Raw genomic sequence first — 115,343 nt, 5'->3', positions numbered from 1 at the left:
TCTTAACCGTCCGAACCACCAAAGTAGAAGAATAAGTCCGAATCGGAATATCCCGATAAGTCTCCAAAAACCGATAGATATACTCGGTATACTCCGCAGCATCCCGAAACTTCGCCACCATCACAAAATCAAACTCCCCCGTCATCAAGTAACAATCCTGAATCTCCGGATGACCAGAAAGTATGTGCTGCATCCTGCGATCAATATCATTGCTATCCCTATCCAACTTGATCAGAAAAAACGCCGTCACCTGGATCCCCAACTTGCGCTCATCCAAGACCGCCACTTTCGCCTTGATAATCCCCGCGCTCTCCATGCGGCGAATCCGCCGGTAACAACTGGTGGACGACAGCCCCACACTGTCGCTCAACAACTCCAGGCTCTGGTCGCAATCCTTTTGCAACTTGCCCAGGATTTTCAAATCCATGGCGTCTGTCATCGGTTCCAAATCGTCCTTGAAAATTGCAATGAATCCGTCGCAATGACGGGCCAATTTGCACAAATCCTGCGCAGTGGCTAGTTAACATCGATTCAGCTTAGCAGCCCGGCCAACACCTGGCCTTACGGCGGCATGAGAGGGATCTTATGATAGTCGCGAAACCGACATGGACCGCTGATATCCAAGGACTTTTCAGCGCTCCCTACTGGATACCCGTCAGCCAGCGCGCCGCCGTTGCGGCCACCTGGATCGGCTGCATGAATGCCTACGACGTGTTCCTGGAAGACCCGGCGTCGGTCAAGACCTGGTCGGAGACCATCTACCAGCACCTCGCGTCGCGTAACATGCCGCTGACCACCGACCAGCAGCAATTCTGGCCGATCGATGCCTTGGAAACCTTCCGCCTGTGGGTCAACCAGGGTTGGCGGCTGGACAGCATCTCGCCCTTCGACCCGGCCGAACGCATCCCACCACCGGCGTTGCCGCACCCGGTCAAGCGCGTACGCCAGGACATCCGCTCGCTGAGCGTCGACGAACTGAACCTGTACCGCGCCAAGCTGGATGACGTGATGCACATCGGCGACCCCGACAGAGGTTCGCCCTGGCAGCGTTACACCTACATCCATACCAACTGGTGCCTGCATTACCAGGAAGCCTTCGCCCTGTGGCATCGCGCCTACCTGCTATACCTGGAAGCGTTGATCGAGTGCGCGATCCCTTACTGGGACTGGATGGCCGTGGACGCCAGTATCGACGGCAGCCCCCAGGCCGGCCTGCCCCAAGCGTTCCTCGATGAAACCTATGTGCACCCGCACACCGGTGAAGTGCGGCGTAACCCATTGCGGTATGCGGCGGCCAAGGACGGCTGTTCCAAGGTGTGCGCCACCGCGCCGGTCGGCGACGTGGATTGCCTGTATGTGCAGCGCAACCCGCTGTTCTATACCCAGGGCGAGGCCTTTCGTTTCGAGCGCACCCAACTGTATGGCATGAGCCGGATCTTTCAGCAGCAGGTGGTCGATGCGCTGGCGTTCACCACGTTCAGCCAGCCGCAAGGCGTGCCGGGCTACCCCTGGGCCAACATCACCAGCTTCGACCCGCCGCAACCGAATGACCTGTACCCCAACCGCGCGCTGAATTTCGACGGGCTTTACGAGCAGCCCCACGATAACTATCACGGCTGGATCGGCGGTGACATGGCCGATAACGCCTACACCGCGTTCGACCCAGTGTTCTGCTCGTATCACGCCAATATCGACCGCATGCTCGAAGTCTGGATCCGCGCCAACCCGGCGGCGCAGTACACCACCCAATGCCTGTTGCAGCCGTTCGCTGGCCATCAGGCCGACGAGGTGAGCTTCACCAGCGCCGACGCCTGGCGCTACACCACCCTCGGCGACATGGCCCAGGACAGCCGGCACATCGGCTACGACTACGGCACCCCGGTGGCCCCGCAGTTTGGCGCGGCGAAAACTGCGTGCTGCCATCAGAAACCGGCTGCCGTCACCGGCCCCTGGGTGGTGTTCGACCATGTGCGCTGCACCCACGACACCTACCTGATCGACGTCTTCCTCAATCAACCCGACGCCACGGCGCAACATGCGAATGCCGACAACCCGCATTACATCGGGCGCTTCAGCCGCATCGGCATGGGCCTGGTGGATGACAAGGGGCGCTGCATCACCCAAGGCGTTTCCCGCGCCCTGAACGCCGCGCGCAACGTCAACGCGCTGAACCTCAAACCGACCGATACAGCGCAGTTATCGCTGATCGTGACCCATCCCGATACTGGCCAGGTGTTGACGCCCGATGCGTACGCGCCCCTGCCTGGCTTTATCGCCCAACTGGTGTGGGACGACCCACGCCAAACCTCTGCCGGGCCCGCTCCGGGCACCGGTTGCTGCTCCACCAACACCAATGCTGGAGAACCAACATGAGCACGCCCTTCACCCAATTCACCTCCCCCGCCGAACAAGCCCCCAAGGACTACAACAAGCTGGGCCTGGAGAACCAACTGCCCACCTTCGAAACCAACTGGAACAACAACGTCACCGGCTGGACCCAGATGTCGGTGATCGGCAACCCCTGGTCCAACCTCAACGACGCACCACGCTCGGGCTACTACAACCCGATCGAAAGCGGCTACGGCACGCAGACGCCAGTGACCATCACCTGGCAGCCCTTCCCCAATCGGCTGTGGACGTTTTTCTACAACAACGGCGCCGCCGTGGTCCCGCAACTGGGCGGCAAGGCCATGACCCTGGACCAAGTGATGCAGTTGACCGACCACGGCCAGATCACCCTCAACAACACCCTCTATTCGCTGTACCCGGACCCCAAGGCGACCCAACTGCAGATCCCCAGCGTGCTGTGCAAGTCCATCAACTGGAACGGCCCCTACGCCGACTTTTCACCCTCCGGCCCACGGGGCTGGCTGGATGAATACTGCGAGTGGTCGATCACCCGCGATCCCGACGGCAACATGCGCAGCATCATGTTCACCAGCGAGAACCCGGCGTATTTCCTGACCATGTGGAACATCGACCCGCAGGCCGTGCTGGGGCTGTACAAAGCCTATGTCGACCCACAGGTGAAGATCGAAGACCTGTACCTGCGCTACACCGCCAACGGCCCGACCGGTAAAGCCGGTGATCCGGTGCTTGACCCCACCACCGGCCAGCCCGCCTACGACACCGTGAACAAATGGAACAGCGGCACCGTGCGCATTCCGGGTGTGTCAGGCGGCGCGATGCACCTGACCTCAGGCCCCAATACCTTGAGTGCCGAGATCTACCTGGCGGCAGCGGCCACCATCCTGCGGCCGATCAAAAGCAGCGGCAACCAACAGAACCTGATCTGCTGCGCCCAGTACGGGCAGAACTACCGTAACTCCGATCCGCATATCGGTTTCTCCGCCAACCAGGAAGCTGTCAAAGCCCTGATTTCCTTGACCAACCCCATCGGTCTGTACCTGCAACAACCGAAGTCCTTCAGCACCTGGAAAGGCCCGCAAGGCCAGGATGTGAGCAGCTACTGGCGCATCACCCGTGGCACTGCCGGCACCGGGCCGAACAACTCCGACCAGATCCTGCAGGCCGTCTTCGAAGTGCCGCAAAGCGCGGGGTTCTCGATCAACGACATCACCATCGGTGGCACGCCGATCGACTACGTGTGGGTGATCGCCAACGAGCTGAATGTGGCCCTGAGCGTAACCCCGGCGCCACTCACCGCCACGCCCCAAGAGTGCGATTGCGTGGCAGCCAACAACACCGATGCGCAACCCTGGTCTGTGCAATTGCTGCCGATTGACCTGTTCTACGGCCAGTCCCCCAGCGACTTGCCGGCCAGTTTTGCGCCCGGCAGCTCGGGCCAGTTCGTGCTGGTGGTGCAAGGCGCTGACCCAAACACCACGGCGGCGGATGCGCGGGTGCAGTTTTCCAACCCTGGGATCACGGCTCAGGTCACGAAATTCCTGCCGGATGCCTCGGCGATTCCAGGGCAGACCGACAGCGGCGGCACCCAGGGCTACATCATGACCGTCACCGTCAGCAGCAACGCAGCGCCGGGGCTGGTCAGCGTGCGTGCGCTGAACCCCAGTGAAGCGGCCAACCCCAGCGCCACGCAGCATCCGTGGGAAAGCGGCCTGGCGCTGGTGCCTGTCGCCTGAGTACCGCTTGGCCGCCCATGCCTGGCGTGGGCGGTCGCCTCTTGAGTCTTGAGCAAGGAATGCGACCATGAACGGATGGCTTCGCCCGCTGCGCCGGGCACGCTTGAGTGTGTTGTGCAGGATCACCTGCGCCCTTCTTCCCCTGTTGGGCACCACGCCGGCCAATGCGGCCTCGGACGCCCAGAGCTGCGTCAGCCAACTGGTGTTCGATCCCACCAGCGGCGGCTTCCTGCCGGTAAACAACTTCGGCACCGAGCAGGACTATCTCAACTGTTTCGGCTGGCAGTTGTTCATCGCCATGAACTGGCCGGTCAACCCCGGCTGGCCAGCCAACCCGAGCCTGGCCGGTGAGCCGGACACGCAAAGCACCGCGGCCCAGTTCGGCGTGCCGCCAACGCCCGGCCAGCCCATGAGCAATGCCCCGGTGTGGGCCAGCTACAAGGACGCCAGCGATATCTTCCTGCCCGGCGCTCCCAAGCCCTCCGGTTGGGGCGTGGAAACCCTGGTGCCGTCCAATTGCACCGCCACCGGCAACCTCAAGGCGTTTTCCACGGGCGCGCGTAAATTCATCACGGCCACGTCGGAAAGCGCGATCAACCGCAAGCACCGCTTCCACTTGTCCAGCGGTACCCAGGTGACGCTGCCGGATTCGATCATGGAAGCTTCCGGCGGCTGGCTCACGGACCAGTCGGGCAACCTGGTGTTTTTCGAGCGCAAGGTCGGCAAGGCCGAGTTTGATTACATCGTCGATAACGGGCTGTACGACGCCGCCAACCAACTGATCGTGGCGCAGAACAGCGACAACCGGCACCCCGCCGGCCTGTCACTGCCCGCAGGCAAACTGGTGCGCGAGCTGCCGGCCCAGGCGCTGCCCCAGGAAGAACTCGGCGCCCTGGAACTCAAGGCAGCCTGGCGCGTGCTCACCAACAAACCCGAGCTGTACGGGCGGTACCTGACCACCGTCGCCTGGCTGCAGCGCCCCGACACGCTGCAATGCACCCAGGAAGTGGTGGGTCTGGTGGGCCTGCATATCATCAACAAGACCCAGACCCAGCCGAACTTCATCTGGACCACCTTCGAGCAGGTCGACAACGTGCCGGACAACGGCACAGCAGCGCCCCAGGGCTACAGTTTCAACAATCCGGCCTGCACGGGTGATGCCTGCACGCCCAACGTCGCACGGGTGCAGTGCGATGCCACCCACACGCCGCCCAACTGCACGCCCCTTGATCAGCCAGTGCAGGCCACTCGGGTCAATGCCACGCCCCAGGACCTGCAGATGCTGAACACGGCGGTGCAGCAGACTTTCGCCCAGAAAACCCAGGGCCAATCAGTGTTCCAGTACTACAAACTGGTGAATGTGCTGTGGTCCAAGACGCCCAACGCGCCCAACGATCCCGGCCCTGGACCCAACGTGCAGGTGCCGCTGTCCTATGGGCCGTTTGTCAGCGACCAGAGTGTCGTCGTCGCCAACACTACGATGGAAACCTACGTGCAGACAGACAACTGCAACGACTGCCACCAGTACGCGGCGATTGCCGGCGGGTCCAAACTGGCGTCGGATTTCTCCTTTCTGTTTGGCAATGCCGACTCGGCGAAGAACACGCGCCTGATCAAACGCATCGAGGCGTTCAAGACCCTCAAGGACAACCCGTAGCCGAGGCAAAAAAAGGGGGCGATCAGTGATCGCCCCGAACAGTACAACGAGAGGTCCTTTCCAAAGTCTTACAGGCTGATCTGCTTGCGCTCCTCATCCGTCAGCCGCGCCCGCGCCTGTTCACTCAGCGGCCCCGCGCCCAGTACCTGCACAGGGCTGTCGGGGTTGTAGCCGGAGGTTTTCTGCGCTGGCGCAGGTTCCTGTGGCAACGGCTCGCTGCCCAGGCTCAACACCTCAACCGTCATGATCGACGGCCGGCCCTGCTTGGACGCCGCCTGCTGGCTGCGCGCCGCGTCTTCCGCGGCCTGGGACGCCGCCGCCCCGGCCGCGCTGGCCGATGTCATGGCGTTGGTGTTGACCGCGGCAGACACCGGCACCCCGGACGACTTGCCCTGGCTCTGGATGTTCGCTGCGTTCACCACGCGCAAGGCGGCGATGTTGACGTTGCCCGACACACGAATGCCCGCCTCGCCCGCATCGATGGTACCCAATGGCGCGATCAGGTCAATGTCCCCTGCCGGCACTTCCGGAATCGGGTTGAGCGTGGCGATCCCCGCACCGGTACTCGGCACCGACGGCGACAGGCCCACATTGCCCCAGTTGTCATAGACACGCTTGGGCGGCGTGTACACCACAGTGGTCTTGGAGCCGCGACCGGCGTTGATGTCACCCTCGCTGGTCCAGCCCATGATCGAACCACCGAAGGTGGTCATGATGCGGCTCTGGCCGAGCAGAATGCTGCCTATGGAATACAGCTGGATATCCCCCGCACCTTGAGTGATCACACCCGCCGTCGACGGTGGCGCCTCGCCCTCGATGCCGAAGGTCTGGCTGCCGCCTGGGGTGAGCATCTGGATCGAGCCACCGAAATTGGTGTGCACGCCCGAGCCGCCGAACAGTGTGATGTCGCCTTTGTAGGTAATCGGGTTGCCGGCCACGTCCTTGTCGGGGAACAGCGCCGCAATGGCGGCGCGGCCACGCAGGTAGCTGCCCTGGCGCACACTGCCGTCGGTGTTGTACTCGCGCCCTGCGGCCTTGAGTTCGGCAAAGTACAGGTTGCGGGCAAACACCCGTTGCTGCTCGGCGGGCAGCGCCGCGTAGTAGGTGCGTGCCTGCTCGGTATCGCCGACAAAACCGAAGCGTTCGGCGAGCCAGGTGACCAGCTCGTTTTCGTACATCTTGGCGACCTTATTGCCCTGAATCGACTCGCCAGGCTGCGCCAGGTTGGCGGGGTTCAGGTACGCCTCGACGAAGCGCAGGTAATCCGGCCCATGGGGGCCGACGCCCGCCTGCATGACGATGCTTGCCCCAGGACGGTTGTCCCCGGCCAACAAGGGCCCGAGGCTGGTCACGCTGGACTCGCCCAACGCCCCGGAACCGGTCAGGAGGATGTTGCGCCCCGCCGACAGCTCCAGCAGGCCGGGGCCGGCGACCTGGAAGTTGCTGTAGAGAATGTCGCGGCCGGCGGACACCACGGAGATGTCGTTGGGGTTGTTGTGGATGATCAAGTTGTCCTGGGTGCGAATGTCCGCAACAGCCGTCGATTCCTGACCGAAGCGCCGACCGCTGCTGACGATATCCCGCCCCGCCATCATCCATACCGGTCCATTGCCCTCATACCAGGTCTGGCCTTCATGCAAGCTGCCCGCCGCTGTACTGAAGACAAACGTGCGGCCACTGCTGACGCCGACCAGATCGCCGTCTATTGCGTAAAAACGCGCAGGCTCAGCATTGCCATCGGGTGACAGCCCAGCCGTACCCGGCCCGAACACAAACAACGGCTGGCTGCCCGAGTTGCCGTTGGCCGACAGGTTGCTTGCCTTCACCGCGTTGCCGATGCGGCCCTGATACGCCGGATGCCAAGGGGTCGCCATGGTGCTCTGGACTGTCCCGGATTGGCTGACGGTCATGCCACCGGCGTAGATCGAATCCTGGGCCAGGAACTGCAACTGGCCATTCTCGCCGGGCGCCAACAGCAGTGGGTAAGTGTAGTTGTCGTCGCCATTGGCCTGCGTCTCTGCCGCCTTACCGTAATACAGACTGCCGCCGGCAGCCGTGGCCCTGACGATCGATGGATAGACCACCGCCAGGTCGGCCGTCGCGTCGGATCGGCTGAAGGGCGTGAGGTTGCCGCCCAAGGAAAACAGGTCGATCGACGTGCCCTTGGTCCACAGTGTGAACCAACTGGTACCGGTGCCCTGCTCCCCCCCCTGAACGAAGGGTGACAGATGGGAGAGCACGACCCGCCCAGGGTCTTCGACGTTTTGCACCACCAGGTCACCCAGGGTCTGCAGATTGAACGTCGCATCCCCCGGCACCAGGGTCATTCCACCGCGAGCCGCCCCACGGGTCGCGACCAGTGGATCGTAGGCACGGGTTTCGCCGGGGCTCTGGAACCTGGCGATACTGCCGTACATCATGTCGACACTGCCCACGGTGGCGCTGCGAAATTGCACATCACCTCGCAAGTTGACCAGTACACCATCACGATGATCGGCGGTGCCGGCAACGCTGGCCGGGTTCAGTGTCCCCCCAATGCGCACCCGCAGATCGCCGCCACCGGTCAACTGCAGGCTGCCATCGCTGGCGACCCGGCCCGTACTGCCCACGGCCAGTACCAGGCCCTGGCTATGCGGGTTCGCCTCGACATGGCTCGTGCTGTAGCCCAGCGTGTTCAATACACCGGCATCGCCGCCGACGTTGACATCCACGTTGCCGCCGCCAAGGGCGCCGAAGCCGGTAAAGCCGAGCATCTTGTCCGCCGCCGTTGTTGCGGTGTAGCTGCCGAAATTGATCCACCAGGCCGTCGGCTGAGATTGCCCGCCCGTCGCCACGTCGCTGCTGCCCTGGCGCCACAGCCAATTGCCGACGGCAGCGGAGTCCACCCCGGCATCCTTGGGGTTGGGTCGCGCAGGGCTCAACGCGGTGAGGCTGGTGATATGACCGGTCAGGTCCCCTCCGACATTCAGCGTCAGGTTGCCCCCTGCCTCCGGGTACCACGCCCGATACAGGCTGGTGGGCGAGCCGTTGACGAACTTTTCAAAGAAGCTGCCTGTATCGCTCAGCACCGTTTTACTGGAGGGATCAGCGCCTGTCGGCGTCGCCTTGGGCAGGTTGTAAGGGTCGCCGGCAAAGGTACCGATCGAGGAGGTGCCGGCCGTGTAGACGCCGTACAACGAATCCATGCTCAGGTTGCCCGCACTCAACAATTCCAGGTCGCCGGTGCCAGTGCGGATGACGCTGAATCGCGTGCTGGAAGGTGTGGCGGCGTACTCCTTGTCCGCCTTCAGCAGGCAGAACTCAGGCGCACTGCCGCACACCTCAGCCACAGTCGGGTATTCAATGCTCTGGAAAAACGCATCGGTCATCTCGGTATTAACGACCACAGTGATGCCTTGACTTGCCAACTGATCAACAGCGTACTGGGTGAATACATACGTCACCTTGGGCTTGCAGTAATCCGGTGTTGCGGCACAGAAGTCCTCGATTGAACCCAACTCGAAGCGGTCGAGTACCGCCTGATCAATCGGGTCGCCTTCCTTGACGACCACACCGGCAAAGCCCATATCAATGACTGCCTGGGCGGTCCAGGTCTGCACACCTTTGGCCGGCATCTCTTTGGCAAACATGCCGTAGTGGTTATCCGCCAAGTGGATGTCACCACTGCGCGGGTGGGCTTGCAGGATACGGCTGTCAGCCGCCTCGGTATCGGCGCCCGCCACCAGGCGCAACGACCACGATTGAGTGCCTTCGGCCAGCATCGGCGAGATCGCCCACACCTGGCCGGCGCCGCCGGAAACCCCGACGCGCAGTTGCACCGACGTCGCCCCGTTGGGCAGCTTCACATCGGTGCCGGCGGGGATCAGCCCGCCCTTCGGCAGGGCTTTGGTGCCGCTTAGCAAGACGATGTTATTGCTCAGCGTTGCGCCGTGCACGGTGGGCAGCGGCACGCCTTTGGGCCAGATCATGGCTTGCAGGCGGGTGCCCTCGGTCAACAGCGTGCCGGCGCCCAGTTGCGTCCCCGCCACCAGGGTTTGCGCCTGGCTGAGCAAGGTGCCGGCGGCGAACAGCAGGTTGCCGCCAGCATCGCGCACGTCAGCCGACAACACGCTGCCGGCGGGCAGCACCAGGTCTTGGGCCAATGTCGCGGCTACCGGCAAGCGCGTGCCGGCCGCCACGGTCAAACCTTTGATCGGCAGGTCGTAGTTAAGCGTGGCGCCCGCCGGGAAGGCAGTGCCGTCCGCCAGGGTCACGCCATTGCCCGGCACCACGATATTCCCGCCACTGAAATCGACACCCGGCAACAGCACCCAGCCTTTGTCATCCTCGGACACCGGCGGCTTGGCGAAACCGTCGTTGATGCTGCCGTAGATGTTCAGGTCGCCGCCGGCGCGCAGGGTCAGGCTGCCGGACTCGCCGCTGCCATACACCGCGTTGTTCTTCTGACTGTTGGGGTTGAGGCTGGCGTAGCGATAGCCGGACAGGTCCAGATCGCCTTGCACCACTAGGTCGCCGTCCGGGGTCTTGCTGACGATTTCCACGCCTGGGCGCAGGTGGAAGGCATCGGCATACGTGGCGTTGTTCAACCCGGCGAGTTTGTTTTGCAACAGGTCGTTATTGAGCCGCGCGGCATTGATAAAAGCCTCGCTCAAGGCGTGCTTGCCATCCAGGTAACCCTGGGTGATCTCCTGATACGGCCTGCCGCTGGCGGTCGGGTCGGTTTTCTCCGGGGCATCGTCGTAAGTGGCCATGCCGTTGAGGGTAATCGAGCGCGCGCCCTGGATAGTCAGGCGTCCGCTGGCGTCGATATTGATGTCATTGCTGCTGCCGTCCGGGTTGAACAACCGTGGCGCGTTCAGCTCCAGGGTGCCGCGATTGCGCCCATCATTGCCGGTCGCGCCGTCGGTGCCGTGGCGCAGGTCGATGCGCACGCCATCGGCCAGGGTCAGTTGGCCGGTGCCGGAACCCAATACCACCATGGCGCGGTTCGGCGCGTCGATGATCTTGCCGTAGCTGTCCACGCGCAGCTTGCTGCCATGGGCGTCGAGTACCGCCGTGCTGTCCAGGGTCAGGCCATTTTTGCCGGCCAGGTTGATGCTGCCGACCCGCTCGCCGCTGGCGTCCACCAGGCCATTGACGCGCAGGCTGCCATTGTCCACCGACACGCTGATGGTGCCGGCCTTGAGCCCGTTGCCGATGGTCAGGTCACCCTGCTTGAGCTGGAAGCTGCGGGCGCCGAACACTTCGCCCTGGTTGAGGCGCTGGTTGAGGTCGGCGAACTGTTGGTCGAGGGCGCCGCTGCTGCCCAGGCGTTGCGCCTGGATTTCCACGGTGCCGGCCTGGTATGGCATTGAAGTGCCGCCGGCCAGGTAGTGGCCGCTGCTGCTGCCGAGGATTTTGCCTTGCAGGTCGACGATGCCCCCGGCCGCATCCGTTGCCACAGCGCGCAGTTTGCCGGCCTGGTTGTTCTTCGCGGACAGGTCGATGGTCGACCCCGCCGCCTGCAGGATATTGCCGCTGCGGCTGTCCAACAGCACATCGCCGCCCCAACCGTATTGGGTCACGTCGTTGAAGGGAATGGCGCGACCGGCCACGTCGATCAACGCGTCATCGGTCAACACCACATCGCCACGCGCGCTGAGGCTGACTTTGCCGCTGGGCAACACCACCGCACTGGCCAGCCGAATGCTGTCGCCGTGCAGGGAAAGCTCGGCACCCTGGCCACTGGCCGCGCCACGCGGGCCGGCGGACGCGCCGATGTCGATCGCACCGCCCGCCTTGATCACGTTCACCGAGCCGGCTTCACCGGTCATCAACGGCGTGCGGATAGTCAGGTTGCCGCCGCTGTACTGAAAGCCGCTGACCGGGTCATAGGCGCCCTGGCTCTGGTACACCGACAGGCTGCCCTTATGGTTGGCCGTGATGCGCTCGCTGGCGTTCAGATTGACGTTGGCAAAGCCCAGGGCCAGGCGGTCGAAGCTTTTCACGTTGCTCGGCTGGCCAAAGGCGCCATAACCAAACTCGATCCGCTCGGCGTTGACATCCAGGCGGCCGCTGCCGGTGCCCGCGCCCCCCGCCACCACCGCGCCCGGCGCCGTGATCGCGCCCAGCCAGATCAGGTTGGCGGTGTGGATCGTCGCCACGTCGTTGGCACCACCGGCACCGTACAGGGCCGGGGTGGACAGCATCAGGTTGCTCAGCAGCGATTTGCCGGTGAGCGGGTCATAGGTGTCGAGTACCGCATTACCGTAGAAGTTGAAGCCGTCGCGGGCCGAGAGCTGCAGGGTTTCCAGGGCCGGGGCGCCGAACTGCGTATCGCCACGCAGCAATCGATCAAGCAGCGCCTGGCTGAGCGTCAGCCCGGCCGGCAAGCGATTCGCCGCCGCCGCTGCGGCCAGGGCGTCGGCGCTGCCCAGGTTGATGGTGCTCACGCCCAGGTTCAGGTGACGGGTGCCGTAACGCACCTGGTCGCCAAGTTGAAAGGTGCTGTCGGTCAGGGCCACGATGCTGCCGTTGGAGTACAGCCCGGTCTGGCCACTGCACGCACCACTGCCGCAGGCACCGATGTTGATCCCCTGGCTAATCACACTGCCCACCTTGGGCGCACTGATCACGTTGAGCAGGCCATTGGACACCGCCAGCATGTTGGCCACCTGGTAGATATAGCCGTCGCGGGCATCGTAGCTGGCATTACCGCGCCCCAGTGTATTGATCGAAGCACCCTGCTCCACGACGATCGAGCCGGTATCACTCACCAGGAACACTTCCGGCGCGGCAAGGGTTGCGCCATTGCGCAAGGTCACGTTGCTTTGGGCGCGATTGACCCCGCCCGCCAGGTAAATGAAGTTCCCGGACTGGCCGTACTCCACAGCCGTCATCCCACCCACCATCAGCCGCGAAGCCCCCAATGCATTCAGGCTATCGGCGTTGAAGGTGATGCCGGCGAACCCGGCTGTCGCCGCTTGTCCTGCGCCAACCACTTCGATCCCTTGCTGACTGCGGTCGATGACTGCCACCGTGCCGCCATACCCACCCGATGCCGCGCCAAAGCGCCCGATACCCTGGAACGAGAAGGCCTCGGCGCCGTCTCCCGGACGCAGGGCCAGTTTCAAGGTTTTCGCGTCGGCCTCCAGCATCGGCCGTGGCACGCCCAACCTGGCCGCATCGGCCCTGGCGAATTGGGCGTAACTGGTTTCGTTGTATTGGGAATAGCGCCGCAGGGTATCGGCCGAGGTCAGGATCAATTGGCTGGCTACGCTGTTGCTGATCCCGGTATGGGCAATCGACAGGTGCCCGGCAGTGGCCCACGAACCGTTGCCCATCAAGGTGGTCGCGGTGCCGCTGCCCAGCCCGGCCAGGCCGTTGATTTCGACGCGGAAGGCGCCTGGCATCAACGCGTAGGTCGACGGCATCAGCGTGTACGTGCCCGCCGGCAACCCCGGCACACCGGCGCCGATAGTGATCTGCTGACCAACCAATGGCGTCACGGCCCCGCCCTCCGCCGCGACCGGCGCGGCACCCGGCTGTATCCCCGGCACAATGGCATAGATCGGGTTGGTGGAGAGTCCCGGCAGCACGAACCCGCCATTGGCGCCAAACTGCACCAACGGGCTGTAGCGCGCATCCGTGGAACCACCGCGCCCGGAAACAAAGCCGGCGCCCAACAGATCGCCTCCGCCGGACAAGTCCAGGGTGGCGTCCGGCAACACGCTGATCGACTTGCCACCCAGCACGACGCCGACATTCAGGTCAACTTCACGGGAGGCCAGCCCTCCCTGACCGATAAATTTTACCGTTTTACCGTTGTACTTGTAGACCTGGCCATCCAGCGTTCCGCCATAAGGCAGCATCAACCCCTTGCCACTCACCGAGGTCAGGCTGCCGGGCAGCAATTGCACCACGCTGCTGCCCATGCTGCCGATATCGATCAACCCCAAGGGGGCGCGCACCACGCCCCCTTGGCGCACGGTGGCCGCGCCCAGTTGCAGGCGGCCGAACGCCGAATACGGGATAGGCGCATCGGCACTGCCCACGCGGCCGATGGTCAGCGTACGCAAGGGGTCAAAGTCCAAGTCAAGGGAGGTGGTGGTCGACTGCCCAAGATAGCCGGCGATGACGCGCGCACTGACTTCAGTGGCCGGGTACAGCTGCGCGGCGCGCAAGGTCATATCGCCCTGCGTCAGCAACTGCGTGCTGACACCGGTAATGATGTCGTTCTCGGCCGCACCCGCGAGAAAACACAGGTCGCCCTGGCTGGTCAGGTTGACCTGATCGAACCCGCGACGCTCAAGGCTGGCCTGGCTGTTATCTGCCCGGAACAGACTGCTACGGTTACCGAAGATGACATTGCCACGCACGTCGATCAGGCTGCCGGATGCATTGAATTGCGCCTCGGTTGCCCGCTGGGACGGGGCCGGCAGCACCGGTATCGGTCGCACATAGAGGTCCTTGCCGGTCTCTTCAGGCGCGAGGAACCCCGCCAGCAGCAAATACGGTGCCGACAGATTGATGCGCGAGTTGCCCGCTGCGGTTTCGCTGAGGCCGTAACCACGGCTGTACAGGCGCAGGCTCTGGCCCATGTTCAAGGTCACGTCGCCATCAACGCTCAACAGGCCGTTGCTCATCAGCGCCAGGTTATCGAAACCGCCCGCGCTGATTTGATCCACACCCAACCGAGCATGCCCGTACTCCAGACTGGCGGCGGCATCTTCTGCGGTGCCGGCCAGCGCCGTCGGCTGATACACCTGACCCAACACCAGTTCACGCACCTTGAGGACGCGGTCAGTGACGGACGCCTTCTGGTAATACGGGGTGTCCAACGCCACATTGAGACTGCCGCCCGCCGCACCAGCGCCACCGGCCCTGGCGACAAAACTGCCGTCCAGGTACAGGCCATTATTCGACGCCAGCGTAATGCTGCCGCCATTGCTGGCCGCTTGCACGGCGCCCTGCCCCGGCACATTTATCAGGGCTTGGGTGCCGGACGCTTCCAGGCGTGCGCCGTTACGCACCACCACGAACAAGTCACTGGCCTTGGCCAGGCCGGTGTTGAGGTCGAACGTGCCGCCAATGTTGATGCTGCCGCCGTCACGCACCAGGCCATAGGTGCGCCCACGGTTGTCCACCGCCGTCGCCGCCCGAGCCGAGACGTCGATCACCGCCTGCTCGCCGACCCAGATCGAGCGGCCATGGCCGATGGCATTCACGGCTTCTGAAGCGCCCGCCGTCAAGCCGCCCAGGCTGACACTGCCGCCCCAGGCGTTGAGCGTGCCGTCCATCGTCAATTGGCCGACGCTGCGCAGGTTGATCGCCTGGCCGGGGTCCACATTGATGACCGCGCCTTGGCCGACTGTGAGCGCCGTGGTCGCCAGTTGCGCGGCGGTGGAATTGACATGGCCGGCGGTAAGGCTCAAGCCGGCGCCACGGCGTTGGGTCAACACACCTTTGGTGGCGTCTTCCTGATACAGCGGCGGCGTCCAGCGTTCCAGTGCGGTGGCTGGATCGCTACCGGTTGGCATACCTGAAGCTTGAGCACCTAATCGGTAAACCGGCAGGCTGACATCGACCTGAGTACCGTCCGTGACGATCAGCCCTTCATTACCGGTGATGTCGTAGGCCGAGAAGCCTTTGTTGAAGAAATTACCGGCCAGCTTCAGGGTGTCGCTGCCCAGCGCATTGGCGCTTTCGCCGATCTGTACCTTATGCGCCTGCAACGCTAGGGTGCCGCCGCCGTTGACGCCGTAGCCGCGAATATCACCCTGCAGGGCCAGTGCACCGAGGGCGCCCAGGGTCACATTGCCGCCCTTGCCGCCAGTGAGTTTGCCATCCACGCCGAGGGTGGCACCGGAAGACGCATCCACCACACTGCCGGCGGCCAGGTTCACGTTGCTGGAACTGCGCAACGACACCTTGCCACCGTTCACGTACGCCACACCCGCGCTGGCGGCCGGGTCCAGCGCCAGGTTGTTCCAGCGGCCACTGGTGTCCAGCTTGACGCCAGCAGCGACGTTCACACTCGAACCACCGGCCAGGATCGTATCCGCCACCGCACCGGCCTTGAGCGGATCGACCTGGCTGAGAATGTTGCCGGCGTTGATACTGCCGCCGTGGGCCGTGAGGTTGGCATTGATCTGCACACCCGGCCCGAACAAGGTGATATCGCCACCGTCCGCCACACTGAGCGCGCCATTGACGGTCACCTGCTGCTTGGCAGCGACCTTGACCGCGCCCAGCTGATAGCCATTGAGCTGATCGCTGTAGAGCAGGATCTTGCCCTGGCGATCGAGCGGCAGCACAGTGTTGAGGTCCAGGCCGTCGGCGATTTTCTGGGTATTGCTGTCGATCAGCACCTGGTCGGAGGTACCACTGAGGGCATAACGCAGCGTGCCGGTGGTTTTGTTGTAGATCGGAATGTATTGGCCAATGATCAGTTGCGCACGCTGGGCCCTGGCTTTCTGGGATTGCTGGTAGCCGTCGAGATTGATGTTGGGTGCCTGGGTCTGGCGGTCACCCTGGAACACATCACTGATCACCTGGCCTTCCAACACTGCGCTGGCGGTGCCGACGACCAGCTTGCCGGCATCGCGGCCCACGGTGTAACCGGCTTCGTAACGACGCTGGGGAGCGATCAGCGGGTTGTAGTAATACTCGGTCTGGCCCCAGCGCGCGCTGTTGTCTTCATAACCCTTGTAGAAACCGGAGTAGAGAATGTCCCCCGGCGCTTTCGACAGCTCATACAAACGGCCATTCGGGCCCTTGAGCCAGGTCTGCTGGATGTAACCGGCCTGCACATCCACGGTGCCGCCCGACAGGTTGATCTGCGCGCCCTGTTGGGTCACCACCTCCTTGCCGGTAAAGGTCACGGTGCCGCCCTGGGCCATCCACTCGCCCACCGAGTGGCCCTGGGTGCCGAGGTAACCGCCCACTTCCAGCAAGCCCCCGGCGGTGTACCAACGATCGGTGGCGTAGCCGTTGGTGCCGGCCGGTACAAACACCAGCTCGCGCAGGTCGACCCACACGTCATTGTTGATCAGTTGCCCGCCGTCGCGGTTGACCGGCGCATCGCGCTGCTCGTTGCCCTGCACGTTGATCTTGATGTTGTTGGCTTCCATCGCCACCTTGACGCCGATGGCACCCGACACATCGATCATCGCGCCATCCCGCACCAGGCTGCGCTGGCCGGCGCTGACCGCTACCTGGCCGCCGGTAGCCAACGTGATCGAGCCCTTTTGGAAGTCCACGGTGCCGCCGCTGACAATCTCGATGCGCGACTGGTCGGTGCGGTCAACCACGGTACTGAGGTTGTTGAACTGCCCAGTGATCAGGTTGGCAGGCGTGCCGTCGAGCTTGATCAGGCCGTTGTCTTTCTGGCTGTTAAGAGCCGTGCTGCCGCTTGCGTCGAGCAGGATCGCGGTGGTGCTGCCCTCGCCCAGGGTCACGCTGCCGCTGGTGTCGCTGGCGGCGTTGAGCAAGTGAATCGTGCCGCGTGTATCCACCGAGGTGCTGGCCAGGGCCACGCCGTTTTGTTGCACCTGGTGGCCGGTCAGGGTGATGTCGCCAGTGGAGGCCATGATCAGGCCGCTGTTGGTGACTTTGCCGGCAGTGCTGCCGGCCTTGAGGCTGGTCGCCACTTCGTTGCCACGGGTGGTGGAGCGTTCGTTGCCCGCCGTGCCGACCCCTTTGCGAATGTAAAAGCTGTCGCCGGCCGCCAGGGTGGTCTGGCCCTTGGCAGTGATGATGGTCCCGGCGTTTTCCACCTCGCTGCCCAGCAACAAGGCATAGCCGCCTGAGTCCGTGGAAGTGGCGGCAGTGTGTGTCTGGATCAGCGCGCCTCGCTGTACTTCAACCTTGCCCGCCGCGTCGGTGAACGTGGGTTGGGTGCCATTGGTGTCGACATACAGGCCGCGCTGGGTGAACTGGTCATCCGTTATAGTCGCGGCCGCCGCCACCAGGTTACGCACATTGACCTGGCTGGTGCCGCTGAAGACCACACCGTTACGGTTCATGATCATCACCGTGCCGGCGCCGTTGATCTGGCCCTGGATTTCGCTGGGGCGCGCATTGGGGTCATTGACGCGGTTGAGCACGGCCCAGTTGGACTGCTGCTGGAAGTCGACGGTGGTATTGCGCCCGACGTTGAAGGTTTCCCAGTTGAGGATCGCCTTGTCGGCGGTCTGCTCGATGGTCACCGTGGTCTTGCCGCCGGATTGGCTCTGGGTGGGCCCCTTGGCGTTGGTCCAGCCCTGGGTCAGGCTGTTATCGACCTGCAGGCCGCCCTTGCCCAAGCCATCGGGGATGTTCGAGACCTGGCCGAACGCCGCCTGACGCCCCGCCGCTTGCGCCGCCTGCTGGGCCGCAATCGCCGCAACACTGGTGTTCAACGTGCTGATGGAACGCGCCAACTGCTGCTTGACCTGCGCCTGCTGGTTCAGCGAAGGAATCCCCAGGACCTGGCCGGCACCCGTGCGCGCTGCCGTGCTCGCCTGGGACGCGCCCTTGTCGGCAAACCAGCCGGAACTGAACGCCGTGGCCGCCTGGGCATTACCGGCCACCATCAACAAGGCAATGGCCTGGGCCAGTGGCTTGAGGCGCAGGACTGTCACTGGGGCTTTGAGGTTAACCGGTGATTTGCAGCGAACCATCTGGAATCTTCCTTCTTTGTTATCGCGCTGGGGCCAAGACAGGCTCACGTATGAGGGTTAGGCGGTTGGCGAGGCGCGGGACTGAACTTCTGTCACGCAAAGTTCATGCAGGGCTGTTAACGCAAAAAAATCAGCAACGGCACAGGCCGTTGCTGATCGGTGTTGCGGGTCGTTGAAGCGTGGGTTACAGCGGACGACCGATGGCGTTGCAGACGCTGGTGTTGCCGATGCCTTGAGCGTTGGAAGCGGTGGCGAAGGTGTCACGCACGGCTTTTTTCCAGTTGGCTGGCAGCGGTACGAAGCGGTTGTTGCTGATGGCGGTGTCGTTGTTACCGAAAGCACCGTAGTGACGGGCGAAGAAGCCGCGCACTTGGGTGGTCTGGGTAGCGTCGGCGTAGCACTGGCTGAAGATCAGGTTAGTGAAGCCCAGGATCGGGTAGCCGCTGGATGGGTAAGCGAAGGTGGCTGGACCGCTTGCAGTGGCGGCAAATACCGGCACCCAGTTGTCCGGGTTGGTCGCGTCGATGAACGAGCCATCCGCACGGGCTTCGGTTGGCGCTGGAACCAGGCCGATCGCAGCCGATACGTTGGCAGGTGCTGGGGAAACACCGCCAACCTTGGCCACTTTGGTGGCGTCATCCAGACCGGCCAGGGTGGTCGCAGCGTAATCCGGGCTCATGTAGGTGATACGGCCTTCAACGGCGTTCAGTGCATCCATCACGCCCTGGCTGCCAGTGGCGGCCACAGCCGTCGATGGCAGACCACCGCCGTAGCTCGAGGAGAAGGTGGTAGTCACTGCGAAAGGCTTGGCTTCGGTGCATTTGGCATTCAGGAAGCGCGTGAACAGCTCAGTGGTGCCGCTGGACTCGCTGCGGTACACCAGGGCGATCGGGCCAGTGCGGCCGGAGTTGGTGATCTGGTTCCAGGTGGTCAAACGACCGGAGAACACGCCGCACAGTTGGTCAACGCTCAGGTCAACCGCGTTGGTACCGGCCTTGTTAAACGGAATGGCAACCGAAGTAGCTACCGAAGGCACTTGGATCAGTTTGCCCCAGGCCGGTTGCTTGGCAGAAGCATAGGTCGACAGCTCAGTAGCGGACAGCTTCGAGTCGCTGCCAGCCCAGTGCACGTTCTTGTTAGTCACGCCAGCCACGAACTTGGTGTAATCGTTGGTCAGGAATGCAGCCTTGCCGTTGCCGCTGCCCACGCCGATGTACGGAGCGAAGCCAGTGGTGAGTACGCCAGCGGTTTGATACAGCGGCTGTGGCAGGGTTGCGCCGCCGCCGTTGATGTCAGCCATTGCAGCCTGGGCCGAGCACAGTGCGGCGAGGGTCACGGATACCGCGAGAACGTTGCGCTTAAACATGAAGAATCTCCTTTCGTCGTGTTTGTACGTTTGGGGTAGAGGGCTCTTGCATGACGCCATGGCTTCTGTCCCAAGCCCTTTTTCGGGGGTGGCCAGGGGTTAAAACCATGGGAGAGAAAGTCGCAGTTTCCGATGACGGTTATGGGAAAAAACCTCGGGAGGAACACCTTGATTTCTAAAAAGATTCTCGGGTGTTTTGGTCACGGTTTTGAGCGATTTCGGCGCAGGTGACAGCGAGGTTTCAGCAGCCATGGCTGGAGGCCGCGCAGGGTGTGAAAATATGACGCAACAAGGAACCCGAGGTCGGTCGGGTGAGCTAGGTGACCAGTTGATTTATTTCAATGATCGGCAACAGCACCGCCATGACAATCACCAGCACCACCGCGCCCATCACCACGATCATCAGCGGCTCCAGCAACGCGGTCATGCCCATTGCGCGGCGTTCGATATCGCGCGACAGGGTCTGCGCCGCACGCTCTAGCATCGGTGGCAGCGAGCCGGTTTTTTCGCCACTGGCGATCAGGTGGATCAACACCGGCGGGAACACCTTCTCCACCGCCAACGCCGGGGCCAGGTTGACGCCCTCGCGCACCTTGGCGGTGGCGTCGTTGACGCACTGGCTCAGGCGATCATTGGACAGGGTCTGCCGCGCCGCCTCCAGGGCGCGCAACAGCGGCACCCCGGCACCGCCGAGAATCGCCAAGGTCGAGGCAAACCGCGCGGTGTTCAGGCCCAGCACAAAACGCCCGATCAGCGGCAGGCGCAACACCCGGCTATGCCAACTCAAACGCGCCACCGGGTTGCGCAAATACAGGCGCCAGCTCCAGAAACCGCCGACAATCCCGGCAAAACACAGCCAGCCCCAGGCGCGGATAAAGTCACTGGCGTTGAGCATCGCCAACGTCAGCCCCGGCAGATCCTGGCGCGCCTGGGAAAACGCACTGACCACCTGCGGCACCACGTAGCTCAGCAGGAAAATCACAATACCAATGGACACCAGCCCCACCACGCCGGGGTAGATAAACGCAGTGAGGATCTTGCCACGCAGGTTGTTGCGTTCCTCGATGTAGTCGGCCAGGCGCTCCATCACCTGGGCCAGGTCGCCGGACTCCTCCCCCGCCGCGATCAACGCGCGATAAATCGACGGAAAATCCCGTGGCCGCGCCGCCAACGCATCCGCCAGGCGCATGCCGCCGCGTACGTCGGCGCGCACAGCGGCCAAGGTCTGGGCAATGTGTTTTTTCTCGGCCTGCTCCACCGTGGCACTCAAGGCGGCTTCCAACGGCAGACTGGCGCCCAACAGGCTCGCCAGTTGCCGCGTGGCCCAGGCCAGGTCGTTGTCCGACAGCTTGGCGGTGAACAGGCTGCTGCCCGCCGCTGTTTGCTGATTACCTTCGATCTGCACCAGCAGTGCGGTCAAGCCCCGGCTGCGCAGGCTGGCAAATGCCGCGCTCTGGCTATCGGCCTCCACATGCCCGGCCTGGACTTTGCCGCTGGCATCGGCTGCTTCATAGCGATAGCGATTCATCAGGCGTCCCGTGTTACGCGCAGGATTTCTTCAGGCGCGGTGGCGCCGCTGCGCACCCAGCGCTCGCCGTCTTCACGCATGCTGAACATCCCGGCACGTCGCGCGGCCAGGCGCAGGTCCTGCTCGTTGGCGCCCTGATGGATCAAACTGCGCACATCGTCATCGACGCAAAACAACTCATGGATACCCGTACGACCGCTGTAGCCGATCTGATTACACTGCGCACACCCGACCGGGCGCCACGTGCCAGGCGCAGCCGGGTCCTCCTGCTTGCAGTGCGGGCACAGGCGGCGCACCAGACGCTGGGCCAACACGCCGAGTAATGACGAGGCCAGCAGGAAGGGTTCGACGCCCATATCGATCAGGCGGTTGACCGCCGACACTGCATCGTTGGTGTGCAAGGTTGCCAGCACCAAGTGACCGGTGAGCGAGGCCTGCACGGCGATTTGTGCGGTCTCCAGGTCACGGATTTCACCGATCATGATGATGTCCGGGTCCTGGCGCAGGATCGCCCGCAGGGCCAGGCCGAAGGTCATGTCGATCTTGGCGTTGACCTGGATCTGGCTGATGCCCGGCAGGTCGTATTCCACCGGGTCTTCCACGGTGAGGATATTGCTGGTACTCGCATCCAACCGCGCCAGCGCGGCATACAGGCTGGTGGTCTTGCCGCTGCCGGTGGGGCCGGTGACCAGTACGATGCCGTGGGGTTGGCGGATCAGCGTATCCAGGCGTGCCAGCAACTGCGGCTCCATGCCCAGGGTCTCCAACTGCAAGCGCCCGGCTTGTTTGTCCAGCAGGCGCATGACGACTCTTTCGCCATGCCCGGTGGGCACCGTGGACACGCGAATGTCGATGGGTCGCCCGGCTACGCGCAGGGCGATACGGCCGTCCTGGGGCAGGCGTTTTTCGGCGATATCGAGTTGGGCCATGATTTTGATCCGCGAGACCAGCGCGCCGTGCAATGCCTTGCGGGGTGAGACCACGTCACGCAGGGTGCCGTCGACGCGGTAGCGCACGACGGAGTGGGTTTCGTAGGGTTCGATGTGGATGTCGCTGGCTTCGTCGCGGGCGGCTTGGGTCAGCAAGGCGTTGATCATGCGGATTACCGGGGCGCCGTCCTGGGTGTCGAGCAGGTCGGTGACTTCGGGCATGTCTTGCATGAGGCGGTCGAGGTCGACCTCGTTTTCGGCGGCGCCCACTACAGCGGCGGCGCTGCCGGTGTCGGCGTAGGCGCTGGTGAGCAGGCCGTCGAGTTCGTCGTCGCGGACCTGTTCGAGATGGGTTTGGCCGAATTGGCGGTGGACTTCGCTGATGGACCAGCCGGGGGTTGAGGGGCACACGGTTAGTAGCATGCCCTCGGCGCTGGGGCGCAGGAGGATGCGTTGGGATTTGGCCCAGGCGTACGGGAGTAGGCTCATTGGGTTGGACCTGTTTTTAGGTGTACATATCCGTTTTTTGGGTAACGGCGACTATTGGTTCCGCCCTTACGGCGGCTCACTTTTGAAAAGCGCAAAAGTAAGCAAAACGCTCTTGCCCCAACACTCGGCACCTCGCCTAGGCTCGGTGTGCCCGTAATCCGACAGTGATTTGGGGGGCCGCCGCCACGCGCCATCCATGGCGCGGGGCGGCTAAACCGGCATCCCTGCCGGTTTACCCCCCAAATCCCTGTCGAATTCCGGCCAGCGTGTTTGACGGGGCGCCTAAGATCAAAATCAAAAGCAAGAGCACAGCGGCCTGACAGCCGGCTTGAGTGGTGTAGAGCAAAGACATTTTTTTGTGCACCGCAGATGGCTTTTCTGTGGGAGCTGGCTTGCCTGCGATGCGGGCGCCTTGGTGAATCAGATAGACCCAGGCGATACATTCGCAGGCAAGCCAGCTCCCACATTTGGCAAGGGTCGACAATAAGAAACCGGTCGGCTTTAAGGCCGCCGCGCTCTGCTTTTGCTTTGGCTTTTGATCTTCGGCGCCCCGTAAAACCACGCTGGCCGAACGTAGGCTTTGGAGCGTGGGTAACCCGGCAGGACGCCGGGTTAGCCGCGCTGGGCCAAGGATGGCCCATCGCGGCGGCCCACGCTCCAAAGCCGGAGTGAGGGCACACCGAGCCTAAGCGAGGTGCCGAGTGGTGGGGCGAGAGCCTTTTGGTTACTTTTGGGCTCTTCCAAAAGTGACCCGCTGTAAGAGCGGAACCATAAGCCGCCGTTACCGCAGCAACGGATATGTACACGGTCAAGACCTTCAAGGCCGCCCCCGAGGAATCGCCTTCTCCACCGAAGGCAACTGCGGCGCCTGCACATCCGGCATCGCCCAACTATGCTCCGGCTGCAACCCCCCTTGCGCCCGCCGCATAAACTCATACCGATTCAACGTAATACTGCGCCCCGCCCCACTGTCCCGAATAATATAAGGCCGCAAAAACACCATCAGATTGGTCTTGTTCACACTGCGCTTTTCATTCCTGAACAACGCCCCCAACCCTGGAATGTCCGACAACCACGGCACCGCATCATTACTCTGGCTATACCCATCCTGCAGCAACCCGCCGAGCACCATGATCTGCCCGTCATCCAGCAAAATACTGGTATCGATCGCCCGCTTGTTGGTCACCGTCCCTGCCTCCACCGACGCCCGCGTATCCACCGTACTGACCTCCTGGTAGATATCCAGCTTCACCGTACCGCCCTCGGAAATCTGTGGCCGCACATTCAGCTTCAACCCCACCTCCTCACGCTGCACCGTCTGGAACGGGTTGTTGCTGGTGCCCCCGCCGCCAGTCACATAACTGCCGGTGACAAACGGAATCGTCTGCCCCACAAAAATACTCGCCGCTTCGTTGTCCAGCGTCAGCAGGTTCGGCGTCGACAACACGTTGGTGCCACCCTTGCTCTTCAACGCACGCGCCAACACCTTGAGGTCGAGCACCTTGCCGATACCAGGAATATCCACGGTTCCGTTGACCAAGCCCACGTTCAGCCCCTTGGGCAACACGTCGATACTGGTGGGGCTACCCGGCTTGCCATTTACGCCGCTGCCGCCGAGATTCACGCCACCAAACCCACCCTTGCCACCGAGATTGCCGGCCTGCCACTGCACGCCAAACTCAGTGGCATCGTCTTCGCCGACTTCCACGATCAGGCTTTCGATCACCACCTGGGCGCGGCGCTGGTCGAGCATGTCGATGACTTCACGCAGGTTGCGGTACAGCGGGTCCGGTGCAGAGATCAGCAAGGTGTTGGTGGTGGCGTCGGCCTGGATGGTCACACCCCCGGCGCTGAACGCGGTGTCCTGATCTTTGGAGGTACCACTGGCGGTGTCGGTTGAACCCGTGGATTGACCGTAACCGGATTGCACACCACTGCCGGTGGGTGTGCCGCTGCTGTTTTGCGCGTTGCCCGCGCCTTGGCTGTTCTTGCCATTGCCGCCCATGGCGCTGAGCTTGCCACGCGCGTCGTCGCTGACGCCGGAATCGCTTTCGCCGGTCAACAACCCGCGCAGCGATTGCGCCAATTTGCCCGCCTGGGCGTTGCGCAGGTACACCACGTGCATGTTGCTGGGGTTGCTCTGGGCGTTGTCGAGTTTGTAGATCAGGTTGCGCGCCAGCTCGGTACGCTCCGGGCTGCCGGAGCGGATGATGATCGAGTTGGAGCGCGGGTCGCCGATCACGTTGATCTTCTGGGTCTGGTCGGCGCCCTGGGTTTCCAGCAGTTCGGAGACCATGGCGGCGATGTCCACGGCGATGCCGTTCTGCACCATCACCACGTCGGTGTCGATGGCGCTGGGCGTGTCGATGCCGTTGATGATCTGCGCCACCCGCGCCAGGTTTTCCGCGTAGTCGGTGATCACGATGCTGTTGTTGCCGGGGTAGGCGTTGATCGGGTTGTTCGGCGACACGATGGGGCGCAGCACCGGGATCAGGTTCACCGCGTTCTCATATTGCAGGCGGAACGTGCGGGTCTGCATGCCGCTGCTGCCGGCGCTGTAGATCGGTCCACCGAGCAATTTGGCATCGGCTTCGGGCACCACCTGGGCCACGCCGCCGACGTCGACCACGCTGAAGCCCTGCATGCGCAGCGCCGCCAGCAGCATGTCGTAGGCCTGATGCGCCGGCACCTGGCCTTCGCTGACCAGGGTGAGGTTGCCCTTCACACGCGGGTCCACCAGGAATTGCTGGCCGGTGGCGCGGGACAGTGCGCGTACCACCGCCTGGATATCGGCGTCGACGAAGTTGAGCTGGACTGGCTGGTCACCCAACGGGTTGCGTGCCTTGACCACCGCCGGGGCATGGCCGCGTGCGCTGTTGGTGACCCGGTGTTGTACGGGAGCTTTGGGGACGGGTTCGCGCAGACGATCTTGCAAGGTCTCGCCGTTGCTACGCGTCTCGGCCAGCGGTTGGCCGAGCTCGCTGTCCACCAGCAACGGCTTGGGCGCCTGCTGGCTGCTGCACGCACTCAGGGCCAGCACCAGCAGCGGCGCGACCAGACGAAACGGGGGAACTGACCACTTCATGAAGCTTCCTTAGCGCCAAGCGCCTGATCCATGCGAACGGTCCCGGACACAGTGCCGGCCGAGTTGTCGACGGTGTCGAGGGTGCGCTGCAATCGCGCCTCGGACACCTCCAGGGAAAACGAACGGGTATTGCCCAGCAACCAACCCACCACGGCATCGGCCGGCGCGTTGTCGAAGGTCAGCCGCCACCCCGTGGGTTCCAGCGCCTGCAACTGGTAATGGCCTTGCAGACCCGCGCCATCCAAGGCCTGGCGCAGGGTGGTTTCGTCACCCTGACGGGGCGCGGCGACATCCTGCAACAGCACCTGCAAGGCTGCGGCCTGGGCGCGCAGCTTGGGGGTTTCGGCCTGCCAGTAATCGATCTTCTTCAGCGCGGGCTGCACCAGCACCAGCCAGGTCAGCAAGCTCGCCAGCACCAGCCCGGCACCACCAAGCAAGCGTTTTTCGCGCAGGGCCAGGCCGTTCCAGAACACCTGGGCCTGGCTGCGCACTCGCTGTACTTTATTCATCGCCGGCTCCTGGCTTCTCTGCGGCCTGGGCCGGGGCAATCGTCCAGGCATGCTCATCGCGGCTGGCGGTAAACCCGGCCTGGGCCAGCGCCGCCTGCCATTCACCCTCGGCGGCCGGGTTACGACTGTCGGCGAGCAATGCCACATGCAGACGCCCCTGCTCAAAGCTCAGGTTGTCGACGCTGCCGACCATGAACGGCAGGTTGCTGCCGGCCAGTTGCAGCAGGCTGGTAAAGCGTTGGCCGGGGTCGGCGGCCGCACCGGTCTGGCGGGCGGCCAATTGCTGTCGGGCTTGCTGCAGGGGGTTGAGCACCACTGGCAACTCAGGAAACGCTTGGCGCACCTGTTGGCTCATCAAGGCTTTAAGGCGTTGGCCGTCCTCTACCTGACGTGCGGCGTACAGGTTGAGGCCGAGGGTCCAAATGGCGGTGGCGAGCGCGACACAGGCCAGCGCCCGGCCCCATCCAACAGTCGAAGGCTGGATGAGACCGCCGTGCAAGCCCCAAGTGGGTACAGGCCCACTCCAACGCTGCGCCGCGTCAACCAGTTGCACATCCAGCGCCTGCAAGCCGAGTGGGTGCACCGCGCCTTGTTGCAGGCTGTCACGTGTCAACAGATAGCCGTCATCCAACGCAGCAGCACCCACCGGCAAGGCATAAGGCGCCGGGTACAGACCGCGTAGTTTGATTGGCAGTTGCGCGAGCCGCGCCAACCCGGCCTTGGGCACCCACGCAACGTGCACGCGCCCGTCGTTTTCGCGCGGGCCGTGGGCCACCTGCATCTGTTCGACCGGGCCGAGGATCAGCGCCTGCGCCGCGCAGGCCACCGCCGCCGCCGTTTTCGTGGCGGGTAGTGGTGGCAGCTCCAGGCTGGTGAGCAGGCTGTCGCGCGGATGCAGGAAACAGTCGATTGCCTGGCGGAATGTTGCCAATTGCGTCAGGCTTTCATACCCCTCTTCAATCACTGCGCCACGCTCCAACCAGGCAAATCTGACCCTGCTGTCAGCGGTCAATTGATCCAGGGGCGGCAAGCCGATGCGCAGGCGTTTCATACACCCACCCGCGACCAGATGACGCGCGGCTGACGGTCTTCCGGGCGATGCAACAACGCGTCGATCGTCACCCGCCGCTGCTCGCGCCGGGCCTGGCCCTGCACGCGAAACCATTCACTGGTGATGCCCACCTGGACTGTGTCCACCGCCACTTGGGGCAGCCGCAGGCGATTGACAAAATCCCCACGGTTGATGAACCACTGCCCACTGTCGCGCTCGGCCACCAGCCCGTGGGCCTGGGACAGGCTGAGCTGCGGCACCACCGCGCTGAGCACTTCGGCGCTGGCGGTGTTGCCGTTGATCCAGGTCTGGCCGGGCAACACGCTGATGTAGGCCTGCATGCGCTGCAACATGACGGGGTTGAGGCCTTCAATCCCACTCAGGTCATCCAGGCTGCGTAGCATCGGGTATTTGGCAGGCGGTTCATAAGAGGCAATCACCCGCTGACTTATGCGCCGACTCACGGCCGGATCGACGCCGATCAGCCGGCACAGCCGCTCGAAACTCTGTAACTGTTCGGCATCCACCTGCTGGCGATTGACCAGGTTGCGCAGGTTGAACTTGCCCTGCTCGTCCTCGATCCGGCCCTCAAATTCGCCCCTTTGAGCGCGGGCCCAAGGCTGGTCCAGGCGGGTCAGCACGTCCTTCTGGCGTGCGTCCCAGAGCATCTGTCGGCTGCGCTCAAGGCCACCCTGCAACAACCACTGGCCCTGGATGCGCAGCTGCTCGGCTTCCAGGCCGCGGGTGAACACGGTCTGGCGCGTGAGCATGGCGCCGGCCAACACCGCGACCACCGCAGCGATCAGCAAGGCGCTGATAATCGCCATGCCGCGCTGCTTCGCCGCTGGGGGCGAATACCGTTTCATAATGGGCCTTACAGCTGCCAGGAGCCGATATCGGCATTCACACCCTCGCCATCCGGCTGGCCATCGGCACCGAGGGAGAACACATCGACCTCACCGTTGGCGCCTGGGTTAAGGTAGTGATAAGGGTTGCCCCACGGGTCGTTGGGCAACCGTTCCAGGTAGGCGCGCCAGTTGCTGTTCTTCGCGTCCGCCGGGCGCTCCACCAGCACTTTCAGACCTTGGTTCATGTTCGGGTAGGTACCGTGGTCGAGCCGATAGAGTTTCAGCGCCTGCATCAACCCACCGATGTCCTGCTTGGCCGCCGTGGCCCTTGCCTGGTCCGGCCGGTCCAGCACCTTGGGCACCACCATGGCGGCCAGGATCCCGAGGATGACCACCACCACCATGATCTCGATCAAGGTGAAGCCACGCTGCCCGCGAGGGCCTGGCAATGGGGACGTTAGGCGCGCGATATCCATCTCGACATTCCTTGGCTTGAGTGCAATTCGTGGCGCAGTGTTGCAAGAACACATGTCAGTCGTATTGAAAATCCTCGGGAGTTTCGGTCGCCAATCGGTCAACTGCCGGCGCTAGTCTGCGGGCCTGTTTCCCGGCTTTGAGAGCACCATGTACGGCCGTCGCAAGGAGCAAGGTTTTACCCTGATCGAGGTGCTGGTGGCGCTGGCGATCATCGCCGTGGCCATGGCCGCCGCCGTACGCGTGGCCGGGCTGATGACCCAGAGCAACGGCTTGCTGCGGGATAAATCGATCGCGTTGCTGGCGGCGCAGAGTCGCCTGGCGGAACTGCGCCTGGAAGGCCACTTGCGCAGCGGCAAGAAGACCTTCGAGTGCGATCAAGGCCGCCTGAAACTGCGTTGCGAGCAGACCATCAACGCCGATGGCCGCCTGTTTCAGGTCAACCTGCAGGTGCTCGACGCCAGCCGCGAAGCGCCACCCCTGGCGCGGCTGGACACCCAGGTCATGGCCGAGTGAGCAGCGGCAGCGCAGGGCCGTCCGGCAACTTGTCGAGGTTGACGCGCAGCTTCTCGCCACCGCGCTCGATCTCGACTCCATCGCCTTCGATGGCCGTCAACCGCACGCTGGGGCTGAGCCGCTCGCCCAATAGAAAGCTGCGCGGCGGTCCGTCGTTGAGACTGAGGATCGCCACCGCACCACGGGCGCCCGCCAGCACACCCGTGACCTTCACCTGCAGCGCCGTCGGCGCATTGGAAAACCATTGCAGCGCCGGGTTATCGCTGCGCGCCGCGAGTGCCTGGGGCGTGGCTTGGGGCGTGTGGGATTCGGCGCTGGTGAGCAGCAGCGGCGTCCATACCGCCACGCCCGCCAGGGCGGCCAGCACACCCAGCGCCTGCACGCCGTGGGCCAGGGTGAAACGATGGGCAAATGCCATGGGGAGGACCTCCTGTTTGTCCGTCGCACCAGCCTACAGATCAATTCGCACGCTTTTATTTCACAGACTCCCCAGTTCTCCAGGAAGCCCGCGATGAAACAGCAAGGTTTCACCCTGATTGAGCTGATGGTGGTGCTGGTGATCATCGGCATCGCCAGCGCCGCCATCAGCCTCACGATCAAACCCGACCCGCTGCACCTGCTGCGCAAAGACGCCGAGCGCCTGAGCCAATTGCTGCAAGTCGCCCAGGCCCAAGCCCACGCCGACGGCCGTCCCATCACCTGGCGTGCGGATGCCAAGGGGTTTGGTTTCAACCGCCGCAGCGATGATGGGAGGAGCGTGGAGTCTTTCCAGGGCGACACCCAACTGCGGCCGCGCCTCTGGGAAAGCACGCCCATGCAGATCAACATCGAACCCCGGCAAACCCTGGTGCTCAATGCCGAATGGATCAACCCACCGCTGCGGGTGGTGCTGTCCGACGGGCAACACAGCCTCAGCCTGCAACGCGACGCCGCCGGCTTGATGCGCGTAGTGAGTCAACCATGAACACCTCCCAGCAAGGCTTCACCCTGATCGAAGTGATGGTGGCGATCATGCTCATGGCGGTGGTCAGTCTGATCGCCTGGCGTGGGCTGGACAGCGTGACGCGCGCTGATCAGCATTTGCAGGCGAGCAGTGAGCAGACGGAGGTGCTGCTGCGGGCACTGAACCAGATGCAGCGCGACATCAGCTTGCGCGCCAGTGTTGAGCTGGTCGCCACCGATGTGTCGCAAGACGAGGCGCCCAAAACCGAAGGGCTGGCCGCCGTGATCGTGCGCAGCTCCGACAGCAAGGGCTTCAGGCTGGACGTGATCCGCAGCGCTCCGATGGCCGGGGATGGGCTGCAACGCGTGCGCTGGTGGCTCAAGGGCGACTCGTTGTACCGCGCCGCCGCCCCGACGCGGGACCGATACCCGCTGCCGGCGGCCAAGGATGGGGTGGTGGTGTTGACCGGTGTGAGTGACCTGCAGGTGCGAGTGTGGGACGCAGACAAGGGATGGCGACAATTGAGCGGAAATCGTCGGGAGGATCCGCTGGGACTGGAAATCAGTCTGGTGCGGCAGACGCCTCAGGGCGTGGAAAAATATCGGCAGGTGGTGGGGCCGTTGGGGTCGATGAATTAACTCAACAACACCACCCCACCCGGCAACTCCGTGCACTTCGCCCCGTATGCATCGCGAATCAACAACGCCACGCCCGCCAGTTGCTGCAGACTGAACCGTGCCTGCACCCGGCGCTGTCCCAGTTGCTTGTTAAGCAATACAAGCATCCCAGGTCGGTACCGGTTGATCTCATCCACCACCGTCGCCAACGTGGCGTTGTTGAACACCAGCACCTGTTCACGCCAGGCCACGACTGCCTGGGTGTCGACTGTCGTCACCTCGCTGAAACCGGCAGTGCTGTAGGTCAATTGCCGGCCACTGCCCAGGCTCATGCTGTTGCCGGCAGCGTCCACCGACAGCGACCCTTCGATACAGGTGACACACACGGTGTGATCGGTATGCCGCACGTTGAACCGCGCCTGCGCCGCGCTCACCCAACCCTCGCCGGCCTGGACCTTGAGCGGTTGGGCAACGTGGGCGAGCACTTCGACTTCGCCTTCAAGCAGTTCAATGCCCTGCCCCACCCGGCTGATGCGGGTCTGGGTGTTGAGCTCCAAGCTGATCCCCTCGCTTAACAGCACCTGGCGCTGCTCACCGACGTCAGTGTGATAGTCCGCGGTAAGCCCGGCAAAGCCACCCGGCACGCCGACGCGCACCATCACCACCGCGGCCGAAGCGGCAATCGCGCCGCCCAGGAACGCCCGTCGACCAAAGCTGCGCGGTTGCGCCACCTGGTCGAGGGCCGGTGTGAGGTTTTGCCACAGCACCTTGGCCTGCTCGAATGCCTGGGCATGCTCCGGGCTCTGCGCGCACCAGGTCTTGAGCGCCTTGGCATCGGCCACGGTGGCGCGGCCCGAGGTCAGCAGGAGCAGCCAATCGCGGGCTTCATCGTGCAGGGGGCTGGCGGCGGATGGCCGGGCGTTGGGGAAGCTGAAAATATTCAAGCGCGCACGTACTCACGGATTTATCAGGGACTCGACACTAAGACGGTTTTCCGGCCCCGGGACCGAACCGCTGAATCACTTTTCTTTCGAGGCGCTTGGCACAGTGGCCCAGGGCGGCCTTGATTTCCTTCTCGACCATGCGCGTGGAGATGCCGAAACGCTGGGAAATCTCAAGGTGCGGCGCCTCTTCCAGGCGCGCGGCGATGAGGATTTTGCGGCGGCGTGCCGGCAGTTCGTAAAGCGCCTTGACCAAGGATTGGATCTCTTTCTGGCCGCCCACCACCCGCGACGGGTCCTGGGCTTCGTCGGCGCTTTGCAGCAGTTCTTCCACTTCGCTGCCGGTGAGCAGGCGCGCATCGGCCTGGCGGCGGTCAGCGGCGATGTTCAGGGCCATGCGGTACAGGTAGGCGTTGGGCTGTTGCAGGTTGGGCGGCACGTCCATGCGGTCGACCCGCAGGTAGGTTTCGTGCAGCACGTCGTTGGCCAGGTCTTCCGAGCCCAGGCGCTTGCGCAAACGCACCTTGAAGTCTTCGTAGGAGGCCAGGAACAAGCTGACCATCGTACTGTGCCCGGTATTTTTCATCCGCCCCAGGTTCCTTTCGCTGCTGTGCATTCCATGCGTGTTCCTGTTGTGTCAGGCATCAGAAGTAAAGTCACCGGTTGGCGCAGTGAACTCGGCGCCGGGCGTTGGACCCGGGCTGCGCTCAGGTTGCGCACCAGTGCTTCATCGCGTTGTTCATCGCCGGTAGAGCTGACCAACCGGCTGTGTTCAATCACCCCGTCCGGGTTGACCCACACCTGCACCAATGCCCGAAAACTGCCGGGCCGGGTCAGCGGCGAGCGGCACAGGCTGGTCTCGATGGCTTGCTGCAATGCCGTCGCGTAGCTGTTGTTGATCCGCGCGGCGCTGCGTGTCGCCGCCCCTTTTGTGGGCGGTGGCTGGCTGACCTGCGGGGTCTGCAAGGTAAACGCATCGCTGCGTGCATAACGTGCCATCAGGCCACTCCCTGTCAGCAACATCGCCAGTGCTTCTTGCGCCGTAAAGCGTCCGCGTACCCCGATGGAGCGCCGGCCCCGCGTCAACTCGCGGTCCACCAGCACCGCCATCCCGGTGGCGCGGCTGTAGGCTTGCAGTGCATGTTCCAGGTCTTGCGCCGGCAGGTTCAACGACAGCAGCAGTGACTCTGCCTGCGCCGTACGACCGCCGGCCAACAGCAACAGCAAGACCAGGGCGCACATGACGCGCCTCCAGACTCCCTGTTCACCCCCTGCTCTGCATCGCTGCACGGCCGACGCGCCCTAGAAAACCGTCATCCTGAGGCCAGTTTATGAACCTGATGTTACGGTGATAGCAAAAAAAACATCACGGTGATGAGAAGCCCGCTGCACTACACTTTCAACCCTTACCGGCCCACTCCTCAGGGCCTGCCAGGAGGCCCGATGAAGCTGTTACCGACCCTCGCCAGCCTGTTGCTGTGCGCTGCCATGCCCGTGCTCGCCCACGCCGAGAGCGCTGCCGGCACGTGCGCCGAAGTCAGCGTGGATGGCTACAAGGCGCCCGACTATGGCTGCCTCAGCCAGCAGATGGGCAACGATACGAATGCGACCAAGGCGGCGAAGAAAAACCGCGAAGCCCAGAACATCCCCGTGGAAAAACGGCCGCCGAACGCGGTGGGTTTATCCACCCCGGCGGCGACCAGCGTGCGTATGGGCAACACGTTCGGGACATCGGTGAAACCGCAGCGGCCCTGACTACAGCAACGACAGCGGGTAACTGATGATCAAGCGGTTTTCATCGAACTCATTGGTGCTGAAGTCCCGACGCAAGGTCGAATTGCGCCAGCGCACATTGAGGTTTTTGACCGGTCCGCTCTGCACCACATAGGCCAACTCTGATTCGCGCCCCCATTCTTCACCGTCGGTACGTGCGCCGACGTGGGCATTGCTGCCGCGGATATAGCGCGTCATCAGCGTCAGGCCAGGCAAGCCTTGGGCGGCGAAGTCGTAGTCGTAGCGCAGTTGCCAGGAGCGCTCTTTGGCGGCGTCGTAGCTGGAGTTATAGCTGTCGTTGGCCAGGCTGGTGCCGGCGGTGCCATTGACGCGCATCCAGCCGTTGTCGCCGGACATCCGTTGCAACCCGACATAGACCGTATGAGCGCCGGTTTTGGCTGAAAGCATGGCCGATAAAGCGCGGTTCTCCAGGTTGCCGGCCAATGCCTTGCCGTTCTCCGCACCGGAGAAGAACCCCAGGTTGGCGCCCAACACCCAGCCGCCTACGGGTTGGCTGTGGGTCAAGTTGAAGTAGCGTTGCTGGTAGATGTCGGCCAGTTCTGAATACCAGGCGCCGACCTGGGTTTTTTTGTCGTTGAACAGGTACTCGGCCCCGCCAAAATTGAAACGGTCGGAGGTGGCATCCGGGCGACCGGCCATGAACATGTCTTCCATGCTGGCATCGTTACGTGGGCTGTTGGCGCGGAATTGGCCGCCGTAAAGGCTCACGCCGCTGAATTCTTTCGAGGTCAACTGCGCGCCGCGAAAGGTCTGGGTCAGCGAACGGCCATCGTCAGAACGCAGCACCGGCAAAGTCGGCGCCCATTCCCCGACCTTGAGTTCGGTGTTCGACAGCTTGGCCTTGAACGCCACGCCGAGCCGGCCGAAATCGTCCGCCGGGCGCCCATCGTCATGCACCGGCAGCAATTGGGTATTGGCGGTGCCTTTGCCGCCATCGAGCTTCAGCGAATACAGCCCCAGCACGTCCACGCCAAAGCCGACCACGCCTGCGGTGTAGCCGGAGCGCGCGTCAAGGATAAAGCTCTGGGTCCACTCCTCAGCCTTGGCCTGGGGGTAGTTGCCATCGACAAAGTTGCGGTTCAGGTAAAAATTACGCAGGTTCAGCGAGGCTTTGCCGTCTTCCAGGAAGCCATCGGCGTAACTGCTGGCGGCGCTGAAGACAAGGCAAGTGAACACAACAGGGTTGGAGCGCAAAAGGATCTTCATTTTTATTATTCCTTTCTGGGAGGCAAACGCCTCCCGTCGCAGATAACCGGTATCTGCTGGCTAGAGTGTTGAGGTGAGGTGTTGCGGATTTAGTGGCCGGTCAGCGCGATGATTGCAGGCACCGTCAGGACCGCCGTGTAGTAGCCCATGAATTGCACGCCGATGTTGAACCCCAGGAAGCGCGCCAGGAACCCGCCGAGCAAGCCCACGGTGATGATCACCATTAGCCCGAGCAGCCCGCCTTCCCAGATACCGATCACCAGCACCAGGCCGATAAAGGTCGCAATCACCGCTTCATGACTGATCTTGCGCACCACATAAGCCGCCGCGCCGTGGGCGAAGTTCATGGTGAAGGGGTAAGCCACCAGGATCGCCACGATCACCGCAAGCATGCCGTAGCCAAGGAATTCCCAGGTGTTGAGCAGGTTATGCAGGTTGTTGATTTCACCGGTGGCGTTGTCGACGAAAAACCGTGGTGGCGCGTTGAACAACGGCGCAGCGGGGCCCGCTGCCACCGGGCTCAGGGGCAAACCGAATGCCATCAGCGGGATCAGGGTTTCAGCGATGTAGGTCGACTCGGTCACTCCGTTACGCGCGGTGATCACCGTGGTCAGGCGGTCATAGGCATGCTTGATCCGCGAACCAATCACTTCGCCCATGATCACCGTCATCGCCACCGGGCTGAACACGAAGGTGGCGCTGGACACGCTGGCGGCCATGGCCGTCACACGCACCTGGCGCGGGTTGATGACCTTGAACGGGTTGGGGAAATAGCCACTCCAGCCCTTCACGTCCGGTGCCAGGGAAAACACCCGGTACTGATCGCGCCGCATGCGCTGGCGCTCGCTGGGAGCCAATAGCGAAAACAGCGAGGCAATCAGCGGTGCCACGGCAATACCCAGGAAGTAGCTCACCGACAGCTTGACCCCGTATTGCCCCGTCAGTGATTGCAGCGCCACGATCACCACCACGAACGGCACCAGAGCCAGCACTGCGGCCCAACGGCCCGCCGAGAAGTAGGCGATGGTGAATGCGGCGCACAGGAACACCCAAGGCGCGAACTGCTTGATCACCCCGCCAAACGGCGCCAGCAACACGGCGAACAGCACCGACAGCGGCACCGCAATCAAGGCCGCCACCGCTCCGCCGGAGATCATCTTGCGCAGGGCTATATGCGGCACGCCGAGCTTGCGCAGGTAGTTCGCATCGGCAAGCAACGCCGTGGCCGAAGTGTCGCCGGGAATCCCCAGCAACGCGGTGGGCACGGCATGGGTCATGTGCTTGGCGACTGCTCCAGCGAGAAAGAACGTCAGCACCCCGGCTGGAGGCGCACCGAGGAGCACCACCAGCATGGTCAGGGGCGCCAGGGTGGTGGTTTCGTCAGTACCGGAGACCAGGCCGATGGCGGCAAACACCACCGCGCCGAGCAGCCCGAGGGCGAAGGCCATCATGATTTCATGCAACAAGATGTCCATCACCCGCGCCCTCCGCTGAGGCTGGCCGTAAGTACGGGCGCCGACGTGACGGGCACATTTTCTTCGCGGGCCTGGGCTTCGCGGAACAACTCATACAGCTCCAATTCACGCAGTTCCGCGATCACCTCGGCGGACAGATCTTCCAGGCGTCCCAGGCTGCCGTACTCCTTGAGCAGATCGGCCACCACTTGCTCGCGAAAGCTCTGGTCGGCGACGTTTTCCTGCACATCGCGCTTGGGCGCAAACAACCTGGCACTGATCGCGCCGCCGGCGAGACAGCCGAGAATGCCGATCAACATGGCGTAGGCACGCGCCATCTGCGCCGACTCCACCACGTAGTGCAACAGGTGTTGCGCCGCAAAATACGCGCCGAGGCTGACCACTGCGCCAATACCGATGGACAGCGCCAGGTGACGCGCGTCAATGGTGTCGCCCCAGACTTCATACAGGTGTTGCTTGTCCGACGGTAAAAGGGGTTGCTGCATGGTGCCCTCCGGCCCTTTCGGGCTTGTTGTTTTTATAAGGGGGGTGAAGCTTCAGGTCTTGCGAACCGTGGCGCGACCCACCGTGGTCGCCTGGCCCTGTTGATTGACTAGCTGCAACAGCAACGTGATGCAGTTGCCCTCCACCGTATGGATCTCACCCTTGGCGGTAAACACATCACCTACATAGGCGGCGCGACGGTTGCTGTACTCGAACGCCACCAGTTCGTCCGCGTCCTCCATCCAGTCGTAGAGCAACTGCGTCAACCAGTCACCCTGCAACGGGCCGTCCACCAACAACGCCGGGTGGCCCTCGCTTTTCTGGGCGTAGTCCAGGTCGTAGTGAATGCGGTGTGCATTCCAGATCGCCGCGTTGTACAGGAACAACTGCACCGTGCCCGGTGAGTATTGGCGTTCGGGCAAAGCCTGGCCGATTTCGATCAGGGGCATGGTTACCTCGCTATCCGGGTCAGGTGTTCGATCACCAGCGGCTCGCCCGCCTCGCTTTCGAAGCGGTTTTCGAACACCAGGAAAATCAACGGTCCGTCACTGCCTTGTTTTTCATGGATATCCACCAATGTCTGGCGGCAAACCAGCACATCACCCGGATAAATACGCCGGTACACTTGATAGCGGCTGCCCCCGGCCAGAATACGTTTGAGTGGCAGTTCCGGCAGCAGCGCGTTATCCGGGAAATGGCCGTCCTCACGCAATTGGTCCAGGGGCAACACCGGCATCAGCACACTGAACAGAAACATCAGCGGCGCCTCATCCCCTGCCAGGAACCGTGCCTGGCGCTGGCCGGTGGCGACCGCGTATTTACGGATATCCTGGCGGCTGATTTCAAAGCGCACGGGCGGCAATGCCAGGCCGATACACGCCTTGATCTCGGCGGTAAGCAGGCTCAAATCACACCTCGCGCGACCAAGTCGTCGTATTGCGCCTGATCCAGGCCCAGCCATTCACGGTAAATCTGTTGGTTGTGCTGGCCGACGCCAGGGGCGCTGGCACCTTTCTCCAAGGTGCCACCGGAAAGCTTCACCGGGTTACCGAACACCTCGAAATGCGCGCCTTGGCATTCGACGCTGATGACCATGTCGCGCTCACGCACATGGGGATCGGCCACCACTTCATCCATGCTCTTGATCGGTGACAACGGGAAGCGGTCGCCGGTCAGGGCCTCCAGCTCGGCCTTGGTGTAGGCGGCGCACCAACCTTCGACGATGGGCTTGACCCGCCGCAGGTAGGTGGCGTGGTCGAAACGCTTGGCCATGGTGTCGATTTCCGGGTCACTGGCCAGGGCCGCATCACCAAACGCATGGCAGGCCTCGCGCCAGAACTTGTCGGTGTAGGCACCGAAGAAGACGAAGCCGTCCTTGCACGCATAACGACCGTAAGGCTTGACGAAGGGATGGCCGTTGCCAGTAGGCCCGACCACTTCGCCGGTTTCAGTGTAGGTGACCACGGCGTTTTCGGTCAGGGAGATGATCGAATCCTGCTGGGACACGTCCACCCGTTGGCCCTGACCGCTGCGCTCGGCCTCACGCAGGGCCCCAAGGGTTCCGATGGCGGCGTACAGCGCCGCCGACAAATCCCCCAGCACCGTACCGACGCGCATCGGCTCTTCAACGGTGCCGTTCATCGACCACAGGCCACCACAGGCCTGGGCGCTGCTGTCAAACGCCGGGCGTGATGAGTTGGGCCCATGCTGGCCGAAGCCACTGATGGCGGTAAACACCAGCGCCGGGTTGACCGCCTTGAGAACCGCGTAGCCCAGGCCCAGCTTGTCCATGGTGCCGGGTCGGAAGTTCTCGATAACGATATCGGCCTTGCGCACCATGTCCAGGAAGGTTGCCTTGCCGTCCGGGTGCTTGAGGTCCAGGCACACCGCCTGTTTGTTGCGATTGAACTGCGCGAAAAAGCCGCTGACCGGCGCACTGACGCTGCGGCTCATGGGCGGGAATTCGCGGGTCAGATCGGGATCAGCGGGGTGCTCGATCTTGATCACGCTGGCGCCCATGTCCGCCAGCAGCATGGCGCAATAAGGCCCGGCCACCACGCGGGTGAGGTCGAGAATGGTCACGCCCTTGAGCGGGCCGAAGCCGGCCAAGGTGGTTGCGAGAGGGTTCATGGGTGCTCCACGTATTGTTATTGGATGCGTGCGCGCAGTGCCTTGGCGACCCGCGACGCGCCGCTGCGGTGCAGCTGACTATCAATAAAGACGCCTACCTCGATCAATTGTGCAAGGTCGACGCCCGTGGCGATGCCTTGGCCTTCAAACAGGTACACCAGCTCTTCAGTCGCTACGTTGCCAGTGGCGCCCGGTGAGTAAGGGCAACCACCCAGGCCGGAGACAGAGCTGTCGAACACTCGAACGCCGGCCTGCCAAGCGGCCTGCACATTGGCCACGGCCATGCCATAGGTGTCATGGAAGTGCCCGGCCAATGCGCTGAGCGGCACTGCGTCGGCGCAGGCCTCGATCAACCGCGCGGTTGCCCCTGGCGTGCCGGTGCCAATGGTGTCGCCCAGGCTGATTTCATAGCAGCCCATGGTGTACAGGGCCTTGCTGACGGCGACCACTTGTTCGACGGGGACCGCGCCGGTAAACGGGCAGCCCAGCACGCAGGAAACGTAGCCGCGCACTGCAACGCCCGCCTCCAGGGCTTTGGCGAGCACCGGCTCGAAGCGCTCCAGGCTCTGAGCGATCGAACAGTTGATGTTCTTCTGCGAAAACGCCTCGGACGCCGCGGCGAACACCGCCACCTCACGGCAACCGGCGGCCAGGGCCATGTCCAGGCCTTGCAGGTTGGGCACCAACGCGGTGTAGGTCACCCCGGTGCGCTGGCCGAGGCCGCGCAGCACGGCATCGGAATTGGCCATTTGCGGCACCCACCGCGGCGACACAAAGGCCCCCGCCTCGAGGGTGCGCAAACCGGCATCGGCCAAGCGCTCCACCAGGGCGATTCGAGTGTCTACCGACAGGCTACGCGCTTCATTCTGCAAGCCGTCGCGCGCGCCCACCTCCACCAGCCGAACGCTGTCCATGCTCACTGCCCGCGCTTGTCGAGCAGCAGCGCGCGGGCACTGTCGGCACGCACGTCGTGGGTCGCGACCATGCGCTCGACCAGCCACTGCACTTCGTCGCCCCTGGCTCCGGCGGACAGCGCCACGTTGCGTGCATGCAGCGCCATATGCCCACGCTGGATACCTTCGGTGGCCAGGGCACGCAAGGCACCCAGGTTCTGTGCCAGGCCAACGGCGACGGCGATTTCACCGAGCTCCTGGGCAGTTTTCACCCCTAGAATACGCAGCGACAGTTGCGCCAGCGGATGAGTCTTGGTGGCGCCGCCGACCAGGCCCAGGGGCATGGGCATTTCCAGAGTACCGACCAGGTGGCCCTGGCTGTCTTTCTCCCAGGTGGTCAGCGAACCGTAGTGACCGCTGCGGCAGGCGTAGGCATGCGCACCGGCTTCCACCGCGCGCCAGTCATTGCCGGTGGCAACCACCAACGGGTCGATGCCATTCATGATGCCCTTGTTGTGGGTGGCGGCGCGATACGGGTCGATGGCAGCAAAGGTGTAGGCATCAATCACGCCTTCGATCACCTCTTCACCGCTGTATTCGGCGGTGGCCAAGTGTTCCGGGGCGATGCGCAACTGCGCGCGACACAGGCGCAGGTCGGCCAGGTTGGACAGGATGCGCAGGCGCACTTTACCGCCGGTGAGGCGCTCCATCAGCGGCGCCACGGCCTCGGCCATGGTGTTGACGGTATTGGCGCCCATGGCGTCGCGCACGTCGACGATCAGGTGCGCCACCAGCATCGGCCCGCGCGGACTGTCAGCGAAGATGTGCACTTCGATGTCCCGGCAACCCCCTCCCAACGTGTTCAGTAACTGATCCTTGCTATTGGCCAGGGCGATGATTTCGTCTTTGTTGCGCAGCAGGCTCAAGCGCGCATTAAACGGGTCGCGTATGCCGATGATCTGCACCTGCGCACGCATCAACGGCGCGCTGCTGGAGGTCTGGAAACCACCGGCCGGGCGGGTCAACTTGGCCATGAACGATGCGGCGGCGACCACCGACGGCTCCTCTACCACCAGCGGGATCACCACGTCGCGACCGTTGATACGGAAGTTGCTGGCGACGGCGTACGGCAACTCGAATTTGCCGATGACGTTCTCGATCATACCGTCGGCGATTTCCAGCGGCAGCGCACCGGCATCGCGCAGCAGCGCCAGGTCTTCGTTGCTCAGGCCGAGCAAGGGTTGCAGGTGCTCAAGGCGCTGACTGGGGGTGAGGCAGCGGAAATTGGGCAAGCGGGAATCGATCGACATGCAGGGCTCCTCAAGGAGTCATTTGTTATTGGATGCCGTCAAATTGCCCCATCTGTAGCCTTGAAAGAAGGTACAGTTTTGCCGGACAGTTCAGACACTGTACCCATAAGAAGCATCCACAAGGAATTGCAGCATGTCGCGCACGACCCTCGCGCAACAGGTGGCCAGCGCCATCGCCCAGCAAATCACCGACGGCGCCCTCAAGGCCGGCGAGAAGCTGCCGTCTCTGCGCGAATACATGCGCCTGCATGGGCATTCGAAGAACACGGTGATCACCGCCTATGAACACCTGGCCGCCGAGGGGCTGGTGGAGGCGCGCCACGGCCAGGGCTTTTTCGTGATCAAGCGCGTGGCCCACACCAGCGAAGAGGAAGACAGCCAACCCTACAACCGGGCGCTGGACACTATCTGGATGATGCGCCAGCAGTTCGTGCGCGACCCTGGCCACTCGCACCTGGGTGAAGGCTTTCCGCCAGTGGAATGGCTGATGGACATGCGCCTGGACAAGTTCCACCGCCAGGTCGTGCGGGCAGGCGTGACCACGCTGTTTCGCTATGGCACACGCCTGGGTAATGCCGGACTGCGCACACGGCTGGTGCAAAAACTGGCGGACTACGCGCTGCCCGTCTCACCGCGCCAACTGGTGACCACCCTGGGCGCCAACCACGCGATGGACCTGATCATCCGTCGTTACCTCAACCCCGGCGACCCGGTGCTGGTGGAAGACCCCGGTTACTACCCGCTGTTCGGCAAGTTGCAATTGCAAGGCGCGCGCATGTTCGGTGTGCCCCGCGAGCCCGACGGGCCGAACCTGCAGGTGCTGGAGCAGTTGATCAAGGCCCATCGACCGCGCCTGTTCTTCCTGCAGTCCATCGGCCACAACCCCACCGGCTCGGACCTGTCTCCGGCTAAGGCGCACCAACTGCTGCGAATCGCCGAGACCTATGACCTGCTACTGGTGGAAAACGATGCAATGGCCGACTTCAAGCCCAGCTCCGCGATCAAGTTGTCCTCCCTCGACCAGCTCAACCGCACGCTGTATGTCGGCAGTTTTTCCAAATCGGTGTCGGCGGCGTTGCGTGTGGGGTTTATCGCCGGCAGCAAACAACGCGTGGAAGAACTGGCGGACATCAAGATGATCCTGCACAACAGCGGCGCCGAATACAGTGAGCGCACTATCGACGTGATCCTCGGCGAAGGGCAGTTTTTACGGCACCTGTCGCGCCTGCAAGACCGCCTGCGCCACGCCACCGCGCGCGGCCTCGACCTGCTCGACGACCTCGGCGCCGAGGTGTTTTGCCGCCCGGAGCAGAGCCTGTACCTGTGGGCACGCTTCCCGCATATCGAGGACGCGCATGTGCTCACCCGGCACTGCCTGGCCCAGGGCGTGATGCTCGCACCCGGCTCGATCTTCTCGACCCAGCCAAAAGATACCTCGCCCTGGACCCGCCTGAACGTGGCGTACCTGGATGACCCGGTCTTTTGCCGGATCATTCGTGAGCTTCAATAATGGCCTTTTACACAATATTCAGACGCCAATGCCTATCCGATGATCAACGCTGATGGGCACGGTGGTAAGTGCAACGATTTTTTACGAGCACCTCTCAGTCTGAACATCAAAACCCCATAGGAACCGGCTTACCGGCTCCTGCACAAGGGGGTCAGGCGGCGTGGCTTTCTTTTTTCAGGCTGTCCATATCGATCACAAACCGATACTTCACATCGCCCTTGAGCATCCGCTCATAGGCCTCATTGATGCCTTGGATATCGATCATTTCGATGTCCGAGACAATCCCGTGCTTGGCACAGAAATCCAGCATGTCCTGGGTTTCCTGGATGCCGCCAATCAGCGAGCCGGCCAGGCTGCGGCGCTTGAAGATAAGGTTGAACACCGTCGGCGACGGGTGCGGGCTGTCGGGCGCGCCGACCAGGGTCATGGTGCCGTCTCGCTTGAGCAGGTTGAGGAACGCATCGAGGTTGTGCGGCGCAGCAACGGTGTTGAGGATGAAGTCCAGGCTGTTGGCGACTTTGGCCATCTCGTCAGCATTCTTTGATACCACCACTTGATCGGCGCCCAGGCGCAAACCGTCTTCACGCTTGTTGGGTGAGGTGGTGAACAACGTCACATGGGCGCCCATGGCATGGGCGATCTTCACCGCCATGTGGCCCAGGCCGCCCAGGCCCACCACGCCGACCTTCTTGCCGGGCCCCACCTTCCAGTGATGCAACGGCGAATAGGTGGTAATGCCCGCGCACAGCAACGGCGCTACGGCGGCCAGGTTGGACGCGTCGTGGGAAATGCGCAGCACGAACTTCTCCTTGACCACGATGCTGTCGGAGTAGCCGCCGAAGGTGTTCTCACCGCCGAATACCGGGCCGTTGTAGGTGCCGGTAAAGCCGTTCTCGCAATATTGCTCCTCGCCTTCGGCGCAGGACGCGCAGTGCTGGCAACTGTCGACCATGCAGCCGACGCCGGCCAGGTCACCGACCTTGAACGTCTTGACGTTGCCCCCCACTGCAGTCACGCGACCGACAATTTCATGACCGGGCACGGAAGGATAAAGGGTGTTGTTCCATTCGTTGCGCACGGTGTGCAAGTCGGAGTGGCAGACGCCGCAATAGAGAATGTCGATCTGCACATCATCCTCCCCCGGCGCACGTCGCTCGAAGGTGTAGGGCTTGAGAGAGTCTTTGGCGTTCTGGGCGGCGTAGCTGTAAGTCTTGGCCATTTCGTTCACCTGTGTGATCTGACGTTGGAAGTCAATCGACCAGCATAGACGCTCAACCGTTCAACCGAGCACAGGCGTACAAGCCCTTCGTCCGGTTTAGCGCAATAGTGAACTAGCATTCTCTTCCCACCCTCCAAGGAGTTTTCCATGAGCACATTCGTTGCCAAAGACGGTACCCAGATCTACTTCAAGGACTGGGGCAGCGGTAAGCCCGTGTTGTTCAGCCATGGCTGGCCGCTGGATGCCGATATGTGGGAATACCAGATGGAATACCTGAGCAGCCGCGGCTTTCGCACCATCGCATTCGACCGCCGTGGTTTTGGCCGGTCGGACCAGCCGTGGACCGGCAACGACTACGACACCTTCGCCGACGATATCGCCCAGTTGATCGAGCACCTGGACCTCAAGGACGTGACCCTGGTGGGCTTCTCCATGGGTGGCGGCGACGTGGCGCGCTACATCGCACGCCATGGCAGCGCGCGCGTGGCCGGCCTGGTGTTGCTGGGCGCGGTGACGCCGCTGTTTGGTCAGAAACCGGACTACCCGCAAGGCGTGCCGGCTGAAGTGTTCGCCGGCATCAAGGCCGGGCTGCTGAAGGACCGTGCGCAATTCATCAGTGATTTCAACGCACCGTTCTATGGCACCAACAAAGGCCAGGTTGTCTCAGAAGGTGTGCTGACCCAAACCTTGCAGGTAGCGTTGCTCGCGTCCCTCAAATCGACCGTCGACTGCGTCACCGTATTCTCCGAAACCGACTTCCGCCCGGACATGGCCAAGATCGACGTGCCGACCCTGGTGATCCACGGCGATGGCGATCAGATAGTACCGTTCGAGACAACCGGCAAAGTGGCCGCTGCCTCGATCAAGGGTGCCGAGTTGAAAGTCTACAAGGACGCCCCCCACGGGTTTGCCGTGACCCATGCGCAGCAGTTGAATGAAGACCTGCTGGCGTTCCTGAACCGCTGAAACACCTAAACCCTCCTCTCCTTATTTGGCCGGGCTTGCCCGGCCTTTTTTTGCTCAAGAGAAACGCTGAGGCAGTACCAGTCGCCCTGGCCCGCTGATCAGCACCGTGGTGAAAATGATCAACAGCAGCCAACCGAACTGCGCCTCGAACAGCGTCCACTCCGGGTGCACCACCAGCAAGGCAATCAGCAGCACACACAGGATCGGCAGGCACGCCAGACGCACCAGCACGCCGGCAATGATCAGCAGCGGGCACAGCACTTCAGCAAATATCGCCAACATTAGCGTGGCCGAAGCGCCCAGATGAAACGGATCTTCGATCAGCTTCAATTGCTCGTTGTAACTCAGCAGCTTGGGCAAACCATGTACCCACAACAGGAACAGCGCTCCGCTGACCCGCAGAAACAGCAGCCCCAAGTCCTGACATTTTGATTCGTTCATGCGTACTCTCGGTAGGTCGACATAAACGTCGATTGTGTCGGCGGAGGCGCCCTCACGCTTGCAAGTCTGTGCTGACCTCACTCCCCGACGCCGGCAAACGCCGCGACGATTTCATCGATCACCACCCGCACCCGTGCGGTGTGGCGCAGGTCGGCGTGGGTCACCAGCCACACGTCGTACGGCAGTGGCCGGGAGCGCTCGGGCCACAGGCGCACCAGCCCGTCACGCTCACCCGTGCACACCGGGATTTCGCCTATGCCGATGCCGGCAGCGATCGAGCGGCGCACCAGCAAACTGGAACTCAAGGCAGCAACAATACGCCCTCGGCCCAGAGGCTCGGAAACCAGGGTCAGCTCTTTCTTGCTTTGTAGATGCGGCTGGTAGACCACCAGGTCATGCCCCTCGAACAGGCTGCCCGGTTCGGGCACGCCGTGGCGGTCAATGTAGTCCTGGGAGGCAAACAGGCCCAACGGCCAACGGGCGATGCGACGGGCGATCAGGTCGGGGTTATCCGGACGCTGGTTGCGCACAGCGATGTCGGCCTCACGCTTGGCCAGGCTGAGCATTTGGGTGGAAGCGTCCAGTTGCACGCGCACGTCGGGGTGTTTGTCGTGCAGGCGAGCGATGGACGGAATCAGGAAGTCGATGGCCAGGGAATCGGTGGTGCTGACGCGCACGGTGCCCGTTAAACGATCATCCAGGCCTTGAACCTGGCGCTCAAGGTCGAGGGCTGAACGCTCCATTTTCTCCACCGACAGCAATGCAGCCTCGCCCACGGCCGTCAGCGCGTAGCCCTCGGACGTGCGCAGGAACAAGGTGGCGCCCAAGGACTTTTCCAGGGCGTTGACCCGCCGGCCTACGGTGGCCTGATCCACGCCCAACAACCGTGCGGCGCCGCGCAACGTGGACTCCCGGCACACCGCCAGGAACACCCGTGCATCGTCCCAGTTCATTGTGTTCTCCACTGCTGCATATATGCATTGACGTGTTGCTGAATCGCAGCATTATTGCATCATGCGACCTTGCTATCCTGTCGACCATGGAAAATATCCAAGATGACCCTGCTGCACGGTTTCATTTGAATCAACCGTCGCGCAGCGTGGTCCCACTTCATACGCTCACCGCAACAGGACCCGCAAAATGCCCCTGCCTACCGACATGACCCTGATTGAAATCACCACCCCTGGCGGCCCCGAGGTGCTCAAGCCGCGCCAGGTGCCATTGCCCTCGCCGGTAGCCGGTGAAATCCTGATCCGCGTGCACGCCGCCGGCGTCAACCGCCCAGACGCCTTGCAACGCGCCGGCAAGTACCCGATGAAACCCGGCATGAGCCCAATCCCCGGCCTGGAAGTGGCAGGTGAAGTGGTAGCGCTGGGCGATGGCGTGACCGAGTACGCCGTCGGTGACAAGGTTTGCGCCCTCACCAATGGCGGTGGTTACGCCCAATACTGCGCAGTGCCTGCCAGCCAGGCGTTGCCGGTTCCCGAAGGCATGGACTGGATTCAAGCGGCGGCCATCCCGGAAACCTTCTTTACCGTGTGGGCCAACCTGTTCGGCATCGGCGGCGCCCACAACGGCCAGCGGGTGCTGATCCACGGCGGCACCAGTGGTATCGGCACCACCGCGCTGATGCTATGCCGCGAGTTCGGCATCCAGGCGTTTGCCACTGCCGGCAGCGAAGAAAAATGTGCGGCCATTCGTGCCCTGGGCGCAGAAGCAATCAACTATCGCGAACAGGATTTCGCCCAGGTGATCGGTGATCAAGGCGTAAATGTGATCCTCGACATCATGGGAGCCTCCTACCTCAACAACAACCTCAAGGCGCTGGCGATGGACGGCCGTCTGGTAATGCTGGGGTTCCTCGGCGGTGCCAAGGCCAATGAGGTGGACTTGCTGACCATCCTAGGCAAACGCGCAATCGTCACCGGTTCACTGCTGCGCGCACGGACCAAGGACGAAAAAGCCGCAATCGCCGACCAACTGCGCGAGCATGTATGGCCAGTGCTGTCAGCCGGGCGCTGCCTGCCGATGATCGACCAGGTGTTCGATTACACCCAGGCCGATCAGGCGCATGCGCGGATGGAAGGTGGGGATCATATTGGCAAGATAGTGTTACGGGTTGCCTGATTATCCGGCGTAAACCGGGTAATCGATGTAGCCCTCTGCACCACCGCCGTACATGCCCTCTACCCGCAGCGGATTCAACGGCCACCCATTGAACAGCCGCTGCGGTAGATCCGGATTGGCAATGAACGGCCGCCCGAACGCGATCAAATCCGCCAGCCCCGCCTCTATCCATCGCGCACCGCGTTCAGCGGTGTAGCGGCCGGCGTAGATGATCCGTCCGCTGAACGTCTCGCGCACTGCACGGCGGAAGGTTTCAGGCAGGTCGGGGGCGTTGTCCCAGTCGGCTTCGGCAATGGAGACGTAGGCGATGCCCGACGCTTCCAGCACCTTGATGGCTTCGATGTAGGTATGGTGCGGGTCGTCTTCCACCAGGCCGATGTACACGCGGTCCTGATCGGTGCCACTGAACAACGGCGAGAAGCGCACGCCCAGGCGTTCCGGCCCGACCACGGCGCTCACCGCCTCAACAATCTCACGCAGAAAACGCAGGCGATTTTCCAAAGAACCACCGTATTCATCGTCACGTTGATTGGCATGGGCCGAGATGAACTGGTTCACCAGGTAGCCATTGGCCGAATGGATCTCCACCCCGTCAAACCCGGCATCCAGCGCATTGCGTGCAGCCTGGGCATAGTGCCCGACCAGTTCCTTGACCTCCTGCGTGGTCAATGCACGTGGCACGGGCGGCTGTTTCAACTCACCCTCGCCCGGCGCCGTTTCGATAAAGGCTTTGGCTTGCAGGGCCTGGAGGGCAGACGGTGCGATTGGCGCCGCCCCTTCTGGCTGCAAGGCGTTATGCGACACCCGACCGACATGCCACAACTGGGCAAAGATCACCCCGCCCTCGGCATGCACCGCGTCGGTGACCTTGCGCCAACCGTCGATCTGCGCCGGGGTGTAGATGCCCGGTGTCCAGGCGTAGCCCTGGCCCCGTGGCTCTATCTGCGTGCCTTCGCTGACCATGAAACCGGCACTGGCCCGCTGGCGGTAATACTCGGCCATCAAGTCGGTCGCGATATCACCCGGTTGGGCGCTGCGCTGGCGCGTCAATGGCGGCAAGACGATACGGTTGTTCAGCGTATGGTGCCCCAGCTTTATCGGGGTACTTAAAACATTGTCAGTCATCTAATCATTTCCAAATTCTGGACGTGCTAAAGCATTGGCGACTTATAAAAGTCGCCAATGAACTCAGCGGTTTATTTAATTAAGCGGTCAGTTTCAGCAGGGCTTTAGCGACATCACTGGAACTGCCAGGATTTTGCCCAGTCACCAACAAGCCATCGGTAATGACAAAGGACTGCCAGTCAGCGCCTTTCTCATACAGGCCGCCCAGCTTCTTGAATTCATCTTCCACCAGAAACGGCACCACATCGGTCAGTTCCACCGCCGCCTCTTCCGAGTTGGAGAACCCGGTGACGCGACGCCCCTTGACCAACGGTTCACCATTCACCGCCTTGACGTGACGTAGCGCGCCCGGTGCGTGGCAGACAAAGCCGATGGGCTTACCAGCACGCTCGAAGGACTCGATCAGCGCGATCGACACCGGCGATTCGGCCAGGTCCCACAGCGGGCCGTGGCCGCCTGGGTAGAACACAGTGTCGAAATCGTCGGCGTTGACCGAGTCCAGTTTCACCGTGGTCGCCAGGGCTTGCTGGGCGGCAGGATCGGCGGCAAAGCGCTGAGTCTGTTCGGTCTGGAAGTCCGGTTGGTCACTCACCGGGTCCAGCGGCGGCTGGCCGCCGGCCGGTGAAGCCAGTACGATCTCGGCGCCGGCGTCCTTGAACGCGTAATAGGGTGCGGCAAACTCTTCGAGCCAGAAGCCGGTCTTGCGGCCGGTATCGCCAAGCTGGTCGTGAGAGGTCAGTACCATTAATACTTTCATTTTCCAGTGCCTCGATAGGTGTGAATGTCAGTTTCTTGCGGCTGACCCAACAACTGTCGGGTCAACCCCAACGCCTCATCAAAAGGCGCCGTAGTACGGGTGATCTTGCTCATGACGCTGGTCCCCAACCACAACGCATACAGGCGCCGCGCCAGGCTGTCCGGGTGTTGCGTAATCGCTACCGAGCCGTCTTCGACGCCCTGCTGCAAGGCCTCGGCCAGCAACCCGATGGTGCGTGCAGTGCCACGTTGCAGGGCCAGGCGCATCGGCTCTGAAAGGTCTGACACCTCCGCACCGAGTTTGACGGCAAGGCATTTGCCCGCGTCGGTGCAGCCGGTCTGGTTGTCGATCCAGCATTGCCAATAAGCCATCAACTTGGCGTGCTGGGTTAAACCCGGCAGGTCGAACAGTTGCTGCATGCCGTGCACATAGTTGTCGAAGTAGTGGTCGAGCAATACAACGCCGAACGCATCTTTGGAGGTGAAGTAGTGATAAAACGAACCTTTGGGTACGTCGGCGGCTTGCAGTATTTCGTTCAGGCCCACCGCAGAAAATCCTTTGCGGCCAACAATCAATTGCGCCGTATCAAGAATGCTCAGGCGTACCGTTTTAGTTTCGTTGCTCATCGGATTAGACCAGTCGTCTAGTTCGTTGAGGGAATGTTAGGTCCCTGGCCAGGCTCGCACAATGTCAGATCCGCAAGGATTTCGGACATCCGCCAAAGTCGGTTGCCGTTTTCCCGGCAGCCGCCGACAATCCCTGCTCCCCCCACCCGGAGACATGCGATGCACAGCGTTGCGCTGATGGTTTACCCGAACTTCCAGTCCCTGAGCCTCAGTCTGGGCTCGGTGTTCGAGTGCGCGAACCTGCTGCGCGGCGAACCGGCCTATGAGTTTCACCTGGTGTCGGAGAGCGGCGGCGCGGTGATGACGTCCCAGGGCTTTTCGGTGAACACCATGCCGATCCGGCCGGAGGGCTACGACACGCTGATCGTCAGCGGCTACCTGGAGTTCCGCCTGCCGGAGGCCAACCTGCTGGAACTGGTCAAGGCCGCCTCCGCCCAGTCGCGACGCGTCGCCTCGTTGTGCATGGGCATCTTCGTGCTGGCCGAAGCGGGCTTGCTGGCAGGTAAGCGCACCACCACCCACTGGATTCACGCGCCAGCCTTTCGCAAGCGCTATCCGGACATTCATTTGGAAGAAGACAAGCTGTTCGTGGTGGACGGCCAGGTGTGGACCGGTGCCGGCATGAGTGCCGGGGTGGACCTGGCATTGGCGATGGTGGAAAACGACCTGGGCAGTGATCTGGCCCGGCGCATTGCGCGCAAACTGGTGATCGCCCAACGCCGGGGCAGTGAACAGTCGCAGTTGTCGGCGCTGCTGGAGCTGGACCCCAAGTCGGACCGCGTGCAACTGGCCCTGGCCTATGCCCGTGAGAACCTGACCCACGACTTGTCGGTAGACGCCCTGGCCGATGTCGCCCGCCTCAGCCCGCGCCAGTTCAGTCGGGTATTCCGGGAAGAGACCGGACAAACACCGGCCAAGGCCATCGAGTCGCTGCGGGTAGAAGCGGCACGGGCGATGATGGAAACCAGTCGCCACCCGGTCGAGGTGGTCGCCCGCGAAACCGGGTTTGGTGATCGCGAGCGCATGCGCCAGGCATTTTTAAGGGCGTTCGGGCAGCCGCCGCAGGTGATGCAGCAGGCGTTTAATGCAGTGCCGCCCGCGTAATCAGGTAACTCACCAGCTGCGGCTCATCCTCCAGCTCAATCGTTTGCACCGGACGCGGCAGGTTATCCAGCACCGTGCGCCAGAACGCTTGGGACACTTCGTCCTGGTCATAGAAGCGCACCAGCCAATCGGCTTCGCCACTGCACAGCACCTGGCTGGCAATGGCGCGGCCAATGCCTTTGCGGCGGTAGCGTTTGAGGACGAACAAGTCGGCCAACTCCAAGGCGTCAATGCCCGGTAGCTCGCTGCCTTCGATCAACAGGAAGCCAGCGATATAGCCATCCACCAACAGCAGGTTGGCGCTCCATTGCGTGTCCTGCCAGTAGCGGACCAGGTGTTCGTCATGGATGTAGAAACGCCCATCGGCCTCGACATCTTCCTGTTCCCAGTCAGAGGATTCATAGGCGTAGTACTGGTAAAGATTGCGGATCAGCTCGGCGTGCTCCGGGCCGGTCTGGATCAATTCGACGGTGACTTCGGGCATGAGACTCTCGGTGAAAAAACACAGGGCGCCATTGTTCACAAAACCGGTGGGCAGGCCAAGAGAGCGGTCAACCTTTCTACTTGCTGAACCGATTGCAAATAGGTGTTGCCTCTGCCAAAACCCTGAAACATTTCGAATAAACTTCGCGAAATTGCCGCTCTCTTTCAAGGACACGTATTTTGACAAACGCCTGTACCGCTGGCCTGGACGTGGGTTTTGCCTCCCTGGACTACCTGCAAATCTTCATCCTGGGCGTGATCCAGGGCATTACCGAGCTGCTGCCGGTGTCGTCCACCGCCCATATGCGCGTAGTACCCGCCCTACTCGGCTGGCAGGACCCCGGTTCAGCATTCTCCGCGGCGATGCAGTTGGCGGCGCTGGCGGCAGTGGTCAGTTACTTCTGGCGAGATGTGCGCCAGGTGACCACCGGCAGCATCGACGCCGTGCGCAGAGGTGACTACAACGATCGCTGGTTCAAGCTGGCGGTGGCGATTGTGCTGGCGACCATCCCCATCGGCATCGCTGGCCTGGCGCTGTCTTCGACCCTGAACGCCTGCAACTCGCCGTTGCGCGGGTTGATGGTGATCGGTATTTCCTGCGTGGTCATGGCCGTGCTGCTGGCGGTGGCCGAAGTGCGCGCGCGGCACACCCGCGAGGTGAGCGAGATGCGCCTGCGGGATGCGTTGATCGTGGGCATTGCGCAGATTGGTGCGCTGATTCCAGGGGTTTCGCGTTCCGGTTCTACGTTGACCGCCGCGCTGTTCCTCAACTTCAAGCGTGAGGAAGCCGCGCGGTTCTCCTTCCTGCTCGGCTTGCCCGCCATCGCCCTCGCCGGCTTGAAGGAACTGTGGGTGCTGCTGCACGCCGACATGCCCGCCCATGCCTGGCCGCATTTGCTGTTCGGCCTGGTGGTCGCGAGCATCTCGGCGTTTTTTGCGATCTGGGGCCTGATGAAGTTCCTGGAACGGTTCTCCACCTGGCCGTTCGTGATCTATCGCGCGTTGCTGGGGATCTTCCTGATTGTGGCGGTCAGTACCGGGTTGCTGGCTTAAGCCTGTGGCTCACGCTCGGCCAGCTCTTCCAGCAGATCGGCCGAAGGCACGAAAAACAGGCCGCCGGTGACCGCCGTGCTGAAATCCAGCAGGCGGTCATAGTTGCCGACCGGACGGCCGACGAACATGTTTTCCAGCATCAATTCCAGAGGCTCCGGCGAACGCGCATAGCCGATAAAGTAGGTGCCGAACTCACCGGCACCGGGGCGGCCGAAAGGCATGTTGTCGCGCAGGATCTTTACTTCATCGCCGTTCTTGTCGGTGATGACTGTCAGCGCACTGTGGGAATTGCTTGGTTTGGTCTCTTCGTCCAATTCAATATCCGACAGCTTGGTCCGCCCGATCACCTTCTCCTGGGCCTCCACCGTCAAGCCGTTCCAGGCTGTCATGTTGTGCAGGTACTTCTGCACCAGCACGTAACTGCCGCCGCGAAATTCGCTGTCCTCATCACCGACAATGGTGAACCCTTCGGCCTTGCGCCCCACCGGGTTCTCGGTGCCGTCGACAAAGCCGATGATGCTGCGCATGTCGAAATAGCGGAAACCCTGGACCTCATCCACCACCTTGACGCTGTCGCCCAGGGCCGCCATCACGTGGGTGGCCAATTCGAAACACAAGTCCATCTGTTCGGCGCGGATATGCAGCAGGATATCCCCCGGTGTAGACACGGCTTTGCGCCCTTCTACGCCGAATTCACGAAACGGATGCAGTGACGCCGGGCGCGGTGCGCCGAACAGCCGGTCCCACGCGTCCGAGCCAAACCCGCAGACGCAGGTCAGATTGCCCGCCGGCACGCGCTTGCCCACCGAACGCACCAACCCGGCGATGTCCGCGCACCAGCCACGCACCGTGTCTTCACTGCCGGGGGCAACGGTCGCAACCATGAAAATCGCGCTGCTGGTGATGGGATGGCAGACGGACTGCGGCTCAAGGGGCGGCTGAACGGAGGATGGTGTCATGGAGAAAGTCCAGGCTAAAGGGCGAAATTCAACCCGCGCAGATTAGCAGATCATGCCTGACAGCTCTCCCACACGTCGCGAATCAGCGCCTGCATCTTCAGCGCTTCGGCCCAGCGATCGCTGATTTCGCGGCCGTCCGCACCGGTAATCGCATAGGGCGGCGGCCCCAGTTCGCAGGTAAAGGACAGGCTCTGTGACATGTCGGGCCGGGCCAGCCAGTCTTCGATCCCGTAGCGCCACCACTGGGTAAAACGCTGTACCCAGGCTTGGTGTTGGGGGAAGTCCAGGGAGACCTGCACCTGTTCGCTGCTGGCGACACGGCCGTGGAACCCCCAGCTGTGGCGCAAAATCGTGCGGATATGGTCGTCGTCTTCAGGCGCGCCGGGCTCGGGCAGTTCACGCCCGACCACGTAGTGGAACAGGTCGGCCAGCAGCTTCAAATCCGGCATTTGCGCCAGCAGGTCGAGGGTGAACAACAGGTCGTTGGTGAGGCGATAACGGTGGGTTTCCAGCAACACCGGAAAGTCCACCTGCTCGGCCAGGCGTTGCCAGCCTTCGACCAATCGGGCCGCCTCGGATTGAGTGCGCGGGCGTACGTCGGCTTGCAGGGTGAGGTGGTGGCAGCCATAGCGGCTGATCACATCCAGCGCCGCGGCCAGGTCATCCACCGATTGCGGGAACAATTGGCCCTCGATCTGCAAGCCTCTTGAGCTAGCCGCCGCGTGCAAACGCGCGACGTCGGCAGGCTGCCAGTAATGATCGGTAATGCCGTCAAAACCGGCGGCCTTGATGCGGTCGAGTTGGGCATCGAGCGAACCGGGCTCGGTTTGCATGGCCCACAGGGATTGGAACACCAGGAATTGACGCATATCAGCCTCGCAGCAAGTATTTGAGGGACAGCTCGGGGTCGGCCAGGCTGGCGGGGGCCAGTGACAGGCGTGCGCTGATCAGGCGTTCGCACAGCTTGATGTCCTTGGCCACGCTGTTGCCCGGCGCCCAGCCGCAGGCACCGTGCAAGCGCTGATCGGCATCCAGGTAGAACAGCAGCACGCCACCGCTCGCCAATGGGCGGCTGACCGTCAGGGGTGTCATCACACCCACGGTCTGCAAGCCCCAGTCGTACTGGTCGGACCAGAAACCTGGGAGTGCCTCGAACGGCACGTCGCGACCGAGCAGGTTCAGCGCCGCATGCCGCCCCTGGGCCTCGGCGTTGCGCCAGGTTTCCTGGCGCTGGTATTCGCCACCCAGGCGAAACTCGCACACGTCACCGGCGGCATAAATGCCCGGCGCGCTGGTGCGCAGGTGGCTATCGACGCGAATGCCCTGCCCCACTTCCAACCCCGCCGCTGCGGCCAATTCGGTATTGGGTTGCATGCCGATGCCAACCACCACCAAGTCGCAGGGCAAGCGTTGCCCGTCGACCAGCCACACGGCATCGGCCTGGATGGATTCCAAGGCCACATTCAAGCGCACGTCGACCCCGTGCTGACGATGCAGCGCCAGCAGCGCCTCGCTGATGACCGGTGGCAACACCCGCCCCGCCAGGCGCGGGCCGGCTTCGAGCAGTGTCACCTCGCAGCCCAGGCCACGTGCCGTCGCTGCCACTTCCAGGCCGATAAAGCCACCACCGACCACCACCAGCCGCGTACCTGCCTTCAGCGCACTGCGCAGGGCCAGCGCCTCATCATGGGTGCGCAGGTAAAGCACATGGGCCTGCTCCTGGGGCAAGCGGCGCGCCCGGCCGCCAGTGGCCAGCAACAGGCCCGCGTACGGCAGCCACTGGCCGTCGGCGAGTTGCAGGCGATGCTGCTGCGGCTGCAACTGCGTCACCGGGTTACCGGCGATATGCTCGATGCCCAGCTCGGCAAGCCGCGCGCTGTCGCACAGGCTGCAGCCAGCCAGGTCCGCCGTGCCCTGCAACACGCCCTTGGACAACGGCGGTCGCTCATAGGGCAAGTGCACTTCATCACCAATCAGGATCAGGCGCCCGGCATAACCTTCTTCGCGCAAGGTCAGCGCCGCGCGGCCACCGGCATGGCCGGCGCCGACGATGATCAGGGGGGCGTTCATCATCACGCCGTGACGGCGAGCAATACTCGCCCCGCTTCGACCCGCACCGGGTAGGTCTTGAGGTTGACGCACACCGGCGCGCCGAGGGCCTTGCCCGTACGATAATCGAAACGCCCGTTGTGCTTGGGGCACTCGATCACATGGTCCATCACCAGGCCGTCGGCCAGGTGGATTTTCTCGTGCGTGCACAGGCCGGCAGTGGCGAAGAATTCATTCTCGGCCGAGCGATACACCGCGTAGGTGTGCGGGCCGTGGTCGAAGCGCAGTACGTCTTCCTCGTCTATTTCGCCCACGGCGCAGACGTCGATCCATTGATCGTTCATGGTGTTTTCTCTTGTTCTAGGGGGGAACTCAGCCAGCAGCTGTTTCTGCATGCAGCGGGGCATGGGCAGCCGGTTCGGCTTTAGTGTGGATCGGGCGCTGGATGAAGTAGGTCGGATCGCTGCGCTGCTTCCAGATCGTCGGCAAGATTTCCTTGTACGCCTCGAACAGGTTGGCGTACGGCGGCGGGCAGTCGCTGCGGATCTCTTCGTGCAGTTGCGCCAGGGCGTGGTACGGCACCATCGGGTACATGTGGTGTTCGAGGTGGTAGTTCATGTCCATGTAGATAAAGCGCAGCACGCGGTTCATGTAGATGGTGCGGCAGTTGCTGCGGTGGTCCAGCACGTCTTCCGCCAGGCCGACGTGCTGGGTAAGGCCGAAGATATAGCCGAGCCAGGCACCGTAGAGGCTCGGCAGACCAATCAGCATCAGCGGCAGCCAGCTGTGCAGGTACAACGCGGTGCCAATCACCACCGCATAAATACCGACCCAGATCCGTGCCGCGCGAAACACCTTGGGCCATTCGGATTCGGGGATGAAGTCGGCTTCCTGGGCGCTCATCTTGCCAATGGCATGCCGCGCCACACCGCTGAAGGTTTTCCAGGCCAGGGGCAGGTTGAACAGGCTCAAGAACATCATCAAAAAGCTTGGCGGACGCGGCTCGACGATCTCCGGGTCGCGGCCGACCACGATGGTGTCGGTGTGGTGACGGGCATGGCTCCAGCGCCATACGTGGGGTTCGAAGATGCACATGAAGCTGGCGACCTGATACAGCCCGTCGTTCATCCAGCGGGTCTTGAACGCGGTGCCATGACCTGTTTCGTGCCAACGCGGATTGGATGCAGTGCCGTAGAGCACGCCATAGGCGAGGAAGAACGGCACACAGGCCCAGGTGCCCCAGAACCAGTAGCCGCCAAAGCCGGTGACCAACAGTGCGATCACCCAGAGGGCGGTGTCGAGCAAGGCCGGGCCGTCGCGGCGCTGCATCAGTTCTTTCATGCGTTTGCGCGAGATGGGCGACTGGTACCAACTGGCCGAGACCAGGCCCTTTTCAGCCGCGCGGGCGGCTTCGGGGCCGGTGAGGCTGTAATCGCGCCGGGCGGTGTGAGCGGTGTGTTCAGGCATTGTTATTGTTCTCCGCAAGCGGGTGGTTTCAAGTGCTGTGTGAAACCCACCTTAGAGAACGAATCTTTCACCCTCAATGCCTTGAATCCATTCCCTATCAAGCTATCATCCAGGCCCAGCGGGGCTTGATAGTTTTCTATCAAGACGCTCAAAGGGGCCTGTCATGAACAACAATAAACGCCCAACCATCGCCACCGTCGCCGCCCAGGCGGGGCTCAGCGTGGCCACCGTCGACCGCGTGTTGAACGCACGTGCGCCGGTCAATCCCGAGACCGCCGAGCAGGTGTTCCAGGCGGCCGAAGCCGTGGGGTATTTCGCGGCGCGGTTGATCGGTCAGCGCATTCGCGAACGCCGGCCGACCTATCGTTTCGGCATCCTGTTGCTGGCCACCGCCCAGGCGTTCTATGCCAGCCTGGCGCAAGCCATCAACGCCGCCGCCGAACAGCATGGCGCTGCCAACCTGACGTGCCAGTTCGAGTACATCGTCGATCGCACGCCCAGCGCCATTGTCGCGCAGATCGAACAACTGGCCGTGCAATGCGATGGCCTCGCGGTGGTCAGCTTTGCCCATCCGCTGATCAACGCCTGCCTCAAGCAGATCCGCGAAGCCGGTGTGCCCGTGGTTGCCCTGCTCTCGGATATCCACGAACAGGCCGAAGAACCCTACGTCGGCCAGGACAACCATGTGGTCGGCCGCACCATGGGCTGGCTGCTCGCCCGCACCTGCGGCGCTCGCAAAGGCAGCGTGGGCATCCTGCTCGGCGGCCACCGTTTCCTCGGCCACCAGGCACGGGTCGAAGGCTTGCACAGCTACCTGGCCGAGCACGCGCCAGGGCTCAAACCGTTGGAACCGTTGATCAACCTGGACAACTGCGACATCACCGAAGAAGCCACCCTCGACCTGATCAGCCGCCACAGCGACCTGCGCGGATTATGCGTGGTGGGCGGCGGCGGCGACGGCATCATCAGCGCCTTGGCGCAGCTGCCCAAGCGGCCGGCGTTGTGTTGCATCCTGCAGGAGTCGACCGTGCTGTCACGTCAGGCACTGGGCCAGGGGTTGATCGATGTGGTGATGGATTCGCAACCGGGGCAGACGGCGACGGCGTTGGTGCGGTTGATGGTGGAGTTGCAGAGTGCAGAGGGGTTCGATCCGGTGCGGCAGCGGGTGTATGTGCCACCGCAGATTGTGACGTCGGAGAACATGGGTAACTGAAACATCGCTCCTACAAAGGCTTGCGAAAATCCGCAATACTCAAGCCGAACCGACTCATCTTGTTGTACAGCCCACCCCGCGACACGTTGAGCTGCCGCGCAGCCAGACGGATGTTACCGCCGGTGCTGTTGAGCGCGGCGACGATGGCGTGCATTTCGTGGCTGCTCAGGTCCTGGGCGGGCGGCGCTTCGTGGGCGCGCAGCGGGGTGCGTTGGCGGCTTTCCAGCGGCAGATCCACCGGTTCGATCAGCTCTCCCATCGCCAGGTTGGTCGCCCGTTCGATGCTGTTTTCCAGCTCGCGCACGTTGCCCGGCCAGCCGTAGGCCGACAGCAGCGCCATCGCCTCCGGCGAAAAGCCCTGCACCGATTTACGCAACGAGCGCGCGCAGCGGGCGAGAAAATGCCGCGCCAGCAGCGCAATGTCTTCACGGCGCATGCGCAGCGGTGGCACGGTCAGGTTCAGCACGTTGAGGCGGTAGTAGAGGTCTTCACGAAACGCGCCTTCCGCGACCGCCTGGCTGAGGTTGCGGTGGGTGGCGGCGATGATGCGCACGTTCACTTGCCGCGAGCTTTTCGCGCCCACGCGGGTGATTTCACCCTCCTGCAACACCCGCAGCAGGCTGACCTGGGCATCGAAGGACATGTCGCCAATCTCATCGAGAAAGATGGTGCCGCCATCCGCCAGTTCGAACTTGCCCGCCGAGCCGCCACGGCTGGCACCGGTGAACGCGCCTTCGACGTGGCCGAACAGCTCGCTTTGCACCAGGTCTCGTGGAATCGCGCCGCAGTTGACCGCCACAAACGGGCCGTTGCAGCGCTCGCTGCCATTGTGGATGGCCTGGGCGAACAGCTCCTTGCCGGTGCCGCTTTCGCCAAGGATCAGGGTGGTGGAATCGCTGCGGCTGGCGATGCGCCCCAGGTGCAGCGCGTCCTGGATCGCTCGCGAGCTGCCCTGGATGGTGTCGAAGGTGTAGCTGGCCTGGGTGCCGATGATGCGTCGGGTGATTTCGCGAATGCGGCGGTTCTCGCGCAGTGACACGATCACACCGCCCTGCTCCAGCGGGCACACCGAGACCAGGCAGGCGAGTTGGCTGCGGTTGTGCAGGAGGAAGGTGCAGTCGAGGTCGCGTACGGGTGCGCCAAGGGCCTCACTCAGTTCGCTACGGCCCAGTTGCTGGAACGGCTGCCCGATCAGCTCCAGCCCAACGCCAAACAGCTGCCGGGCATAGCGGTTGAGCGCCTTGATACAGCCGCGTTCGTCCAGCACCACCAGGCCTTCGTTGAGCACTTCGAGGACAGTCTGCTGTTCTTCCAACAGCCCTTGCAGGGCCATCTGCCGCGATACCGCGTCGGCTGCGGCCTGCACCGTGCCGAGGGTATGGAAGTGAAACCAGCCGGGCTCGGCGGTCAGCGTCAGCATGGCCACGGTCTGGCCCTGGGCATTCTTGATCGGCGCGGCGGCGCAATGCATACGGCGCTGGCGCAGGCCGATGCCGAAGTTCTCCTCAGCCAGCACGTATACCAGGTGATCCTCGGCCAGCGCCAGGCCGGTGCAGTTGGTGCCTTGCACCGATTCCAGCAGGCGACTGCCCACCGGAGTGATGTCCAGCCCACAGAAATACAGGGTGGTACCGTCGGCATCGGTGAGGTTGATATGGCCGCGCGGGTTGTAGGCCAGCAAGCCATGCATGACCTGCGCAGCCGCCTCGATCAGCACGCGGTGGGTGGCCTGGGTGGCGGCCAGCGTGTCGGCGCCAACGAAGCGGTACGTATTGTCGGCCGGGTCGATACCGGCCTGGACGCTGCGTCGCCAAGAATCCCAGATCACTTGGCGCACGTGCGTCGGGCGGTCGACCTGGCCGGCCAGGCAGTCGCGCCAGGCCTGTTCCAGTGCGGCAACCGGGCCATCATTCAGCGCCGCAGGCCCCAGGGCCGTGAGGTAGTCGAGGTCTTGCACGCTGAACGCCATGCTCATTGGGCGGTATCCATGTTCATGTTTTTGACATGTCAGTATAGGCATGTCATCAAAATGAACACTTTTTTGTTTATAGATAATTATTAATCGTTATTTATCAACACGTTAAAAAATGGCACAAGCCTTGCTCTGACCCCTTTGCCATCAGGAGCGCCCTGAGGCCAATAACAACAAGGGGTTATTTCATGAGTACACAGAACATCCGCCTGGGCTTGATCGGTGCCGGCCGCATGGGCAGCTTCCACGGCCTGACCGCCGCGCGGCATATCCCCGGTGCCAGCCTGGCAGCGATTGCCGACCCGACGCCAGGTCAGGCCGCCCGCCTCGCCGCTGAACTGGGCGTGAGCAAGGTCTACACCGACCCGCAGCAGTTGCTCGACGACCCGGAGATCGACGGCGTGCTGATCGCCGCCCCCGCCCGCAGCCACGCAGAGCTGGTGATCAGCGCCGCCCGCGCCGGCAAGGGCATCTTCTGCGAAAAACCCATGGCCATCACCCTCGATGAAGCCGACCGCGCTATCGCTGCTGCGGCCGATGCGCGAGTGCCGCTGCAAGTCGGGTTCAACCGGCGTTTCGCCAAGAGCTTTCGCACCGCGCACCTCGACGTCGCCGCCGGCCGCGTCGGCACCCCGCAGTTGCTGCGCTCGCTGACCCGCGACCCAGCACTGAACAACCCGGCCAAGTCGCCGCAATGGGTGATCTTCCTGGAAACTCTGATCCACGACTTCGACACCCTGCGCTACCTCAACCCTGGCGCCGAGGCGGTGCAGGTCTACGTGATGGCCGACGCATTGATCGCGCCCGAATACAAAAGCAAAGGCTTCCTCGACACCGCCGTGGTCGCGATCCGCTTCGACAACGGCGCCATCGCCACCGCCGAGGCCAACTTCCAGGCTGTGTATGGCTACGACGTGCGCGGCGAAGTGTTCGGCAGCGCCGGCATGCTGAGCATGGGCAGCCTCAACGATTCCGACCTGGTGCGCTACCTGGCCCAGGGCATCCAGGCCGACACCCAGCGCCTGGACACCGACCTGTTGCGCGACGCCTATATCGCCGAGCTCAACCACTTCGTCGACTGCCTGCGCAGCGGCGCCAAGCCCCTGGCCAGCGGCGAAGACGCGCGTGCGGCATTGGCGATTGCCCGCGCCTGCATCGAGTCATTCGAAACCGGCAAGGCGGTGGCCGTATGAGCCCCTTCAAGCTGGCTGTCAGCGCGGAGATGGTGTTTCTCGACCTGCCCTTTGTCGAGCGCGTACAGCGCATTCATGCGCTGGGCTTCAGTGCCGAAATCTGGAACTGGACAGACAAGGACATCGCCGCCCTGGTCGCTACCGGCGCCGACTTCACCTCCATGACCGGCTACATCAGCGGTACCCTCACCGACCCCGGCGGTATCCGCCAACTGCTCGACAGCGCCCGCGAATCCTTAGGGGTCGCCGAACGACTGAATTGCCCCAGCCTCAACCTGCACGGCACCGGCCTGGGTGACGGCGGCCTGCCCGTACAACCGGTGAGCCAGACCACCGGACGCATGTGGCTGAGCGCATGCAAGACCCTGGAAAAAATCGCCCGCTTGGGGGAAGACGCCGGCCGTGTGTTCCTGCTGGAAAACCTCAATACGGAAGTTGACCACCCTGGCACCCCCTTCGCCCGCGCCGACGATACCCTGGCGCTGATCGAGGCCGTGGGCAGCCCGTACCTGAAGATGAATTTGGACCTGTACCACGCGCAGATCGGCGAAGGAAATTTGATCGAACTGATTCAGCGCGCCGGCAGCGCCATCGGTGAAATCCAAGTGGCCGATGTACCAGGTCGCAAGGAGCCTGGCACCGGTGAAATCCACTACCCGGCCATTGCCAAGGCCTTGCACGCCATAGGCTACAGCGGCGTGGTCGGCCTGGAAGGCTGGGCCAGCGGCGACAGCGAGCTGGCCCTGGAGCGTTTCCGCCAGGCGTTCACCCTATAACAATAAAAGGATCACCCTTATGAATCGCTATTCGTTGTTTGCTGCCACCTTGTTGCTGCTGTTCAGCCAATGGACCTTGGCGGCTTATCGCATCGGCGTGAGCATTGCCCGGGTCGACGACAACTTCATGACCTACGTGCGCACCGGCCTGGAAGCGGCCGCCAAGCAGCAGGATGTGCAGATCCAGTTCGAAGACGCCCAGGGGGACGTAGTGCGCCAGCTTAATCAGGTCGAGGGCTTCCTCAACCAGAAGGTCGACGCGGTGATCGTACTGCCGGTGGACACCGCCGCCACCGCCAACATGACCCGTGCTGCCGTGGCGGCCAAGACGCCGCTGGTGTACGTCAACCGTCACCCGGACGAACGCACCCTGCCCAAGGGCGTGGTCACCGTGGCCTCCAACGACATCGAGGCCGGGCAGTTGCAGATGCGCTACCTGGCGGAAAAACTCGGCGGCAAGGGCAATGTGGCGATCATCATGGGCGACCTTGCGCAGAACGCCACCCATGACCGCACCGAGGGCGCCAAACAGGTGCTCAAGGACTTTCCCGGTATCAAGGTGGTCGAGCAGCAAAGCGCCGAATGGCAACGCAGCAAGGGCATGGACCTGACCAGCAACTGGCTGCTGGCGGGCACGCAGTTCGATGCCATCGTGGCCAACAACGATGAAATGGCGATTGGCGCGGCCATGGCTTTGCAGCAGGCGGGAAAAACCAAGGGTGAAGTGGCGATTGTGGGTATCGATGGCTTGCCCGATGGGCTGGCAGCGATCAAGCGGGGGTTGCTGACGGCGTCGGTATTCCAGGACCCGAAAGCCCAGGCGACCCAGGCAGTGCAGGCAGCGGTGCGGATGATCAAGGGCGAGGCAATTGAGCCGGATGTGTGGGTGCCGTTTGAACTGATCAAGCCGGAGCAGGTGGCGGTGTTTGAGCAGCGCTACAAGTAGAGTGAAATACACAAATCCAAATGTGGGAGCGGGCTTGCTCGCGATTGCGGTGGATCAGCCAATGAACCTGTTGACTGACACTGCGCATTCGCGAGCAAGCCCGCTCCCACATTTCTTACCGCGTCAGGCCTTTAGTCCAGGTCGCTGGCGTTATGCCGCTCGGCCAATTGCTCATGGGGCTCACCGGACACCCGATTCACCCGCCGGCCGCGCTGCACCGCCGGCCGCGCTTCGATCGCGTCTGCCCAGCGCAACACGTGCTTGTACTCATGCACCGACAGGAACTCCGCCGCGCCATACAAACGGCCTTTGACCAGCCCGCCATACCACGGCCAAATCGCAATATCGGCGATGGTGTACTCATCACCGGCGATGTATTCGCTTACTGCCAGGCGCTGGTCGAGCACGTCTAGCTGACGCTTGGTTTCCATGGCGAAGCGGTTGATCGCGTACTCCATCTTGCTCGGCGCATAGGCATAAAAATGCCCGAAACCACCGCCCAGATACGGCGCGCTGCCCATCTGCCAGAACAGCCACGACAGGCATTCGGCACGGGCCGCAGGCTCGGAGGGGAAGAACGCACCGAACTTCTCGGCCAGGTACTGCAGGATCGCCCCCGACTCGAATACGCGAATCGGCGTGGCGCCGCTGCGATCCAACAGCGCCGGGATCTTGGAGTTCGGATTCACCCCCACAAAGCCGCTGCCGAACTGGTCGCCGTCGCCGATCTTGATCAGCCAGGCGTCATATTCCGCACCGCTGTGACCCAGCGCCAGCAACTCCTCCAGCAGGATCGTGACTTTCTGGCCATTAGGCGTGGCCAGGGAATACAGCTGCAGCGGGTGCTTGCCTACCGGCAGTTCCTTGTCATGGGTCGCGCCGGCAATCGGGCGATTGATGCTGGCGAAGGTGCCGCCATTTTCGGTGTCCCAGGTCCACACTTTCGGGGGTACGTAATCGGTCATGCTGACGGCTCCAGAGGCGTTTGCGATCGGCGAAGCGCTCCAGACTAAACCAAAGGTTGATGGCTCGTCACACAGTGAATGCCACCGCCCCCCGCTGCAGTTGATCCAGCTGCTTTCGGTCATGATACCGGTGCCCAGGCCGTCAACCTCAATCCCGCCGCCCTCGCCCACCCGTTCGCTGCGGATAGGCCGGGCGCCGGTTTCCTCGGCGATCTGGGCCGCCAGCAGCGCATCCTCGTCGTGCTGCTGCTTGTTGGGGATTAGTTTGGTCAGCCAGTTGCTGCCCCACCTGGACACCTAGCTCACAGGTGCAGCGCCACGCCCATGCCTGCCTCGGTGCGTGGCACTTGTACCCGCAGCGCAATCAACAAGGCAGCCAACAGCATCAGTACACCCGCGCCCAGAAACACCCCGCTGATGCCACTGAGACTGAACATCGCGCCTCCTCCGGCCGCGCCCGCTGCAATGGCGGACTGCACCGAAGCCACGACCATGCCACCGGCACTCTCAGCCTGGTCCGGCACGGCGCGGGCCACCCAGTTCGACCACGCCACGGGCACCCCGCCAAAGGCCATGCCCCACAGCGCCAGCAGCAATGCCTGGCCTGGGAGAGAGACTGGCAGCAACACCAGGGCCAGCGCCGCGACGCCCACTAATACCGGCATCAGCACCAAGGTCCCACGTGGATAACGCACCAGCATCCAACCGGCCAGCAGCGTGCCGACGAAGTTGGCTGCGCCGAACCCCAGCAGCATCAACGCCAACCCTTCTGTCCCCACCCCCGTGGTGCTTTCCAGGAAGGGTCGGATGTAGGTGAACAGCGCAAAGTGCCCGGTGTGAACCAGCACGCAGCCAAACATGCCGATGGCGATGCCCGGACGCAGCAGCACATCCAGTACCGTGCGCAAGCGTGCAGTCCCCGAGGGCGCCAGGCGGGGCAGCGTGAACAGTTGGAACGCCAGCGTCACTGCACCGACGGCGGCGGCGGCAACGAACGCACTGCGCCAGCCATACAGACCACCGAGGTAGCTGCCCAGCGGCACAGCGACCACCGTGCCCACCGCAATACCACTGAAGATGATCGACAGCGCGCGGGGCAGCAGCGCCGCTGGCACCAGGCGCATCGCCACGGCGGCCGCCATGCTCCAGAAACCGCCCAGGGCGACGCCCAGCAGGATGCGCATCAGCAGCAATACCGCCAGGCTTGAAGAGAACGCCACCAACAGGTTTGACGCAATCATCAGCAGGGAGAAACCCAGTAGCACCACGCGTCGGTCGATCCCACGCGTGAGGCCGGGCACCAGCAGCCCGGCAAACAACGCCACCACTGCCGTCACCGTCACGGCTTGGCCGGCCAGCGCCTCGGACACTCCCAGGTCCATCGCCATTGGCGTCAACAAGCTTGCCGGCAGGTATTCCGCCGTCAACAAGCCGAATACCCCCATGGCCAGGGAAAACACCGCCATCCAGGCGGGCGCATCGGGCTCAACTTGGGCAGAGTGAGCGGCTTGGGCTACACAATCATTCATCACACGACATCCTCGGGAAATTAGCGCGACGGCCAGTCTAGGTTCGCCCATCCGGATGATCTATGATGCAGACCCTTAAGTTTTTGACCAAAACCCCGAACATGACAACAGTGGCCCCTTTCAATCAGTCCTCCGACCTTATCGACGAGCTGCTGCGCGGCATGCGCCTGAGCGGCGTGCAGTACCGACGCATCCAGGCCGGACCAAGCTTCGGCATGGGCTTTGAGGCCAAACCCGGACACGCCTACTTCCACTTCCTGGCCGCAGGGACGGCCACCCTGCGAACCGACGACGGCGGCCTGTTTGAGTTGTCAGCGGGCAATGCGGTGTTCATCTCCCACGGCGGCGCCCATGCGCTGTCCTCCGATGCGGACAGGCCTGTGCAGGACATCGATGGCTTTGGCGCGACCGCGTTGGGCGATACCGTCTGCGCCGTGGATGCGTCCCCCGATACGCCCCCCTGCACCTTGCTGTTCAGCGCCTGCATGGCGTTCGAACTCGGCAGTCTCCAGGGGCTCGGCAGTCTGATGCCGGCCTTGATGCTGATCGATGCCCAGGGCCAGCGGTACCCCGGCCTGATGCCGATCCTGGCGGTGATGGAACGTGAAGTGTCCGCTGCTCGCATCGGCTACTCCGGCATCCTCGCGCGCCTGGCTGATGTGGTCGCCGCCATGATCGTGCGGGGCTGGGTGGAATGTGCCTGCGGTAATGCATCGGGATTGGTGGCGGCGCTACGCGACACGCGACTGGCCGGTGCCCTGCTCGTCCTGCATCAGGACCCGGGGCGCGATTGGAGCGTGGCCGAATTGGCGGCGCATTGTCATGCTTCCCGTTCGGTGTTCGCCGAGCGCTTCCAGGCCACCCTGGGCATCCCGCCCCTGCGCTACGTGACGGAGTTGCGCATGCGCCTGGCCAGCCAATGGCTGACCCTGGAGCGATTGCCTATCGAAGAAGTGGCGCTGCGCCTGGGCTATACCTCCCAGGCAGCGTTCAGTCGTGCGTTCAAGCGTATTACCGGCCATCCGCCGGGGGCCAGCCGCCAGCGCAGCCGGAGCCCGGCATGAACGAGCGCCTCGAAGATATCCTGGCCGATGCCGGCGTTCAGGTGGTTTTTTCGAGGACCCAATAATCGGCGGTGTCGACGTTGATATAGTTACCGCGCTCGATACGCATGACCACACGCACCTTGCCGTCCTCGGCCAAACGCTTGACGTACTCGACAAAAGGTTCATGGTCCAGGTAACTCTGGCGCGTACTGACAACCAGGTAGCCAGGAGTGCGCGCGACACGCAGCAGTTCGTCCAGTGCGGTGACGGCCACGTGTCCGTCGATGAACACGCCGCAACAGACCACCAGGTCATAGCGATCATCGGCGATGGCAGGGTTGCGCACGTTCAAGTCGACATCAGCCGTGAGCTGACTGTATGCGTTGGTCTTGCGTGCCTGCTCGACCATGCCGGCGGACAGGTCGATGCCATCGATCTCGCCGTAGCCGATCCCGGCCAGTTGCTCTCCCACCAACCCGGTACCACACCCGGCATCGAGAATCCGCGCACTGTGTGGCCGGCCCGATTTGACCAACGCGTGGGCCACCACATCCAGCAATTTTGCACAAACCCAGTGACCGACATACTTCTCACCAAAAGCGGTGTCTACGTAGCCTTGCGCCCACTCATCGTAGAAGGCCCGCAGCACCTCCTTTTCACCATTGAGCCGGTGGGATGCGGTCACCAATGCACTTTCCTCTGCCGTGTGTTTCATTGTCGATCCTCGATTGATGTCACGTGGGGAAATAAGCCTTAGCCCGCCAGCCGTTGGCTGCGCGCAATACCGGCTCGGAAACAGTCGGACAACGTCAAGCCTTCGCCTACGGCGTCCAGCAAGGCTTCCGTCACGCCACCTGGCGTGGTGGCGCTGTGCAGGTAGTCGCGCCGGGCACGGTCATCCAGCCCCCGGGGCCTTACGGCGTTGGCCCACGCAATCACCTTGCCCCAGGGCGGCAGGTTGCACGCTGTGGCGCCCCTGGCAATGGCTTCCTGGGACACGTTGACGGCCAGGCTCTCGCAGTAGGTCAAAACAATCGGCAGGCAGGGGCCATAGACGGTAAAGGCGTCGAATTCAGCTTCCGATGGCAGGTTGATCAGTTCGATTCCCAACCGGCGCAGCAACCCATCAACCAGGGCCGAATCGGCGCCATAACGCGCGCCGATGGCACAGGCGCCGGCAATCGTATCCGGGGCGCTGACCATGACACGGACGATCTGGGGGGGCGGCTGGAACAGGGACTTGATGCGCTCAACCGGCAAACCGGCGATAAACGAGACCAGCACAGTGCCGCTCTTGAGCTGCAGCCCGCTCAACGCCCGGTAGTCCTGAGGCCTTACGGTCAGCAGGATCAACTGCGACTCATCGACGACTCGCCGGTTGTCGGCATATCGGTCTTCCAGCCCGGCCTTCTTGAGCCTGCCCCGCGCAGCGCTGGAATGCCGATTGCTGAGCAACAGGTTGGCCCTGGGTAAGCCGGCGGCAATCAGCCCTTGGGCCAGGGCGACCCCCAAGTGGCCCGAGCCGACAATGCCGATGCGGGTGGACAACACTGTCTTGCAGTCATTCATATCCATAGCGAGTTGACCCTTGACCGTTGGAAACAGCGGCATCACGCCTCGGATGCCAGGCGCGAAGTCGCTCCTGCGCGGCGCACGCTCAGGACCTCCAGCACGCTCACACCCAGGATGCCAATCAGGACCAGCAGGGCTCCGCACACGAACCACAGGTCCAACGCATCGTTGAGGACCACCACCCCCAGTGCCACACCTGCCACCGGCGTTAACAGCTGCAGCACGGACAGGCGTGACGCAAGGTATTTGGTCAGCAGCCAATACCAGCCCAGGAAGGTCCCCAGGACCAGAACCAGGGTCTGGAAGGTCAGGTTCGCGACCACCGCACCGTCGATCTCAAAGGTGGAGTGGCCCATGAAAAAGGTCAGCGGAAAGATCAACAGCGTCGCGATACTCACCTGGTAAAACAGGGTTTTCTCCGGTCGCGCACTGGCGAGCGTCGACGTACGCACTGCAATGGTGGTGGCCCCCCAGGCGGCTCCGGACAGCAGCCCGAGCCCATCCCCCAGCAGCGTGTTGCCCTGGGCACCGTCGCCCCGCCCCATGAAGGTAATGACGATGCCAAGGAACGCCAGCACCACGAAACACCATTGGCTGCCACTGAGACGTTCCTCCTCGCGCAGGAAATGCAGGCCGAAACTCGCAAACAAGGGGCCGGTGTACAGAAACACGGTGATATGGCTGGCACTGCTGTAGCGCAAGCCTTCAGCGATGAAGATCGATTCCAGGGCTACCAGGATTCCGACCACGATACCCGCGCCGACGGTGTTATCGCCGAACAGCCCGGCACCCTGGCGATACCACAGGTAACCCCCAAGGATCAGCGCGGAAATGGCATATCGAATTGTCAATTGCATCAGCGGATCGAGCTGCGGCGCGGCCAGTTTGATCAATACCTGCTGCCCGCCCCATAACAGGCACAGGACCATCATCGTGGACACGGAAAAGACATCGAGGGATTTGCGTGTGTCGAGCATCGTCATAGACCTTGAGCCACGGCATTGAAAAACATAGGTTCAAGGCTATGCGCATCACCTCTGGCAAGTAATCGATTTTTTGCTAAGGTGCTTGCATGAAACTCAACCTGGAAAAACCTCACCGCCTCCCTTCCCTCAGCGCCTTGCGTGCGTTCGAAGCCGCCTCACGCTGCCGCACGCTCACCGAAGCCGCCCAGGAGTTGTGCGTGACCGTGGGCGCAGTGAGCCGGCAGATCCGCCAATTGGAGGACGACCTGGGGCTGAGCCTCTTTCATCGCACCGCTAACGGCGTAACCCTCAATGAGTCGGGGCAGCGCCTGGCCCGTGACGTGTCCAAGGCCTTCTCGCTGCTGCTCAAGGCCACCCAGGATATGCGCCCGCAAACCGGCGCCAGCATCGTGTTGACTTGCACGGTGTCCATCACCAGTCACTGGTTGAGCAAGCGGTTGCCGGCCATCACCGCGTATGCTGGCGGTAACCTTGCATTGACGATCGACCCGAGTTCCGAAGTGCGCAACCTCGACCATGGCGATGCCGATCTGGCGATTCGCTACTGCCCGCGCGAACTTGTGTTGAGCCATTCGGCGTTGCTGCTGCAGGACCGCTACTTCCCCGTTTGCAGCCCTGCCTACCTGAACAGCCTTGGGCCTGTCGACGAACCGCTGGACCTGGTGGGTGCGCGGCTGGTCCAGTCACCCTGGTACCACGACGATCGCTTGGGCAATGCCACTTGGGACGACTGGTTCACGGCGATTGCCAAGTGCGATACGCAGACGACGGCAGCGCTTTCCTTCAGCGGTGTGGGCTATGCCATGCATGAAGTGGCGCAGAATGGCGGGGTAATGATCGGCAGTTCTGCGCTGCTGCAAGACGAATTGGCCGACGGACGCCTGGTAGCCGTGTTCGGCGACCGCCATCAACTCACCTCCCCCTACGAATACAGGCTGGTCTGGACGCAATCGGCACACCAGTCGCATGATCAGCAGTACCTGATCAATGGCCTGCTGCGCGCCGCCGGGCAACCGTCGGCCTTTGCGCCGGGTAGGGCCTACGCCCCGGGGTAGGCCCCACCGTCCATATTGATGACCGCCCCCGACAAATAGGACGCTCTTGGACTGGCCAGGAACAACGCCAGATCGGCCACTTCCCCCGCGCGGGCAAACCTGCCCATCGGGATCGATGCCTGCTGTCGCGCCAGGGTCTGCTCAAGGCTTTCGCCGCTGCGTTGCGCCATACGTTCCAAGGTCGCCTGGGTACGGGGCGTCAGGGTAAACCCAGGGTTGATCACGTTGATACGGATGCCTTGGCAGCCATAGGCCTGCGCCAACCCCTGTGACGTGAGGATCAACGCTGCATTGGCTGCACCGCCGGCGACATGCTCGGGCATTGCGACCCGGCCACCGATGCCGACGATATTGACCACCGCCCGCAGCGACGGCTGCGCCTGGCCAAGAAAATGGGCAAGCACCGCATGCTGGGTGTTGATGTAGGGGCAGAACTTGGCGCTGAACGCCTCCAGGTAATGGGCCGGAGTAAGTTGACTCACCGGGTGTCTCGCAGCGGCACCGGCACTGTTGACCAGCACGTTGATGGCGCCATGGCGCGCGCTGATTGCGTCAATGACCGCTTGAGCCTGATCGGCGTCTGACAGGTCGCCGGCAAAAGGATGCACGTGCAGGCCCGCTTCCTCGCACACGCGTTGCGCCTGCTCAAGCCGCTGATGTGACCTCGAAACAATTGCCACCCGCGCGCCTTCGGCGGCAAAAGCCTGGGCGCAGGCCAGGCCAATGCCTGAGCTACCGCCGGCGACCACTACCAGGCGTTGTTGCAAAAACAGATCCATTCGGGCGGGGCCTCCTTCAGGCGTTTTTTCTCAGTTGGTCAAGATAACGCTCCACTTCCCCGGACAGCCAATGGGAGAATTCGCGCTGCTTGTCTTCCGAACTTTCCCTGGGTGGCCACACCAGCCAATACGGATAGGCATAGGGCGCACTCACATCGCACAACTGGACCAGCTCTCCGCGCTCGATAGCGTCATGCACCAGACTGCGCCGCTCCAGCGTGATGCCCTGCCCCAGGCGAACCGCCTCCAAGACCAGATTGGAGTCGTTGCTGCACAACCCCTTGCGTTCTTTGCCCATTTCAACGCCCGCGGCCTCGCACCAGGGCAACCATGATTCAGTGTTGTAGATGATCTCGCTGTCGATGACCTCTTGCGGTGTTTGCGGCAGGCGCCCGCTATTGAAGTGGGGGGCGGCGACGACGACGACTTCATCGTGGAACAACAGCTTCTGCTCGACCCCTTCCCAATCCCCCTTGCCCATACGGATACCGATATCCACCGATTCCTGATGCAAGTTGGAGATGGTCAGGCTGGCTTGCAGACGAATGCTGATATGAGGGTAAAGCTGCTGAAAACGTGGTAGGCGCGGTAACAGCCAGGACCGGCCAAACGACGGCAATACCGCCACCACCAACTCCCCCATCTTGGGCTGTGCCTGGATCAATCGCGTGGCTTCGGCGATATCGCCCAAGGCTTTGCGGATCTGCAACGCGTACAGCCGCCCATCCTCGCTGACACGCAAGCCCCGCCCTTCACGCACGAACAGGGTCAAGCCGACAATCTCTTCCAGCACCTTGATCTGCTGGCTGATGGCTGAATGGGTAACGTGCAATTCCTTGGCTGCCAGGGTGACGCTCCCCAACCTGGAAGTGGCTTCAAAACTGCGCAGGCAGGTCAACGGGGGGAATGCACTCATGTAAGCTAAACTAACCTATTGTGGTAAAAATTATCGATACTTTGAGGGCTATACTCAGGATAAAGTAACCTCAAATTAACAATCCTGCCAGATGCAGGCGTCTTTTCGTTCCACCGTCACCTCGCGAACCGCGGAGCGTCTTCGATGAAAACCACGATCATGGAACAGAGCGTCTCGACCGCCCGAATCACTCAGGCTCCGCAGGTGTTGCTGGCGAAAATGGCCTTGGGCCGACATTCCGTGAAATGGCTGGTGACCAAGGATCAACTACTCTCTTTCTGGTTGGAACAGCAAGCCTATGTCGTCGCGCTGAAAGGGCGTCATTGGATGACGTCCCAAGGTACCGATGTCTGCCTGGAACCCGGGGATTTCACCTGTCTTGCGCCGGGCCTGATTCTGCTGGAGGGCGACGGGGAAATCGCGCTGTTCCTGGCCGCCGACGAGGCCAGTCCTCGCGTGCGCGGGTTGCTTCTGGATCTCTACAAATACCTCAAGCATCCCCACTGCACTTTGAAAATTACCCTGACGTAAATGGAGGCTTCATGAAACTGGTTGGCATGCTGGACTCGCCCTACGTGCGCCGCGTCGCAATCTCCCTGGACCTGTATGGCGTCGACTTTGAGCATCAGCCGCTCTCGGTATTCAGCACCTACGAGCAATTTGCCCAAATCAATCCGGTCGTCAAGGCGCCCTCCCTGGTGCTGGACGATTCAACCGTGTTGATGGACTCAAGCCTGATCCTCGAATACTTCGAAGCGCTGGCGCCGGCCGACAGGAAGCTGTTGCCCGATCGCGCCAGCGAGCGCGCCCAGGACCTGCAATTGATCGGGCTCGCACTGGCCGCCTGTGAAAAAACCGTACAGATTGTGTACGAGCATAATCTGCGCCCCGCCGAAAAGCTCCACGAGCCCTGGCTCGACCGGGTGACCGGCCAATTGCTGGCAGCCTACTCGACCTTGGAAAAACGCCTGGCCCACGCGTCCGACGAAACGCTGACTCAAGGCGCCATTACCGCTGCGGTGGCGTGGTCGTTCAGCCAGTTCACGGTCGCCTCAGTGGTCAACGCCGAGTCCTTCCCGTACCTGCAGCGTCACGCCAAGCGCCTGGAGGAACTCCCGGCCTTCAAGCAATACCCCATCCAATAAACTGGCTCAAACGCCACGCGAGCCGGTCCCCACCGGCTCCTCGCCCTGTGCCCACATGAACGCCCCCTATGTACACCGTATTTTTTTCACCTACCGCCAACGGTTATAAAATCCTGCTGATGCTTGAGGCCCTGGCGGTCAATTACGACATCTGCCACATCAACCTCGCCCGCGATGAGCAGCACCTTCCCGCGTATCTGCAGCTAAACCCGCACGCGAAGATTCCGGTGCTGCTCGACCACGATACCCAGCAAGTGGTGGTGGAGTCGGCGGCGGTGCTGCTCTACCTGGCGGACAAGCACGCCCGTTTTCGCGGGACCTCGCCCGAGCAGCGCTGGCAGGTGGTGCAATGGCTGATCTGGCAAGTCAGCAGCCTGGGACCGATGGCCGGCCAGAATTATCACTTCCACCATCAGGCTTCCCAACCCGAGGCATACTCGGCCAACCGTTATCTGAACCAGACCCGCACGCTGTTCCAGGTCTTCGAGCAAGCCATCGCCGGGCGCGCGTTTATCTGCGGCGAATTTTCCATCGCCGACATGGCGATTTATCCCTGGCTGCGGCTGCACAAGGTGCTGCACATCAGCCTGGAGGCGCTACCTCACACCGTGCAGTACCTGCAACACATGGCCCAACGGGACGATGTTCGACGCGCCTATGATGCAGGCGCGCCGTATCATGAGCGCACGCACGGCGACGTCGACAAGCTTATGGCCATTGCCGATCGCCGCGCGACGGGCTAGACCGCCGTGGCGTACTTGCCTGCATGAAAGATCAGCGGGTTGCCTTCATTGAGTGTGAAGCTGATGACTTCGCCGATGAAAATCCAATGATCGCCACCGTCGAACTCATTGCGCTTGATGCATTCGAACTGAGCAATCGCGCCATCGATCAACGGCAGCTGGTTTTCGCTGATTGCATAGGGCACCTGGCTGAACTTGTCAGCGGTCGGCGTGGCAAAACGGTCGCTCAGCAGTTGTTGCTCATGGGCCAGTACATTGATCGCGAAGCCATCCGCCGCCTGGAATGCACGGGCGGTGTAAGATTCCTTGCGCAGGCTCCACAAGACCAGGGCCGGCTCCAATGACACCGAATTGAAGCTGCTGACCGTCAGCCCGGCAGGCGCGCCTCGATCATCCAGGGTTGTGACAACGGTGACCCCCGTGGCGTACTTGCCGTAGGCGTTACGCAACGCGCGCGTGTCCATCTGTTTTTCAAGCGTCTGCATGTCCCTGTCCACCTTTTCAGAGTTGGCCAACCACGGTGTGGTTGTCGATTGTCGTCAAGCATGCCGCCAGTATCTCCAGACCTTCGAGCAACACGGGCCGGGGAATGGTCAGTGGCATGAGAAAACGGATGACATTGCCGTATTGCCCGCACGCCAGCAGGAGCAAGCCTCGCTCGCGCGCACATTGGATCAGTTGCCGGGCCAGGCGCGCAGAAGGTACACGGTGCGCCGCATCGTCAAACAGCTCCAGGGCAACCATCGCCCCCAGGCCGCGGATACGGCAATGGATACCAAGGGCGCCGGTGATTTCCTTGAGGTTGTCGCGCAGATCCTCGCCCAGTTCGCGGGCGACGTTGAGCAACCCTTGCTCATCGAATACCCGCAGGACGGCCAATGCAGCCGAGCAGGCCAGCGGGTTCCCGGCGTAGGTGCCACCGAGGCCGCCGGGCAGGGGCGCGTCCATGATTTCAGCCTTGCCGGTCACGCCGGATAACGGCAGCCCGCCGGCAATCGACTTGCCGAACACAATCAAGTCGGCATGGACGCCCATTTGCTCCATCGCGAAAAAACTGCCGGTACGCCCCGCGCCACACTGTATTTCATCCGCGACCAGCACAATGCCATGCTGGTCGCACAAGGCGCGTAGCGCCACCATGAACGCCACAGGAGCTGCGACAAATCCCCCTTCACCCTGGACCGGCTCAATAACGATGGCAGCGATATCTTCCGGTGCGGCGTCGCTGCTGAAGATCCGGTAAATGCTGTTCATCGCCTCGACCACCGAAACGCCGGCGTCCGCATCCGGGAACATCGCCCGATAGACACCACCGGGCATCAGTCCCATGCCCTGGGCATAGGGGTTGACCTTGGCGGTCATCGCCAGGGTCATCAGCGTTCGGCCGTGATAGGCGCCGGTGAACACAATCACACCCGTGCGGCCTGTGTGTACGCGGGCGATTTTCAATGCACTTTCTACCGCCTCAGAGCCCGTGGTCAGCAGCAGCGTCTTCTTGGCAAAATCGCCCGGCACCCTCGCGTTGATCGCTTCACAGACCGCGATATAGCTCTCATAGGGCACCGCCGCAAAACACGTATGGGAAAACTGCTGCAATTGCGCCTGCACCGCGTCAACCACCTGCGGGTGCAGGTGACCGGTATTGAGCGCTGCAATCCCGCCGCAGAAATCCACGTAGCGCCGCCCTTCGACATCCCATAGCAGCGCATTGTCGGCACGCTCCACGTACACGGCATGGGCCTGGTTGACGCCCCGGGCGACTGCCTGGGTGCGTCGCTGCGCCAATGCCTGGGTTGTATCTTGCATACCCTTGCCCTCTCGTAGACGACAGTCAAAGCGGCTCCAGCCTTCACCGGAGCCGCATGCAGTGGGGGAACTCAGCGGGCCCGATAGGCTTGCAGCGCTGCATCTGCCTCGGCAGCCAGCTGCAGGCGGTCGCCGTAACGGTAGCTGTCGAGGAAGTCGAACTTGACCGGTGCATTGCCGCGGTCAAACCGTGCCTTGAGCCCGCCCGGTGCGTCATTGGCCCACTTGAGCAACGAATCGGCAAACTCCTGGCTCGCGCGGGAGATGAAGCGGTTGGAGAAATCGGCGAAATCGATCGGCAAATGCTCGCGCTGCTCTTCGAACAAGCGCTGCAATACCTCGATGGTCTGCGCTTCGCTCTGCTGGCCGGCACGGTAGGCTTCCATGGCGGTGCAAGCGGCCTCAAACAGCGCTTCGTAATACGGACTCTCGATCGACAGGTGCCCGGCATAGGTTGCCGTCTCGAACGCCTGTTCCAACGCCTCGTTATCGCCGGTCTTGAGGTAGTCGGAGAGAATCTTGCGAAACCGCAGCACGCCAATGTAACTGCCACTGATCCACACCCTGAACCACGCATTCCAGAGTGGGAAGCTGTCGAACGCGGTAAAGGAGTTGGCCACCAGGCGGTCGTTCACTTTCACCACTTCCAGGCTGTAATCCTGATAAGAGAGAAAGTCTTCTTTGCGCCAGACGTCAGTCTGGACCGCCTTGAGGATCTTCGGTGCCACCCGCGCAATCGACTCGAAGGTATTGACCAGGCCACGAGAAAACAAGGGGTCGACAAAACCCACTGCATGCCCAAGCAAGCAATAACGGTCCCCTACGCTTTCGCGGCTGGTGTAGTTGAGTCGCGGGGCTACGGTCCATTCGCGCACCCTGGCCGCGCCCTCGAAATGCCGGGCAACGGAAGGGTGATCGTCAAGAAACTGCTTGAACTCCACCTCTGGATCACCCGCAGGACCATGCTCGTCGATATCCAACTGCAGCCCGATGCTGCATAGCGGATTGGTGGAGTGAGGATGATTGTTGAACGGGATGATCCACAGCCATCCGCCCTTGAACATATGGTGCAACGTGCTTTGCGCCAGGGGTGTAGGCGAACCGGAAGCCTGGGTCGACGCGATGACCTCTTCGTAGAGCTTTACCCCGGTCATGTGCGTGAAGATCGACCGGGTACGCGCCTGCATTTCCCGGGCGCCCTGGCGTAGCTGGTACTTGTCGGCGATGGGCGAACGGTAACCCGCCGCGTCCACCACGTAGCGTGCGCTGAGCTGTTCGCGGCCCAGGTTCAGGATCATGCCGTCGGCGGTTTCTTCAATATCCTGAATCCGCGCTTGTTGCTTGATGGTCGCGCCGAGCCTGGCGGCCAGGGCCAGGTAATAGGCGTCCACATCCTGTCGGAACAGATGGGCCTCGGGGGCGATAACCGGAGTGGACACCACATCCAGCGGGTTATGTTCCTGGTGTTTGCCGTTCCAGGCAAAACTGAACGCCAACTTGATCCCGGCCGATGAGGAACCCACATGCTTGATCAGCGAATTGAGTTCGCCGGGGTAGGCCAACTCCGGTATGGCGTAACGGTTGGCCAGGATTTTCAACAGCACAGCGCTCTCGGGCACCATCGATTCGCCCACTGCAAAACGCGGATGGGTGCCAGCGTCGATGATGACCACGCTCACACCTTCCTTGGCCAGGATAGCGCCCAACATGGTTCCGGCAATGCCACTGCCAATGATGGCTACGTCGTAAGTGTTTTCCATGACAACCTCGATCGGTGGGTATTGATTCAGTGAAAGTGCGCACTTGCGCGCTGTAGGAGTTCGGTGCTGACCTGAAGCACCTCGACGCTGTCGGTCTGGGCCTCGACCAGAAACAGATAGTCGGCCTGGCCCGTGGCTAGCCAATAGTCGGCCAAGCCTCGGGCAATGGCTTGAACATCACGTCCAGGCATGGTCAGGACCAGCGTCGGTCCCTGAAAGCCATAGCGTGTGCAACAGATGGAGGTCGCCGCTCCGGCATTGGCGTTGATAAAGTCCGAGGGCGAAACACGGTCCTTGCTGGCCAGGCCTTCGACGATCCTGCCGGTAGTGGTCTTGGGATAAGCGTTGCCGTAATAAATGAACCCGACCTGAGCACGCACCGGGTCGAGGCGTTCGTGGTATTTGAGGTACAACTCGCTGACGCTGGACAGCACGCTGTAGACCGACGGGTCAGCGCTTTTGAGGCCTTTGCGCAAGCCTTCATCAAGGTCGTTGTAGGTGAAGTTGCTGGCATGAGCACGATCCAGGATTTTCATGAGACCCTCCTTGAAGTGACTTAGCTGTAGCGTTGGAACACAAGGCTGGTATTGAACCCGCCAAAGCCGATGGTGAGGCTCAGGCCGATCTGCGCCTGGGCCTGCAATGCCGTGCCGACGGGCAAGCGGAAATCCAGGTTCGCGATCGGCGTCTCAAGCCCGTGAATGGGCGGCACGACTCCGGTCTGCAGGCTCTTGACCAAGGCAATCGCCTCCAACGCCCCGGTTGCGCCCAATGTGTGGCCAAAGGCGCCTTTCGTGGCAAAGACGATGGGCTGGTAGCCGCTGAAGTAATCGGCATAGGCTGCGCTTTCCACCCGGTCATTGGTCAGGGTTCCGGAGCCATGGGCATTGACCAGGCCGATCTGGTTACGGTGAATCCCCGCCTCCTCCAGAGACCGGTCCAAGGCCAGGCGAATACCCGTGCCTTGCTCGTCCGGCGCAGTCAGTCCGGCGGCATCGTTGGCCGAGCCACAGCCCAGCAGATAGGCATAGGGCTTACGCGCCTCCTGCCCTTGACGCTCCAGCACCAGGAACCCCGCGCCCTCCCCCAGCAGCGTGCCGTCGTGACGCTGGTCGAACGCCCGCAGTCGAGTCGCCGACATGGTGCCCAACGCGGTATGAGCCAGGCGTTTGGAGCGGCCGAGGATATCCGCACCGCCACAGACACAGGTGTCGGCCAACCCGGCTCGGATCAGGTAAGCCCCCAGCATCAGCGCATCCGAGCCCGACGAGCACGCGGTGGACAGCGCCAACGGCTGCAAACCGAGTTGCTGCGCGGTGGTCACTACCCATTCATGCAGCGGATCTTCATGAAACGCCAGGCTGTCCAGGCGATACCCAAGGCTGGTGCCGGCAATCAGAAACTGCCGGGGGTTTTGCCCGCTGACGGCCACTCGGGCATCGTCCAATGCCGCCTTGACCGTGCGTTGCGTCAGATCCAGCAGCCGTGCCTTCGGCTCGGCGATGTCGCTGTCCGGCAGGAAGCCTGCCAGCGTGTTCTTGAGCGGATATTCGACGGGCAGATCACGTATGCCTGTCTGACCCTCTACCAGCCGCTCCCATACGGTCTGCAATTGAGACCCTAACGCGGTGGTCCATCCGAGACCTGTCACTACAACCTTGTTCATAGTGCCTCCAGCAGAAAAATCGGGAGTCGCCTCAGCCGTAGACCCGTTGAAATTCGTCAACCGGCTTGTCGTTCACTGGCGAGGGATAGTAGTTATCAAGCAACTCGCCCGAGACCAGCTCGATGCGCCGGGCAAACGGCTCGCTTTGCAGCCAGCGGTCGCTGTGGATGAAGGTTTCGTCGATATCGGCGGCATTGAAGCCCGGCAACTGCGATGGTTCGACGATCTTGCGGCGCTTCTTGTCCAGTACCTGGGCATAGGCCGAGGCATCGAAGTAGCGGATACGGTTGTCCTGTATCAGCGCGTTGATGCAATGCCAGCGCTGTGGCAGGTACAGATAGTTGACGAAGATGTTCCTCACCGCGTAGACCTTCTGGCCGAGCAACTGGCTGACGAGCACGCCCGCCACGTTGGCCATTTCCGAGCAGAAACACGGCAACCGCGGCCCCTCGTCGAGCATGGCGTTGAGGTAGTCCAGCGGGCTGATCGCGGGAATCACCACGTCCCGATAGTGCTCATAGCGCTGGATGCAGGCCTCCCATTGGCTCGGGTCGAACTTCAACTTGACCACATTGGGCGGGTAGGTCTCGAACTGGTCGGACTCCTGCAGCACATGACACATGTACCGGGGAATCAACGCCATGACATCCTCCAGTGAGGACAACGCGTAGCGACTGATCACTTCGCGGGCCGCAGCCGTAAGCTGTTCATTCATAGCAGTCACCTACTTGTAATTGACGATGGAGCCGGCGTCCTGAAAGACCAGGTCAATGCGGCCGGGGCGCTCGTAGCGCTTGAGCAGTTTCAATATGTGTTGCTTGAACGAAGGGCCGTCGCAGGACGGCACGATGGACTGATCGAGCGTCACTTCCAGCTCGAATCCCGCCAGCGCCTGATGTGTCGGCTTGACCAGCGTTCGGCAACTGATGACCCCTGGCAGCGTGCGGCAGATGTGCTTGATCGCCCCAAGGTTGACCTTCTCATCGTTGATCACCAGGAAGTCCGATTTACGCCCTTTGAAAAACAGATACCCCTGCGCGTCCTGGGTAAAAATATCGCCGGTGCGCAACCATGTCGTCCCGTCGATATCGACCAGAGGCGACTTCGCGCTGCGCCCGATTTTGCTGAGCAGCAACGTATTGGATGACACCAGCAACTCCCCTTGCCAAGGGCTCTCGGACAGCCAGTCGAGCCTCACTTGGGTGCCCGCCAACGGTAGCCCCACCGAGGCATACCGGGCAGGGTCGACGCGGTGGGCGGCCAACGTCGACACGCGGGGCCCGGCTTCGGTGATGCCGTACGTCAGATACAGCTCCAATTGCGGGTTTGCTTGCAGGCAATGCTGCACCTGCTCCGCCGGTACGTGGTCGCCCCCCACGCTCAATACGCGCAACCCAGGCGGTAAGCCGGACGGTTCGCAGGCATTGATCTGACGCAACAGCACCGGTGTCAGCGAACTGACCGTGATGCGATGCGCGGCGATATCGCGGGTGTATTGCGGCAGTAAAAAGGGCGGACCGCTGATGACCAACTGGGCGTCCAGCGTCAGGGTCGCAATGGCTTGGGCCACCAGTGCCGTCGAGTAATACAACGGCAGATTGACCAGCACCCGATCCTCTTTACGCAGCCCGATGCTGTGGGCATGTCGCAGGCCATTGGCTTGCAACGATTCGAACCGGTGCACGCAACCGCTGCTGAACGACGCTGAAGTGCCTGATGTGGTGATGATGACCTCACCAGGTCGCGTCGACGGCATACGCGGCGCATCGAAAATCAGCACACTCCAGCGACCGATGAGTTCAGCCCGTGCGCCTGGCCCATGGGGAATACCATCAATGCGCAGACTCGACTTCACCAACGCCGCGGCCTGGAAATCCTCGATGATCTGCCCAAACCGCTCAGCCGGGGTAGTCGGCGCAATCAACGCCGGTACCAGGCCGCTGTTGAGCACAGCGAAAAACATGTGCAGTACATCGATCGTGTTCGGCAAGGCGATGACCACGACGTGTCCAGGCTGCAGCGGACTGGTTTGCCAGAACCTCAGGTAGTCCGTGTAAGTGTCAGTCGCTGTGCAATGATCGCCTACGGATGAGGTGGCCGAAATATTCAACAGTTTATCGGCAGGAAAGAACTCCCTGCTTCGTTCGATTGACACAAGGCTATTCATTTCAATGAGCCTCAAGCTTGTTGACAATAAAGTCAGACAGTGTCTTGCAATTAAAGAAGTTGTCGGGCCCGAACTCTTCTTCACTGATCTTAATCTTGAATTCTTCTTCGCATTGAAAACGCAGCTCGATAAAACCAATCGAGTCCACGCCCACTTCCGAGGAGAACCCCGCCTCCTCTTTTATGTGCGACTCCGGGATATCCAGGTCCAACTTTTCGGAAACAATTTTCTTCAGAATCGCGATAACTTCTTGCCGGGTATGTACGCTCATGGAAACCTCGCTTTTATCAAAGGAAACAACGGGTATTACAGGTCAGTGAGAACTTCGCGTTTGCAGCATTTCTTTCGAAAGAAATACATGGGGATCCGGACGTAACAGACGCCGGACCAAGGGTGTCGTCGTTGCAGTAATAATCAGCGCCATGAACACCAGGATGGTGTAGGCATCGATCGAGATCAGTTTGAGTTCCAGGCCAATCGCCAGGATGATCAGCTCCATCAACCCACGGGTATTCATCAGGGCGCCGACAATGGCCGAATCGGTCCGTTGCAGACCGCTGACACGCGCCCCCAGATAGGCGCCACCGAACTTGCCAACAAACGCACACACCAGGAATACGCCGAGCCAGATCAGGTTTTCCTGACTGCCAAGGCTGGCGAACGAGGTTTTGATCCCGGCGTAGGCGAAAAATACCGGCAACAGGACAAAGTTCAGAAACCCTTCCACCTGGTTGCGCCAATAGTGAGTGAATTCAGGCACCTGCTTCATCATCAAGCCGGCGAGCAGCGCTCCGATTGCACAGTGCAGGCCCAACCAGTCAGTGACCCAGGCACACAGCAATACGTAGCTGATTACCATGGGCATGATCGCCGCGTGCTCGTCCCGCGCCTGGGCGCGGCGGATAAAGGGGATGACCATGTAGCGTGTCAGGCCATAGAAACCGACGAATGCCACCAGCAGTTGCGCAGCGAAATAGCGAGCATCGAGGGGATTGCCATCCACTCGGGAGCAAAACACTATCGCGCCCAATATCACCCAGCCCACTACGTCGGTGATCACAGCCGCACGCAATGTGACGTGGGCCACCAACGTTTCCTGCAAGGCGAGGCTCTGGACGATCCGCGTCATGACCGGCACCGCAGACACCGCCAACGCAACACCGCAGAACCAGGCGAACCCCCATTTCGAGTAGGTCGGCGCCAAGTGTTCATGGGCAACCAGTGCCACGCCTACGCCCAGGGCAAAGGGCAAAACCAGCCCGAGCAGGGCAATCGCCAAGGCGGCGAAACGCCCCTGTGCCGATGCTTCGGGGTGCCGTTGATTGATGTGCACACCGACTTGGAACATCAGGAAGATCAGCCCCAGGTCGGCAACATGCGCCAACCACCCGATGTGCTGGGTTTCAAACAGGCCCACGGACTGACCAAGGGATGATTCCAGACGCCCGAACACCGTCGGCCCGAGCACGATACCCGCGGTGATCTCGCCCACCACGCGACATTGTCCAAGGCGCTCAGCCAGCCAACCAAATAGGTGACAAGCAAGTAATATAACGGCCAGTTGTATGAAAAACATAGTGAAGTACCCATGCAGTACAACGATTGAAAGAGCCACACAAGACGCCGAACATCAGGCATGCCTTCGGCATCCAGGCACGGTTTAAACCCACCCGCCACACAGTCATTGGCAGTACAGCAGTCCATCCATCAATAAAACTTAGTGATGCGTGCGCAGTTTACTTATCAACACTATCGGCAATCGAAAGTTCGACAACTGCGCGCGCGTCAGGCGAACGCATCAAGTAGTTGGCAGCGCCGCCCGTCAACGCAAGTAAAAGACTCGTCCAACAAATACCGGCCCAGCCGAAATAAGCATGAATGACCGGCGCAGCTATCGACCCTATGGCGCCGCAGCCATAATAAAAAAACATATAAAGTGCAAACAGGCTATTGCGCTGGAGTGGGTCTATTTTCAGCACGGTCGTTTGATTGGCGACTTGGGCGCTGAAGCAACCCAAGTCAAACAGCACCACTCCCGCGATAATCGCGAGCAGAGAATAGGGAAACACCAGCAACACAAGCGCGCCCAGTCCGGTCATGCCGAAGCCGGCGCCAATCACCTGTCGGCTTCCCCACCTGTCTGCCCATTTTCCGGCCGGCCGTGCCATCAATAATCCTGCCAGCCCGGCCAGGCCGAGCATGCCTGCCTGTGAAGGGCTCAACGACATCGGTGCGCTACTGACGTGGAGCATCAATGCGACCCACAACAAGCTGAAAATCAAAAACCAACAGCCTCCCAATAACGTAGCCCGGCGTAATGCCTCGTGGCGCATGAACAGAGGCGCAAGGCCGAGGAGCAATTGCCGATAACTGGCACTGCGCCGGGTTTCGATATAGGGCAACACGGCTCGACTGGCCAAGGCCAGCAACAGCATCAGCAGCCCCACCACCACGAGCATCCCGCGCCAGCCGAATTGATCAGCCAGAACACCGCCCATGAACCGCGCCAGCAGAATACCGGCGGCGATACCGGCACCCACCAGCCCGACCGTGCTGCCCTTCGGGTCAATCTGAAAGCCTAGGGCGTTGAGCTGCACCGCATTGGTGGCCATGGCGCCAATCACGGCACCGAGGCCGATCATGTACAACAGGTGCGTGCCGCAAGCCGCCAGCAACAATGCCAAGCCCAACACCAGAAATTGAAGGCTGACTACGCTGCGCTTGTTCCGCGAATCGCCAAGGGGCACCAGCAGCATGATCCCAAGCATGTATCCAACCTGGGTACTGCCGGCGATCAAACCGGTGGCCGACACGGGGATGTTCAACGAGACCGCGATGGCCGGCAGCACAGGCTGCAACACGTAATTATTGGCGATGGACAGCCCTGCGGCGACAGCCACAAAAGCCGTGACGGATCGTGTGTCGGATAGGCTCATATCAACGCTCTCCGTCAACGATTCCGTTGGGCAACCACTTCAATGCCCACCAGCATTTGCGGCTCGGGGAAAGGCAGCACATGCAACAGCGTGAACGCCGGCCGGATATCACGAAAGAAGGCGCCATGGACCTCGGCCGCCTGCCGCCACTCCGTCAATTGCGTCAGGTACATGCGGCTTTGCACCACGTCTGCGAGGGCGAAACCGGCGTCCTGCAGGATGCGGCTGATCTTTTCCAGGATGACGCGAGTCTGCCCGGCGACATTGGACGCGACGATGACTCCGTCGGGCCCGAGTGCGCCCGTCTTGGATATGTATAGGGTGTCATCCACTTGAACCGCCCGGGAAAACCCGAACACTTCCTCCCAGCTGGAGCCCGATGAATACCTTTCGCGCATAGTTCATCTCCTTATGAAACGGGGCCTGATGCGGCTTAGGTATGGAGCAGTGATCTTTCGGATCCAATGATCAAAACCATACGCCCGACGCCTCGGAGATGTCTAGGTTCAAGAACGCATATAGTTAACCTAAACTACCAATACGAACGAACTAGACCGCTTAAAATCCGCGTTTATTTAAGAAAAACTACACTATCAGTTAACATCCACTACCAGATCGAAGCGCCTTCATCGGCAAAATTGTCTTGATTTCAAGCTGTTGGCCGACAGCTCGACTGACCGGTCCGAAGGGCACCCGAATGCTCACTGGCGCGCTTGACCATTCGTCGGCTAACGCATATTGGCGGGAGGGGGAGGAGTTTATGCACACGCGTGTTGACAGACTGCTCCTGCGCAAGAGCAGTCCATTGAAGTCGACATTCGGATGGAGGGTGCGACACGGTTAAACCCAACCGCCATCCACAATAAAGTTCTGCGCCGAACACATCGCCGAGGCATCGGAGGCGAGAAACAACGCCATATTGGCGATGTGTTCCGGCAGCACGCTGCCCGGCAAACACTGGCTGCGGCTGATCAGTTCCTTGGCCGCATCGTCGACCCACATCGCCAGTTGTTTTTCCGTCATCACCCAACCCGGCACCAGCGTATTCACACGGATCCGGCTCGGCCCCAGCTCCCGCGCCAGGGCGCGAGTCATGCCGTGGGCGGCGGCCTTGCTGGCGGCATACACCGGGTAGCCGGCGGAAGCCATCATCCAGCCGACGGAGCCGAGGTTGATGATCGCCCCGCCGCCCGCGTTTTTCATCATCGGCACCACGGCCTTGGCGGCGAAGAAAGCGTGCTTGAGGTTGACGGAGATGAGCCGGTCGAACATTTCCGAGTCGACTTCTTCCAAGCTGTGGCGTACGTCATTGGCGGCGTTGTTCACCAGCACCGTGATCGGTCCCAGGGAGTGTTCGAAGCGTGTGATGGCGGCCTTGTAGGCGATCTCGTCGGTGATGTCGCAGTTCACGAATTCCACCGTGTGCCCTCGCGAACTCAGCAGCGCCGCCAGGCGTTCGCCCTGGCTTTGCGCGCGGTCGACAAAGCCGACCTTGGCACCTTGCGCGGCGAAGGCGCGCACCATGAATTCGCCAATGCCCGAGGCGCCTCCAGAAATCAGGACCGTCTTGTCTTCGAGGTCGGGGTAAACAGCGTGCTGACTGGTCATAAAAGCTTGCCTCATTTAATTAGTCTTATTTTATTTTGCAAAAATGGCGTTAAAGGCTATAAATTCGCTGCTCTATCGACAAAATATCGCACATTAGTAGAACTATTCCACTCAAAACAACAAAAGGAAGTTCGATCATGAAGCACCCTCGATACCTGCTGTCTGGCCTGGCGATGTCCATGCTGATCGCCAGCGGCGGCACCCAGGCCGCAGGCCTCACCAGTGAGCACAAGCCCTTCGGTAAAACCAATGACGGCACTGCCGTCGAACAGTACATCCTGCGCAACAGCCACGGCATGCAAGCCACGGTGATCACCTATGGCGGCGTGCTGCAGTCGCTCAAGGTGCCGGACAAACACGGCAAGGTCGAAGACGTGGTGCTGGGCTTCGACGACGTGCAGGGCTATCAAAGCGGCACTGCATTCTTCGGCGCGACCATCGGGCGCTTCGGCAATCGCCTGGCCGGCGGCGCCTTTGAGCTCGACGGCAAACGCTACCAGGTACCGCTCAACGATGGCCCCAATTCGCTGCACGGCGGCGCCCAGGGCTTCGACAAACACGTGTGGAAAGCCACGCCCGTCAAGGCCAAGGACTCGGTGGGCGTGACCCTCACCTACCTGTCCAAGGACGGTGAAATGGGCTTCCCCGGCAACCTGAAAACCGAGGTCACCTACCGCCTCAACGACAACAATGAACTGCACATCGACTACAAGGCCACCACCGACAAACCCACGGTGCTCAACCTCACCAACCACAGCTACTTCAACCTGGCGGGCGCGGGCAATGGCGACATCCTCAAGCAGGTTGCCACGTTGCACGCCAGCCATTACACACCGGTGAATGCCACCTTGATCCCTACCGGGGAACTGACGCCCGTCAAGGGCACGCCGATGGACTTCCTGAAACCGACGCCCATCGGCCAGCACATCAAGGACGATCACCCGCAGCTCAAGTTTGCCGAGCCGAAGCAAGGTGGATTTGATTTCAACTGGGCGCTGGATAACAAAGGTGATGTGAAGCAGCTTGCGGCTGAGGTGCATGATCCTGAGTCGGGGCGGCGCTTGCAGCTGTTTACCACGGAGCCTGGGGTGCAGTTTTATACCAGCAACTTCCTGGATGGGTCGGTGAAGGGCAAGGCTGGGAAGACCTATCTGCACTGGAGCGGTTTTACGCTGGAGACCCAGCATTTTCCGGATGCGCCTAATCAGCCGAAGTTCGCGTCTACCCGCCTGAATCCAGGGCAGACCTACACCCAGAACACCGTCTTCAAATTCTCCGCGGACTGAAAATGTGGGAGGGGGCTTGCCCCCTCCCACTTTTGGATCTCCACAAGGCTTGGGCTCAGCGTTGTTTCATGCGGTCGATGACTACAGCCAGCAGCAGGATCGACCCCCGGATCACGTACTGATAGAACGTGTCGATGTTCTTCAGGTTCATCGCATTCTCGATAATCGCCAAAATCAGCACTCCGGCGATCACATGGCGGATCATCCCTACCCCGCCACTCAACGAAACCCCGCCCAGCACGCACGCCGAAATCACCGTCAGCTCAAAGCCCTGGCCAATCATCGGCTGGCCGGAGGTCATGCGCGACGCCAAGATCACCCCGGCCAACGCCCCGATCACCCCGTGCACGGCAAAGATCAGGATCTTGGTGCGGTCCACATTCACGCCCGCCAGCAACGCCGCTTCCGGGTTGCCGCCAATGGCCATGGTGTTGCGCCCGTAGGTGGTGTAGTTGAGCAGCCAGCCGAAGAACAGGAAGCACAAAATGGTGATCAGGATCGGCACCGGCACGCCAAACAACTGGCCGTTACCGAAGACAAAGAACTGATCCTGGGACACGCCCACCGCCTTGCCGTTGGCAAAGATGTACGCCAGGCCACGCACGATCTGCATGGTCGCCAGCGTGGTAATCAGCGCATTGACCCGCAGCTTGGCGATCACGATGCCGTTGATCAGCCCCACCATCAGGCCCATCAGCAACGCTGCGCCAATGCCGAGCATGACGCTGTCGGTGTCGCGCATCACAATCGCCGCCACCACCCCGGCGCAGGCGATGACCGAGCCCACCGACAGGTCGAAGTGCCCCGACGCCAGGCAGAACAGCATGGTGCACGCAGCAATGCCCACGGTCGAAATCGCCAGGCCAAGCCCGCGCATGTTCAACGGTGAAAGGAAGTTGTCGATCAGCAAGGCGCACAGCAAAAAGATACTCACGGCGGCCAGCAGCATCGCCCAGTTGTCCAGCAATGCGCGCAGGTCCAGGGGCTTGCGCGCGGTGGGCAGCACGTTGTGTTGAGTGGTCATAATCGTCTCTCAGTTCGCCAGGCTGCGCGGCAAGGCCAATTGCAGCAGGTTGGATTCAGTCGCGTGTTCGCGGGTTTGTTCGCCGCGCAGCGCGCCTTCGCACAGCACCAGGATGCGGTCGGCGATGCCCATCACTTCCATGAGGTCGCTGGACACCACGATCACCGCAATGCCCTGTGCGGCGAGGTTATGGATGATCTGATAGATCTCGGCCTTGGCGCCGATATCGATGCCACGGGTGGGCTCGTCCAACAGCAACACTTTCATCGGCATCGACAGCCAGCGGCCGAGAATGGCTTTTTGCTGGTTGCCGCCGGAGAGGTACATGATTTCCTGCGCAGCGGTGGGCGTCTTGACCTTCATGGCCTTGATCTGCTGGTCGGCGTTGCCCTTCTCCCAGCCGTCGCGCAACAGCCAGCCAAACGTGGAATGGGCGCCCCGCGCGCTGATATTGATGTTCTCGGCGACGCTGGACAGCGGAATGATGCCCTCCTTCTTGCGGTCTTCCGGGCACAACAGCACGCCAGCGGCGATAGCATCCCGTGGTGACTGCAGATGCAGCGGCTCGCCGCAAAGGTGCAGTTGCCCGGCGCTGGCACGCTCCAGGCCGCTGAGCAGACGGAACAGCTCCGTGCGCCCTGCCCCCACCAGCCCGAACAGGCCGAGAATCTCGCCCTTGCGCACGTTGAAGCTGATCGGCTCGCGCAGGCCGGGCCCCAGCAGGCTGTCGACCTTGAGCGCTACCTCGCCGTGCTCACGCGGGCGGTAGTCGTAGATGTCCTGGATATCGCGACCGACCATGCAGGTCACCAATTGATCATGGGTCAGCGCACTCATGTCGTCGAAGGTGCGCACATAACGGCCGTCCTTGAACACCGTCACCGCGTTGCAGATACGGAACACTTCCTCCATACGATGCGACACGTAGAGCACCACTTTGCCCTCATCCCGCAGGCGCGTGATGATCGCCATCAAGCGGTCGATTTCCCGCGCCGACAAGCTGCTGGTGGGCTCATCAAACGCAATCACATGGGCGCCACGGGACAGCGCCTTGGCGATTTCCACCAGTTGGCGCTGGCCCAGGGACAGGCGCCCGAGCTTTTCGGCCGGATCGATTTCATCCGCCAACCCCTTGAGGCAAGCGAGGGCCTGCTTGCGCAGGAGCCCTCGGTTGACCACGCCAAAACGCGCCGGCAAGTGCCCGAGGAACAGGTTTTCGGCCACGCTCATTTCCGGCACCAGGTGCAATTCCTGATGGATCACCGCCACGCCGCTGGCAATGCTGTCAGCAGCGTTTTTGAAGGCCATGACCTGCTCGCCGATCTGCAGCGTGCCGCTGTTGGGAATGTAGGCGCCGCCGAGGATCTTCAGCAGCGTCGACTTGCCCGCGCCGTTTTCGCCCATCAGCGCGTGCACCTGGCCTGGGTGGGCGCTGAAGCTGATGCCATCCAGCGCCTTGACCCCGGGAAAGGTTTTGCCGATACCGTCAAATCGCAAGGCGGCAGCGGTCATTGCCACAGCCCGATCTTGGTCAGTTCAGCCTGGAAGTTGTCACGGGTGATCAGGGTGACCTCGTCCATGGCCGTGTACTTCGCCGGTTCAGTGCCTTTAGTGACCCACTCGTACATCATCAGCGCGGTGTTGTAGCCCTCAATGTGCGGGCTCGGTAGCATCGAGCCGAAGAAGCCGCTGCTCGGCTTTTTCAGTTCGCCGATGGCGTCGGTGCCATTGATACCGATGCCAATCACGTTGGCCGCCTTGAAGCCGGCGCTTTCAGTCGCGCGCACGCCGCCGAGCACGGTGTTGTCGTTCATGCCGCCGATGATCAGGTTTTTCGCGCCGCTGGGCAGTTTCACCAGGGCCGAGTTCGTCGCGTCCATGGAGCCTGGGACATCCAGGGTTTTGGCCGCCGTAAACAAGATGTGATCCTTGGGAATGCCGGCTTCTTCCAGGGATTTGACCGAGCCATCGGTACGTTTCTTACCGGTGTCGAGCTCGTTGAAGGTATTGATCACCGCATAGGTGTCCTTCCAGTCCCAGCCGCGTTTTTTCGCTTCAGCGGCCATGGCGGCGCCCTGCTTCTGGCCCACTTCAAAGGCGGCCATGCCCAGGTACGGCACGTCTTCCATGAAGTTGCCTTTGGCATCGACGAAACGGTCATCCACCGCGATGACTTTCAAACCGTTGGCCTTGGCTTTGGCGACGATGGCCGGGCCGAGGGACACGTCCGGCGGGCAGATCACAAAGCCCTTGGCGCCGTTGGCGGCCAGGCTGTCGATGGCCGAGAGGGTTTTCTCACCGTCGGGCACGGCGATCTTGATCACGGTGAAGCCATGTTCCTTGCCGGCTTTCTCGGCAAAGGCCCACTCGGTCTGGAACCACGGCTCCTCGGCCTGCTTGACCAGGAAACCGATCTTCACTTCTTCAGCGGCCAGCAACAGCCCGCTCAAGCTCATGGCCGAGACCGCCACAGCGGCGCAGCACAGGGAACGCAAACCACGACGACGATTCATACGGGTGACTCCTTGTTGTTGTTTTTAAAGGGGGACTTATCCGGCAAAGCGGTGACAGGGCTTGCCTGGCACGTCGACCTCGATGGCCAATACCGCACCATCCAGGGGGTGATCCAAAGGGCTGGCGGCACTGGTGATATAGAGGGTGGTGAGGTTCGGCCCACCAAACACGCAACTGGTGGGACGGCTGACGGGCAGCTCGATGATGCGGTCCACTTCGCCGTCGGGCGTGAGGCGCAACAGGCAACTGCCGTCCCAGCGGGCGTTCCAGAGATAGCCGTCGACGTCCATGGCCGAGCCATCCGGCCCGCCGCGTTCGTGGGGGCCGAACCAGCGTTGCGCGGGATCGAGTTGGCCGTCCGCTTGAATTCCATACCGGTACAGCGTGCCGTCCAGGCTGTCGCCAAACAGCACGTGGCGGCCGTCGTCGCTCCACAGCAAGGTATTGGGAATGCCCTGGCCACTGAGCAACGGCGTCACCTGCGCATCGGCATCGATACGGAACAGGCCGCCGGAACGCCGGGTGACGGGCAGGTCTTCGCCCCGCTCGCCGATATTGTTCTGCATGGTCCCCAGCCAGAGGCGGCCCTGGGCATCGCAGCGCGCTTCATTGCCACGGTTGCCCGGTTGCGGGTCCGCGACGCACAGCAGGGTCAGGGCTTCGGTGGCCAGGTCAAGGCGATACACGCCGCTGCTCAAGGTCACCAACGCATCGCCGCTTTCACACGGGATGAAGGCCGAGACATGCTCGGGCAACTGCCACACCTGCAATTGCCCGTCCATCAGGCGCAGCGCCTGTTTACCGGCGATATTGACCCAGTACAGCGCCTGAGTGGGCGCGTCCCAGAACGGACCTTCGCCCAACTGCGCACGGTGCGGGGTAACGGCGATACACGACATGATGCCTCCTGGATTGTTGTTGTTCTCAGGTGCGCGTTACAGCGGGTCGCGAGATGGCGTGCCATCCACCAGCCGCTGGATACGCAACGGGTTGGCGTTTTTCAACGCTTCAGGCAGCAGGCTATCAGGGTAATTCTGGAAGCACACGGGGCGCAGGAAACGGTCGATGGCCAAGGTGCCGACCGAGGTGCCACGGGCGTCCGACGTCGCGGGGTACGGCCCGCCGTGCACCATCGAATCGCAGACCTCCACGCCGGTCGGGTAACCGTTGAGCAGGATGCGGCCGACCTTCTGTTCCAGCAACGGCGTGAGTTCGGCGAACTGTTGCAGGTCAGCCGGCTCGCCAATGATCGTGGCGGTGAGTTGACCGTGCAGCCCCTGCAAAGCCGTGCTGAGCTGGGCCTGGTCGGCGACTTCGACAAACACGGTGGTAGGACCGAAGACTTCTTCCTGCAGCACTTCATCGCCGTCGATCAACAGATTTGCATCGGCCGTGAACAACTGCGGTTGCGCTTGGTGGCCGGCCTGTTGGCGGCCCGCCAGGTGCTGGATGCCCGGATGTGCCAGAAGTTTTTCCAGGCCCTTGCCATAGCTGCCCAGGGTGCCGGCGTTGAGCATGGTCTGTGCCGGTTGGTCGCCGATCAGTTGCGCGACTTGTTGGGTGAACGCGGTGAATTCAGGCGAGGCGATGCCAATCACCAGGCCGGGGTTGGTGCAGAACTGGCCGCAGCCTTGGACTACCGAGGCAGTCAGGTCGCGTGCCACGCTTTCGGCCCGTGCAGTTAATGCCTGAGGCAGCACGATCACCGGGTTGATGCTCGACATCTCGGCAAACACCGGGATCGGCTGCGGGCGCGCTGCCGCCATGTCGCACAACGCACGGCCGCCTTTGAGCGAACCGGTAAAGCCCACCGCCTGGATCGCCGGATGCTTGACCAGCGCTTCGCCGACGCCGCCACCGAAGATCATATTGAACACACCGGCGGGCATCTCGGTAGTTTCTGCCGCACGGATGATTGCATCGGCAACACACTCGGCCGTCGCCATGTGCCCGCTGTGGGCTTTGAACACCACCGGGCAGCCTGCCGCCAGCGCGGCGGCGGTGTCGCCGCCCGCCGTGGAGAACGCCAAGGGAAAGTTGCTCGCACCAAACACGGCCACCGGCCCCAGGCCGATGCGGTATTGACGCAAATCCGGGCGCGGCAGGGGCTGGCGATCAGGCAGCGCTTTGTCGATGCGCGCGCCGTAGAAATCACCGCGACGCAACACGTTGGCGAACAGGCGCATCTGGCCACTGGTACGCCCGCGCTCACCCTTGATACGCGCGACGGGCAAGGCGGTTTCGCGGCAGACCAGCTCGACAAACTCATCCCCCAACGCATCCAGTTCATCGGCTATCGCATCCAGGAACTGCGCACGACGTGCCGCACTCAACGCACGGTACTCTGGATAAGCCTGCGCGGCAGCCTTGGCGGCGGCATCGACTTCCTGTGGCGTGGCCTGGTAGAACACCTGGGGCAAGGCTTCGCCAGTGGTGGCGTCGACGCTTTGCAAGGTGATGCTGCCGTTGGCGCTGCGTTGGCCGCCGATGTAGTTGTGGCCGAGGAACGAGGTCATAGGGTTCTCCTTTAAAGGGTGATGACGTTGCCGGGTTCGAAGGCCGCATCGCTGCTGCCGACACGGTTGACCAGCGGCGCGCCGAACTCGGCCTGGCTGATCTCGAACACATCGCCCGGCTGGGTGCGGATACCGTCAGCGAATGACAGGGTCGCGGTGCCGAAGAAGTGGACGTGCACATCGCCCGGCTTGAGGAACTGGCGGTACTTGAAGTGGTGGTATTCGAGGTTTTCCAAGCTGTGGCACATGTTGGCTTCGCCGCTGAGGAATTCGTTCTGCCAGATCACTTCGCCCTCGCGCAGAATGCGGCTGGTGCCCGCCAGGTGTTGGGGCAACTCGCCCACGCGCAACTCAGGGCCATAGCTGCAACTGCGCAACTTGGAATGGGCCAGGTACAGGTAGTTCTTGCGTTCCATGACGTGATCGGAGAACTCGTTGCCCACCGCGAAACCAACGCGATAGGGCTTGCTGTCCGGGCCGATGACGTAGAGGCCGCCGATTTCCGGTTCTTCGCCGGCATCTTCCGCGAAGGGAGGCGACGGGAAGGCAGCGCCGGGGCGCACCACAATGCTGCCGTCGCCCTTGTAGAACCACTCCGGTTGTACGCCCGCCTGGCCGGACTCTGGCTTGCCGCCCTCCACGCCCCATTTGAAGATGCGCATGGTGTCGGTCAACGCAGTGTCATCCCCGGCCTGGTGCATCTTGTCCCGCGCCGAGGCGCTGCCCAGGTGGGTCAGGCCAGTGCCGCTGATCAGCATGTGAGCCGGGTCCGGGTGGTCCAGTGGCGGCAGTATTTTCAGGTCGGCCAGCAAGGTGGCGTAGTCGTAGCTGTCGCCCAGGCCCAGGCTGTCCACCTGTTGCGCCAGGCCGACACCGGCTTCTATCGCAGCCAGGGCCAGTTCGCGCACAGTGCGGGCGCTGTTGACCTCACGCACTTTGCTGCCTTCTACCACGCCGACGCGGCGCTCACCGTTACGCAATTCAAACTGAACTAAACGCATGCCATTTCTCCTGAATCAAGTACGTGTAGCGCCACGGGCACTGGCGGCAAATTGGTCGGCAGGCAGCACGTGCTTGCGCTCCAGCTGGCGGTAGACCACACCCGTCAGCAGCAAGCCAAACACCATCACTGCGGACAAAAAGTACAAGCCCGACGCCAGGTTGCCGGTGTATTCCTTGAGTGCGCCGATCACGAACGGGCCGATATAGCCGCCGAGGTTGCCCACCGAGTTGATCAACGCGATACCTGCCGCCGCACTGGCACCGGCAAAGAACCGTCCCGGTAAAGTCCAGAACACCGCTGTGCAGGAAAACATCGCGAACGCCGCCAGGCACAGCGCGGCCATTTGCAGCACCGGCACGCTGAGCCAGGCGCTGCAGAACAGGCCGATGGCGCCCAGCACGTAGAGCACGGCGAGATGGCCGTAGCGGTCATTCAAACGGTCGGAACTGCGCGGGATGATCAGCAGGCCGATGATGCCGAAGATGTACGGCACGGCAGAGATGAAACCGGTGGTGAGGTCGCTGCCGCCGAACTGTTTGATCAGGGTCGGCAGCCACAGGCCCAGGCCGTAGATGCTCAAGGTCACCGGCAGGTAGAACAGCGCCAGTAGCAGCACGCGCTTGTCTTTCAAGGCATGCAGCGGGTTGCCGTGGCGGGTCTGGCCGTAGGCTTGCAGGTCTTTGGCGAGCTCGCCGGTCAGCCAGGTTTTCTCGTCCTCGCTCATCCAGTTGACCTGCTTGGGGCCGTCCGGCAGGTAGCGCAGCACCGGCCAGGTGAGCAGGATCGCCGGGGTGCCGATCACGATAAACAGCCACTGCCAGCCATGCAGACCAAGAATGCCGTCCATGCCCAGCAAACCGCCGGACACCGGGCCAGTGATCATCATCGCGATAGGTTGGGACAGGATGAACAGCCCGAGGATCTTGCCGCGATGGCGCACCGGGAACCACTGGGTGATGTAGTAGAGAACGCCCGGAAAGAACCCCGCCTCCGCCGCGCCGAGCAAAAAGCGCATCACGTAGAAGCTGTGCGGCCCCTGCACGAAGGCCATGCCGATGGTGATGGTGCCCCAGGTGATCATGATCCGCGCAAACCAGCGCCGCGCGCCAAAGCGATCAAGCATCAGGTTGCTAGGGATCTCGAAGAGAAAGTAGCCAATGAAGAACAACCCTGCGCCCAAGCCGTAGGCGGCGTCGCCAATGCCGACGTCGGCGCCCATGTGCAACTTGGCGAAACCCACGGCGGAACGGTCCACATAGGCGATCAGGTACAGCAGGATCAGGAAGGGAATCAGTTTCAGCGTGATGCGCCGAATAAGCCGCAGCTCCTGGCTCATGGGGTCGATCTCCGATTGTTGTTTTTATAGAAGCTCGGGGGACGCCTCTCGCGAAAATCCGCCAGGGTCATGCCTCAGTTGAAGTCGACTATATAGTATGACTATTTGCAAAACAACTCTTCCAAAGCAGCGTTTTTGCGCTTATGTTTAAGCACGCATAGAACATATAGTCATACAATAAGAGAATCGATCATGTCTGATAAAAAGCCCGGCCTACGCTCCGCCCAGTGGTTTGGTACTGCCGACAAGAACGGCTTTATGTACCGCAGCTGGATGAAGAACCAGGGCATTGCCGACCATCAGTTCCATGGCAAACCGATCATCGGCATCTGCAACACCTGGTCGGAGCTGACCCCGTGCAACGCGCATTTCCGCCAGATTGCCGAGCACGTCAAACGCGGCGTGATCGAGGCCGGTGGTTTCCCGGTGGAATTTCCGGTGTTCTCCAATGGCGAATCGAACCTGCGCCCCACCGCCATGCTCACGCGCAACCTGGCGAGCATGGACGTGGAGGAAGCGATTCGCGGCAACCCGATTGACGGCGTGGTGCTGTTGACCGGCTGCGACAAAACCACCCCGGCCCTGCTGATGGGCGCCGCCAGTTGCGACGTGCCGGCTATCGTGGTCACCGGCGGGCCGATGCTCAACGGCAAGCACAAAGGCCAGGACATTGGCTCGGGCACCGTGGTGTGGCAGCTCAGCGAACAGGTCAAGGCCGGCACCATTACCCTGGACGATTTCCTCGCGGCCGAGGGTGGCATGTCGCGCTCGGCGGGCACCTGCAACACCATGGGCACTGCGTCGACCATGGCTTGCATGGCCGAGGCACTGGGCACTTCCCTGCCCCACAACGCAGCGATTCCGGCGGTGGATGCACGACGTTATGTGCTGGCGCATATGTCCGGCATGCGCGCGGTGGAGATGGTGCGCGAAGACTTGAAGCTGTCGAAGATCCTCACTAAAGAAGCGTTTGAAAACGCGATCCGCGTGAATGCCGCCATTGGCGGTTCGACCAACGCGGTGATCCATTTGAAGGCCATCGCCGGACGCATAGGCGTCGAACTCGACCTGGATGACTGGACCCGCATCGGCCGTGGCATGCCGACCATCGTCGATCTGCAGCCGTCGGGGCGCTTCCTGATGGAAGAGTTCTACTATGCCGGCGGCCTGCCTGCCGTACTCCGCCGCCTCGGTGAAGCCAACCTGATCCCCCATCCGAACGCACTGACCGTCAACGGTAAATCCCTGGGCGAGAACACCCAGGACTCGCCGATCTACGGCCAGGACGAGGTGATCCGCACCCTCGATAACCCGATCCGCGCCGACGGCGGCATCTGCGTGCTGCGCGGCAACCTGGCACCGCTCGGTGCAGTCCTCAAGCCGTCCGCCGCCAGCCCTGAACTGATGCAGCACCGAGGCCGCGCCGTGGTGTTCGAGAACTTCGACATGTACAAGGCACGCATCAACGACCCGGAGCTGGACGTCGACGCCAACTCGATCCTGGTCATGAAAAACTGCGGCCCCAAGGGTTACCCAGGCATGGCCGAAGTCGGCAACATGGGCTTGCCCGCCAAGCTGCTGGCCCAAGGCGTAACGGATATGGTGCGGATCTCCGACGCGCGCATGAGCGGCACGGCCTACGGCACGGTAGTGTTGCATGTGGCGCCGGAGGCTGCGGCCGGCGGTCCGTTGGCCACAGTGAAGGAAGGTGACTGGATCGAACTGGACTGCGCCAACGGCCGCCTGCACCTGGACATCCCCGACGCAGAGCTGGCGGCACGCATGGCCGACCTGGCACCACCCGAGAAGCTGATCGTCGGCGGCTATCGCCAGCTGTACATCGACCATGTGCTGCAGGCCGATCAGGGCTGTGATTTTGACTTCCTGGTGGGTTGCCGTGGGGCGGAAGTCCCAAGGCATTCCCACTAATTGGGATGCTATGATGCCGCGTCTTTAAGCCAGAGCCTCCCTGTCGTCATGGATCACCAGCCGCCCAAGCCGCGCAAGAGCCAGCATGCCCAGATCGTTCAGGATTTGGGCATGCACATCGTTTCCGGTCGCTTCAAGCCTGAAGAACGGTTGCCCATGGAGGCCACGCTCTGCGAAGAGTACAAGGTCAGCCGCTCGGTATTGCGTGAGGCTACCCGCGTGCTCAGCGCCAAGGGCCTGGTGTATTCCAAGCCACGGGTGGGCGCGGTGGTGCGGCCGCGCTTGAAATGGCACCTGCTCGACCCGGACGTATTGTCCTGGTTGATGCAGTCCACGCCGCACAGCGAATTCTTCAACACCTTGGCCGGCGTTCGGCGCATTCTCGAACCGGAAATCGCCGCCATGGCTGCGACCACCGCCACCGACGAAGACATCGCCACCATCGAGCAAGCCTACCTGGGCATGGAAACCGCGCAGACCCACGAACAGTTGCTGCAGGCCGACCTGGACTTCCACCGCGCGATTGCCGACGCCACCCGCAACGACCTGCTGGCCTACATGTGCAACATGCTGTCGCTGCCGTTGCGCGAGTCGATCAACATCACCAACCGCCGCCCGGATATCCAGGGCCTGAGCCTGCCCCGGCACAAGGCGATCCTTACCGCGATCCAGAACCGTGATGCGCTTGGGGCGCGGCATGCGTCACTGGTGCAGCTGGATGACACGCGGGTGGCGTTGGATACGGTGATGAATGTGTTGACGCCGCTGTAATGGGCAAGCCATCAACCACGCTCTATCAGGTTTAAATCAATCCAAATGTAGGAGCGGGCTTGCCCGCGAAGGCGGTGTGCCAGGCCATCGTGTTATTGATTCACAGGGTGTAAGCGATGCCCACCTGCACTGTGCGTGGCGCGCCTGGGTAGGCGTAGAAGTTGCCGAACGCGCCCTCTTCAAAGTCACGATTGAACAGGTTCTTCACATCCAGGTTGAGCCGCACTTTGTCGTTGACCTTGTAGTAGCCAAGCAGGTCGACCACGGTGTAGGCGTCCATGGTAAACGGGGTGTTGGAGGTCTGGCCGACACGCTCATCAACATATTTCGCCCCCGCGCCCAGCCCGAGCCCTTTAAGGCTGCCGTCCTGGAATTCGTAGACGTTCAGCAGACTGAAGCTGTTGCGCGGGATGTTGGCCAGGTGCGTACCGACACGGAGTGTGTTGTCCTTGGTCACTTCGGCGTCCACGTAGGCGTAACCACCGATCACGCGCCACTCTGGCGTAAGGTTGCCGGCGACGTTCAAGTCAAGACCACGGCTGCGCACCTGGCCCGCTGCGACCCTGAAGGTGGCAGTGGGGTCCGCAGGATCAGTGGTCAGCACGTTCTTTTTGTCGATCTGATAAATCGCAGCGTCGACACTCAACTGGTGATCCAGCGCTTCCCACTTGATGCCCATTTCATAAGACTTGCCTTTCTCCGGTTCAAAGCCTTCACCCGTGCGGGCGGCGCCCGTATTGGGCTTGAATGAACGCGCAGCATCGGCGTAGACGGCCAGTGAGTCGGTAAGGTCGTAGATCACACCCACCCGTGGTGTTACAGCGTTATCGCTGGCTTCCCAGTTTTTTGTGCCCGGCACGTAGCTCTCATACTGGTGCTCAAAACGCTCGAAACGAGCGCCAGCCAGGACTTTTAGACGTTCAGTCAGGGCAACCTGATCCTGAACGAAGGCGGCGTAGGTCTTGAGGTTTTCCTTGTCATGAGTAGGCGTGCTGGTGAGTGCAGGCCGTGGCTTGCCATAGACCGGGTTGAAAATATCACTGGTGTAGGCAGCGGACGAACGCTGGATAATTGACTTGTAGTCGTAATCCTCAAACTCGACGCCTGTGAGCAAGGTGTGATCGAACCCACCCGTGGAAAAATGCCCGGTGAGGTTGAGCTGGGTGTCCTTGTCGGTCCACTCCAGCTTGCGGTAGTTGAAGTTGCGGTTGAGTGTGTGCCCGTCTGCAGCCAGGCTGTTGGCTTCAATCGCGTTGCCCTGCAACGTACCGTCGAGCCATTGAAAACCGCCGCCCAGGGTCCAGTTGTCATTGAGCAGATGCTCGAAACGCAACTGAGCCATGCTGTTGTCGTTGTGCAATTTGCCAACGTCTTTATCACCCCAGAAGGTATCGCGGGACGCCGTGCCTTTCTGCGTGGCGAAGCGCGTCAAGCCACGGTCCAACGGGTGATTGTTGCGCATGAAGTCACCTTCGAAGATCACCTTGGTGTCGTCGGTGGCCTGCCAGGTGATTACCGGGGTCACGCCGTAGCGTTCGGTTTCCACATGATCACGGAAGGTCTCGCCGCCCTCGCCTACTACGTTCAAGCGGTAGGCCAGACGGCCTTCTTCATCCAACGGGCCGGAAGCATCCAGTGTGCCGCGTTTCATACCTTGGTCGTTCAACTGGCTGCCAAGAGTCACGGTGCGTTCGGCCAGCGGCTGCTTGGTCACCACGTTGAAAGTGCCGCCCGGATCACCCCGCCCGTAGAGCATGGTCGCCGGGCCGCGCAGCACTTCCAGGCGCTCGATGGTGTTGGCATCGGGCATGTTCGGGTAGCCGCGGTTGATCGGGAAACCGTTGCGGTAGAACTCGCCGGTAGTAAAGCCGCGCACGGTGAAGGTGGTGAGCCCCTGCCCGCCGAAGTTGTTGGCACGGCCGACGCCGCCGGCGTAGTCCAGCGCGTCCTGCAAGCGGGTGGCGCCGATATCCTCGACCACCGCCTTGGACACCACGCTGATGGACTGCGGAGTTTCATGGATCGAGGTATCGGTACGCGTCGCACTCGCCGAGCGGCTGGCGTGGTAGCCCTGCACCGGGCCCTGAGCGGTTTCGTAGTCGGCTGCGCCAGTGATGCTGGTGGTTTGCAGCTCGATCGCGGCTTTTTCAACCGGTTCGACCTCCGCCCAGCTCAATGGAGAAAACGCCTGAAGCACACACACGGAAAGCAGGGTACGACGCATGAAGGATAAACCTAGTGAAAGAGCCAGACAGGACGGCATAACTGCCAATTATTGTGGCGCGCATGATAGGTCAAATCATTACCGTTTAGCATCTATTCTCATTAACTACTTATCGAGTGACCGCGTTGTATCAACGCACAGCAAAAACAGCGCAAAAAAAAAGCCACTCTCACGAGTGGCTTTTGTCACGCCATGACCGCCTTAGCGATAACGTTCCAACCAATGCGCATAAGGTGCAGGCAAGGTCCACGACGACTTCTCGACGCCCAGCTCCTTGGCCGCGAAGTACGCCCAGTGCGGGTCAGCCAAGTGCGCACGCCCCACCGAAACCAGGTCCAGATGCCCGGCTTGCAAGGCGCCTTCCGCCAGTTGCGGCGTGCCGAAACCCCAGGCCGATGTCACCGGAATGCCGGCTTCACGACGCACGCGCTCAGCGATCGGGCCCATGAACGCCGGGCCCCATGGGATATTGGTCTCTGGGATGGTGAAGCCGACGCTGACGCTTAGCAGGTCCAGGCCACCGGCCTTGAAACGACGGGCCAGTTCGATGGATTCGGTGAGGGTCTGCTCGTCGCGGCCGTCATACTCGATCACGCCGAAACGCGCGGTGAGCGGCAGGTTTTCCGGCCAGACTTCACGCACGGCGGCCAGGGTTTCCAGGAGGAATCGGCTGCGGTTGTCGAAGCTGCCGCCGTAGGCGTCGGTGCGCTGGTTGGAGTGCTCCGAAAAGAAGCTCTGGCCCAGGTAGCCGTGGGCGAAGTGCAGTTCGATCCACTCGAAACCGGCATCACGCGCGCGGCGCGCAGCGTCGACGAAGTCCTGGCGCACACGTGCGATGTCGTCCAGGGTCATGGCGCGCGGTACTTGCGGCAGGTTGGCACCGAAGGCGATGGCCGACGGTGCGATGGTTTCCCAACGGCGTGCATCGGACGGGGCCATATGGTCGTCACCTTCCCACGGACGGTTGGCGCTGGCCTTGCGGCCGGCGTGGCCGATCTGGATGCCCGGCACCGAACCGGCAGCCTTGATCGCCTGGACCATCGGCACAAACGCCTCGGCGTGGGCATCGCTCCAGAGCCCGGCGCAGCCTGGAGTGATACGCCCTTCCGGCGCCACGGCGGTGGCTTCGACCACTACCAGGCCAGCCCCGCCACGGGCCATGCTGGCCAAGTGCACCAGGTGCCAATCGTTGACGATGCCGTCATCGGCCATGTACTGACACATCGGTGGAATGGCGATGCGATTGCGCAGGGTGACGTCTTTGAGTGTGAACGGTTCGAACAATGCGGACATGTTGACTCCAGCCAGTGGGTGGTTGATTCGATAGTTCGATGGTAATCGAACTATGGTATTCAACGATAGCCCCCTGTTATGATTCGTTTCATGCGAGCCTTCAAACACCCCCCTCTTCAAGACCTGACTCTCGAGCGCCTGCTGTACGCCCTGAGTGATCCGGTGCGCCTGGAAATCGTGCGTTGCCTGGCAGGCGTGCCCGAAGCCACCTGCGGTGAGTTGGACGGCGGCCGGCCGAAGTCGAGCATGTCCCATCATTTTCGCGTGTTGCGCGATGCCGGGTTGGTGCAGACCCGGAGTGTGGGCACCACGCATATGAATTCATTGCGCGGCGAATTGCTTGAAGAGCGCTTTCCCGGTTTACTCGGGTGCATCCTCGCCCAGCACTGAACCAGGTTCAGGCTAGCGGATCGCCTTCGCCTTGCTCGACGTGCCGGCTCGGCATACCACCCAATTTGATTGCACCAATACGCCCTTGCAGTTGGTCGACAAATCGCTGCGCCTCCAAACGCGTGTTGAACATCATGCTCAAGTCACCCAGCCGTAGCAGACAACCTTCGGGTGAGTCCACGTCTTCCAATTCGATCTTCATACGTCCTCGCTTATTCAACCGCCGCAGGTAAGCGCGGCCGCACAGGTTTGCCATCCAGATGCACGCAATCCTTGCCGTTGCGCTTGGATTCATAGAGATTGCGATCGGCGCATTTGAGTACCGCAGACAGCTCGGCACCCGCCGTAAAGCGCGTCATGCCCGCACTGCAGGTGTAGTCATGGGGCGGCGCGACACTGCAGCGAATGGCATGCAGCAGGCGTAGCGCATAATCGGTCGCCGTGTGGGGGTCATCACAGACCAGTAATACGCCGAACTCCTCGCCGCCGATCCTGCCGAAACTGTGGCTGCCTCGGGTGGATTTCAGGCACGCGGCCATCGCGCAGAGAATCTTGTCGCCAACGTCATGCCCGAACTGGTCATTCTTCAACTTGAAACCGTCGATATCCAACATCATGAAATAGCCGGTATGACCGGCTGCAATCAGTTTGGCGAAACTTTCCATAAAGGCGCGCCGGTTCAATAGGGACGTCAGGTGGTCAGTGTGTGCCAGTTCGCGGAACTCACTTTCAACCAGCAGCACGGAGCGCAAGTTCTTCAAGTAAGAGAAGTTCAGGATGAAGCCAATAGACACCGATGACAGGCAAAATATGAACAGGTAAACCTCGACGTCAGCGTAAATACCTATCTGGATATTTGGCCACATCACCCACCAGACCAACGCTGCACATATCAGGAAATCCTGGGGCGTGATAAAGAGTACTGCGCTGCTGAGCACCAGCGTCAACGCCAGCGGCAAGGCAAATACCTGCAGTTCGAAGTTGGTGTGCAACACATAGGCGAATCCAACAGCCAGCAACACCATGTAGGCCACGCCAAGCAGTCGCCACACGTAGAAGTGGGTCACCGTGCGGTGAAGCTGGCAGACCACCAGCAGGCCCAGCGTGACCATCAGTTTGTCCAGCCCAAACCTCATCAACGGATCAATCAGCAACACGCCCAACCAGGCGATAATCCCGATGATTTCAGCCTGCAAGATCGCCGGTGACAATAGCCTTTGCATCCGTGGCCGAAGCTTCAAATTCGCCGGCATTCGTTCATTCCCTGTACATGAGTTGCCTAATGACTGTCGGTATGACCCGATTGGAGACTGTGCAGGCTGATCGCAAATGAATAGGCCATGAAGCGTCTGACCAACACGACAAACGGCGGCAGCACTTCCAGCTGTGTCTTGGAATGAATTTTGAAATATCCCCTGTCGACCCCCTCCCGAACCAAGCGAATAACATGCGTCTTGGAGACCGATAATTTTTCGGCAAGTGAAAGATAGGAAGAAGACCGGAAACTCGCGCCGGTGTTATCCAACGCACACGCGTCGTTATAGATAGCCAACATCAACAAGTGACCGGCATCTCGATTGACCAACCAATAACAATCCGGCAACAACTGATCCAGGGTCGAGTTATCCTCAAGGATCTTCGTAAAACCTTTGAAATAAACGGTCAGAAAAGCACGGTCATCCACCCCATCCAAATGCCGAATCATCGTATGTTCCGGATAGAGCGTGCCCAGCGGCTCCACGACGGAAGTGAGCATCGCCCGCACTTCCTGGCACGCCTGGGACGACGGGCTGAAAACGCGGAAACGGCTATCCTCCGGGTGTCCCGCCACTTTCATGAACCCCAAGGCCCTGAACAGCAGGAAAATCGACTCCAGGCCGTTCCTCGAGCAAAACCCGCGCGCCACACACAGTGCTTTCACTTCGGAAAGTAACGGCACCGGCCTGGAAAAATAGGCACTTAATAGTGCAAAAGACACCATCAAACGATTGAACTTCAACGCCGTCTTGTAGAAAAACGGTCTTTTCGAATAGGGCTTCAGCAGCAGTGTGTAATGCGTGCGAATGCACGCCTCAAATTCCACATGGCATTCGGCTACGCGTGCCGAATGCTCCAGCGCCAACTTTAACGAACGACCACACATGAGAAAGAGCCCTGATCAAACAACCTGAATTCATTGATATCAATTGCACTCTTTATGCAACCAGGTCTCACAACAACTCACGTCAGAATAAAAGCCACTAATGGCGTTTTGCCTCGAAGCGCAATCTATCGTGATTAGAGTACGGGACCCCATCGCTACCAAAATTGTTCCAATGGCCCGTAGCAACTGGGTGACCAGCAAAACCCTTGTGACATTTACTTACATATCGCCAGCGCACTCGAAAGCCAGGCGGTGCAAGCCAAATCCAGCCAAGTTGACTTAAACGTTTCAGTCTGCGGGGCGAACCTTACCCACCAAACGGCGTCCGAGCTAAGGCACTGTTGCTTACCGCTCGCCTCGAGGTCTTCGTTTGAAAGCTGCCATCCTCAAAAAGTACCGCCTGATCATCAAGACCATGGGCTACGTGGGCTGGGCGCTGTTCTGGCTGTTGCTGTGGGACGTCGCCGTTACCGTGGACTTCATGCTGTTTCTCACCGCCAAGATCAATTTACCGCTGATGCCCCTGACCCTGCTGGGTTCGGCGCTGGTGGTGCTGATCAGTTTCCGTAACAGCAGCGCCTACAATCGGTGGTGGGAAGCACGCACGCTGTGGGGTGCGATGGTCAATAACTCGCGCAGTTTTGCCCGTCAGGTATTGACGCTGCTGGACGACCCTGATGGCGAAGTCAACCCGGTCAAGGCCACCCTGTTGCGCCGCCATGTGGCGTACGTGAACTGCTTGGCCGCCCACCTCAAGGGCGAGCCATGCCCTGAAGAAGTCCGCGCCTTCATTCCCAGCGAAGAGTTCGCGCGCAATGGCGCGACCAACAACTTCGCCAACGACATCCTCACCGGCTCTGCCGCGCTGTTGGCCAAGGAATACAAGGCCGGCCACCTCGACAGCATCCGCCTGGCGCGGCTGGAGTCGACCCTGGTGGACTTGTCCAACGCCCAGGGCGGCATGGAGAGGATCGCCAACACTCCACTGCCCTACCCCTACGTGTATTTCCCGCGCCTGTTTATCTCGCTGTTTTGCCTGATCGTGCCGGTGGGCCTGGTGGAGTCCCTGGGCTGGTTCACCCCGCTGGCCTCGACGGTGGTGGGTTTCATGCTACTGGCCATCGAGCGCATTGGCACCGATTTGCAAAGCCCGTTCAACTCCAGCGAACACCAGATCCAGATGGAAACCATCTGCGAAACCATCGAAAAAAACCTGCAGTCGATGCAGCGTGATGCGCTGGGTGGCGAGCGTATCGGTTAAACCCTCCTTTGGCCCTCAAGTGCGTGCTCCCGCAGTCGATACACAGGGAGTACGCATGGGCCACACCCACCTCAAAACAACACATGCGACGCTCGACGCCACTGTTTTCTCCTTGCCAAAAATTATAAATACCCGCGGGTGAAGTCATGAATATCAAGCAAAAGCTGACCTGGGCGTTTGCCGCCATCGCGTGCGTCCCGGTTATTTTGGTCGCAGTACTGGTTGTGCTGAATCTGCGCGAGGGGGCCCAGGCCAATTTCCTCGACAGCAGCGGCCGTGAGATCCGCCAGATCGACAATGGCATGAAGCAGTTCTTCGAGGGCATCAGCCAGAACGTCGATTATGTGGCCAAGGACCCGCGCGTTGTCGCGGCCAAAGACCTCAAGAGCTACGCCGGCGCCGACGCAGCCCAAATCCCCCTCACCCCCACCAATAAAGAACTGCTGGAAATTTTCGACCAGTTCGCCAAGAGCCATCCGAGCACCGCCTACCTGTCCCTGGGCTTGAAAGACGGCGGCTACGCCAGTTGGCCCGACGACACCAAACTCAACAATTACGACCCACGCGTACGGCCCTGGTACCAAGCAGCCATCGCCGCGCCGGGCAAGACCGTGCGCACCGGTGCCTATTATTGGGCGCCGGACGACGTGACACTGATCGGCACCGTGCACACCGTCGCGGATGCCACCGGCAATATCCTCGGTGTGGTCGGCCTGGACGTGTCGCTCAAGCAGCTCACCGAACTGGTGCGCAACATCAAGCTCGGTGACAGCGGCTACCTGATGCTAGTGGAAGCCAACGGCAACGTGCTGGTGGACCCCAGCGATGCCAAGCACAACTTCAAACCCCTGGCCGACCTGGGCCCGAACTACGCCGAACTGGCCAAGCGCGGCGACGGCGTGACCCAGATCGAGATCGATGGCGTGGCCTACATGGCCAATATGGTCAGCTCCAAAGACCTGGGCTGGCGTTTTATCGGCCTGATCAAGCGTGACGAAGTCATGGCCGGCGCCACCCGCCTGACTTGGTTGATCGCGGCCATCGCCGCCGTATTGGCGTTGGTGTTCGCGGTGGTCGGCGCCAGCTTTGCCAGCGTCATCGTACGGCCGATTCGCGGCGTGGCCGACGGCCTGCAAGAGATCGCCGAAGGTGAAGGCGACCTGACCCGTCAGCTCAAGGTACAAGGCAACGACGAAACCGCCAGCCTGGCCGGCTGGTTCAACCAGTTCCTGAGCATGATCGCCCAGTTGGTGCAGCGTATCGGCAACGCCTCGTCGGACCTGCAGACCGCCGCCGCCGACACCAGCCAAGTCGCCAACAACATGAACCAGGCCGCCGGCCGACAACGCGAAGCCGTGGAGCTGGTAAGCACCGCGTTCAACGAAATGGTGGCCACCGCCAACGAAGTCGCCCGTTCTTGCAGCGCCGCCGCCACCAGTGCCGACGAAGGCTACCGCGACGTGCACGACGGCCAGCACCACATCGGTGAAGCCACCGGCAGCGTGCTCAAGCTCAGCGAAGACCTGCAGAAGTCGACCCAGACCATGCAGTTGCTGGAGCAGGACAGCAAAAACATCAACACCATCCTCGACACCATCCGTTCGATTGCCGAACAGACCAACCTGCTGGCGCTGAACGCGGCGATCGAGGCGGCGCGCGCTGGGGACCAGGGCCGAGGTTTCGCCGTGGTCGCCGACGAAGTCCGCGCCCTCGCCCGCCGTACCGCAGACTCCACCGGCGAGATCGACAGCCTGCTCGGCAACCTCGCTCGTCGCACCCAGGAAGTGACGCAGCAGATGCAAGGCAGTCTCCTGGTGTCCCACACCAGCGTGGAACGTATCCAGCAGGCCCGCGACAGCTTCGACAAGATCCGCGGCTCGGTGGACTCGATCCGCGACCAGAACACCCAGATCGCCACCGCCGCCGAGGAACAGCACCAAGTGGCCGAGGAGATCAACCGCCACATCGCGCAAATCCATGCCGACGCGCAACTGGTCGAAGGCTTTGCCCACTCGGCGCAGACCGGATCAGGTCGGTTGACGGATATTTCGGCTCAGCTCAAGGGGTTGGTGGGCCGGTTCAAGTTCTAACAAACCCGCTAGTGCGCAGAGCAACAATTTATGGCGAGCGGGCTTGCTGTGGTGAGCGGGGCAAGCCCGCTCACTACAAGTCGCGTGCGCCTTTAAGTATCACATCAGACCCTAGGCGACATTTAGCCACACGCCATCATCGCAGCACCTGTAATAGTCTATTGCAGGACTCTAATGTACTAACCAGTTACTTATCTTGCTAAAATCGCGTCTTTGCCCTCTCACATTCGAGTCTTTTCGACATGAAACGAGCATCGCGCGCCGCTGGCGCCTCTAGATTCTTACTGCTGGGCCTGGGCGTGATCATCGCCCTGCTCGGCCTCGCGCTGGCCATTGGCGGCGTCAAACTGGTCAGTCTGGGAGGTTCCTGGTACTTCCTGATCGGCGGCGCAATCATGGCGATCGCCGGGCTGTTGATCGCCGGCCGCAAGCCGGCCGGTGCGTGGTTGTTCGCAGCCTTCCTGATCGGCACGGCCATTTGGGCCGTGGCGGATGTGGGCCTGGCATTCTGGCCATTGTTCTCCCGCGTATTCATGTTTGCGGCCATTGGCATGGTGGTGGCGCTGGTGTACCCGCTGCTCGTCAACCGGCCTGCACGCGGCGCCTATGCGGTGGCTGCCGTACTGGCGGTGGGCGTAGCAGTCGCGGCAGGCAATATGTTCGTCGCCCACCCAAGCGTGGCACCGACCGGCGCCGGCCCTGGCATCACCCCGGTGGCTGCAGCCGACGCACAGAAAGACTGGGCGCACTACGGCAACACCGAAGGCGGCAGCCGTTTTGCCGCGTTGGACCAGATCAACCGTGACACGGTCAATAAGCTCAAAGTGGCCTGGACCTATCACACTGGCGACGTGGCCATCAGCGACGGCAACGGTGCCGAAGACCAGCTGACGCCCCTGCAGATCGGTAACAAGGTGTTCATCTGCACGCCGCACAACAACCTGATCGCCCTGGACGCCGACACCGGCAAAGAGCTGTGGAAGAATGAAGTCAACGCCAAATCGGCGGTGTGGCAGCGCTGCCGTGGCATGGCGTATTTCGACGCCACCGCGCCGATTGCCCAGCCGACCCAGCCCAACAGCTCGCCGATCATTGCCGCCAGCGTTCCCGCCGGCGCGCAGTGCCAGCGTCGCTTGCTGACCAATACCATCGATGCACGCCTGATCGCCGTGGACGCCGACACCGGCAAGTTCTGCGAGGACTTCGGCACCCACGGCCAAGTGGATTTGAAAGCCGGCCTGGGTAACGTGCCGGACAGCTACTACCAACTGTCCTCGGCACCGCTGATCGCCGGCACCACCGTAGTGGTGGGCGGCCGCGTGGCCGACAACGTGCAAACCGACATGCCCGGCGGCGTGATCCGTGGCTTCGACGTGATCACCGGCCAGATGCGCTGGGCGTTCGACCCGGGCAACCCGGAAGACAAAAAAGCCCCGGCCGACGGCAGCACCTATGTGCGCAGCACCCCGAACAGCTGGGCGCCGATGTCCTACGACCCGCTGATGAACACGGTTTTCCTGCCGATGGGCAGCTCGTCCACCGACATCTATGGCGTGGAACGCACCCAGCTCAACCATAAATACGGCGCTTCGGTGCTGGCGCTGGACGCCTCCACCGGCGCAGAGAAGTGGGTATACCAGACCGTCCACAATGACCTGTGGGACTTCGACCTGCCGATGCAGCCAAGCCTGATCGACTTCACGCCGCCAGGTAGCGACAAAGCCGTGCCTGCCGTGGTGATCGGCACCAAGGCCGGGCAGATCTACGTGCTCGACCGCGCCACCGGCAAACCGCTGACTGACGTGCAGGAAGTCCCAGTCAAGGCCGCCAACATCCCTAACGAACCCTACTCGCCGACCCAGCCAAAATCAGTGGGCATGCCGCAGATCGGCGCGCAAACCCTGACTGAATCGGACATGTGGGGCGCCACGCCGTTTGACCAATTGCTGTGCCGCATCGACTTCAAGGGCATGCGCTACGACGGCCTGTACACCGCGCCGGGCACCGACAAATCCCTGAGTTTCCCAGGCTCCCTGGGCGGCATGAACTGGGGCAGCATTTCCACCGACCCAGTACACGGTTTTATCTTCGTCAATGACATGCGCCTGGGCCTGTGGATCCAGATGGTGCCGTCGCAGAACAAGGCCCAGGCCGCGTCCGGTGGCGAAGCGCTGAACACCGGCATGGGCGCCGTGCCGCTCAAGGGCACGCCGTATGCCGTGAACAAGAACCGCTTCCTGTCGGTGGCCGGCATTCCGTGCCAGGCGCCGCCGTTCGGCACCCTGACCGCGATCGACATGAAGACGCAAAAGGTCGCCTGGCAAGTGCCGGTCGGCACTGTTGAGGACACCGGTCCGCTGGGGATCCGCATGCACCTGCCGATCAAGATCGGTCTGCCGACCCTCGGCGGCACCTTGTCGACCCAGGGCGGCCTGATCTTCATCGCCGGCACCCAGGACTTCTACCTGCGCGCCTTCAACAGCGGCAACGGTGATGAAGTCTGGAAAGCCCGCCTGCCCGTGGGCAGCCAAGGTGGCCCGATGACTTACGTGTCGCCGAAAACCGGCAAGCAATACATCGTCATCACCGCCGGCGGCGCACGCCAGTCCACCGACCGTGGCGACTACGTGATCGCCTACGCCCTGCCATAACCCCCTGTTCGCGCGGCGCCTCCCCCGGCGCCGCGCCTTCTGTCTGGAAGAACCCGCATGACCCCCACTTCTCCTATTCCCCTTGGGCGCCTGTTGCTGGGCCTGGCCCTGGGCGCCGCACTGCCCGTGCAAGCCGATGACACCACCCTGACCGGCGACTGGGGCGGCCTGCGCCGTGAACTCGACGCGCAAGGCATCCGTTTTACCGGCGACTACAGCGGCGAAACCGCCTACAACGCTCACGGCGGCCAGCACCGTTCTGCGCGTTACTCGCAGAACCTCAAGCTGGGCGTGCAGTTCGACCTGGGCAAGCTGTATGGCTTCAATAATGGCGATCGCATCCAAGTCACTATCAACGACCGTCGTGGCAACAGCGCTTCCGAGGATTTGGTGGGCAACCGCCTGCCAATCCAGGAAAACTACGGCGGCCTCTACACGCGCCTGACCGAGCTGAGCTACGAGCGCACCCTGTTTACCCCGGCACTCAACGTCAAGCTCGGCTACATGGCCATGGGCAACGACCTCGGCGGCCTGGACAGCGGGATCCTGTGCAACTTCATGAACGCCGGTTTCTGCGGGCACCCGCTGAATATGTCCGGCGGCAGTGGCTGGACCAACTACCCGAATGCGCGCCTGGGTGCGCGAGTGAAATACGACTTCGCCCCCAACTGGCAACTGCGCGTCGCCGCGTTCAACGTGGACCCGGAAAGCAACGGCAATTCCAGCCGCGCCTGGAAGCTGAGCCCCAAACACACTACCGGCACCGTGGTGCCGATCGAGTTGGTTTACAAACACGCGGGCAACCTGCCGGGTGAATACAAGCTGGGCTATTACTACGACAGCTCCGACGTGAAACGCATCGGCAGCAACAAGGAGGTCAGTGGTCGCGGCGGTCACTACCTGCTGATCGACCAGGCCGTTTGGGCTTCCGACTCCTCCGCTGGCCGCGTGCTGCACGCCTTCGGCCAATACTCCGCCGCCAGTGAAGCGGCCTCGCCGTTCAGCAAATGGTATGGCGCGGGCGTGGTGCTGTACAAACCGTTCGAAGGCCGGCCGCGTGACACCCTGGCCCTGGGTTATGGTCGCGCCGTACCCAACCCCCGCAGCCGCGAGGTGCAGGAATTGGCCGCGTTCAACGCCGGTAACGACTACCCCGACCTGAACAATGCAGAACAGCTGATCGAACTCAGCTACGGCTACCAGGCCACGCCCTGGCTGACCCTGCGCCCGGATGTGCAATACATCCTCGAACCGGGGGCGTTCTCAGGCGAGAACATCGACAACGCGCTGGTGCTGGGCTTGCAAGTCAAGGCCGTGTTCTAGGCCTCACTCTGCTGATACTCGCGTGGCGTACATCCAAACTCGCGGCGGAACACCGTGTGCAGGTACTGCGCGGATTTGAAGCCGCAGCTTTGCGCAATATCGGCAATCGCCAGGGCCTGATTCTGCAGGCCCTTGGCGGCCGCGGCGAGTTTGAAGCGCAGGATCTCGTCATGCACGCTGCACCCGCGTTCCTTGCGAAAATGCGACTCCAGGGATGAACGCGATATCCCCACGTACCCCGCCACTTGGGCTGTCTTGATCCCTTGGCACGCGTACTGACGGATAAACAACAACGCCTGCATCACATACGGATTGCCCAAGGGCTGATGCAGGCTGGACGCTTGCACATTGATTGCCTCCGGCGGCACCAGGATCTGCTCCGCCTTACAAGGCTTGCCGTGCAACATCTGATGCAGCAACGCGGCGGCGGTACGGCCCATGGTTTGCGTACCCTGGATCACCGAACTCAACGGCACCCGTGTGAGGGTTCGGGTCAGCGGATCATTGTCGATGCCGATCAGCGCCACCTCTTCCGGCACGGCAATCCCTGCCGTGAGACACGCTTGCAGCAACTGCCGCGCGCGGGCGTCGGTGACGGCGATGATGCCGATGGGTTTTGGCAGGCTGTGCAGCCAGGCGATTTGCTGTTCGACGGCGCTGTCCCACAGCGGCGCACTGGTGCCCAGCCCACGATAGACCTCGACCTGCAAACCGTCCCGTTGCAGCAGGCGGCGAAAGGCTTTTTCACGCTCCTGGGCCCAGCGATTGGCCTGGGCTTCAGGCAGGCTGAAACAGGCAAACCGAGTCAGGCCGGCCTCGATCAAATGTTCGTAGGCCAACTTGATCAACGCATAGTTGTCCGTGGCCACGTAGGGAATGCCCTTGGGATAGGCGCGCGCATCCTCGTAGGAACCCCCCACCGCCACCACCGGCACCTTGCTCCCGGCCAGCGCCTCGCCAATCAGCGGGTCGTCGAAGTCGGCAATGATGCCATCGCCCTGCCAGCGCTCGATGCCTTTGAGGCGGCACAGAAAGTCTTCTTCCAGAAACAAGTCCCAGGAGGCGCGAGTGCTGCTCAGATAATTGCCGATGCCGGCGATGATGCCACGGTCGTAGATTTTGCTGCCGTTGAACAGCAAGGCAATGCGGTGCACGGGCGGTAGGGTTTTCATTGTTGTTGTCCTGGGCCGATCAAAACAGACTAGTCCCTGCCACGCAAAATCGCACCGTCTCTTGGTGATTTTCGTAATCGGCAGGCCGCACGCCGTTGCTAGTATCGAGCCACCGCCAAGAACAATAAGGAAAACGCCATGCCGTACTTCCCCGGTGTCGAGAAGGTTCGCTTCGAAGGCCCCAATAGCGATGCCCCCCTCGCCTTTCGCCATTACGACGCCAACAAGCTCATCCTCGGCAAACCCATGCGCGAACACTTGCGCATGGCGGCCTGTTATTGGCACACCTTCGTCTGGCCAGGGGCAGATATGTTTGGGGTGGGCACCTTCAAGCGGCCGTGGCAGCGCAGCGGCGACCCGATGGAATTGGCCATCGGCAAGGCAGACGCCGCCTTCGAATTTTTCTCCAAGCTGGGCATCGACTACTACAGCTTTCACGACACGGACGTCGCCCCCGAAGGCAGCTCGCTCAAGGAATACCGCCACCACTTTGCGCAGATGGTCGATCACCTGGAGCGCCATCAGGAACAGACCGGGATCAAGCTTCTTTGGGGCACTGCCAACTGCTTCAGCAACCCGCGCTTTGCCGCCGGCGCCGCCAGCAACCCGGACCCGGAGGTGTTTGCCTACGCCGCTGCCCAAGTTTTCAGCGCGATGAATGCAACCCTGCGGCTCAAGGGCGCCAACTATGTGCTGTGGGGTGGCCGCGAAGGTTATGAAACCCTGCTCAACACCGACCTCAAGCGCGAGCGCGAACAACTGGGGCGATTCATGCGCATGGTGGTGGAACACAAGTATAAGATCGGCTTCAAGGGCGACCTGCTGATCGAACCCAAGCCCCAGGAACCGACCAAGCACCAATACGATTACGACAGCGCCACGGTGTTTGGCTTCCTGCATGAATACGGCCTGGAACAGGAGATCAAGGTAAACATCGAGGCCAACCACGCGACCCTGGCCGGGCACAGCTTTCATCATGAGATTGCCACCGCCGTGTCCCTGGGGATCTTCGGCAGTATCGACGCCAACCGAGGCGACCCGCAGAACGGCTGGGATACGGATCAGTTCCCCAACAGCGTCGAAGAGATGACCCTGGCCACCTATGAAATCCTCAAGGCTGGCGGTTTTAAGAACGGCGGCTATAACTTCGACTCCAAGGTGCGTCGCCAGAGCCTGGACGATGTGGACTTGTTCCACGGGCATGTGGCGGCCATGGATGTGCTGGCCCTGGCACTGGAACGCGCGGCGGCGATGGTCGAGAACGACCGGTTGCAGCAGTTCAAGGACCAGCGTTATGCCGGCTGGCAGCAACCGTTGGGCCAGGCCGTGCTGGCGGGTGAGTTCAGCCTGGAATCACTGGCTGAGCATGCGTTTGCCCAGGAACTGAACCCGCAGGCGGTGAGTGGGCGGCAGGAAATGCTTGAAGGTGTTGTGAACCGCTTTATCTACCGCTAGCACTGTGGCGAGCAGGCTTGCCTGTGGGGTGTTGGCTTGTATGTGGTGAGCGGGCTTGCCCCGCGCTGGGGCGCGTAGCGGCCCCACTGCAGGCGATGTGTTTTTACCTGACACTCTGAGGTGCCTGGTTTTGGGGCTGCTTCGCAGCCCAGCGCGGGGCAAGCCCGCTCACCACAGATACAGTGTTTGTCTAGAGTCTTCCAACAACAATAAAAGGACGCACAATCATGAAACGTACACTCATCGCCACTGCCCTGGCCCTGCTTGCCCTGCCAGTCATGGCCGACTCAGCCCACCCGAAAATCGGCTTTTCCATCGACGACCTGCGCCTGGAACGCTGGTCCCGCGACCGCGACTACTTCGTCGCAGCTGCAGAAAAACTCGACGCCAAGGTCTTCGTGCAATCGGCCGATGCCAACGAGCAGAAGCAGATCTCGCAGATTGAAAACCTGATTTCCCGTGGCGTCGACGTGATCGTCATCGTGCCGTTCAACGCCACCGTGCTCACCAACGCCGTCGCCGAAGCCAAGAAAGCCGGGATCAAGGTGGTGTCCTACGACCGCCTGATTCTCAACGCGGACATCGACGCCTACATCTCCTTCGATAACGAAAAAGTCGGCGAAATGCAGGCCAGCGGCGTGTTGCAAGCGGCGCCCAAGGGCAACTACTTCCTGCTCGGCGGCGCGCCCACCGATAACAACGCCAAGGTGCTGCGCGAAGGCCAGATGAAGGTGCTGCAACCGGCCATCGACAAGGGCGATATCAAGGTGGTCGGCCAGCAGTGGGTCAAAGAGTGGAACCCCACCGAAGCCCTGAGCATCGTCGAAAACGCCCTGACCCGGAACAACAACAAAATCGACGCCATCGTCGCCTCCAACGACGCCACCGCTGGCGGTGCGATCCAGGCCCTGGCCGCGCAGAAACTGGCGGGCAAGGTGCCGATCTCCGGGCAGGACGCCGACCTGGCCGCGATCAAGCGCGTGATCGACGGCACCCAAACCATGACGGTGTACAAGCCGCTCAAGCTGATCGCTTCGGAAGCCGCCAAGCTCTCCGTGCAACTGGCGCGCAATGAGAAACCCACCTACAGCTCGCAATACGACAACGGCAGCAAAAAGGTCGACACCATTCTGCTCACCCCGACACCGCTGACCAAGGCCAATATCGATCTGTTGGAAAAGGACGGGTTCTATACCAAAGAGCAGATTGCCGGGCAGTGACCGCCATGTCCGACTACCTGCTGCAAATGAACGGCATCGTCAAAACCTTTGGCGGTATCAACGCCCTCAACGGCATCGACCTCCAGGTG

The 115,343-nt window shown here is 61.9% G+C and carries 99 protein-coding genes and 2 pseudogenes (2 of these 101 cut by a window edge); 33 read left to right on the top strand and 68 right to left on the bottom strand.

The window, feature by feature from the left end:
* Positions 1-427: the 5' portion of an Lrp/AsnC family transcriptional regulator gene (locus EJ576_RS23050; RefSeq protein ID WP_122726208.1), read on the bottom strand. It extends 38 nt beyond the left edge of the window; 427 of the gene's 465 nt are visible here — the first part of the coding sequence; its start codon is at positions 425-427; its stop codon lies beyond the left edge, outside the window.
* A 158-nt stretch (positions 428-585) separates the two neighbouring features.
* Between EJ576_RS23050 and EJ576_RS23045 the strand changes: the two genes are divergently transcribed.
* From EJ576_RS23045 to EJ576_RS23035, 3 genes are all read left to right on the top strand, one after another.
* Entirely contained in the window at positions 586-2,373 is a 1,788-nt protein-coding gene (locus EJ576_RS23045) for a tyrosinase family protein (protein WP_126571203.1), read from the top strand.
* Complete coding sequence (locus tag EJ576_RS23040) at positions 2,370-4,103, top strand: hypothetical protein (RefSeq protein WP_126571202.1); 1,734 nt, start codon at positions 2,370-2,372, stop codon at positions 4,101-4,103. Before EJ576_RS23045 ends, EJ576_RS23040 begins: the two co-directional genes overlap by 4 nt.
* A gap of 67 nt (positions 4,104-4,170) precedes the next feature.
* On the top strand, positions 4,171-5,760 hold the full coding sequence (locus EJ576_RS23035; protein WP_122726202.1) for a hypothetical protein: 1,590 nt from the start codon (positions 4,171-4,173) through the stop codon (positions 5,758-5,760).
* Positions 5,761-5,828: 68 nt separating this feature from the next.
* On the opposite strand, the gene EJ576_RS23030 is transcribed toward EJ576_RS23035, so the two are convergent.
* The 9 genes from EJ576_RS23030 to gspG form a co-directional block, all read right to left on the bottom strand.
* A complete protein-coding gene (locus EJ576_RS23030; protein WP_126571201.1) occupies positions 5,829-18,401 on the bottom strand; it encodes a filamentous hemagglutinin family protein in 12,573 nt (4,190 codons plus the stop codon).
* A 184-nt stretch (positions 18,402-18,585) separates the two neighbouring features.
* Positions 18,586-19,767, bottom strand: coding sequence for a substrate-binding domain-containing protein (locus EJ576_RS23025; protein ID WP_123474076.1), 1,182 nt, complete (start codon positions 19,765-19,767; stop codon positions 18,586-18,588).
* A gap of 316 nt (positions 19,768-20,083) precedes the next feature.
* Positions 20,084-21,295 carry a type II secretion system inner membrane protein GspF gene (gene gspF, locus EJ576_RS23020; RefSeq protein ID WP_122726196.1) on the bottom strand — a complete coding sequence of 404 codons (1,212 nt, stop codon included), beginning with the start codon at positions 21,293-21,295 and terminating at the stop codon, positions 20,084-20,086.
* A complete protein-coding gene (gene gspE, locus EJ576_RS23015) occupies positions 21,295-22,713 on the bottom strand; it encodes a type II secretion system ATPase GspE (protein WP_028619769.1) in 1,419 nt (472 codons plus the stop codon). The genes gspF and gspE overlap by 1 nt, the downstream gene beginning before the upstream one ends.
* 817 nt (positions 22,714-23,530) lie before the next feature.
* A complete protein-coding gene (gene gspD, locus EJ576_RS23005; protein ID WP_122724559.1) occupies positions 23,531-25,798 on the bottom strand; it encodes a type II secretion system secretin GspD in 2,268 nt (755 codons plus the stop codon).
* Entirely contained in the window at positions 25,795-26,307 is a 513-nt protein-coding gene (gene gspM, locus EJ576_RS23000) for a type II secretion system protein GspM (RefSeq protein ID WP_122724557.1), read from the bottom strand. Before gspM ends, gspD begins: the two co-directional genes overlap by 4 nt.
* Positions 26,300-27,358 carry a type II secretion system protein GspL gene (gene gspL / locus EJ576_RS22995; protein ID WP_126571200.1) on the bottom strand — a complete coding sequence of 353 codons (1,059 nt, stop codon included), beginning with the start codon at positions 27,356-27,358 and terminating at the stop codon, positions 26,300-26,302. Before gspL ends, gspM begins: the two co-directional genes overlap by 8 nt.
* Positions 27,355-28,224 (bottom strand): type II secretion system minor pseudopilin GspK, encoded by an 870-nt coding sequence (gene gspK / locus EJ576_RS22990; protein ID WP_158628960.1) that lies wholly within the window; start codon positions 28,222-28,224, stop codon positions 27,355-27,357. The genes gspL and gspK overlap by 4 nt, the downstream gene beginning before the upstream one ends.
* Before the next feature lie 8 nt (positions 28,225-28,232).
* Positions 28,233-28,682 carry a type II secretion system major pseudopilin GspG gene (gene gspG / locus EJ576_RS22985; RefSeq protein WP_028619764.1) on the bottom strand — a complete coding sequence of 150 codons (450 nt, stop codon included), beginning with the start codon at positions 28,680-28,682 and terminating at the stop codon, positions 28,233-28,235.
* Between the two features lie 148 nt (positions 28,683-28,830).
* Here gspG and gspI point away from each other — a divergent pair, with 148 nt between their 5' ends.
* Entirely contained in the window at positions 28,831-29,196 is a 366-nt protein-coding gene (gene gspI / locus EJ576_RS22980) for a type II secretion system minor pseudopilin GspI (protein WP_068933882.1), read from the top strand.
* Here gspI and EJ576_RS22975 read toward each other — a convergent pair.
* The gene (locus EJ576_RS22975) at positions 29,183-29,614 is read right to left on the bottom strand and encodes a type II secretion system protein N (RefSeq protein WP_126571198.1); all 432 of its coding nucleotides are present in this window, start codon (positions 29,612-29,614) and stop codon (positions 29,183-29,185) included. The genes gspI and EJ576_RS22975 overlap by 14 nt on opposite strands.
* Positions 29,615-29,707: 93 nt before the next feature.
* Here EJ576_RS22975 and gspH point away from each other — a divergent pair, with 93 nt between their 5' ends.
* Together gspH and EJ576_RS22965 are read left to right on the top strand one after the other, a co-directional pair.
* Positions 29,708-30,160 carry a type II secretion system minor pseudopilin GspH gene (gene gspH, locus EJ576_RS22970; protein ID WP_126571197.1) on the top strand — a complete coding sequence of 151 codons (453 nt, stop codon included), beginning with the start codon at positions 29,708-29,710 and terminating at the stop codon, positions 30,158-30,160.
* Positions 30,157-30,777: a type II secretion system protein GspJ gene (locus tag EJ576_RS22965; RefSeq protein ID WP_126571196.1), complete on the top strand. Its 621-nt coding sequence runs from the start codon at positions 30,157-30,159 to the stop codon at positions 30,775-30,777. Before gspH ends, EJ576_RS22965 begins: the two co-directional genes overlap by 4 nt.
* On the opposite strand, the gene EJ576_RS22960 is transcribed toward EJ576_RS22965, so the two are convergent.
* Genes EJ576_RS22960 through EJ576_RS22950 form a run of 3 tightly spaced genes read right to left on the bottom strand, consistent with a single transcriptional unit; the run spans position 30,774 to position 32,939 of the window.
* The gene (locus EJ576_RS22960) at positions 30,774-31,700 is read right to left on the bottom strand and encodes a FecR family protein (protein ID WP_126571195.1); all 927 of its coding nucleotides are present in this window, start codon (positions 31,698-31,700) and stop codon (positions 30,774-30,776) included. The two genes, EJ576_RS22965 and EJ576_RS22960, sit on opposite strands and share 4 nt — an antisense overlap.
* A gap of 37 nt (positions 31,701-31,737) precedes the next feature.
* On the bottom strand, positions 31,738-32,283 hold the full coding sequence (locus tag EJ576_RS22955) for an RNA polymerase sigma factor (RefSeq protein WP_016980117.1): 546 nt from the start codon (positions 32,281-32,283) through the stop codon (positions 31,738-31,740).
* Entirely contained in the window at positions 32,280-32,939 is a 660-nt protein-coding gene (locus tag EJ576_RS22950; RefSeq protein WP_178083564.1) for a secretin and TonB N-terminal domain-containing protein, read from the bottom strand. The genes EJ576_RS22955 and EJ576_RS22950 overlap by 4 nt, the downstream gene beginning before the upstream one ends.
* Positions 32,940-33,140: 201 nt before the next feature.
* Here EJ576_RS22950 and EJ576_RS22945 point away from each other — a divergent pair, with 201 nt between their 5' ends.
* Positions 33,141-33,452: a hypothetical protein gene (locus EJ576_RS22945; protein WP_016980119.1), complete on the top strand. Its 312-nt coding sequence runs from the start codon at positions 33,141-33,143 to the stop codon at positions 33,450-33,452.
* Here EJ576_RS22945 and EJ576_RS22940 read toward each other — a convergent pair whose 3' ends face one another.
* The 8 genes from EJ576_RS22940 to EJ576_RS22905 all read right to left on the bottom strand — a co-directional run bounded on the left by EJ576_RS22940 (position 33,453) and on the right by EJ576_RS22905 (position 40,988).
* A complete protein-coding gene (locus EJ576_RS22940) occupies positions 33,453-34,697 on the bottom strand; it encodes an OprD family porin (RefSeq protein WP_126571194.1) in 1,245 nt (414 codons plus the stop codon).
* Between the two features lie 89 nt (positions 34,698-34,786).
* Positions 34,787-36,172, bottom strand: a complete 1,386-nt coding sequence (locus tag EJ576_RS22935) for a tripartite tricarboxylate transporter permease (protein ID WP_177002930.1) — start codon at positions 36,170-36,172, stop codon at positions 34,787-34,789.
* On the bottom strand, positions 36,172-36,657 hold the full coding sequence (locus EJ576_RS22930; protein ID WP_126571193.1) for a hypothetical protein: 486 nt from the start codon (positions 36,655-36,657) through the stop codon (positions 36,172-36,174). The genes EJ576_RS22935 and EJ576_RS22930 overlap by 1 nt, the downstream gene beginning before the upstream one ends.
* 51 nt (positions 36,658-36,708) lie before the next feature.
* A complete protein-coding gene (locus EJ576_RS22925) occupies positions 36,709-37,104 on the bottom strand; it encodes a hypothetical protein (protein WP_123474083.1) in 396 nt (131 codons plus the stop codon).
* A gap of 2 nt (positions 37,105-37,106) precedes the next feature.
* Complete coding sequence (locus EJ576_RS22920) at positions 37,107-37,562, bottom strand: MaoC family dehydratase N-terminal domain-containing protein (protein WP_123474084.1); 456 nt, start codon at positions 37,560-37,562, stop codon at positions 37,107-37,109.
* On the bottom strand, positions 37,559-38,785 hold the full coding sequence (locus EJ576_RS22915; protein ID WP_126571192.1) for a CaiB/BaiF CoA-transferase family protein: 1,227 nt from the start codon (positions 38,783-38,785) through the stop codon (positions 37,559-37,561). The genes EJ576_RS22920 and EJ576_RS22915 overlap by 4 nt, the downstream gene beginning before the upstream one ends.
* A gap of 17 nt (positions 38,786-38,802) precedes the next feature.
* On the bottom strand, positions 38,803-39,699 hold the full coding sequence (locus tag EJ576_RS22910) for a hydroxymethylglutaryl-CoA lyase (RefSeq protein WP_123474086.1): 897 nt from the start codon (positions 39,697-39,699) through the stop codon (positions 38,803-38,805).
* 2 nt (positions 39,700-39,701) lie between these two features.
* On the bottom strand, positions 39,702-40,988 hold the full coding sequence (locus tag EJ576_RS22905) for a hydroxymethylglutaryl-CoA reductase, degradative (protein ID WP_123474087.1): 1,287 nt from the start codon (positions 40,986-40,988) through the stop codon (positions 39,702-39,704).
* Positions 40,989-41,121: 133 nt separating this feature from the next.
* Here EJ576_RS22905 and EJ576_RS22900 point away from each other — a divergent pair, with 133 nt between their 5' ends.
* Positions 41,122-42,498 carry a PLP-dependent aminotransferase family protein gene (locus tag EJ576_RS22900; protein ID WP_123474088.1) on the top strand — a complete coding sequence of 459 codons (1,377 nt, stop codon included), beginning with the start codon at positions 41,122-41,124 and terminating at the stop codon, positions 42,496-42,498.
* Positions 42,499-42,649: 151 nt separating this feature from the next.
* Here EJ576_RS22900 and EJ576_RS22895 read toward each other — a convergent pair whose 3' ends face one another.
* Entirely contained in the window at positions 42,650-43,717 is a 1,068-nt protein-coding gene (locus EJ576_RS22895; protein ID WP_126571191.1) for an NAD(P)-dependent alcohol dehydrogenase, read from the bottom strand.
* Between the two features lie 147 nt (positions 43,718-43,864).
* Here EJ576_RS22895 and EJ576_RS22890 point away from each other — a divergent pair, with 147 nt between their 5' ends.
* A complete protein-coding gene (locus EJ576_RS22890; RefSeq protein ID WP_122724535.1) occupies positions 43,865-44,683 on the top strand; it encodes an alpha/beta fold hydrolase in 819 nt (272 codons plus the stop codon).
* A gap of 54 nt (positions 44,684-44,737) precedes the next feature.
* Here EJ576_RS22890 and EJ576_RS22885 read toward each other — a convergent pair whose 3' ends face one another.
* Positions 44,738-45,124, bottom strand: coding sequence for a DoxX family protein (locus tag EJ576_RS22885; RefSeq protein ID WP_028619753.1), 387 nt, complete (start codon positions 45,122-45,124; stop codon positions 44,738-44,740).
* 77 nt (positions 45,125-45,201) lie between these two features.
* Positions 45,202-46,077 carry a LysR family transcriptional regulator gene (locus EJ576_RS22880; RefSeq protein WP_126571190.1) on the bottom strand — a complete coding sequence of 292 codons (876 nt, stop codon included), beginning with the start codon at positions 46,075-46,077 and terminating at the stop codon, positions 45,202-45,204.
* Positions 46,078-46,264: 187 nt separating this feature from the next.
* Here EJ576_RS22880 and EJ576_RS22875 point away from each other — a divergent pair, with 187 nt between their 5' ends.
* Entirely contained in the window at positions 46,265-47,251 is a 987-nt protein-coding gene (locus EJ576_RS22875) for an NAD(P)H-quinone oxidoreductase (RefSeq protein WP_126571189.1), read from the top strand.
* Here the strand turns inward: EJ576_RS22875 and EJ576_RS22870 are convergent, their stop codons facing one another.
* The 3 genes from EJ576_RS22870 to EJ576_RS22860 all read right to left on the bottom strand — a co-directional run bounded on the left by EJ576_RS22870 (position 47,252) and on the right by EJ576_RS22860 (position 49,759).
* On the bottom strand, positions 47,252-48,376 hold the full coding sequence (locus EJ576_RS22870; RefSeq protein WP_028619750.1) for an alkene reductase: 1,125 nt from the start codon (positions 48,374-48,376) through the stop codon (positions 47,252-47,254).
* Positions 48,377-48,455: 79 nt separating this feature from the next.
* Positions 48,456-49,133, bottom strand: coding sequence for a type 1 glutamine amidotransferase domain-containing protein (locus EJ576_RS22865; RefSeq protein WP_016980125.1), 678 nt, complete (start codon positions 49,131-49,133; stop codon positions 48,456-48,458).
* Positions 49,130-49,759, bottom strand: a complete 630-nt coding sequence (locus tag EJ576_RS22860; protein WP_126571188.1) for a TetR/AcrR family transcriptional regulator — start codon at positions 49,757-49,759, stop codon at positions 49,130-49,132. Before EJ576_RS22860 ends, EJ576_RS22865 begins: the two co-directional genes overlap by 4 nt.
* 159 nt (positions 49,760-49,918) lie before the next feature.
* Between EJ576_RS22860 and EJ576_RS22855 the strand changes: the two genes are divergently transcribed.
* A complete protein-coding gene (locus tag EJ576_RS22855; protein WP_028619747.1) occupies positions 49,919-50,863 on the top strand; it encodes a GlxA family transcriptional regulator in 945 nt (314 codons plus the stop codon).
* Here the strand turns inward: EJ576_RS22855 and EJ576_RS22850 are convergent.
* Positions 50,841-51,347, bottom strand: coding sequence for a GNAT family N-acetyltransferase (locus EJ576_RS22850; protein ID WP_126571187.1), 507 nt, complete (start codon positions 51,345-51,347; stop codon positions 50,841-50,843). The two genes, EJ576_RS22855 and EJ576_RS22850, sit on opposite strands and share 23 nt — an antisense overlap.
* A 179-nt stretch (positions 51,348-51,526) precedes the next feature.
* On the opposite strand from EJ576_RS22850, the gene EJ576_RS22845 reads away from it, so the two are divergent.
* A complete protein-coding gene (locus EJ576_RS22845; protein ID WP_126571186.1) occupies positions 51,527-52,399 on the top strand; it encodes an undecaprenyl-diphosphate phosphatase in 873 nt (290 codons plus the stop codon).
* Here EJ576_RS22845 and EJ576_RS22840 read toward each other — a convergent pair.
* From EJ576_RS22840 to EJ576_RS22820, 5 genes are read right to left on the bottom strand one after another with little or no spacing between them, the layout of a single operon-like run.
* Positions 52,396-53,358, bottom strand: coding sequence for a Dyp-type peroxidase (locus EJ576_RS22840; RefSeq protein WP_126571185.1), 963 nt, complete (start codon positions 53,356-53,358; stop codon positions 52,396-52,398). The genes EJ576_RS22845 and EJ576_RS22840 overlap by 4 nt on opposite strands.
* Positions 53,359-53,408: 50 nt before the next feature.
* The gene (locus EJ576_RS22835; RefSeq protein ID WP_126571184.1) at positions 53,409-54,227 is read right to left on the bottom strand and encodes a sugar phosphate isomerase/epimerase; all 819 of its coding nucleotides are present in this window, start codon (positions 54,225-54,227) and stop codon (positions 53,409-53,411) included.
* Position 54,228: 1 nt separating this feature from the next.
* A complete protein-coding gene (locus EJ576_RS22830) occupies positions 54,229-55,428 on the bottom strand; it encodes an NAD(P)/FAD-dependent oxidoreductase (protein ID WP_126571183.1) in 1,200 nt (399 codons plus the stop codon).
* 2 nt (positions 55,429-55,430) lie between these two features.
* Positions 55,431-55,751: a MocE family 2Fe-2S type ferredoxin gene (locus tag EJ576_RS22825; protein ID WP_058426960.1), complete on the bottom strand. Its 321-nt coding sequence runs from the start codon at positions 55,749-55,751 to the stop codon at positions 55,431-55,433.
* 28 nt (positions 55,752-55,779) lie between these two features.
* Positions 55,780-56,874, bottom strand: coding sequence for a fatty acid desaturase family protein (locus EJ576_RS22820; RefSeq protein WP_122724519.1), 1,095 nt, complete (start codon positions 56,872-56,874; stop codon positions 55,780-55,782).
* A 163-nt stretch (positions 56,875-57,037) separates the two neighbouring features.
* On the opposite strand from EJ576_RS22820, the gene EJ576_RS22815 reads away from it, so the two are divergent.
* Complete coding sequence (locus tag EJ576_RS22815) at positions 57,038-58,087, top strand: LacI family DNA-binding transcriptional regulator (protein WP_126571182.1); 1,050 nt, start codon at positions 57,038-57,040, stop codon at positions 58,085-58,087.
* Between the two features lie 10 nt (positions 58,088-58,097).
* Here the strand turns inward: EJ576_RS22815 and EJ576_RS22810 are convergent, their stop codons facing one another.
* On the bottom strand, positions 58,098-60,062 hold the full coding sequence (locus EJ576_RS22810) for a sigma-54-dependent Fis family transcriptional regulator (RefSeq protein ID WP_126571181.1): 1,965 nt from the start codon (positions 60,060-60,062) through the stop codon (positions 58,098-58,100).
* 185 nt (positions 60,063-60,247) lie between these two features.
* Here EJ576_RS22810 and EJ576_RS22805 point away from each other — a divergent pair, with 185 nt between their 5' ends.
* Genes EJ576_RS22805 through EJ576_RS22795 form a run of 3 tightly spaced genes read left to right on the top strand, consistent with a single transcriptional unit; the run spans position 60,248 to position 62,974 of the window.
* Entirely contained in the window at positions 60,248-61,252 is a 1,005-nt protein-coding gene (locus EJ576_RS22805) for a Gfo/Idh/MocA family oxidoreductase (RefSeq protein ID WP_126571180.1), read from the top strand.
* The gene (locus EJ576_RS22800) at positions 61,249-62,028 is read left to right on the top strand and encodes a TIM barrel protein (RefSeq protein ID WP_122724513.1); all 780 of its coding nucleotides are present in this window, start codon (positions 61,249-61,251) and stop codon (positions 62,026-62,028) included. Before EJ576_RS22805 ends, EJ576_RS22800 begins: the two co-directional genes overlap by 4 nt.
* A 19-nt stretch (positions 62,029-62,047) precedes the next feature.
* Positions 62,048-62,974 (top strand): sugar ABC transporter substrate-binding protein, encoded by a 927-nt coding sequence (locus EJ576_RS22795; RefSeq protein WP_126571179.1) that lies wholly within the window; start codon positions 62,048-62,050, stop codon positions 62,972-62,974.
* Between the two features lie 131 nt (positions 62,975-63,105).
* On the opposite strand, the gene yghU is transcribed toward EJ576_RS22795, so the two are convergent.
* From yghU to EJ576_RS22780, 3 genes and pseudogenes are all read right to left on the bottom strand, one after another.
* The gene (gene yghU / locus EJ576_RS22790; protein ID WP_126571208.1) at positions 63,106-63,939 is read right to left on the bottom strand and encodes a glutathione-dependent disulfide-bond oxidoreductase; all 834 of its coding nucleotides are present in this window, start codon (positions 63,937-63,939) and stop codon (positions 63,106-63,108) included.
* A gap of 99 nt (positions 63,940-64,038) precedes the next feature.
* A pseudogene (locus EJ576_RS22785) lies at positions 64,039-64,236 on the bottom strand (agmatine deiminase family protein); the annotation flags it as partial.
* A 5-nt stretch (positions 64,237-64,241) separates the two neighbouring features.
* Positions 64,242-65,468 carry an MFS transporter gene (locus tag EJ576_RS22780; protein ID WP_028619732.1) on the bottom strand — a complete coding sequence of 409 codons (1,227 nt, stop codon included), beginning with the start codon at positions 65,466-65,468 and terminating at the stop codon, positions 64,242-64,244.
* Positions 65,469-65,530: 62 nt separating this feature from the next.
* On the opposite strand from EJ576_RS22780, the gene EJ576_RS22775 reads away from it, so the two are divergent.
* Positions 65,531-66,532: a cupin domain-containing protein gene (locus EJ576_RS22775; RefSeq protein WP_370468629.1), complete on the top strand. Its 1,002-nt coding sequence runs from the start codon at positions 65,531-65,533 to the stop codon at positions 66,530-66,532.
* 37 nt (positions 66,533-66,569) lie between these two features.
* On the opposite strand, the gene EJ576_RS22770 is transcribed toward EJ576_RS22775, so the two are convergent.
* The 3 genes from EJ576_RS22770 to EJ576_RS22760 are packed head-to-tail and all read right to left on the bottom strand — an operon-like array spanning position 66,570 to position 69,063.
* Positions 66,570-67,229 (bottom strand): class I SAM-dependent methyltransferase, encoded by a 660-nt coding sequence (locus EJ576_RS22770; RefSeq protein ID WP_126571178.1) that lies wholly within the window; start codon positions 67,227-67,229, stop codon positions 66,570-66,572.
* Positions 67,230-67,267: 38 nt separating this feature from the next.
* Positions 67,268-68,089, bottom strand: a complete 822-nt coding sequence (locus tag EJ576_RS22765) for a pyrroline-5-carboxylate reductase (RefSeq protein WP_158628959.1) — start codon at positions 68,087-68,089, stop codon at positions 67,268-67,270.
* A 35-nt stretch (positions 68,090-68,124) separates the two neighbouring features.
* On the bottom strand, positions 68,125-69,063 hold the full coding sequence (locus EJ576_RS22760; protein ID WP_123474104.1) for a DMT family transporter: 939 nt from the start codon (positions 69,061-69,063) through the stop codon (positions 68,125-68,127).
* A 95-nt stretch (positions 69,064-69,158) separates the two neighbouring features.
* Between EJ576_RS22760 and EJ576_RS22755 the strand changes: the two genes are divergently transcribed.
* Positions 69,159-70,127 carry a LysR family transcriptional regulator gene (locus tag EJ576_RS22755; RefSeq protein ID WP_126571177.1) on the top strand — a complete coding sequence of 323 codons (969 nt, stop codon included), beginning with the start codon at positions 69,159-69,161 and terminating at the stop codon, positions 70,125-70,127.
* On the opposite strand, the gene EJ576_RS22750 is transcribed toward EJ576_RS22755, so the two are convergent.
* Both EJ576_RS22750 and EJ576_RS22745 read right to left on the bottom strand, forming a co-directional pair.
* Complete coding sequence (locus EJ576_RS22750) at positions 70,112-70,906, bottom strand: SDR family oxidoreductase (RefSeq protein WP_071489123.1); 795 nt, start codon at positions 70,904-70,906, stop codon at positions 70,112-70,114. The genes EJ576_RS22755 and EJ576_RS22750 overlap by 16 nt on opposite strands.
* A gap of 16 nt (positions 70,907-70,922) precedes the next feature.
* Positions 70,923-71,822 (bottom strand): LysR substrate-binding domain-containing protein, encoded by a 900-nt coding sequence (locus EJ576_RS22745; RefSeq protein ID WP_122724500.1) that lies wholly within the window; start codon positions 71,820-71,822, stop codon positions 70,923-70,925.
* Between the two features lie 144 nt (positions 71,823-71,966).
* Here EJ576_RS22745 and EJ576_RS22740 point away from each other — a divergent pair, with 144 nt between their 5' ends.
* The 3 genes from EJ576_RS22740 (at position 71,967) to EJ576_RS22730 (ending at position 73,710) form a co-directional block, all read left to right on the top strand.
* Positions 71,967-72,353, top strand: a complete 387-nt coding sequence (locus EJ576_RS22740) for a hypothetical protein (RefSeq protein WP_122724498.1) — start codon at positions 71,967-71,969, stop codon at positions 72,351-72,353.
* An 11-nt stretch (positions 72,354-72,364) separates the two neighbouring features.
* Positions 72,365-72,967 (top strand): glutathione S-transferase, encoded by a 603-nt coding sequence (locus tag EJ576_RS22735; RefSeq protein ID WP_126571176.1) that lies wholly within the window; start codon positions 72,365-72,367, stop codon positions 72,965-72,967.
* A 68-nt stretch (positions 72,968-73,035) separates the two neighbouring features.
* A complete protein-coding gene (locus tag EJ576_RS22730; RefSeq protein ID WP_071489121.1) occupies positions 73,036-73,710 on the top strand; it encodes a glutathione S-transferase family protein in 675 nt (224 codons plus the stop codon).
* On the opposite strand, the gene EJ576_RS22725 is transcribed toward EJ576_RS22730, so the two are convergent.
* From EJ576_RS22725 to EJ576_RS22670, 12 genes are all read right to left on the bottom strand, one after another.
* Positions 73,707-74,195: a flavin reductase family protein gene (locus EJ576_RS22725; RefSeq protein WP_028619721.1), complete on the bottom strand. Its 489-nt coding sequence runs from the start codon at positions 74,193-74,195 to the stop codon at positions 73,707-73,709. The genes EJ576_RS22730 and EJ576_RS22725 overlap by 4 nt on opposite strands.
* A 16-nt stretch (positions 74,196-74,211) precedes the next feature.
* The gene (gene gabT, locus EJ576_RS22720) at positions 74,212-75,516 is read right to left on the bottom strand and encodes a 4-aminobutyrate--2-oxoglutarate transaminase (protein WP_122724489.1); all 1,305 of its coding nucleotides are present in this window, start codon (positions 75,514-75,516) and stop codon (positions 74,212-74,214) included.
* A gap of 71 nt (positions 75,517-75,587) precedes the next feature.
* The gene (locus EJ576_RS22715) at positions 75,588-77,276 is read right to left on the bottom strand and encodes an NAD(P)/FAD-dependent oxidoreductase (RefSeq protein WP_028619720.1); all 1,689 of its coding nucleotides are present in this window, start codon (positions 77,274-77,276) and stop codon (positions 75,588-75,590) included.
* Positions 77,277-77,302: 26 nt separating this feature from the next.
* Complete coding sequence (locus EJ576_RS22710) at positions 77,303-77,812, bottom strand: hypothetical protein (protein ID WP_122724485.1); 510 nt, start codon at positions 77,810-77,812, stop codon at positions 77,303-77,305.
* 20 nt (positions 77,813-77,832) lie between these two features.
* The gene (locus EJ576_RS22705; protein WP_126571175.1) at positions 77,833-78,942 is read right to left on the bottom strand and encodes a beta-ketoacyl-[acyl-carrier-protein] synthase family protein; all 1,110 of its coding nucleotides are present in this window, start codon (positions 78,940-78,942) and stop codon (positions 77,833-77,835) included.
* Positions 78,943-78,973: 31 nt separating this feature from the next.
* Positions 78,974-79,657 (bottom strand): hypothetical protein, encoded by a 684-nt coding sequence (locus tag EJ576_RS22700; protein WP_122724481.1) that lies wholly within the window; start codon positions 79,655-79,657, stop codon positions 78,974-78,976.
* A 9-nt stretch (positions 79,658-79,666) separates the two neighbouring features.
* Entirely contained in the window at positions 79,667-81,109 is a 1,443-nt protein-coding gene (locus tag EJ576_RS22695; RefSeq protein WP_126571174.1) for a class I adenylate-forming enzyme family protein, read from the bottom strand.
* 1 nt (position 81,110) lies between these two features.
* The gene (locus EJ576_RS22690; protein WP_032864610.1) at positions 81,111-81,380 is read right to left on the bottom strand and encodes an acyl carrier protein; all 270 of its coding nucleotides are present in this window, start codon (positions 81,378-81,380) and stop codon (positions 81,111-81,113) included.
* A gap of 42 nt (positions 81,381-81,422) precedes the next feature.
* Positions 81,423-82,685, bottom strand: a complete 1,263-nt coding sequence (locus EJ576_RS22685) for a cation:proton antiporter (protein ID WP_126571173.1) — start codon at positions 82,683-82,685, stop codon at positions 81,423-81,425.
* Positions 82,686-82,845: 160 nt separating this feature from the next.
* Entirely contained in the window at positions 82,846-84,045 is a 1,200-nt protein-coding gene (locus EJ576_RS22680; RefSeq protein WP_122724474.1) for an MFS transporter, read from the bottom strand.
* 14 nt (positions 84,046-84,059) lie between these two features.
* Positions 84,060-84,443 (bottom strand): RidA family protein, encoded by a 384-nt coding sequence (locus tag EJ576_RS22675; RefSeq protein WP_126571172.1) that lies wholly within the window; start codon positions 84,441-84,443, stop codon positions 84,060-84,062.
* 442 nt (positions 84,444-84,885) lie between these two features.
* Positions 84,886-85,653 carry an SDR family NAD(P)-dependent oxidoreductase gene (locus EJ576_RS22670; protein ID WP_126571171.1) on the bottom strand — a complete coding sequence of 256 codons (768 nt, stop codon included), beginning with the start codon at positions 85,651-85,653 and terminating at the stop codon, positions 84,886-84,888.
* Between the two features lie 137 nt (positions 85,654-85,790).
* On the opposite strand from EJ576_RS22670, the gene EJ576_RS22665 reads away from it, so the two are divergent.
* Positions 85,791-86,939 (top strand): aldose epimerase family protein, encoded by a 1,149-nt coding sequence (locus tag EJ576_RS22665; protein WP_126571170.1) that lies wholly within the window; start codon positions 85,791-85,793, stop codon positions 86,937-86,939.
* Positions 86,940-86,994: 55 nt separating this feature from the next.
* Here the strand turns inward: EJ576_RS22665 and araH are convergent, their stop codons facing one another.
* From araH to EJ576_RS22630, 7 genes are read right to left on the bottom strand one after another with little or no spacing between them, the layout of a single operon-like run.
* The gene (gene araH, locus EJ576_RS22660; protein ID WP_068933932.1) at positions 86,995-87,963 is read right to left on the bottom strand and encodes an L-arabinose ABC transporter permease AraH; all 969 of its coding nucleotides are present in this window, start codon (positions 87,961-87,963) and stop codon (positions 86,995-86,997) included.
* A 9-nt stretch (positions 87,964-87,972) separates the two neighbouring features.
* On the bottom strand, positions 87,973-89,475 hold the full coding sequence (gene araG / locus EJ576_RS22655; protein ID WP_126571169.1) for an L-arabinose ABC transporter ATP-binding protein AraG: 1,503 nt from the start codon (positions 89,473-89,475) through the stop codon (positions 87,973-87,975).
* Positions 89,472-90,476 (bottom strand): substrate-binding domain-containing protein, encoded by a 1,005-nt coding sequence (locus EJ576_RS22650; RefSeq protein WP_123474111.1) that lies wholly within the window; start codon positions 90,474-90,476, stop codon positions 89,472-89,474. Before EJ576_RS22650 ends, araG begins: the two co-directional genes overlap by 4 nt.
* 36 nt (positions 90,477-90,512) lie before the next feature.
* Positions 90,513-91,376: an SMP-30/gluconolactonase/LRE family protein gene (locus EJ576_RS22645; protein ID WP_126571168.1), complete on the bottom strand. Its 864-nt coding sequence runs from the start codon at positions 91,374-91,376 to the stop codon at positions 90,513-90,515.
* A 36-nt stretch (positions 91,377-91,412) separates the two neighbouring features.
* Positions 91,413-92,993: an aldehyde dehydrogenase (NADP(+)) gene (locus EJ576_RS22640; RefSeq protein ID WP_126571167.1), complete on the bottom strand. Its 1,581-nt coding sequence runs from the start codon at positions 92,991-92,993 to the stop codon at positions 91,413-91,415.
* An 11-nt stretch (positions 92,994-93,004) separates the two neighbouring features.
* Positions 93,005-93,994, bottom strand: a complete 990-nt coding sequence (gene araD1, locus EJ576_RS22635) for an AraD1 family protein (RefSeq protein WP_028619708.1) — start codon at positions 93,992-93,994, stop codon at positions 93,005-93,007.
* A 15-nt stretch (positions 93,995-94,009) separates the two neighbouring features.
* Positions 94,010-95,332, bottom strand: coding sequence for an MFS transporter (locus EJ576_RS22630; protein WP_122724455.1), 1,323 nt, complete (start codon positions 95,330-95,332; stop codon positions 94,010-94,012).
* Between the two features lie 192 nt (positions 95,333-95,524).
* On the opposite strand from EJ576_RS22630, the gene EJ576_RS22625 reads away from it, so the two are divergent.
* Together EJ576_RS22625 and EJ576_RS22620 are read left to right on the top strand one after the other, a co-directional pair.
* On the top strand, positions 95,525-97,261 hold the full coding sequence (locus EJ576_RS22625) for an IlvD/Edd family dehydratase (RefSeq protein WP_028619706.1): 1,737 nt from the start codon (positions 95,525-95,527) through the stop codon (positions 97,259-97,261).
* 48 nt (positions 97,262-97,309) lie between these two features.
* Positions 97,310-98,032, top strand: coding sequence for a FadR/GntR family transcriptional regulator (locus EJ576_RS22620; protein ID WP_016978830.1), 723 nt, complete (start codon positions 97,310-97,312; stop codon positions 98,030-98,032).
* A 100-nt stretch (positions 98,033-98,132) separates the two neighbouring features.
* On the opposite strand, the gene EJ576_RS22615 is transcribed toward EJ576_RS22620, so the two are convergent.
* Together EJ576_RS22615 and EJ576_RS22610 are read right to left on the bottom strand one after the other, a co-directional pair.
* The gene (locus EJ576_RS22615; RefSeq protein ID WP_126571166.1) at positions 98,133-100,256 is read right to left on the bottom strand and encodes a TonB-dependent siderophore receptor; all 2,124 of its coding nucleotides are present in this window, start codon (positions 100,254-100,256) and stop codon (positions 98,133-98,135) included.
* 201 nt (positions 100,257-100,457) lie between these two features.
* A complete protein-coding gene (locus EJ576_RS22610; protein WP_126571165.1) occupies positions 100,458-101,549 on the bottom strand; it encodes an NADH:flavin oxidoreductase/NADH oxidase in 1,092 nt (363 codons plus the stop codon).
* 78 nt (positions 101,550-101,627) lie between these two features.
* Here EJ576_RS22610 and EJ576_RS22605 point away from each other — a divergent pair, with 78 nt between their 5' ends.
* Positions 101,628-101,939, top strand: coding sequence for a helix-turn-helix transcriptional regulator (locus EJ576_RS22605; protein ID WP_122724449.1), 312 nt, complete (start codon positions 101,628-101,630; stop codon positions 101,937-101,939).
* Between the two features lie 7 nt (positions 101,940-101,946).
* Here the strand turns inward: EJ576_RS22605 and EJ576_RS22600 are convergent, their stop codons facing one another.
* The 3 genes from EJ576_RS22600 to EJ576_RS22590 are packed head-to-tail and all read right to left on the bottom strand — an operon-like array spanning position 101,947 to position 104,082.
* A complete protein-coding gene (locus EJ576_RS22600; RefSeq protein WP_028619702.1) occupies positions 101,947-102,141 on the bottom strand; it encodes a hypothetical protein in 195 nt (64 codons plus the stop codon).
* A gap of 10 nt (positions 102,142-102,151) precedes the next feature.
* Positions 102,152-103,192, bottom strand: coding sequence for a GGDEF domain-containing protein (locus tag EJ576_RS22595; RefSeq protein WP_126571164.1), 1,041 nt, complete (start codon positions 103,190-103,192; stop codon positions 102,152-102,154).
* Positions 103,193-103,218: 26 nt separating this feature from the next.
* Positions 103,219-104,082, bottom strand: a complete 864-nt coding sequence (locus tag EJ576_RS22590) for a hypothetical protein (protein WP_126571163.1) — start codon at positions 104,080-104,082, stop codon at positions 103,219-103,221.
* Between the two features lie 370 nt (positions 104,083-104,452).
* Here EJ576_RS22590 and EJ576_RS22585 point away from each other — a divergent pair, with 370 nt between their 5' ends.
* From EJ576_RS22585 to EJ576_RS22570, 5 genes and pseudogenes are all read left to right on the top strand, one after another.
* Positions 104,453-105,343 carry a bestrophin family protein gene (locus tag EJ576_RS22585; protein WP_122724442.1) on the top strand — a complete coding sequence of 297 codons (891 nt, stop codon included), beginning with the start codon at positions 104,453-104,455 and terminating at the stop codon, positions 105,341-105,343.
* 146 nt (positions 105,344-105,489) lie between these two features.
* A pseudogene (locus tag EJ576_RS30310) lies at positions 105,490-106,569 on the top strand (cache domain-containing protein); the annotation flags it as partial.
* Between the two features lie 9 nt (positions 106,570-106,578).
* Complete coding sequence (locus EJ576_RS30305; RefSeq protein ID WP_371923953.1) at positions 106,579-107,433, top strand: methyl-accepting chemotaxis protein; 855 nt, start codon at positions 106,579-106,581, stop codon at positions 107,431-107,433.
* A gap of 242 nt (positions 107,434-107,675) precedes the next feature.
* Entirely contained in the window at positions 107,676-110,084 is a 2,409-nt protein-coding gene (locus EJ576_RS22575; protein ID WP_126571161.1) for a glucose/quinate/shikimate family membrane-bound PQQ-dependent dehydrogenase, read from the top strand.
* A 57-nt stretch (positions 110,085-110,141) separates the two neighbouring features.
* Complete coding sequence (locus EJ576_RS22570) at positions 110,142-111,407, top strand: carbohydrate porin (protein WP_122724436.1); 1,266 nt, start codon at positions 110,142-110,144, stop codon at positions 111,405-111,407.
* On the opposite strand, the gene EJ576_RS22565 is transcribed toward EJ576_RS22570, so the two are convergent.
* Positions 111,404-112,579: a XylR family transcriptional regulator gene (locus tag EJ576_RS22565; protein WP_126571160.1), complete on the bottom strand. Its 1,176-nt coding sequence runs from the start codon at positions 112,577-112,579 to the stop codon at positions 111,404-111,406. The two genes, EJ576_RS22570 and EJ576_RS22565, sit on opposite strands and share 4 nt — an antisense overlap.
* Positions 112,580-112,717: 138 nt before the next feature.
* On the opposite strand from EJ576_RS22565, the gene xylA reads away from it, so the two are divergent.
* The 3 genes from xylA to xylG form a co-directional block, all read left to right on the top strand.
* Positions 112,718-114,034 (top strand): xylose isomerase, encoded by a 1,317-nt coding sequence (gene xylA, locus EJ576_RS22560; RefSeq protein ID WP_122724434.1) that lies wholly within the window; start codon positions 112,718-112,720, stop codon positions 114,032-114,034.
* Positions 114,035-114,261: 227 nt separating this feature from the next.
* Positions 114,262-115,254: a D-xylose ABC transporter substrate-binding protein gene (gene xylF, locus EJ576_RS22555; RefSeq protein WP_122724432.1), complete on the top strand. Its 993-nt coding sequence runs from the start codon at positions 114,262-114,264 to the stop codon at positions 115,252-115,254.
* A 5-nt stretch (positions 115,255-115,259) separates the two neighbouring features.
* Positions 115,260-115,343, top strand: the start of a protein-coding gene (gene xylG, locus EJ576_RS22550; RefSeq protein ID WP_178083563.1) for a D-xylose ABC transporter ATP-binding protein. Its footprint extends 1,464 nt past the window's final position; 84 of the gene's 1,548 nt are visible here — the first part of the coding sequence; it begins with the start codon at positions 115,260-115,262; its stop codon lies off the right edge, out of view.

This window comes from Pseudomonas sp. C 49-2, assembly GCF_003970195.1.
Lineage (GTDB): Bacteria > Pseudomonadota > Gammaproteobacteria > Pseudomonadales > Pseudomonadaceae > Aquipseudomonas > Aquipseudomonas canadensis.
Note: the sequence above shows the minus strand (reverse complement) of the source record. Positions and strands in the feature narration are given on the sequence as shown.

Coding starts and splice junctions, on each gene's coding strand:
- EJ576_RS22830 (WP_126571183.1), bottom strand. CDS start 55,428: ATGAACGCCCCCCTGATCATCGTCGGCGCCGGCCATGCCGGTGGCCGC.
- EJ576_RS22770 (WP_126571178.1), bottom strand. CDS start 67,229: ATGAAACACACGGCAGAGGAAAGTGCATTGGTGACCGCATCCCACCGG.
- gspE (WP_028619769.1), bottom strand. CDS start 22,713: ATGAGCCTACTCCCGTACGCCTGGGCCAAATCCCAACGCATCCTCCTG.
- EJ576_RS22810 (WP_126571181.1), bottom strand. CDS start 60,062: ATGAGCATGGCGTTCAGCGTGCAAGACCTCGACTACCTCACGGCCCTG.
- EJ576_RS23025 (WP_123474076.1), bottom strand. CDS start 19,767: ATGTTTAAGCGCAACGTTCTCGCGGTATCCGTGACCCTCGCCGCACTG.
- EJ576_RS22730 (WP_071489121.1), top strand. CDS start 73,036: ATGTACACCGTATTTTTTTCACCTACCGCCAACGGTTATAAAATCCTG.
- EJ576_RS22715 (WP_028619720.1), bottom strand. CDS start 77,276: ATGGAAAACACTTACGACGTAGCCATCATTGGCAGTGGCATTGCCGGA.
- gspK (WP_158628960.1), bottom strand. CDS start 28,224: ATGAAACGGTATTCGCCCCCAGCGGCGAAGCAGCGCGGCATGGCGATT.
- EJ576_RS22925 (WP_123474083.1), bottom strand. CDS start 37,104: ATGCCCCTGATCGAAATCGGCCAGGCTTTGCCCGAACGCCAATACTCA.
- EJ576_RS22645 (WP_126571168.1), bottom strand. CDS start 91,376: ATGTCGTGTATCGCCGTTACCCCGCACCGTGCGCAGTTGGGCGAAGGT.
- EJ576_RS22670 (WP_126571171.1), bottom strand. CDS start 85,653: ATGACCAGTCAGCACGCTGTTTACCCCGACCTCGAAGACAAGACGGTC.
- EJ576_RS22945 (WP_016980119.1), top strand. CDS start 33,141: ATGAAGCTGTTACCGACCCTCGCCAGCCTGTTGCTGTGCGCTGCCATG.
- EJ576_RS22570 (WP_122724436.1), top strand. CDS start 110,142: ATGACCCCCACTTCTCCTATTCCCCTTGGGCGCCTGTTGCTGGGCCTG.
- EJ576_RS22590 (WP_126571163.1), bottom strand. CDS start 104,082: ATGTGTGGTCGTTCGTTAAAGTTGGCGCTGGAGCATTCGGCACGCGTA.
- EJ576_RS23030 (WP_126571201.1), bottom strand. CDS start 18,401: ATGGTTCGCTGCAAATCACCGGTTAACCTCAAAGCCCCAGTGACAGTC.
- EJ576_RS22840 (WP_126571185.1), bottom strand. CDS start 53,358: ATGACACCATCCTCCGTTCAGCCGCCCCTTGAGCCGCAGTCCGTCTGC.
- gspF (WP_122726196.1), bottom strand. CDS start 21,295: ATGAATCGCTATCGCTATGAAGCAGCCGATGCCAGCGGCAAAGTCCAG.
- EJ576_RS22750 (WP_071489123.1), bottom strand. CDS start 70,906: ATGGATCTGTTTTTGCAACAACGCCTGGTAGTGGTCGCCGGCGGTAGC.
- gspD (WP_122724559.1), bottom strand. CDS start 25,798: ATGAAGTGGTCAGTTCCCCCGTTTCGTCTGGTCGCGCCGCTGCTGGTG.
- EJ576_RS22780 (WP_028619732.1), bottom strand. CDS start 65,468: ATGAATGATTGTGTAGCCCAAGCCGCTCACTCTGCCCAAGTTGAGCCC.
- EJ576_RS22595 (WP_126571164.1), bottom strand. CDS start 103,192: ATGCCGGCGAATTTGAAGCTTCGGCCACGGATGCAAAGGCTATTGTCA.
- EJ576_RS22685 (WP_126571173.1), bottom strand. CDS start 82,685: ATGTTTTTCATACAACTGGCCGTTATATTACTTGCTTGTCACCTATTT.
- EJ576_RS22725 (WP_028619721.1), bottom strand. CDS start 74,195: ATGCAGACGCTTGAAAAACAGATGGACACGCGCGCGTTGCGTAACGCC.
- EJ576_RS22735 (WP_126571176.1), top strand. CDS start 72,365: ATGAAACTGGTTGGCATGCTGGACTCGCCCTACGTGCGCCGCGTCGCA.
- EJ576_RS22895 (WP_126571191.1), bottom strand. CDS start 43,717: ATGGCCAAGACTTACAGCTACGCCGCCCAGAACGCCAAAGACTCTCTC.
- EJ576_RS22880 (WP_126571190.1), bottom strand. CDS start 46,077: ATGAACTGGGACGATGCACGGGTGTTCCTGGCGGTGTGCCGGGAGTCC.
- gspM (WP_122724557.1), bottom strand. CDS start 26,307: ATGAATAAAGTACAGCGAGTGCGCAGCCAGGCCCAGGTGTTCTGGAAC.
- EJ576_RS22640 (WP_126571167.1), bottom strand. CDS start 92,993: ATGACCTCGTTCCTCGGCCACAACTACATCGGCGGCCAACGCAGCGCC.
- EJ576_RS23040 (WP_126571202.1), top strand. CDS start 2,370: ATGAGCACGCCCTTCACCCAATTCACCTCCCCCGCCGAACAAGCCCCC.
- EJ576_RS22755 (WP_126571177.1), top strand. CDS start 69,159: ATGAAACTCAACCTGGAAAAACCTCACCGCCTCCCTTCCCTCAGCGCC.
- EJ576_RS22680 (WP_122724474.1), bottom strand. CDS start 84,045: ATGAGCCTATCCGACACACGATCCGTCACGGCTTTTGTGGCTGTCGCC.
- EJ576_RS22625 (WP_028619706.1), top strand. CDS start 95,525: ATGTCTGATAAAAAGCCCGGCCTACGCTCCGCCCAGTGGTTTGGTACT.
- gabT (WP_122724489.1), bottom strand. CDS start 75,516: ATGCAAGATACAACCCAGGCATTGGCGCAGCGACGCACCCAGGCAGTC.
- EJ576_RS22950 (WP_178083564.1), bottom strand. CDS start 32,939: ATGTGCGCCCTGGTCTTGCTGTTGCTGTTGGCCGGCGGTCGTACGGCG.
- EJ576_RS22740 (WP_122724498.1), top strand. CDS start 71,967: ATGAAAACCACGATCATGGAACAGAGCGTCTCGACCGCCCGAATCACT.
- EJ576_RS22800 (WP_122724513.1), top strand. CDS start 61,249: ATGAGCCCCTTCAAGCTGGCTGTCAGCGCGGAGATGGTGTTTCTCGAC.
- EJ576_RS30305 (WP_371923953.1), top strand. CDS start 106,579: ATGATCGCCCAGTTGGTGCAGCGTATCGGCAACGCCTCGTCGGACCTG.
- EJ576_RS22675 (WP_126571172.1), bottom strand. CDS start 84,443: ATGCGCGAAAGGTATTCATCGGGCTCCAGCTGGGAGGAAGTGTTCGGG.
- EJ576_RS22940 (WP_126571194.1), bottom strand. CDS start 34,697: ATGAAGATCCTTTTGCGCTCCAACCCTGTTGTGTTCACTTGCCTTGTC.
- EJ576_RS22705 (WP_126571175.1), bottom strand. CDS start 78,942: ATGAACAAGGTTGTAGTGACAGGTCTCGGATGGACCACCGCGTTAGGG.
- EJ576_RS22710 (WP_122724485.1), bottom strand. CDS start 77,812: ATGAAAATCCTGGATCGTGCTCATGCCAGCAACTTCACCTACAACGAC.
- EJ576_RS22600 (WP_028619702.1), bottom strand. CDS start 102,141: ATGAAGATCGAATTGGAAGACGTGGACTCACCCGAAGGTTGTCTGCTA.
- EJ576_RS22805 (WP_126571180.1), top strand. CDS start 60,248: ATGAGTACACAGAACATCCGCCTGGGCTTGATCGGTGCCGGCCGCATG.
- EJ576_RS22910 (WP_123474086.1), bottom strand. CDS start 39,699: ATGGACAGCGTTCGGCTGGTGGAGGTGGGCGCGCGCGACGGCTTGCAG.
- EJ576_RS22630 (WP_122724455.1), bottom strand. CDS start 95,332: ATGAGCCAGGAGCTGCGGCTTATTCGGCGCATCACGCTGAAACTGATT.
- EJ576_RS22865 (WP_016980125.1), bottom strand. CDS start 49,133: ATGAAAGTATTAATGGTACTGACCTCTCACGACCAGCTTGGCGATACC.
- EJ576_RS23045 (WP_126571203.1), top strand. CDS start 586: ATGATAGTCGCGAAACCGACATGGACCGCTGATATCCAAGGACTTTTC.
- EJ576_RS22825 (WP_058426960.1), bottom strand. CDS start 55,751: ATGAACGATCAATGGATCGACGTCTGCGCCGTGGGCGAAATAGACGAG.
- EJ576_RS22905 (WP_123474087.1), bottom strand. CDS start 40,988: ATGTCGATCGATTCCCGCTTGCCCAATTTCCGCTGCCTCACCCCCAGT.
- EJ576_RS22875 (WP_126571189.1), top strand. CDS start 46,265: ATGCCCCTGCCTACCGACATGACCCTGATTGAAATCACCACCCCTGGC.
- EJ576_RS22965 (WP_126571196.1), top strand. CDS start 30,157: ATGAACACCTCCCAGCAAGGCTTCACCCTGATCGAAGTGATGGTGGCG.
- EJ576_RS22820 (WP_122724519.1), bottom strand. CDS start 56,874: ATGCCTGAACACACCGCTCACACCGCCCGGCGCGATTACAGCCTCACC.
- EJ576_RS22650 (WP_123474111.1), bottom strand. CDS start 90,476: ATGAATCGTCGTCGTGGTTTGCGTTCCCTGTGCTGCGCCGCTGTGGCG.
- EJ576_RS22815 (WP_126571182.1), top strand. CDS start 57,038: ATGAACAACAATAAACGCCCAACCATCGCCACCGTCGCCGCCCAGGCG.
- araD1 (WP_028619708.1), bottom strand. CDS start 93,994: ATGCGTTTAGTTCAGTTTGAATTGCGTAACGGTGAGCGCCGCGTCGGC.
- gspL (WP_126571200.1), bottom strand. CDS start 27,358: ATGAAACGCCTGCGCATCGGCTTGCCGCCCCTGGATCAATTGACCGCT.
- EJ576_RS23035 (WP_122726202.1), top strand. CDS start 4,171: ATGAACGGATGGCTTCGCCCGCTGCGCCGGGCACGCTTGAGTGTGTTG.
- EJ576_RS22850 (WP_126571187.1), bottom strand. CDS start 51,347: ATGCCCGAAGTCACCGTCGAATTGATCCAGACCGGCCCGGAGCACGCC.
- EJ576_RS22695 (WP_126571174.1), bottom strand. CDS start 81,109: ATGAATAGCCTTGTGTCAATCGAACGAAGCAGGGAGTTCTTTCCTGCC.
- EJ576_RS22870 (WP_028619750.1), bottom strand. CDS start 48,376: ATGACTGACAATGTTTTAAGTACCCCGATAAAGCTGGGGCACCATACG.
- yghU (WP_126571208.1), bottom strand. CDS start 63,939: ATGACCGATTACGTACCCCCGAAAGTGTGGACCTGGGACACCGAAAAT.
- araG (WP_126571169.1), bottom strand. CDS start 89,475: ATGACCGCTGCCGCCTTGCGATTTGACGGTATCGGCAAAACCTTTCCC.
- EJ576_RS22835 (WP_126571184.1), bottom strand. CDS start 54,227: ATGCGTCAATTCCTGGTGTTCCAATCCCTGTGGGCCATGCAAACCGAG.
- araH (WP_068933932.1), bottom strand. CDS start 87,963: ATGACCACTCAACACAACGTGCTGCCCACCGCGCGCAAGCCCCTGGAC.
- EJ576_RS22665 (WP_126571170.1), top strand. CDS start 85,791: ATGAAGCACCCTCGATACCTGCTGTCTGGCCTGGCGATGTCCATGCTG.
- EJ576_RS22745 (WP_122724500.1), bottom strand. CDS start 71,822: ATGAGTGCATTCCCCCCGTTGACCTGCCTGCGCAGTTTTGAAGCCACT.
- EJ576_RS22890 (WP_122724535.1), top strand. CDS start 43,865: ATGAGCACATTCGTTGCCAAAGACGGTACCCAGATCTACTTCAAGGAC.
- EJ576_RS22930 (WP_126571193.1), bottom strand. CDS start 36,657: ATGCAGCAACCCCTTTTACCGTCGGACAAGCAACACCTGTATGAAGTC.
- xylF (WP_122724432.1), top strand. CDS start 114,262: ATGAAACGTACACTCATCGCCACTGCCCTGGCCCTGCTTGCCCTGCCA.
- EJ576_RS22860 (WP_126571188.1), bottom strand. CDS start 49,759: ATGAGCAACGAAACTAAAACGGTACGCCTGAGCATTCTTGATACGGCG.
- EJ576_RS22955 (WP_016980117.1), bottom strand. CDS start 32,283: ATGAAAAATACCGGGCACAGTACGATGGTCAGCTTGTTCCTGGCCTCC.
- EJ576_RS22900 (WP_123474088.1), top strand. CDS start 41,122: ATGTCGCGCACGACCCTCGCGCAACAGGTGGCCAGCGCCATCGCCCAG.
- gspH (WP_126571197.1), top strand. CDS start 29,708: ATGAAACAGCAAGGTTTCACCCTGATTGAGCTGATGGTGGTGCTGGTG.
- EJ576_RS22855 (WP_028619747.1), top strand. CDS start 49,919: ATGCACAGCGTTGCGCTGATGGTTTACCCGAACTTCCAGTCCCTGAGC.
- EJ576_RS22935 (WP_177002930.1), bottom strand. CDS start 36,172: ATGGACATCTTGTTGCATGAAATCATGATGGCCTTCGCCCTCGGGCTG.
- EJ576_RS22915 (WP_126571192.1), bottom strand. CDS start 38,785: ATGAACCCTCTCGCAACCACCTTGGCCGGCTTCGGCCCGCTCAAGGGC.
- EJ576_RS22605 (WP_122724449.1), top strand. CDS start 101,628: ATGATTCGTTTCATGCGAGCCTTCAAACACCCCCCTCTTCAAGACCTG.
- EJ576_RS22760 (WP_123474104.1), bottom strand. CDS start 69,063: ATGCTCGACACACGCAAATCCCTCGATGTCTTTTCCGTGTCCACGATG.
- EJ576_RS22795 (WP_126571179.1), top strand. CDS start 62,048: ATGAATCGCTATTCGTTGTTTGCTGCCACCTTGTTGCTGCTGTTCAGC.
- EJ576_RS22765 (WP_158628959.1), bottom strand. CDS start 68,089: ATGGATATGAATGACTGCAAGACAGTGTTGTCCACCCGCATCGGCATT.
- EJ576_RS22565 (WP_126571160.1), bottom strand. CDS start 112,579: ATGAAAACCCTACCGCCCGTGCACCGCATTGCCTTGCTGTTCAACGGC.
- EJ576_RS22610 (WP_126571165.1), bottom strand. CDS start 101,549: ATGTCCGCATTGTTCGAACCGTTCACACTCAAAGACGTCACCCTGCGC.
- xylA (WP_122724434.1), top strand. CDS start 112,718: ATGCCGTACTTCCCCGGTGTCGAGAAGGTTCGCTTCGAAGGCCCCAAT.
- EJ576_RS22700 (WP_122724481.1), bottom strand. CDS start 79,657: ATGAATGAACAGCTTACGGCTGCGGCCCGCGAAGTGATCAGTCGCTAC.
- gspI (WP_068933882.1), top strand. CDS start 28,831: ATGTACGGCCGTCGCAAGGAGCAAGGTTTTACCCTGATCGAGGTGCTG.
- EJ576_RS22775 (WP_370468629.1), top strand. CDS start 65,531: ATGATGCAGACCCTTAAGTTTTTGACCAAAACCCCGAACATGACAACA.
- gspG (WP_028619764.1), bottom strand. CDS start 28,682: ATGGATATCGCGCGCCTAACGTCCCCATTGCCAGGCCCTCGCGGGCAG.
- EJ576_RS22615 (WP_126571166.1), bottom strand. CDS start 100,256: ATGCGTCGTACCCTGCTTTCCGTGTGTGTGCTTCAGGCGTTTTCTCCA.
- EJ576_RS22575 (WP_126571161.1), top strand. CDS start 107,676: ATGAAACGAGCATCGCGCGCCGCTGGCGCCTCTAGATTCTTACTGCTG.
- EJ576_RS22885 (WP_028619753.1), bottom strand. CDS start 45,124: ATGAACGAATCAAAATGTCAGGACTTGGGGCTGCTGTTTCTGCGGGTC.
- EJ576_RS22620 (WP_016978830.1), top strand. CDS start 97,310: ATGGATCACCAGCCGCCCAAGCCGCGCAAGAGCCAGCATGCCCAGATC.
- EJ576_RS22690 (WP_032864610.1), bottom strand. CDS start 81,380: ATGAGCGTACATACCCGGCAAGAAGTTATCGCGATTCTGAAGAAAATT.
- EJ576_RS22975 (WP_126571198.1), bottom strand. CDS start 29,614: ATGGCATTTGCCCATCGTTTCACCCTGGCCCACGGCGTGCAGGCGCTG.